The sequence below is a fragment of the Tateyamaria omphalii genome (assembly GCF_001969365.1).
In the GTDB taxonomy this organism is placed as follows: Bacteria; Pseudomonadota; Alphaproteobacteria; order Rhodobacterales; family Rhodobacteraceae; genus Tateyamaria; species Tateyamaria omphalii_A.
The window spans coordinates 3,038,694-3,150,812 of the sequence record NZ_CP019312.1 but is presented as its reverse complement, the minus strand read 5'-3'; the positions used below and the strand labels follow the sequence as shown (position 1 = coordinate 3,150,812).

The window sequence follows — 112,119 nt, the reverse complement described above, 5'->3', positions numbered from 1 at the left end:
GCCCGCCTCGCCCAAGAGCTTGGAACCTGCCCCGACATCTTTGTTCAGATCAACACAGGCGAAGAGCCGCAAAAGGCGGGTGTACTGCCCACCGAGGCGGACGCCTTCGTCGCCGCGTGCCGCGCCCTCGATCTGCCGGTGCAGGGCCTCATGTGCATCCCGCCGGTAGAGGAGGAGCCGTCATTGCACTTCGCCTTGCTCGCCAAGATCGCCGCCCGCAACGGTCTCGCGGGTCTGTCCATGGGTATGAGCGGCGATTTCGAAAGCGCCATCGCGCTCGGTGCGACCCATATCCGCGTGGGCTCCGCCATCTTCGGCGCCCGCGTCAAAGGTTAACACTTCCTGAAAGCGTAGCTGCAAGCCCTTGAAATCGCTCACGCGGCTAGGCGTCCCACCGTGGGTCACTGCCCACAATCAACCGCGTCTCAAACCTGATCCGCGGCGCGATCCAGGCCAGATGATCCGGCCGCAACCCGATGCACCCTTCCGTCGGATACCCCGGCCGCCGCCAGCGATGGATAAAAATGGCCGACCCCCGCCCCGGCACCGAAAAAGGCCAGTTCCAATCCGTCAGGATCACCAAATCATAAAGCGGATCCGCCCGCCGCAGCACCTCATGGCTGGGGGCGTATGGGGCGCGGACCATATGATTGTAATCCTCATCCCCCACATCATCCGACCACAGATCGCCGGGCCGGATCGGCACCGCCCAATCCGCTGGCGCCGCCATCCGGTCGGGCCGGTAAAGCATCCCAACCAGCCGGTGCGCCCCGCAGGGTGTCGCCCCATCCCCCTCGCGCTTTTTTCCGGTGATCCCGCCCCGCCCAACGGTGCAGGGAAAGACATGCCCCCCAAAACGAAGCCCGCGCGGCGTGACCACCATATCCAGAGGGGTCACAGCAGATGCCCCGACTTCGCCGCCTTGGTGGCCAGATAATCCCGGTTGAACCGGTTCTCACCCACTTTCAAAGGCACCCGCTCGGTCACGCTGATCCCACTCGCCTCCATCATCGCAACCTTGGCGGGGTTATTGGTCAACAGGCGGACGGACGCAAATCCCATGGACTTCAGAATGTCCGACCCCAGCCGAAAATCCCGCTCATCATCCTCGAACCCAAGCCGGTGATTGGCATCGACGGTGTCGAACCCCTGATCCTGCAAGGCATAGGCACGCATCTTGTTGGCCAGGCCAATCCCGCGCCCCTCCTGATTCATATAGAGAAGAACACCCGCCCCCTCGGCCCCCATCTGGGCCAGGGCACCCCGCAGCTGCGGCCCGCAATCGCATTTCAGGCTGCCCATGACATCCCCTGTGAAACAGGCCGAATGCAGGCGGGCCAGCACCGGTTGGCTGCGATCCGGGCGCCCGATCTCGAACGCGTAATGCTCCTCCCCTCCATCCTCGGGGCGAAAGACGTGCAGCCGCCCCGCTTCGGAGGCTTCCACCGGCAGACGGGCCTGCACGACGGGATGCAGCAGGCTCGACTGCGCCATCAGCGGCTCTGCCAAGGCGAGGGGGATTGCGGTCAAGCTATGGGACACGGCGAATTTCAAACCCTCAGGAACGGGCGCGCATAGGGCGGCAGGCAGCAACCGCGCCGCCTTGCACAGTTGGATAGCGACCCGGTGCGCTGCTGCATCGCCATCGCGCAGCGACTGCAACGGCCCCTTCATGGGGGTGGCCAGATCGTCTGCGGGATCGGCAAGCGATTGCAGCCAACCCAGGGCGGCGGCCTCCGGCACGGCAATCCGGGCCACATCGCCATCATACACCCGCGCCTTCATTGTTTCAGCCCGCCATCCAGTCAGGGCCAGTTCCAACGGCGCCCCAAGCGCGCGCAGCGCGGCCAGCCGTTCGGGCGTCATCGCCTCGACCGCAACGGCCAGCACCGACACCTCGGCCAGGACCACAATGGGCACGCCCATGCGCAGATCGGCACGGGCCCGCGCCAGCATCTCCACGATATCCGGGCCCAACCCCATGTAACAAATCCTCGCCTTTGTCTCGCCCGACATACGCAAATCGCGGTGGAATTGAAACATTTGGCCGCCCGCTGACACATGGGCGTGAAACATTTGGTCCACAACTTGCTGAAACCGCTGCGCGACCGCATCTATCCTGCAACATCAAGGGAGACGAGACCCATGGCACAATTGAAGAAAATCCTTCTGGTCGACGATGACGAGGATCTGCGCGAGGCGCTCAGCGAACAGCTTGTCATGACCGAAGATTTCGACGTGTTCGAGGCCGGCAACGGCCAGGACGCGTTGGTCAAGGCCAAGGAGGCGATTTACGACCTCGTGATCCTTGACGTCGGCCTGCCGGACACGGACGGCCGCGAACTGTGTCGCGTGATGCGCAAGCAGGGGGTCAAGTCGCCCATCCTGATGCTGACCGGCCACGATACGGACGCCGACACGATCCTGGGCCTCGATGCGGGCGCCAATGACTATGTGTCCAAGCCTTTCAAGTTCCCCGTCTTGCTGGCCCGCATCCGCGCGCAACTGCGCCAGCACGAACAGTCCGAAGACGCGGTGTTCACCCTCGGGCCGTACACGTTCAAACCGTCGGTCAAGATGCTGATCACCGAAGACGACCGCAAAATACGCCTGACCGAGAAAGAGACGAACATCCTCAAGTTCCTCTATCGCTCGACCGAAGGCGTGGTGGCGCGCGACGTGCTCTTGCACGAAGTCTGGGGCTACAACGCAGGCGTCACGACCCACACGCTGGAGACGCACATTTACCGGTTGCGCCAGAAAATCGAACCAGATCCGTCCAATGCGCGCCTTCTTGTGACCGAAAGCGGCGGATATCGTCTTATTGCGTGACATTGACGTGGGTCAAAGCGGAACCATCCACTTTGACCGATGTTACGTACACGAAGCCCGCGCATGTCGGGGCCGCCTCGCGGCGAAACATGCACCTCCCTGTTGGACTTGCCCGGGCCTGAGTGCCCGGGTTTTTTTGGCGTCGTGCAGGCCGCAAAGATATGTGATCCGGCCGCCGACTGCCCATTCGTCACGCATTCCGCCCAAAAGCCGCTGCAAAACTGTGCGCTTTTTCCGATAAACTTCGGTTCGGCCCATCGGGTTTTGGTGCATACCCATCCCCCACGTACCGTCGCAAGCGCAGGGCACCTAGGGTTCCGCCTGTCGCATATGGCAGGGCTGGTCCGAGAGGTGCCGCCGATCCGGCAAATTCCGGACGGTACACGGCGGGGCAAAATCCCGGGAGAGCACTGCGACGGTTCGGCCGCGTCTCTCACTTTCATCTTCGGTCGTATGAATTTTATGTATCTGGAGGATGATATGATCCGTTCAACTGTTTTCGCTACCCTGGCACTTACGCTGACAACATTCGGTGCCGTCGCGCAGGAAAAGACCGAATTCAAGGTCGCCTGGTCGATCTATGTGGGTTGGATGCCTTGGGGCTATCTCGAAGAAAGCGGGATCATGGACAAGTGGGCCAACAAGTACGAGATCGACGTCGAGATCGTGCAGATCAACGATTATGTCGAATCCATCATCCAATATGCGGCAGGCGAATTTGATGGCGTGACCGCGACCAACATGGACACCCTTTCGATTTCGTCGGGCGGTGGCGTGGACACCACAGCGCTGATCGTCGGCGACTATTCCAATGGCAATGATGCTGTCATCCTGAAGGGTGAGGGGAGCCTCGCCGACCTTGCAGGCAAGCCGGTGAACCTGGTCGAACTGTCCGTGTCGCATTACCTGCTCGCGCGCGGGCTCGACAGTGTGGGCCTGGCCGAACGGGATCTGGCGTCGGTCATCAACACATCGGACGCCGACATGATCGCGGCCTATGCGACCCCGGATGTCGAAGCGGTGGTGACATGGAACCCGCTGGTGTCGACCATCCTGGAACAGCCTGGCGCGACCAAGGTTTATGACAGCTCGGACATCCCTGGTGAGATCATCGACATCATGTGGGTCAACACCGAAACCCTCGCCGCCAACCCGAATTTCGGCAAGGCGCTGACCGGCGCATGGTACGAGTTGATGGCGCTGATGGCCGCAGGCGACGAGGGCGCACTGACTGCGATGGCCGAAGCGTCGGGCACCGACCTTGCGGGGTACAAGGCGCAACTGGCCTCGACCGAGATGTTCTATGACCCCGCCGACGCGGTCGCATTTACCGAAGGGGAGGCATTGAAGACGACCATGGTCAACGTGGCCGAGTTCCTCTTCGACAAGGGGATACTTGGGGAAGGCGCGCCAAGCGCGGACTTTGTGGGTGTGGAATACCCGGATGGGACCACGACCGGCGACTCGGCAAACGTCATGATGCGTTATGACACGACTTATATGCAAATGGCCGCCGACGGCGCGCTGTGAACACAGGCCTCCCGCACCGTTGATCGGTGCGGGGCTTGACCGATGCGCTGGATCAACAAAACCCCCGGACGGCCATTCGCCCTGTTCCTGATGGTGCTGCCCTTTGTGCTGGTGCTGATCATTTACGCGATGGGGTCGGACGCACGGCGCGCAGCAAACCCTGCGGACAAGCTGTTGCCGCCCCCGTCGCAATTGGTGGACACGGCGGCGCGGCTGGTGTCCGAACCTGACCGTCGCTCGGGCGAGATCCTGTTCTGGCAGGACACCGCCTCCAGCCTGCGGCGTCTGGCCATTGGTGTTGGCCTCGCGGCCAGCCTGGGGCTGGTGTTCGGGCTGTTGATCGGGCTTCTGCCGGTGGCCCATGCGGGGCTGAACAGTTTTGTGGCCGTGATCTCGATGGTGCCGCCGCTTGCGATCTTGCCGATCCTGTTCATCGTGTTTGGTTTGGGCGAGCTGTCCAAGGTCGCCCTGATCACCATCGGCATCACGCCCTTCCTGATCCGCGACCTGTCTGCGCGCACGGCCGAACTGCCCGCGGAACAGATCATCAAGGCACAGACGCTGGGGGCGTCATCGCTGGCCATCGCACTTCGCGTGGCGTTGCCGCAGATCATGCCGCGCCTGATCCAGGCGGTGCGTTTGTCCCTTGGTCCGGCCTGGCTGTTCCTGATCGCAGCCGAGGCCATCGCAAGCGAGGACGGGCTCGGCTACCGCATTTTCCTTGTGCGCCGGTACCTCGCGATGGACGTCATCCTGACATATGTGGCCTGGATCACCTTGATCGCCTTCGTCCTCGACTGGTGCCTTGCGCGACTGTCCCGGCGCCTCTTTCCTTGGGCAGAGGCTGCGTGATGGGCTTTGTCACCGTCGAACATGTGTCCCAGCGATATGGGGACCGACCTATCCTCGACAACGTTTCGCTCGAGGTGGCCGAGGGCGCGTTCATCTCGATTGTGGGGGCGTCGGGCTGTGGGAAATCCACATTTCTGCGACTGCTGCTCGACCAGGAGCGTCCGACGCGGGGGGAAATCCGCGTCGATGGCATCCCCTTGCAGGGCGAGCCAAATCGCAGCCGCGGTATCGTCTTTCAACGCTATTCGACCTTTCCGCACATGACGGTGCGCGACAATCTGGTGGCTGCCGAAGGGTTGAGGGCGAACCTGTTGGGCATTCTGCCCCGGTCGCGGCGCAAGGCCGTACGCGACCGCGCAGATATTGCGCTTGAGCGTATTGGTCTCGCCCATGTGGCGCACCAGTATCCCGCGACCTTGTCCGGCGGTATGCAGCAACGGCTTGCCATCGCGCAGGCGCTTGCGGCAAAACCGCGCATCCTGCTCCTGGACGAACCCTTTGGCGCGCTGGACCCCGGCACCCGCGAGCGTATGCATGACTTTCTGCAAGAGCTGCGGGCCCAGACGAACATGACCGTTTTCATGGTCACCCACGACCTGAGCGAAGCGTTCAAGCTGGGCGACCGGGTTCTGGCCTTCGACAAGGTGCGGTGGGATCCGCAGTTTCCGGACGCCTATGGCGCCACCATCACTTACGACTTCGATGCCCGCGATGGCGGGATTCCCTATCAGATACTCAAGGAGGATACCCATGTTCTGGACGCCACAGGATCGTAGCCGATCGCACCGGCCCGATGATCGCCAGATCCCGGACCGCCGCGCCCATCACCCCGACCTGTCCAAGCTGCAAGGCTGGAAGTCGATGCAGGCCGAGGCCGACATTCCCGAAGGCGAATGGGAGAAGGAAAAGGCTTGGGCCCTGCGCATGGGCCTGACCGCCGCCGACAGCATCGAAGACCGGTCCATCCCCACCTTCGCGCGGGGCGAGCTGCCCCACTACGCGGGCATCAACACCTTCCTCAAGGCCCCCTATACCGAAGACGTGACCGAGGTGGGCAATTACGACGCCTGCGTCCTCGGCGCGCCCTTTGACGGGGGCACAACCTACCGCCCCGGCACGCGCTTCGGCCCGCAAGGCGTCCGCAAGATCAGCGCGCTTTACACGCCCTACAACTATGAAATGGGGATCGACCTGCGCGAGCAGATGTCGCTGTGCGATGCGGGCGACATCTTTACCATCCCCGGCAATATCGAAAAGACGTTCGACCAGATCAGCCGCGCGGTCAGCCACGTGTTCTCGTCCGGCTCCATGCCGATCATCATTGGGGGGGATCACTCCATTGGCTTCCCCTGCGTGCGCGGGATCGCCGAATGCACCTCCAAGAAAATCGGCATCGTCCACTTCGACCGCCACGCCGACATCCAGGAAAAAGACCTGGATGAGCGCATGCACACCACCCCGTGGTTCCACTCCACCAATCTGCCCAACGTGCCTGCCAAGAACCTCGTGCAGGTCGGCATCGGCGGCTGGCAGGTCCCGCGCGAGGCGGTGAAGGTTGCGCGCGAGCGCGAGACCAACATCATCACCATGGGCGACATGGAAAAGATGGGCGTCGACAAGACCGCCGAGATGGCGCTGGAAATGGCGTGGGATGGTGTCGACATGGTCTATATGTCCTTCGACATCGACAGCATCGACTGCGGCTTTGTCCCCGGCACGGGCTGGCCCGAACCGGGCGGCTTCCTCCCGCGCGAGGCGTTGGCGCTCGCGTCCAAAGTCGCGGCCGAAGGCATCTGCGGCATGGAACTGGTCGAGGTCTCACCGCCCTATGACCAATCGGAAATCACCGCCCTTATGGGCACGCGCGTCATCGTGGACGTGCTGGGCTCGCTCGTGGCGTCGGGCAAGATGGGGGACCACCGCAAGCACATCGACAAGCCGGTGAACCTGCCCATGGGTGACTACGACGCGGCCCGCGACGGCAACCGCTGGTCCACCCCGCACAAGAAAGGCTGACACTCATGCCCCATGACATCGTGAACGGCCATATCGGCCACAACCACGCCGCCGACCACCTGCATTCCCACCTCAAGCCCGAGGACGAAGCGGCCGACATTCAGGTCCTGTGCACCCAATTCATCGACGGGTTTCGTGACGCGAAAGACAAGGCCGCCTACCTGAAAATCGCAAATATCCCGCTGGAAATGCCCTGCACCAGCGGCGGTCCGGATCTGAAGCTGGTGGACGTGTCCGTCACCTCGGAATGGCAGGTCGGCACGGCCTCGCCCTCCTTCGGCTCGCCCGAACTCAGCTATCTGCCGTTTCCCGGCGACATGATATCAGAACGGATCAACATGGCCTTTGTCTATGTGTCCACGAAACGGCGCGAGGAGATGGACCTGAGGCAATTTCTGGCAGACAAAACACAGTAGTGGCAAGAAATCCCCCAATGGTTGTATCGGTCCCTGCCGTGGCGACTGGGGTCGCGTCTTATCTGCCTAAAAACTGGTCCCCGGCGCATTTGTTGAGCGGTTTCTTCGAAATCCTTAGGCCATCGTGTCAGTTTTATTAACCGTATGATCAAAATAAGGAGTCGGGGGATTCTGGATTTAATCATTAACAACGCCTGTTTGCCGGATCGCAGCGGGCAATACGATATCGGTGTCCAGGGGGACAGGATCGTCACGATTGCCCCCCGGATCGACGCCGATGCGCAGGACATCATTGATGCAGCGGGGCGACTGGTCGCGCCACCATTCGCCGACCCGCATTTCCATATGGATGCGACGCTCAGCCTGGGCCTGCCCCGGCTGAACGTGTCGGGCACCCTGCTCGAGGGCATCGCGCTGTGGGGCGAATTGAAACCCATGCTCACGGTCGAGGCGGTCATGGAGCGTGCCTTGCGCTACTGCGATCTGGCCGTGGCGCAAGGACTGCTCGCGATCCGCACGCACGTAGATGTTTGCGACGACAGGCTGACCGCGGTCGAGGCGCTGATCGAAGTGCGCAAGCGCGTCGCCCCCTATATCGACCTTCAACTTGTCGCCTTTCCGCAGGACGGGCTCTACTGCTCGGCCTCAGCAGAACGGAACCTGTTGCGCGCGCTCGATATGGGTGTGGACGTGGTGGGCGGCATCCCGCATTTCGAACGTACGATGGCGGATGGCGCGCGATCCGTCACCCGCCTGTGCGAGATTGCGGCAGACCGCGACCTGATGCTGGACCTGCACTGCGACGAAAGCGACGACCCCATGTCCCGCCATGTCGAGACACTGGCGGCAGAAACAACACGCCTTGACCTCGGGGCCCGCGTGTCGGCCAGCCACGTCACGGCGATGCACTCCTACGACAATTACTATGCCAGCAAGCTGATCCCGCTGATCGCTGAAAGCGGCATGAACGTGATCCCGAACCCGCTGATCAACATCACCTTGCAGGGCCGCTCCGACACCTATCCGCGCCGTCGTGGCCTGACCCGTGTGCCGGAACTGCGGGCGGCGGGCGTCAACGTGGCCTTCGGGCAGGACTGCACGATGGATCCGTGGTACTCGCTTGGCTCTGCCGACATGCTCGAAGTGGCGCATATGGGCGTTCACGCCGTGCCCATGACGTCACGCGAAGCGATGGAATGGGCCTTTACCTCTGTCACGCAAAACGGTGCGCGGGCGATGGGCCTGCCCGATCCGACGCTGCGGGAAAGCGGGCCAGCCAACATGGTGGTGCTGCAGGCCCAAGACCCGATTGAAGCCGTCAGGCTCAAGGCAACGCGGCTTGCCGTGATCAAGCATGGCAAGGTGCTCGCCCGCACCGCACCGCGCATTGCCACGCTCGACTTGCCCGGTCGCCCGACCACGATTGACCCCGCCGACTACGCCCCGGCGATGGACAAAAAAGACATTTAGTAAACTGCCAGCACGAGAGAGGATATTTCCAATGAAACTCAACACCACCCGTCGCCAGCTTCTTGTCGGGGCCGCCGCCACGCTGGCGCTGCCCGCTTACATTCGCCGCGCACATGCTGAAACCGTCACGCGGGTCGCCGGCGTTCATATGTCGCCTGTTGAAAACGCATGGAACAGCCGCATTCATCTGGCGCTGCAGGAGGCTGCCGCAGCGGGCCGGATCGAATATGAGTTTTCCGAAGGGGTCGCACCCACCGACTATCCCCGCGCCATGGCCGAATATGCCGAAGGCGGCGCGCAACTGGTTTGGGGCGAAGCCTATGCCGTCGAACGCGAGGCGCGCGAAGTGGCGGGCGACTACCCCGAAACCGCATTCCTCATGGGCTCGTCCGGCGGGCCCGAAGGCGACAATTTCGGTGTCTTTGGAACCCGCAATCACGAGGCCGCGTATCTGGCTGGTATGCTCGCCGGCAAGATGTCGGAAAGCAACGTCTTCGGCTCTGTCGGTGGCTACCCGATCCCAGAGGTCAACTTGCTGATCAACGCCTTCCGCATGGGCGTGACCGAAGTGAACCCCGACGCGACCTTCCTCAACGGCTTTATCGGCGCCTGGTTTGATCCGGCCCGCGCGAAAGAGGCTGCGATGGCGCAGATCGACGCCGGGGCCGACATTCTGTTCGGCGAACGCATCGGCACGGCAGATGCCGCGCAAGAGCGTGGGATCAAGGCCATCGGATCGCTCATCGACTACACGCCGCGCTATCCGGGCACCGTCTTTGCCAACGCGATCTGGAATTATGGCCCGACCATTGACGCCATTGTGGCCGATATTCAGGCGGGCACACCGGTTGGACGGGATTATACCGAGTATTCGTTCATGGCTTATGGCGGCAATGAGCTGATCTATGTCGCCGACGAGGTGCCCGCCGACGCCATCCCGGCGATGGAGGCCAAGCAGGCGGCGATCACTGCAGGCGAATGGGACGTGCCGATCAACAATGATGAGCCCGTCTGACGGGCGGTGATGCATGCGTGATGCCACAGCACTCGCCGCTGCCGTTTCCGACAGGCGCACCAGTGCCCGCGCGGTGATGGAGGCGAGCCTTGCCGCCAGCCAAATGCGGACGGATCTGGGTGCTGTGGCCCTGCTGGACGCGGACCGTGGGCGCGCAAGTGCGGCTGCGGCTGACGCCTCGCCCTTGACGGGTCGCGGTCCCTTTCACGGCGTGCCGTTTCTTGGCAAAGACCTCGGGTCGGCGGCTCAGGGTTTGCCTATTTCTGCCGGGGCTGGCGCGTTACGCGCGCGCCCTGTGCCGCCGGATGCAGACAGCAACCTGTTTGCAGCCTTTCGTGATGCCGGTTTGATCCCGTTTGGCCTGACAACGGTCCCACCCTTCGGCCTGGCGCTCGACAGCACGCCCCAGGGTCTTGCCCCGGCCCGCAATCCCTAGAACCCGTCCTTGACCCCCGGCGGGTCTTCGGGCGGCGCGGCGGCTGCCGTCGCCTCCGGAATCGTTGCCCTGGCCCACGCCACCGACGCCGCCGGCTCCATCCGCGTCCCTGCCGCCTGTTGCGGGCTGGTCGGGTTGAAACCGTCGCGCGGGGCCGTGGTCGCAGGTCCCGATTTCAGCAATCACCTCATGGGCATCGCGTCCGAGCTCGTCCTGGCCCGCTCCGTCCGCGACGTGACCGCCGCGTTCAAGACCGCACAGGTCTTAACACTGCCAACGCCACGACGAGACACCCACCGCATCGCACTCGCCATTCCTGCAAGATGCGACGCAGCGCAAGGTGCCGCAGCCCGCGCCGCCGCGTCCGCGCTGACCGACGCAGGTTTCATAATCGAAGACATCCTCGCCCCTGACACCATGGGCGGCAACGCACACGCCATCGCCAGAACCATCCTGTCGGTGTCCCTTGCCGAGTGGCTCGCCGCGCTCGACGTCCCGGACGACGAAGTTCCACCCCTCATCGCCGCCGTGGCCGCCGAAGGGCGTGCGCTGCGGGCCACCGACCTCTTTGCCGTGACCCAGCGCATGGCCCGGATGGCCGATGATGCGCACAGAATGTTCGCCCATGTCGATGCTATCCTCTGCCCGGTCTTATCCTCCCCGCCACCCCCGGTCGGCGCCTTCGACCTGAACCACACCGACACCGACGCCCATTTCGCAAGAATGGAGGCGTTTGCCCCGAACGCGGCCCTCGCCAATGTCGCGGGACTGCCCGCATTGGCGCTGCCCTTCGGGATGCAGGGCGACATGCCCGTCGGCATCCAGCTGTGGGGGCCGCGCGGGGCCGACCTGCAGCTCTGCCGCCTCGCAGCACAGATCGAACAACGCGCACCGGCGCTCACCTACCCCCATTCCATTGCGGGACTGCCCACATGACCCCCGCGCTCGAGCTTAACGGTATCACCAAGCGCTTTGGCGCCCTCGCCGCCAACGACAACGTCACCCTGTCGCTCGGGCAGGGCGAAATCCTGGCCCTGCTGGGCGAAAACGGGGCGGGCAAAACCACGCTGATGAACATCCTCTTTGGCCACTACGCTGCCGATGCCGGCACGGTACGCGTGTTCGGGCAGGACCTGCCACCGGGCCAGCCGCGCGCCGCCATCGACGCGGGCGTGGGCATGGTCCACCAGCATTTCACTCTGGCAGGCAACCTGACCGTACTCGACAATGTTATGCTCGGCTCCGAAAGCCTCCTTTCCCTGCGTTCGGCACGGGCCAGAGCACGACAAAAACTCATGCAGATCGCCGACCGGTTCGGCCTGCCCGTTTCACCCGACGCACAGGTGAACCAACTCTCCGTGGGCGAACGTCAGCGCGTCGAAATCCTCAAGGCACTCTACCGTGACGCGCGCGTCCTGATCCTGGATGAACCCACCGCCGTCCTGGCCCGACCGGAGGCGCAGCGGCTCTTCGAAACCCTGCGCGACATGACGAGGGAAGGGCTGTCGCTGATCTTTATCAGCCACAAGCTGCACGAGGTGATGGCCGCATCGGACCGGGTCGCGGTCCTGCGCGCCGGGCAAATGGTGGCCGAACGCAAAACGGCACAAACCAACCCGGACGAGCTGGCAGAACTCATGGTCGGACGCAAGGTCGCGCGCCCGGTGCGGCAGGGCCACCAGATCGGCAGCCCGGTCATCATCGCGGACAACGTGCGGGTCGAAGAACAGGGCGAAACCCTCCTCGACGACCTGTCGTTCACCGTCCATGCTGGCGAGGTGCTGGGCATCGTCGGCGTCTCCGGCAACGGGCAAGCCGCGCTTGGCGCCGTGCTCTCAGGGCTGACGAAACCGGCATCGGGCCGCGTGACTCTCTCCGGACAGGACGTGGGCCCCCTGGGCCCGCGCGCCATGATTACCGCAGGCGCGGGCCGCGTGCCCGAGGATCGCCACAGCGAAGGGACGGTCGGCGAACTGGCCGTCTGGGAAAACGCAGTGCTCGAACGGCTGCGCAGCCCCGAATTCTCGCACCGGGGGTTCGTGCGCAAAGCGGCGTGCAAATCCTACGCCGCCGACCTGATCGACCGCTTCGACATCCGCGGCGCGACCCCCGACACGCGCACCCGCCTGCTGTCGGGTGGCAACATGCAAAAGCTGATCCTCGGGCGCTGCCTGTCGATCGGTCCGCGTTTCGTGCTGGCCAATCAACCGACCCGCGGGCTTGACGAAGGCGCCATTGCGGCGGTCCACGCCGAACTTCTGGCGGCCCGGTCCAAGGGGGCAGCCATCCTCTTGATATCCGAGGAATTGGAAGAGGCGGTCGCTCTGTCCGACCGTATCCAGGCCATCGTAAAGGGGCGGCTGTCCGAACCCGTCGCGGCCAAGGACGCAGATGCGCGCAGGCTTGGCCTGATGATGGCGGGCGTCTGGCAGGAAGACGACCATGCGGCTTGAACGGCGCGCCCAGGTGCCGCTGCGCCTTGTCGTCGTCGCGCCGCTGGCCGCGGTGGCTGTCGCCCTGTTGCTGGCTGGCGGCCTGATCGCCGCGGCAGGCGTCAGCCCCCTGACCGCCTATGTCGAGATGGTGGTTGGCGCGCTTGGGTCGCGCCTGTCGATAACTGAAATGCTGACCCGCGCGACGCCGCTGATCCTGACGGGCCTCGCCGCCGCCGTCGCTTTTCGCGCGCGGCTGTGGAATATCGGCGCGGAGGGGCAGTTCTTTGTGGGCGCGTTGGTGACCGCATGGATCGGGCACTCGCTGTCCCTGCCGGGTCCTTTGGGCATTCCGGTTCTGATGGTGGCGGGCATGGCGTCCGGGGCGCTTCTGCTGGCTGGACCCGCCTATCTGCGGCTGCGCTTCAGCGTGGACGAAGTGGTGACAACGCTCCTGCTGAATTTCATCGTGATCCTGTTCGTCGGCATGATGATCGAGGGACCGCTGCGCGATCCGCTGGCCTTTGGCTGGCCGTCCTCGGTCCCGGTCGATGGGGCCTTCCGGTTGCCCGACCTCGTGCCGCGCACGCGCCTTCACATCGGATTTCTGTTCGCTCTCGCCGCAGCAGCGGTCGTTTGGGTCATCCTTGCCCGCACCGTCTTTGGTGCCGAAACACGCGCCGCCGGTCTGAACGCGCGCGCGGCGACATTCGCGGGCATTTCGCTGCCGCGCACCCTGATGGGCGTGGCCATGCTGTCGGGCGCACTTGCGGGGTTGGCAGGCTCGGTCGAGGTGCTGGGCGTGACCGCCGGTGTGACCACCACCATGTCGCCCGGTTTCGGCTATGCGGGCATCGTGGTGGCGATGCTTGCGGCCCTGCATCCGGCGGGAGTTGTGGCCGCCGCACTCTTTGTGGCGACCGTGTTCGTCGGCGCCGACGCGATGAGCCGGGCGACCGGCGTCCCCAGCTTTATCGCGGATGTCATTGTGGCACTTTGCCTGCTCACGATGCTGGTTGCGCTCATGTTCACGACCTATCGGGTGCGGCGATGATCGACGCGCTGGAGTTGCTCTTGAACACCAGTCTCTGGGCGGCGGTCCTGCGCATCGCGACGCCTTTGATCTTTGGCGTTCTGGGGGCGCTCTTGTGCGAGCGGTCGGGCGTCCTGAACCTGGGGATCGAGGGAATTATGACCATGGGCGCCATGACCGGTTGGCTGACGGTCTACATGGGCGCGGATCTGTGGGCGGGCCTGTTGGTTGCCGCGATTAGCGGCGGGTTGATGGGGCTTTTGCACGCCATGCTCACTGTGCCGCTTGGCCTGTCGCAGCATGTGTCCGGGCTTGGCATCACGCTCTTTGCGTCGGCCCTGTCCTACTATCTCTATCGTCTGATCGTGGTCGTTGGCGACCTGCCCCCCACGATCGAGCCCTTCGGCCCACTCAGCATTCCCATCCTGTCCGAACTTCCCGTGCTTGGCCCTATCCTGTTTTCACAGACACTGCCGACCTATCTGGCGCTGCTGTCGGTCGCGGTCATGGCCTACATGCTGGCGCGCACGCCGCTTGGCCTCGCCATCCGCATGACCGGCGAAAACCCGCACGCGGTCGAGGCACAGGGGCTGAACCCGATCCGCATCCGCATTGGCGCCGTTGTTGCCGGGTCGGCGCTGATGGCCGTGGGCGGCGCGTTCCTGACCACCGCAGCCTTCAACAGCTTCTTTCCCGAGATGGTGCAGGGCCGGGGCTGGATCTGCATCGCGCTGGTCGTCTTTGCCTCGTGGCGCCCGGGCAAGGCCCTGCTCGGTGCGCTGCTCTTCGCCTTCTTCGATGCCTATCAGCTGCGCCTGCAAACGGTGGTCGAGGGCGTGCCCTACCAGCTGTTCCTGATGGCCCCCTACGTCCTGTCCATCGGCGCGCTCATCCTGGTTGCACGCCGCGCCCGCGTCCCTGACGCGCTCATGGCTCCCTATCGCAGAGGTGAACGATGACAGCGGGACAACTGTAGCGTCGGACCTAAGCATGTGTTCACAGTGTGCCGACACTGCACCAGCGGCGCGTCAACGGGGTTTGATGCCCTGGCGGCGTCTTTCCGTGTCGGGTCGCGCTCTGCTGTCATGCACCTCTCACGTTTTTGGCCACCATCGGTAAAACAACGCCCCATTGTGTTTCTTGTGGTGGTCCAGATGGCGCGAAACCCAGTTTTGCGTAGACGGCTATCGCCCTAGCATTTTTTGGATGCGGATCGGTCGCGATCACAGGGGCGCCGGCGTCAAAGATGGCTTGCATTCGCAAGGTGATAAACGCTGAGCCGTGGCCCAAGCCAAGCCTTTCGGGGTCTCCGATGTACTGGTCAATTCCACGCGACCCCGTTGGAAGATGGGCAAAATGGTGATCGTCCCACCCATGGACAGTATAGTCTTGCATGTACGCAAAAGGCTGCCCTGAAAACGAAACGATCCAGCGGGCAACACGGGGATCCGCCAAGTCATCTGCATCATATGGTTCATCTGCATCCCACCACTCGCGAACATGCGGGGTCGATTGCCATCCTTTCAGCAAAGCGAGATCGTCGAGAGTAGCGTTGCGAAAGCTATATCGGTTGGCCGTCGTCATTCGGGCAGTCTAGCAGATTGTGTTCTGCTACGCTCCAGCTCGGAGCGCACGTTAGCCATTCATGTCGCGGCGTGGAATGGGCAAGCCGCTTCTGCGACCGATGACCGAACCGGCGCTGTCGTCAGTGCGCTTCAGCCCAATTCTGTCCTTGGCCTGCGTCCACTGTCAATTTCACATCCAAATGCACGACGGGGTCATTGGCGCTTTCCATCACGTCCTTGGCCACGCCGATCAGGTCGTCAACCGCGGCAACGTCCACTTCGAACAGCAGTTCGTCGTGGACTTGCAGTAGCATTGCAGCGGGAAGCTCTTTTATCGCTGCGGGCATGCGGATCATGGCGCGGCGGATGACGTCGGCGGCGGTGCCCTGGATCGGCGCGTTGATGGCGGCGCGGGCGGCGAAGCCTGCGCGCGGGCCCTTTGAACCGATCTCGGGCGTGTGGATCTTGCGCCCAAAGAGGGTCTGGACGTAGCCGTGTTCCTTGGCGAACGCCTTGGTGTCGTCCATGTAGGTGCGGATGCCGGGGAAGCGTTCGAAATAGCGGTCGATGAAGCCCTGCGCCTCGGCCCGCGGGATGCGCAGGTTGCGGGCGAGGCCGAAGCCCGAGATGCCGTAGATGACGCCGAAATTGATGGCCTTTGCCTGGCGGCGGATCTCGGGCGTCATTTCGTCCAGGGGCACGTCGAACATTTCGGAGGCGGTGAGCGCGTGGATGTCGATGCCGTCGTCAAAGGCCTGCTTCAGTTCAGGGATCTGGGCGATGTGGGCGAGAATGCGCAACTCGATCTGGGAGTAGTCGAGCGCGACGAGGGTCTTGCCTGGCTCTGACACGAACGCTTCGCGGATGCGGCGCCCTTCTTCCGTACGAATGGGTATGTTTTGCAGGTTGGGGTCTGTGGAGGCGAGCCGCCCGGTGGACGCGCCCGCGATGGAGTAGGACGTGTGGACGCGGCCCGTGTCCGGGTTGATATGGTCCTGCAGCGCGTCGGTGTAGGTGGATTTGAGTTTGCTGAGTTGCCGCCAGTCGAGCACGCGGGCGGGGAGTTCGTGGACGGTTGCGAGGTCTTCGAGCACGTCGGCACCCGTGGCGTAAGCGCCTGTTTTGCCTTTCTTTCCGCCCTCGATTCCCATTTCGTCAAAGAGGATTTCGCCGAGTTGCTTGGGGGAGCCGACGTTGAACTTGCGCCCTGCAAGCTCGTAGATTTCATCTTCGAGCCCCGCCATCTTCTGGGCGAAGGCGTTGGACATGCGGCTGAGCGTATCGCGGTCGACCTTGATGCCTGAGCGCTCCATGGACGCAAGCGTATGGACCATGGGGCGTTCGAGCGTTTCATAGACCTTTGTGACCTGCGCCCGGTGCAGTTGCGGCTTGAGCAGTTGCCAGAGGCGGAGCGTGATGTCGGCGTCCTCGGCGGCGTACTTCACTGCGTCTTCGAGCGGGACTTGGTCAAAGGTTTTGGCGGATTTGCCGGAGCCAAGCAGCGGTTTGATCGGGATCGGCGTGTGGCCGAGATAGCGTTCGCTGAGCGTATCCATGCCGTGATTGTGCAGCCCGCCGTGCAAGGCGTAGGACAGAAGCATGGTGTCGTCGATGGGGGCGACGTGGATGCCAAGACGCGCAAAGATCTTGGCGTCGTATTTCATGTTCTGGCCGATTTTGACGATGCTGTCGTCTTCGAGCACGGGTTTGAGCATGTCGAGCGCGGTTTCCAGCGGCATCTGACCTTCGGCCAGATCGTCGGAGCCGAAGAGATCATCGCCGCCCTGCTTGTGCGTCAAAGGCACGTAGCAGGCGTGGCCCGCGTTCACCGCCAGTGAGATGCCCACCAGATCGGCGGTCATTTCATTGAGTGCGGTAGTTTCAGTATCGACCGCCACGTAGCCCCGTTCATAGATCAGGTCGATCCACGCCTGCAGCTGGTCGGCGTTTTCCACGTGTTCATAGGTGGCGTCGTCAAAGCCGGGCGCCTCGGGGGCGTCCTGGGGCGCTTCGGGTTCCTTGATCTCGGGCGCTTCGACGCCGAGTTGGTCGGCGATGCGGCGGGTGAGGGTGCGGAATTCCATCTCCGCGAGGAAAGGCATGAGTTGATCGGGTTTCGCGTCTTGCACTTCGAGGTCGTCGAGCGTGAAGTCGAGCGGCGTGTTTTCATCGAGCTGGACGAGGTCGCGCGAGAGGCGGATCTGGTCGGCGTGGTCGATCAGGGTCTGGCGGCGCTTGGGCTGCTTGATCTCCCCAGCCCGGTCGAGCAGCGCGTCGAGGTCGCCGTATTCGTTGATGAGGAGCGCCGCGGTTTTCACTCCAATGCCGGGCGCGCCGGGCACGTTGTCGACGCTGTCCCCGGCGAGCGCTTGCACATCCACGACGCGGTCGGGGTAGACGCCGAATTTCTCGAACACCCCGTCACGGTCGATGCGGGCGTTTTTCATCGCGTCGAGCATTTCGACCCCGTCGCCGACAAGCTGCATCAGGTCCTTGTCGGACGAGATGATGGTGACGCGGCCGCCGGCGGCGCGCGCCTGCACGGCGAGGGTGGCGATGATGTCGTCGGCCTCGTACCCCTCCTTCTCCTTGCAGGCGATGTTGAAGGCTTCTGTCGCGGTGCGGGTCAGCGGGATCTGCGGGCGCAGGTCCTCTGGCATCGCTTCGCGGTTGGCCTTGTACTGGTCGTACATGTCATTGCGGAAGGTGTGGCTGCCCTTGTCAAAGATGACGGCAACATGAGTAGGCGCGTCGGGGCCATGGTTCCCCTCAACATACTTATACAGCATGTTGCAAAATCCCGACACCGCCCCGATGGGCAGACCGTCGGACTTGCGCGTGAGCGGCGGCAGCGCGTGGTAGGCGCGGAAGATAAAGGCCGATCCGTCGATCAGATGCAGGTGACATCCCTTGCCGAAACCCATGTGAAGTGCCCCCTGTTAGCCCCGTGTCCCGGTGATGTGCCATGAATCCCGAAAAGGGGAAAGCACAAGCGTTTTGTTAACCTCGATTTGCCAGAACGGGCGCATGACTGCGATGAACCGCCTGGGCGATGTGACTGATGTATTGGGCCAACAGTCCGGGGCAACCGGGATTGCGGCCCGGGTTGAGTTATTGCGGGCGGTGGACATGATCCGCTCGCATTGCGCGCGGGCGACGCTGTATTGCGCTGCCGGGATGCTGTTTGACGATCCCGAGGATCACAAGAAATGTATCGAGGGGATCCAGCGGGCCATGCCCGGTGCCCATTCGGGTGTGCGCTTGCTGGCCGGGACGCAGCCCGAGCGGGGGATTGATCCGGAGGCGCTGAGCTGGCTGCGGCACACCGTTTCCGACCTGCCGGAGAGCGTCGATGCGATGCGCCGGTTTGTGGCCGAAGTGACCGATGTTGCCCGCCAGTTCGAGCAGGGCACATGCGATGCCGGCCATTTGCGCGAGCTGACCCGCTTTGCCGCGACGGAGTTCAACGCGCATTTTGCCAAGCTGGTGAATCGATTGAGCGCGGAATTGCACGGCGACCGCGTGGCACGGCGGGCCACGGCCACCCAGACCGGCGCCGATGCCCGCACGGCCCTGCACGAGATCAGTGAGATTTCACAGAATGTCGGCCTGATCGCCATCAACGCGTCGATCGAGGCGGCGCATGTGGGCGAGCAGGGCCGCGGCTTTGCCATCATCGCGACCGAGATCCGCGAGCTGTCGGAGAAGATCGAGCAGGCCAATGCGCGGGTGCAGACGCAGGTGGATGCGCTGATCCGGCAGGTGATTGATGATTAGCGGCGGATCGGCACAGATGCGGCATTGAGGGCCGCACTGGCGCCATCTCCGGCCGTTCCCATGTCATGGTCGATCTTCGGAAATGGGGGTGCTAAGCCAGGCAGGACTTTGCAAGACGGAGGCGCAGATGCGTTGGCTGGTACTTTTACCTGTGTTCGTTTTCTTTGCCCTGCCAGTGCGCGCGGATGATGACTGTACGCTCAAGAACAATTATTGTGTGCCCTTCATTGGCTGCACGCTCGATGGCAAGGACTACTATGTGGGCCGCACCTTTGGGCGCGAAAGTGGTGTGCTTGAGGCGCGCGGCCTGTCCGGTGCGACCTGTTCGGGAACGTGGAACCGCACAGCGCTGGGAACGGGACGCGCGGTGTTTTCCTGTTCCGATGGCGTAAGCGGGCGCGCGACATACACGTACATCCACCGGTCAACCGGGACGGCCAAAGGGCGCGGCCGCACCAAGGGTGGGGATCGGCTGCAATTCTGGGCCGGGCATAGGATCGGAGCATTTATTCTGACAGAGGGCGGCTTGGACCCCGACATTGCCGCCTGCGTGGCGCAGGCCATGGGCGCCCACGGCTGACGCTGTCAGGTGTTCTTGTCCGCGTAAACGTATTTGCAGTCGCAATAGGGGCATTCAACCCAGCCTGTATCCTCGGGGATCTGCAGCCAGACCCGCGGGTGGCCCAGCGCCCCTTCTCCTCCGTCACAGGCCACGCGACGCGTGTGGACAGTCTTGGTTTCCGGCGCGTCGATGGGCATGTTGGCTATCCTTGGCTTGAGGCGCGTGCGGGCGCGTTTATGGGCCAAGGTGGCAGGCCAGACAAGGGGTCATGGCGTGCGGTCGATACGGGCCTGGTAGCAATTGTTGCGGGCAGAGCGCACGTGGATGTAGGCGATGCGCGGATCGTTGAAAATAGAGGCGATCCGGTCGGCAATGTCGGGCGTGGGCGTGATGGCCCCGGTGCCATAGACGATCCGGTCGTCGGCCCCGTATCCCTTGAGCAGATAGTCGGGCGAGGTGGTGAGGATCGGGGGCAGGTCGGCACCACCCCCGCGCGTGCAGGCATCGGCGCAGAGGAATATCGGCCCGACCTCGGCATAGGGATGTTCGCCGTCGAAGGGCTTGTGGGCCAGCACCAGCATCTCGGCCCCTTTTGGTACATCGCGCAGGCAGTGACGGCACGGATTGCCGGATCCGTTCGAGATGTGCCGCTCGGGCGGGTTGCCAAAGGCGTCGGGCGCGCCCGCGCGGTAGGCTTGGACGATGTCGGTGGGTAGGGCGGTGAATGTGGGCATTGTCGTCTCCTTTGCCCGATCTTGCGCCCATGATCTGGGGCCACACGACCCGAATGATGCGCAACCGTCATGCTTCTCTGGTTCAAAAAATCCCGGGGAGTCCGAAGGACGGGGCAGAGCCCCAAAATTCGGCCGTTCAAATGAGAACAAAAAGTGAATATACTGGCGTTCTGCTGCCACCGAATCTGCCGTACCCATGTTTGCCGAACTGTCGATCACGTCGAATTTCACCTTCCTCACCGGGGCGTCCCACCCCGAGGAGTATGTGAACCGTGCCGCGCTGATCGGGATGAAGGCGTTGGCCATTGCCGACGACAATTCGGTCGCCGGGATTGTGCGGGCGCATACGCAGGCCAAGGTGATTGCCCGCAGTGTGAAAGAGCGGAAAGAGTTCGACGCCGTCCATGGTCTGATCGGCCCGCCGAGGCCTGCGCACATCCCTGCCCCGGCAAGCGCGCCCATCACTGTGGTGCCTCGTCTGATCCCTGCCGCACGGCTGATGTTTTCCGATGCGCCGCCCATCACGGTGCTGCCCATGGACCGGCAGGGGTGGCGGTCGCTGTGTCGGGTCATCTCGAAGGGGCGGCGCAGGGCCGAAAAGGGGGAATGCGATCTGCAACTTCAAGACCTCGAAGAGTTTGCGGGCGGTCTCCACCTGCTTGTGTGGCCACAGACGCAGACGGTGCACGGCGGCGCGGTTGATTGGGTGCAAGCTGCGCGACGGCTGACGCGCCGCTTTGCCGGGAACATCCATGTGTTGATGACTCCACGCTATGACGGACGAGATAGAATCCGCTTTGACTGGATCGCGGATCAGGCGCAGGAATTGGGCCTGCCCACCATCGCATCCGCCGCGCCGCGTATGCACCACGGCGCCCGGCGCAAGCTGGCCGATGTGGTCAGCGCCATTCGCTTGAAATGCCGTGTGGATGCGCTGGGTCGTGCTGCGCTCAGCAATGGCGAAGGGCGGCTGCGCCATGAGGCAGACATGCTGCGCCTCTTTGCCGGGCACGAGGCGGCAGTGCACCGCACCGGAGAAGTGGCCCAACGCCTGACCTTCTCGCTTGATCAATTGCGATATGAATACCCGTCAGAAATTACAGAGAACGAGACCCCCAGCCAGCGGCTGGAACGGTTGGCCTATGAGGGACTGAAATGGCGCTATCCCGGCGGCGCGCCGGAGAAGGCGCAGCGGCTTCTGCGCCATGAACTTGCCCTGATCGCCAAGTTGAACTACGAGCCCTATTTCCTGACCGTCAGAGACATCGTCCACTTCGCCCGGTCCCGCGGCATCCTGTGCCAGGGGCGGGGCTCGGCGGCCAATTCGGTGGTGTGCTATTGCATGGGCATCACCTCTGTCAGTCCAGAGATGGGCACGATGGTGTTCGAGCGTTTCGTCAGCGAGGCTCGGGACGAGCCCCCCGACATTGACGTCGATTTCGAACACGAGCGGCGCGAGGAGGTGATACAGCACATCTACGAGACCTATGGCCGCGAACGTGCGGGCCTGTGCGCCACGGTCGTGCATTACCGGGGCAAGCGCGCGATCCGCGAAGTAGGCCGCGCCATGGGTCTGACAGAGGATACGATCAGCGCGCTGTCCTCACAGCTCTGGGGCTTTTTTTCGACCAAGGGGTTGGAGGCGGAGCGGATGGCTGAGATCGGCCTCGATTTCAGTGACCGCCGTCTGCAGCAGACCATCGAACTGGTCTACGAGATCAACGGGTTTCCTAGGCATCTCAGCCAGCATGTGGGCGGCTTCATCGTGACCGAGGGGCGGCTGGACGAACTCGTCCCCATCGAGAATGCGACGATGGAGGACCGCACCGTCATCTGCTGGGACAAGGATGATATCGACTCGCTTGGCATCCTGAAGGTTGATGTGCTGTCCCTGGGCATGCTGACCTGCATCCGCAAGGCGTTCGACCTTTTAAAGATGCACCACCATCAGGACTACACCCTCGCCACTCTACCGCCCGAGGACCCGCGTGTTTATGATATGCTGTGCGCAGCCGACAGTATCGGTGTGTTTCAGGTGGAAAGCCGGGCGCAGATGAATTTTCTCCCTCGGATGCGGCCGCGCAATTTCTATGATCTGGTGATCGAGGTCGCGATCATCCGCCCCGGGCCCATTCAGGGCGACATGGTGCATCCGTACATCCGGCGGCGGAATGGGGAGGAGGAGGTGTCCTTTCCCTCCGATGAATTGGGCGCGGTGCTGGGCAAGACGTTGGGCGTGCCGCTCTTTCAGGAGCAGGCGATGCAGATCGCTATTGTGGGCGCGGGGTTCACTCCTGATCAGGCGGACCGGCTGCGGCGGTCGCTTGCCACGTTCAAAAAGCATGGCAGCGTCAGCGAATTCCGCGCGCTGTTTTTGCGGGGCATGCGCAAGAATGGATATAAGGATGACTTTGCCGAGCGGTGTTTTTCACAGATCGAAGGCTTTGGTTCGTATGGTTTCCCCGAAAGCCATGCTGCGAGCTTTGCGCTGCTTGTTTATGCCTCAAGCTGGATCAAGTGCCACCATCCCGGCATCTTTGCCTGCGCGCTTTTGAACTCGCAGCCCATGGGGTTCTACGCGCCCGCCCAGATCGTGCGCGATGTGCGTGAACACGGGGTCGAGGTGCGGCCCATCTGCGTGAACGCGAGTTTTTGGGACAACGCGATGGAGCCGGATGGCAAGGGGGGCCTCGCCCTGCGGTTGGGGTTCCGACAGATCAAGGGGCTGAGCGAGGAAGATGCCGAGTGGATCACTGTGGCCCGCGGCAACGGCTACCAGTCCGTGCAGGACATCTGGCGCCGGGCGGGTGTGGGCGTTGCGGTGATCGAGCGGTTGGCCGAGGCGGATGCCTTTGCCGGGGCGGGCATCAAGCGGCGCGATGCGCTGTGGCAGGCCAAGGCCATCGCCCCCGGTCACATTCTGCCGCTCTTTGCCAAGGATCTGGACGGCGAGGTGGTGGACGAGCCCACGGCGCTTTTGCCCGAGATGACGCTGGGCGAGCAAGTGGTCGAGGATTACGTGTCGACCCGCCTGACCCTGCGCGCCCATCCCGTGGGCCTGTTGCGCCATATTTTGACACCGGGGGCGGCCCCGGTGGAGGTGCTGCCCACGACCGGCCCGGCGCCCGACCTGTCAAAGATCAGCTTCACCCGCGGCAACCCGGATTGAGAGGAAACGCATGACACTCGACACTTACAAGGCCGCATCGGGCACGTTTGTCCCGGTTTGGACGCTGGAAATCCAGACATTGCCCGAAGACACGGACCGCATTCTGGATGCGGTGATGGCCGTGCATCCGCTGAGCTATGGCCGCTATCAGCGCAATGCGAGCATTTCTGCGGTGGGGGCGGAGACGGCGCAGCCCAAGGCCGGATCGACCACCACCACCCATGTGGCGGGGTTTGCGCCGGGCGGGACGGAGACCTATCCCATGGTGGAATTGAAGATTTCCATCGAGCGGGATCTGGCAGTGCTGGAAAAGGTGATGGATGCCGTGCTGGAGGTCCATCACTATGAGGAGCCGGTGATCTTTCTGCGCGAGGATTGGGCGAGCCGGGCGGCTTACGATCCCAATCGCGACAACCCGCATCGGTGGTGGAACAATGGCAAGGGGCTGCCAGAGCGGATCGGCTGAGCGGTGCAAGTTTCTGGCTGGTCAGTCGGGTGGTGGAAAGCGGCTTTGCAGGGTGAAACCCTCTGCGCTGGGGCCGTTTGATCGCAGGTTTTGCAGCTTGTTCCAGCCGTCTTCCAGTGCCACGCGCGTGCCTTTGATCGCCCACCACAGCACCATCGTCGCCCCTTCGGACCGGTCCACCCAATCGCGCAAGGTCTTCATGCCGTCCCGGTGCAGCGCATCGCGGTAGGCAAAGCTGTGCATGGCCTTCGCATCGCGCCACCCGGCCATGGTGAGGATGTGGAAATTGTCCTCTGTCCGGTCGGTTTGCAGGCTGAGCAGGTCGTTCATGTCGCCGTAGCTGCCGTCGGGCATCCGGGCGCCGTGGTTGTGCCAGAACATGCCGTCATCAGCCTTGGCCCGCGCAAAGACCTTGGGCAGCTCGCCAAAGAAGAATTGCGCGTTGGGGTGGCTGGCACTGAACGCACCAAGGGGGCGCACCACGTTCAGGTGCACCAGCATGTGTTTGCTCATCTTCTCCCCCTTCGTCCGGCAGGAAGCGTACTGGGTTGCGTCCGGCTGGCAAGTGTTCTTTCCAAGCGTGGGGCCGCGCGGTAGAACGCGGGCATCACATTGGAAGGACCCGTCAGATGGCACCACCCAAACCCGTTGTTCTGTGCATCATGGATGGCTGGGGACTGCGTGCAGATGAGGCCGGGAATGCGCCCAAACTGGCCCGCACGCCGACCATCGACCGGATTATGGAGACGTGCAGCCACGCGACCCTGATCACCCATGGTCCTGACGTTGGCCTGCCGCGCGGGCAGATGGGCAATTCGGAGGTCGGGCATACCAACATTGGTGCGGGCCGCGTCGTTGCGATGGATCTGGGCCAGATTGATCTGGCCATCGAGGACGGCAGTTTCTTTCGCAATCCGCGCCTGACCGACTGGATCAATGCCATCAAGGAAGCCGAGGGGCGGGCCCATCTGATGGGCGTGCTGTCGGATGGCGGGGTGCATGGGCATATCAACCACATGATTGCCGCGGCCAAGGCCTGTACCGATGCAGGCCTGCCTGTCGTCATTCACGCCATTACGGACGGGCGCGATGTGGCTCCGAAATCAGCGTTGACCTATCTGGACCAGTTGAACGATGCGCTGCCTGCGGGCGCGCGGGTGGTCACCGTGACGGGTCGGTATTTTGCGATGGACCGGGACAATCGCTGGGACCGGGTCGAAAGTGCCTTTTCCGCCATGGTCCGCGCGGATGGCCGGATCGTCGAGACGGCGCAGGCGGCCATCGAGTCTGCTTACGACGATGACAAGACCGACGAGTTCATCCCCGCCGCCGTCATGGATGGCTACAAAGGTGCGAAAGATGGTGACGGCCTGTTCTGCCTGAATTTCCGTGCTGACCGCGCGCGTGAGATCCTCGCGGCGCTGGGCGACCCGGGCTTTGACGCCTTCGCCCCTGACGGCCGCCCGGACTGGGCGGGGCTGATGGGGATGGCGGATTATTCCGAGGATCACGCGGCCTATATGACCACCGTTTATCCCAAGCCGGAGATTGTGAACACGCTGGGGGCATGGGTGGCCAAGGCGGGGTTGCGCCAGTTCCGCCTGGCAGAGACGGAGAAGTACCCGCATGTGACCTTTTTCCTGAATGGGGGAGAGGAGCAGCCCGAGGTGGGCGAGGATCGGGCGATGCCCAAGTCGCCCTCCGTTGCGACCTATGATCTGCAACCGGAGATGTCGTCGGTCGAGGTGACGGACAGGTTTATCGAGGCCATCAAAGAGGGCTATGACCTGATCGTCGTGAATTATGCCAACCCTGATATGGTGGGCCATACTGGCGATCTTGAGGCCGCCATTGCCGCCTGTGAGGCGGTGGATACAGGGTTGGGGCGTGTGTTGCCGGTGCTTGAGGCGGCGGGCGGCGCGATGATCCTGACGGCGGATCACGGCAATTGCGAAGTGATGGTCGACCCCGACACCGGCGCGCCGCATACTGCGCATACCACCAACCTTGTCCCAGTTGCGCTGATCGGGGCGGAGGGCGGTATAAGGGACGGTCGTCTTGCTGATCTGGCGCCGACGCTCTTGCAACTGATGGGGCTGGAAAAGCCGGTCGAGATGACGGGCGACAGTCTGATCGCATGAGGACGCTGGCCGCTTTCTTCCTTTGCGTTTGCGCCTTGCCCCTTTGGGCGCAAGAGGATGCCGGTGCGCTGGCGCGCGAGGCGGGGGCACAGCTTGAGGCGGCCTCTGTCCGGTTGGCGGAGGCCGAGAGCGCGCGCAACCGCGTGCGCGCCCTGACAGATACGGTTCACGCCTATGAGGCGGGCCTCTCGGCGATGCGCGCGGGCCTGCGCCGCGCTGCCATTCGGGAGGCGCAGTTGCGCGCGCAGTTGCAGGCCCGCGATGCAGAGATCGCGCAGCTTGTCGCTGTTTTACAGACGCTTACGCCGGATGAGGCACCCACGGCGTTCCTGCACCCGGACGGCCCGAACGGGACGGCGCGTGCGGGGATGTTGCTGGCGGAGTTGACTCCGGCGCTGAACCAGAGGGCGGCGCAGTTGCGGAAGGATCTGAGCGATGTGGAAAGCCTGCGCCTGCTGCAAGAGCAGGCGGCGGCGCAATTGCAGACCGGTCTGACCGAAGTGCAGACCGCCCGGTCGGCGCTGAACCAGGCGATGGCGGAGCGCACGGACCTGCCGCAACGCTTTAGCGAAGATCCGGTGCGCACCGCGATCCTGATTGCCTCGGCCGAGACGCTGGATGCGTTTTCAAGCGGGCTGGCCAGCATTGTCGAGGGCGATGTCGGCTGGACGCCGCCGGAAGTTGATGACCTGATCGGCGAATTTCCGATGCCCGCGCGGGGTGTGATCTTGCGTCGCGCCGGAGAGCCGGATGCTGCCGGGATTGCCCGTCCCGGTATCCTGCTGGCCACTCGTCCCGGCACTCTTGTCAGTGCGCCCACCGCGGCCACCCTGCGCTATGTCGGGCCGCTTCTGGACTTTGGCACAGTGACGATCCTTGAACCGCGCCCCGGCACCTTGATCGTTCTGGCGGGGATGGCCGTGAGCTATGGCAAGACCGGCCAGATCATTGCCGCCAGCACCCCCCTGGGCTTGATGGGCGGCTTGCCTGCATCAAATGGCCCTTCAACAGGTGGTGAAGGGGGTGGCGCTGAGCGTTCGGAAACGCTCTATATAGAGGTAAGAGAGAATAATGTGCCAATGGACCCGCTTGAATGGTTCAGCACCGAACAGGATGGATAAGCTGTAATGAAGAAATTCGTAATGGCCGCATTGGGCGGAACGGTGGCAGGTGTGATTGCCACGACGCAGGTTGCGGGGCCGCTGCTGGCGCAGGAAAAAGCCGCAAATTCAAGTGTGTATGAGCAGCTTGACCTGTTCGGTGACATCTTTGAGCGGATCCGCGGGCAATATGTCGAACAGGTTGAGCCGGGCGAACTGATCGAGGCGGCGATTGACGGGATGCTGACCTCGCTCGACCCGCATTCGAGCTATTTGTCGCCCGATGATGCGGCGCAGATGCAGGTGCAGACCCGTGGCGAGTTTGGCGGTCTGGGCATTGAAGTGACCCAGGAAGAGGGGTTCATCAAGGTGGTGTCGCCCATCGACAGCACCCCCGCCGCCGAGGCCGGGATCGAAGCCGGAGACTTCATCACGCATGTGGACGGCGAGTCGATGCTGGGCCTGACGCTGGACGAAGCGGTCGACAAGATGCGCGGGCCGGTCGGGTCCGAGATCATCGTTACCGTGGTGCGCGAGGGCGAGACGGAGCCCTTTGATGTATCCATCATTCGCGACACGATCGAGCTGCAGGCCGTGCGCAGCCGGAGCCAGGGCGAGACGGTTGTGCTGCGCGTGACCACCTTTAACGACAAGACCACGCCGAACCTTGTGTCCAAGCTGGAAGAAGAGGTTGAGACGCTGGGCGGCATGGATGCCGTGAACGGCTTTGTCCTGGATTTACGTAACAATCCCGGTGGGTTGCTGACCCAGGCCATCCGCGTGTCGGATGCGTTTCTGGAAGAGGGTGAGATCGTTTCGACCCGTGGCCGCGACCCCGCAGATGGTGATCGGTTCAACGCGACGCCGGGTGATCTGGCGCAGGGCAAGCCCATTGTGGTGCTGATCAATGGCGGGTCCGCATCCGCGTCCGAGATCGTGGCGGGGGCCTTGCAGGACCACCGCCGCGCCATCGTTGTGGGCACCAAGAGCTTTGGCAAGGGGTCGGTCCAGACGGTCATGCCGCTTCGCGGGGATGGGGCCATGCGCTTGACCACGGCGCGGTATTACACGCCCTCTGGCCGGTCTATTCAGGCGCTGGGTGTGAGCCCTGACATCGTGGTGGAACAGCCGCGCCGTCGCCCTGCCGAGGATGAGGAAGAGGATGCGCCCGCGAGCGCAGTTGGTCCCAGGACCGAAGGCGAATTGCGCGGGAGCCTGGACAACGATTCGCTGAGCGAGGATCAGATCAAGCAGATCGAGGCGGACCGTGCCAAGGCACAGGCGGCAGCGGATTTGCGGGAAGAGGATTATCAATTGGCCTATGCCATCGACATCCTGAAAGGGCTGAACGCGTTGGGCCCAACGGAGTGATCCACGCGCGATAAATGGAAAACGGGCGGTGCCGATAGTGCCGCCCGTTTTCGTTTACAAGGTGATTTCGTGTGGCGTGAGTTTCGACCAATCGAATTCCACGCCGATGCCCGGTACATCGGGTGCCACGGCGAGGTGATCCTCGGTCACCAGAGGCCGGGTCGTGTAGCGGTCAATGGGGAAGCTGTGCACTTCGAGCCAGCCGCCATGGGGTTGGCTGGAGACGAGCGAGACGTGCAACTCCTGCATGCCGTGGCTGCAGACGGGGACATTGGCGTCCTTTGCCATCTTGGCCACTTCGAGCCAGCCGGTGATGCCGAGGCAGTTCGAGGCATCGGGCTGGATGAAATCAACATGGGGCAGGGCGCGGCGAAACTCGTGCAGGGTGTGAAGGTTTTCGCCCTGGGCGACCTTGATCCCGCTGGCATCGCGGATTTTGGCGAAGTCTTCGAAATGGTCGGGTTCGATGGGCTCTTCGAACCATTCGATGTCGAATTGTTTCATCGCCTTGGCCATGCTGATCGCCTGATCGGTGGTCATGGAATAGTTGGCGTCGACCATGAAGGTGATGTCGGGGCCGATGAAGTCGCGCACCGCCTTGATCCGGTCCAGATCCTCGGCTTGGGTCGGTTGGCCGATCTTTATTTTGACCGCGTTGTGGCCGCGCGCCAGATAGGTGCGGATGCTGTCGAGAAGTTTCGGCAGGTCGAAGCCGAGGTCGATGCCACCTGCGTAGGCCTTGCATCTGTCCGAGGCGCCGCCCGCCGCTTGAACGAGTGACTGGCCGGTGCCTTTCAGCCGTGCATCCCAAAGGGCGATATCGACGGCAGAGATGGCGAAGGACAGGATGCCGCCGCGGCCCACATAGTGCAGGTGTTCGTCCATGGCGTGGGTGAGCTGTTCCACGTTCTCGGCGTCTTGCTCCACAAGGAACGGCGCGAGGTCGTGGGTGATCATCGCCGCTGTGGCGTGCCCGCCGCGCCCGCCGTTGTAGGTGTACCCGGTGCCGGTGCGCCCATCGTCCAGCGTGACCGTCGCCGTGATCAGGTGGAAGTGGCTGTGATCGCCGTGCTTGGCATCGACGAGGATTTCATCGAGCGGCACGGTGAAGAGGCGGGCGGTGACATCTGTGATCCTAGCCATTGAGGTGTTTGGTTTCAGGTACGGGTGAGATGACGAGGCCGTTGTCGAGATGGCTGATCAGGTTGTCCACCACCAGCGTACCCATGGCGGCGCGGGTTTCGTGCGTGGCGCTGCCGACATGGGGCAGGAGGATGACGTTGGACATGGATTTGAGCGCGTCCGGGATTTTGGGTTCCTCCTCGAACACATCCAATGCCGCATAGCCCAGCGTGCCCGATTGTAGAGCGGCGACCATCGCCGCCTCGTCGATGACTGAGCCGCGGGAGACGTTGATGAGCGTGCCGTCTGGCCCCAAAGCCTCCATCACATCGGCGTTGACGATATGGTGGGTCGAGGGGCCGCCGGGGGTGATGCAGATGATCACCTCGACCGCGCGTGCCATGTCTACCAGGGTGTCGTGGTAGGTGTAGGGAACGTCTTTGCGGCTGCGGGTGTGGTAGTGGATGTCGGGGTTGAAGGGCGCGAGCTTGTCTGCGATGGCCTGGCCGATGCGCCCCAGCCCGAGGATGCCGACGCGCCTATTGTCGGCGCTGCGCGACAGCGGCGCGTTGCCTTGCGTTTCCCAATTGCCGGAGCGGGCGTGCGCCTCGTCGCTCAGGAAATTGCGGAAGCTGGTGAGCATGAGCATGATGGCGGTGCTGGCCACTTCGGCGTTCAGCACATCGGGGGTGTGCGTGACGATGATGCCCCGTTCCACGCAGGCGTCGGTGTCGATCGCGTCGTAGCCGACGCCGTAGCTGGCGGCCATTCTTGCGTTGGGGCAGTTGGCGAGGATGTCGGCGGGCACGCCATCGTGGCCGTTGGTGACGATGTGGGTGATCGCGTCCGCCGGGTAGTCGCCCGTGGCCTGGTGGATTGTGAAGCGTTCTGCCAGACGATCACGCATGGCGTCGGTGATGCCACCGATTTGCAGAAGATCAGGCATCTTGCTTCACCTCTTGCCGTTGGGTGCCGAGACCGGCGATTTCAAGCTCCATCACGTCGCCAACCTTGAGATAGGTTTTCGGATTCATCCCATCGCCCACGCCGGGCGGCGTGCCGGTGCTGATCACATCGCCGGGATGCAGGGTGAAGAGGTGCGACAGGTGTTCAATGATCTCGGCCACGGAGAAGATCATGGTGGCCGTGTTGCCGGTCTGCATCCGTTTGCCGTTGACCGAGAGGGTCATGTCGAGGGCTTGGGGGTCTCCAAGCTCGTCCCGCGTCACGAGGTACGGACCCGTAGGTCCGAAAGTGTCGCATGATTTGCCCTTGGTCCATTGGCCGGTGAGGTTCTGTTGAAATTCGCGTTCGGAGACGTCGTTGACGATGCAGTAGCCCGCCACATAATCGAGCGCGTCGTCCTTCGACACGTATTTGCAGGTCTTGCCGATCACCGCGCCCAGCTCGACCTCCCAGTCCGTGCGTTTGGAGCCGCGCGGCATCACCACGTCGTCATTGGGGCCGACGATGGCCGAGTTCGCCTTGAAGAACAGAATGGGATGTTCCGGGATCGGAAGCCCCTGTTCTGCGGCGTGGTCGGAGTAATTGAGACCGATGCAGAGAAACTTGCCGACGTTGCCGACGCAGGGGCCGATCCTTGGCGATCCATCAATGGCAGGTAGCGTGGCGAGGTCGATGTTGCGCAGCTTGTCGAGCGTGCCGTCACCCAGCGTGGCGCCATGGATGTCGTCAATGTGGGCGCTCAGGTCGCGCAGCGTGTCGCCGTCCATGAGGCCCGGCTTTTCGTGACCTACGTCACCATATCTTACGAGTTTCATATCGGGCCTTTCTAGTGGTTGTCGCGCGGCATGTACCGGCGCGAGATGTCCTGGTACTTGGTGGCGCCGCGCAGGGTCATCCCCTCGTCAAAGCGGCCCACGTAATCGCGGAAAATCTCCTGCCACGGGCTTTGGCTTTCGGGGACGGGGTAGCCACCTGCGGCCATGATCGCTTCGGCGCGGGCCTGGAGGATGGCGTCGTCCACCAGCATATCGGCGGTGCATTTCTTGAGGTCGATGCGGACGCGGTCGCCGTTTTCGAGAAGGGCGAGGCCACCGCCATCCGCCGCCTCGGGGGAGGCGTTCAGGATCGAGGGTGAGCCGGAGGTGCCGGATTGGCGACCGTCACCGACGCACGGAAGGGCCTGAATGCCTTTTTTCAGCAGATAGTCGGGCGCGCGCATGTTCACGACCTCGGCCCCGCCGGGATACCCCTTGGGGCCTGCGCCGCGCATGAAGAGGATGCAGTGTTCGTCGATCCCTTCGGCTTCGTCGTCGATGCGATGGTGGAAATCTTCGGGGCCGTCGAAGACGACGGCGCGCCCTTCGAAGGCTTCCGGGTCGTCGGGGTTCGACAGGTAGCGGTTGCGGAATTCCTCGGAAATCACAGAGGTTTTCATGATCGCGCTGTCAAAAAGGTTGCCCTTGAGGTTGATGAACCCGGCTTCGGCTTTGAGCGGATCGCTGACCGGTTTGATCACCTTGGTGTCTTCGCTGCGCAGATGGGCGCAGTTTTCGCGCATCGTCTTGCCGTTGGCGGTGATGACGTCGGGGTGGGGCAGCAGGTCGGCGGCGATCAACTCGCCGATGACGGCAGGGACGCCGCCCGCGTGTTGATAATCTTCGCCCAGATACTCGCCTGCGGGCTGGAGGTTCACGAGCAGGGGCACGTGGTGGCCGACCTGCTGCCAATCGTCGTTGTTCAAAGGCACATCGAGGTGCTTGGCGATGCCATTCAAATGGATCGGCGCGTTGGTCGATCCGCCGATGGCGGAGTTGATGACGATGGTGTTCTCGAACGCCTCTCGCGTCATGATGTTGGAGGGGCGCAGGTCTTCCCACACCATGTCGACGATGCGCTTGCCGGTTTCGTAACTGATCTGGCTGCGCTCGCGGTAAGGGGCGGGGATGGCGGCCGAGCCGGGCAGTTGCATGCCGAGCGCTTCGGCAAGCGAGTTCATCGTGGTGGCTGTGCCCATCGTGTTGCAATAGCCGACCGAGGGGGCGGAGGAGGCGACGAGTTCCATGAACCCTTCGCCGTCAATCTCGCCCTTGGCCATCATCTCGCGCGCTTGCCAGACGATGGAGCCGGAGCCGGTGCGCTGACCGCGGAACCAGCCGTTGAGCATGGGGCCGACGGACAGGGCGATGGCCGGGATGTTGACGGTGGCGGCAGCCATCAGAAGCGCCGGGGTGGTCTTATCACAGCCGATGTTCAGTACGACACCGTCCAGGGGGTAGCCGAACAGTGTTTCGACGAGGCTGAGATAGGCGAGGTTGCGGTCCAGCATCGCTGTGGGTCGCTTACCCGTTTCCTGAATGGGGTGCACGGGCACTTCGATACAGGTGCCGCCTGCGGCGATGATGCCGTCGCGCACGCGCTTGGTCAGTTCAAGGTGGTGGCGGTTGCAGGGCGACAGGTCACTACCGGTTTGCGCAATGCCGATGATCGGCTTGCCCGATTGCAGCTCGTCCCGCGTCAGCCCGTAGTTCAGGTAGCGTTCCAGATAGAGTGCGGTCATTTCCGGGTTGTCCGGGTTCATGAACCATTTGCGAGACCGCAGGTCTTCTATTCCTATTTTCTTGGTCATTGTCCTGACCAGCCTCCATCAATGATGTGGGTGTGTCCTGTGGTGAATGCGCTTTCGTCGCTGGCAAGGTAGACGACAAGCGCTGCGATTTCCTCGGCCTTGGCGACCCGGCCCATGGGTTGGCGGGCAACGAATTGTTCCATGGCCTTGTCATAGCTGCCAAGTTGCTCGCCGAGTGCCTTGACCCGGTCGTGCCAGCTGGGGCTTTCCACCGTGCCGGGGCAGATGCAATTGCAGCGGATGCCTTGGGTTATGAAGTCGACGGCGACGGATTTGGTGAGGCCGACGACAGCCGCCTTGGTCGTGCCGTAGATGAAGCGGTTGGGCGCGCCGATGATGGAGCCCAAGGCCGACGACATGTTGATGATGCTGCCGTTTCCGCGGTCCAGCATCCCTGGAAGCGCCGCGCGGATGGTGCGGTACATCGAACGGACGTTGAGGTCGAAGGCGAAGTCCCATTCGTCGTCCGTACTGTCCTGTATGGTGCCATGATGCACGAACCCCGCGCAGTTGAACAGAATGTCAGGTTTCGCGCGCGAAACACCATCTGCAATGCTGTCAGAATCGCGCGCGTCGAGCGGGAAGGTCACGATATTGGCGTGATCCAGCGTGCCGAGGGCCTCGGTATTTACGTCCGTGGCAAAGACCTGTGCACCTTCGTTGGCCATTGCCAAAGCGCTGGCGTGGCCGATCCCTTGGCCCGCGGCCGTCACAAGTGCGCGCTTCCCGTCAAGACGGCCCATGCACTCCCCCCTTATCCGATCAGGTGTTGCGCAGACGCGGGGTCTGCGTTTTGGTGTTAGCGTAGGACAAGCCGGAGGTGTTGACCAGACGTCACGGCAATTTCGGAGGAGTGTCGATGGCGTTCGAAAAGGTGGCCCTGTTGGGCACGGGGTTGATGGGCTTTCCCATGGCGCGCAATCTTGCCCGTGCCGGGGTGCCGGTGACGGTGTGGAACCGGACTGTCACCAAGGCAGAGCCGTTGGCAGATGACGGCGCAGCGGTCGCGGCCAGCACGTCCGCGGCAGTGACCGGGGCGGATGTCATCATCACGATGATGAGTGATGGGCCGACGGTATTGGCGGTGATTGGCGAGGTGTCGCGCAGCCTGTCCAGCGGGGCGCTGTGGATCGACATGTCATCGACCAAGCCCGGCGAGGCGCGGGAGGCCCGCGCGATCCTTTCGGAGCTTGGCGTCGGCTTTCTGGATGCGCCCGTGTCCGGGGGCACCAAGGGGGCGGAGGCTGCGTCGCTTGCCATCATGGCGGGTGGCGAGGCTGCGGATTTTGATCGGGCGCGTGCGGTGCTGGAGGTGATGGGCCGCCCGGTGCACGTGGGCCCGACCGGGGCCGGGCAGTTGTCGAAGCTGTGCAATCAGGCGATTGTCGCGGTCACGATCGGGGCAGTGGCCGAGGCGATGTTGCTGGCCGAGGAAGGGGGCGCTGATCCTGCAGCGCTGCGCGCCGCGTTGAAGGGCGGCTTTGCCGACAGCACCATTTTGCAGCAGCACGGGGAGCGGATGACGACTGGGAATTTCGAACCCGGCGGGCTGTCGAAGTTTCAGTTGAAGGATCTGGATAACGTGCTGCACGAGGCCGGGGCGACGGGTGTGACCTTGCCCATGGTGCAGGATGTGCGGGATCGGTTTGCACACTTCGTAGATCATATGGACGGAGCGGATCGGGATCATTCGGGCCTGTATCTTGAGCTGAAGGCGCGGCAGGAGGGTGCGGCATGAAGCGTATCCTGATCCTGGGCGGCGGCGGTATGGTCGGTCAGAAGCTGGCCAAGCGGCTTGAAACGCAGGGCCTGCCCGGCTTTGGGGATTTCCGCGTGACGCTGCATGATCTGGGGTATGGCCCCGATGCAGTAGGCGATGACAAGCGGGTGGGTGATCTGTCAGTGCTGGCCGAGGGCGCGGCGCTGGCAGCGGAGCGGTTTGACGTGATTTTCTACCTCGCGTCCATCGTGTCGGGCGAGGCGGAGACGAATTTTGATCTGGGTTGGCAGACGAACCTGACGCCGCTTTGGGCGTTTCTGGAAGCGCTGAGGGCGCAGCATCGGGCGAGCGGTGGTGAATATGTGCCGCGGGTGGTGTTCACCTCATCCATCGCTGTCTTTGGCGGGCCGTACCCGGAGAAGATCGGGGATGAATTCCTGACCTCTCCCCAGACCAGCTATGGCGCGCAGAAGGCGGCGTGCGAGCTGATGATCCAGGACTATTCGCGCAAGGGGTTCATTGACGGGATGTCGCTGCGGTTGCCCACAATTTGTGTGCGGCCGGGCAAGGCAAACCTGGCGGCGTCCTCGTTCTTTTCCGGCATCATTCGCGAGCCGTTGAACGGTTTGGAGGCGGTGTTGCCCGTTGAGGATACGGTGCGGCATTGGCATGCCTCGCCCCGGTCGGCAGCTGGTTTTTTGGCTCATGCGGCGGTACTGGACAGTGACCGGCTGGAGGGTCGGCGGGCGCTGAACCTGCCGGGATTGAGTTGCACTGTGGCCGAACAGATCGAGGCGTTGCGGGACGTGGCGGGCAACAATGTTGTCGCGCTGATCAAACCGCAGCGGGATGAGGCGGTGGCCAGGATCGTTTCGGGGTGGCCCCGAAACTTTGCGCCGGAGCGGGCGCTGGCGCTCGGGTTTCAGGCGGAGGAGACGTTCCGCGAGATCATTGATGTGTATATCGAGGATGATCTGGTCGATCGGAAACTTTGAATGCGATCGGTTGGCTTAGACCGGTTCGACCGTCATCAGGTGCCGGGCGAGGTGGTCGTGGATTTTCTGGCGTGTCAGACCCTCGTCCCCGGCCATGGCGGCGTCGAGGATTTGTTGGTGGTGCATGATGTTCTGGGAAATGAAGTCGAAATGGCGGTCTTCGACCATCAGTTGCTGGCGGAAGCGGCAATAGACGCGGTGGTGCGTGTCGATCAGGGTTTGTGAGCCGCAGGCCGAGATCAGGGTTTCGTGAAACTGCGCCTCGGCCCCGAACCACAGGTCGACAAAGGGCGAGCGGTCGGTCGCGGTGTTCAGGCGCATTTCAAGGTGGCTGAGGTGGTGGTGTGCGGCGGTCAGCCGCGCCTCCCATGCGACGCCGCCGCGGCGGATCGACATCACCGTCCCTTCGGCTTCGAGCAGGACGCGCAGATGCGTGAGTTCGTGAATCATCTCGCGCGACTTTTGCGGCACGCGAAAGCCGCGCTGTTCCTGAAACTCGACCAGACCCAGTGTGGACAGGCGAAACAGCACTTCGCGTATGGTGCTGGCGGAACAGCCGAATTCCTGGCGCAGATGTTCGGCGCGCACCTTCTGCCCGTGTTCGAACCCGTTTGTCATCAGGCGGTAGCGCAGGGTTTCGAAAATGTCGGTGTCGTAGGGCATGGGTCCCGTTCACGTCGTCATGCTGGTTCAGGCAGGCCCAAGCCATAAATCACGAAATCTCGAAATTCTATCAAAATCTCAAAAATCGTCCTAATTTCATTTTTCCTGTTGTCGGGTGGGGGCAAGTGCGCTTAGCTTTCCCCTACGACACACCAAGGCGGGCAATCGAACCTGTCGCGTGCGCACACATAGATGTCAGGGAGGATGAAATGACATTTCTGAAGAAGGCGGCTTCGGTCGCCGCTGTTGCTGCCCTTGCAGCCACGACAGCGATGACCGCATCGGCGGAAACCACGACACTGCGGATCCAGACGCACTACACGCCGGAGAATAACTCAGGCAAACTGATCCAGATGTTTATCGACAACGTTGAAACCATGTCCAATGGTGAGATCGACATCGAAATGTTCTGGTCGTCTTCAGTTGTAAAGTCGGTCGAAGGTTTCGACGCCGCGGCGACAGGCATCCTTGACTGTGAAATGCACGGTGGCGGCTATCAGACCGGGAAAAATCCCGCATTTCAGTTTGTGGGCGACATTATGGGTGGCTACGACACACCTTATCAGCAACTAAGCTGGTTGTACTACGCTGGTGGACTGGAAGCGGCTCAGGAACTGTACAATAAATTCGGTATGCAGCTGGTTGGCTGGTGGGTTTATGGTCAGGAAAGCTTTGCTTCATCCCGACCAATTGCATCAACTGCAGACTTGAAAGATTGGAAATTCCGGTCTCCGCCTGGCATGGAGACGATGATCTTTGAACGTCTCGGCGCGTCACCCATTGTGATGGATTTCACGGAAATATTTACTGCTTTGGAAACAGGTATCATTGACGGTGCGGATGCGTCCGGTCTTGCCAACAATCAGGGCCTTGGACTCTACGATATAGTCAAGCACGCAAACTACCCGGGCTTTCACTCGATGCCGTCTGATCACCTCGCGTGCAACAAGGCTGTTTGGGACGGTATGCCGGAGCACCACCGCCGCATTATGTCGGTCGGGATGGAAAGCCTTGCGCTGCACACGGCACTTCAGACCGAGGTGGCCAATACCGAAGCATTGGCATCGCTCAAGGAACAAGGTGTGACAATCCATACATGGTCGCCGGAAGAACTGAAGAAATTCCGCAACGCCGCTCAAGGCGCATGGGATGACTTTGCGACTACACCCGAAGCCAAGGCGCTGGTTGCCAGCCACCGTTCCTATCTAAAAAACTTGGGTTTGGTCGACTGATCCATCTTCTGTGATCTTGTGAGCCCCGCGCCGTGCGCGGGTCTCGCTTTTCGTCTGAGGCTAGTTTCACAGCACTCGGGCACAGTATTCACACAACAGGGGGGACTTCGTGATGCAGGTGCGCTCCGGCACTCCGATCGAGTGGATTGTGCCTTTGGCATTCATCCTTTGCGCGGGCTGGATTGTCTGGCACATGCCGGCCTTCACGCTTGATTTCGTGCCCCCCGAGGACCCATCCCAATTCGACAAACTGTCGGCGCTGTTTCGTCGCAACGATGTGACGCCGGGGCTGGGCGGTCTCTTTGGTGGCTTTGCCGACATCGTGGATTGGCTGGCCGCCCTTGGCATTCTGGTGTTTGGCTATCTGGGCGTTCGCACCGTCCGCCGTGCGGGCATGGAGTTTGAAAGCTGGCGTGCCGCAGACCGCCTGGCCGTTTTCATCGGTCGTGTCACCATGATGCTGATCGTGTTGCTGACATCAGTCATGCTCTATGAAGTCATCCTGCGCTATGTATTCGAACGGCCGACGCTTTGGGCCAACGAGTTGAGCCTGTGGCTCGCAGGTTTCGTGTTCCTGTGTGCAGGCCTATATGCCATGCAGCAGCGCAGCCATATCCGCATTGTCCTGCTCTATGACGCGGTGCCCCGCTGGGTGCAGCGCATCTTTGACTGCATCTCGACCCTGTTGATCGTCACCTTCGCCTTTTTCCTGATTTATGGCGGCTATGGCGAAGCCTTTGACAAGTTCTATCGGTGGGAGACGTTTGGCACGGCCTTTGACCCGCCAATCCCCGCCACGATGAAGCCCATGGTGTTGTTCGTCGTTGGCATGGTTGCCATTCAGGCCGTCATCAACCTGATTTCCGATTGGAACAAGGAAGAGGTCCATTACGGGGGCGAAGACCTGGACGAAGAAGAAATTGAGCGCATCAAGGCGCAAGTGGCAGGGAAGTAACCCATGGATATCGGAACGATCTCACTGGTCCTGATGCTGGGCCTGATCCTGCTGCTGGCCATCGGCATGCCGCTTGGATTGGCCTCGGCCATCCTGGCTGTGGGTGTGCTGGTTATGAAGTTCGAGCCGCAGTTGCTGCTGGCGCCGTGGACCTTTGGCGACGGTATTCTCACCGGCCGACCGGGCGCGGGGCCGCTCAATATCTTAGCGCAACGAATATATGGGCTTTTGACGGACTATGTCCTTATATCCATTCCGCTTTTTATCTTCATGGCGGCCCTGCTGGAGCGGTCCGGCATCGCCAAGGAGATGTATTCAAGCCTGAACATCTGGCTGAACCGCACCCGCGGCGGCATCGCCATTGTGACGTCGATCATGGCGGTCATCATGGCCGCCATGTCCGGCATCATCGGGGGTGAGGTCGTGCTGCTGGGCCTGATCGCGCTGCCGCAGATGCTGCGGTTGGGGTATAATCAGAACTTGGCCATCGGCGTGATCTGTGCATCGGGGTCCCTTGGCACCATGATCCCTCCGTCGATCGTTCTGATCATTTATGGCCTGATCACCGAGACGTCGATCAAGGCGCTGTTTACGGCGTCCTTCATCCCCGGCTTTATGCTGGCGTCGTTCATCATCATCTACATCATCATCCGCACGCAGTTGCGCCCCGAGGACGCGCCGCTGCCCGAACCGGATGAGAGCGAGCCTGCCGGCGGCGAGAAAGGCATGCTGTTTCTGGCATTCCTGACGGTCGTGATTGCGGGCTTTTCCGCGGCGCTGATGTTGCGGGCGATGTTCTTTGAGTTTTCGGGCTCGAATGCGGCTGCGACGGGCGCACAGGCGCGGTTCGGGACGGCCCCCTTCATCACCTATTTTGGTGTGTCGCTGGCAGTTTCGCTTGCCTTGATCTTTGGCCTGTTTGGTCGCGCGCGCACGGCGTTGGGTTGGTCCATGGGCAAGGGGCTGGTGCCGCCCATCGTGGTCATCGGCGTGGTCATGGGATCCATCTATGGCGGGATCACCGGCATCACCGAAGCCGCTGGCATGGGTGCGTTGGCCGTGTTCATTATCGCCCTGTTTCGTGGCGAGGCGTCGTTTGACCTGGTGTGGGAATCGCTGATGCGGACGCTCAAGTCGACGGGCACGATCATCTGGGTGACCATCGGGGCGACGGCGCTGGCGGGGGCTTACACTATCGCGGGCGGACCGACTTACGTGGCTGACTTTATCGTCGGGTCCGAATTGCCGACCATGGCCGTGATCCTGTTCATGATGCTGATCCTGTTGTTCATGGGTGCGTTCATGGACTGGGTGGGCATCGTGCTGCTGATCATCCCGGTCTTCCTGCCCATCGTGCTGAAGTTGCCCATTGATGAGATTGGCCTCTTCGGCGAGTTGAACCCCCGCCACGTGGCGATCTGGTTCGGGGTGGTGTTCTGTATGAACATGCAGGTGAGCTTCTTGTCGCCGCCCTTTGGTCCGGCGGCCTTCTACCTCAAGTCCGTGGCGCCACCGCACATTCAGTTGACTGACATCTTCAAGGGGTTCCTGCCTTTCATCGGGATCCAATTGATTGCGCTATCGGTGCTTCTCATCTGGCCGCCCATCGTGTCGATCCTGCTGTAGGGGCATCCCATGGAGTTCATTCGCCTTGATCCGTCCGACAGCGTCGTTACGGCGACCCGCGCGCTTGCCGTTGGGGTGGACGTTGGTGGCGTTGTGACCCGTGCGCTGATCCCGTCCGGGCACAAGATTGCCGTGCAAGACATCGCGCAGGGCGCCCCGATCCGAAAGTATGCGCAGATCATCGGCTATGCGGCCAAGGACATCGCGGCGGGCGATCATGTCCACACTCATAATGTCGAGTTTCGCGGGACCGATGTTGCCTACCAGTTTGCGACGAACCTGCGGCCCGTCCCCGCGGGGACACCTGACACGTTCATGGGGTACAAGCGCGAGAACGGGCAAGTCGGGACCCGCAATTACATCGCCATCGTGACGTCCGTGAACTGTTCGGCCACGGCGGCGCGCATGATTGCGGCGCATTTCACACCTGAGATCCTGGCCGACTATCCGAATGTTGACGGCGTGGTTGCCTTTGTCCACGGCACGGGCTGCGGCATGGCTGGCGATGGCGACGGGTTCGAGGCACTGCAGCGCGTGATGTGGGGTTATGCGCGCCATCCCAACCATGCGGGTGTGCTGATGGTCGGTCTGGGCTGCGAGATGAACCAGATTGACTGGCTGCTGGAGGCCTATGGGCTGAAGCAGGGGCCGCTGTTTCAGACGATGAACATCCAGTCTGTGGCCGGGCTGCGGCGCACGGTCGAGAAGGGGATCGAGAAGGTTTCGGCTATGCTGCCCCTTGCCAACCAATCCGTTAGGGAACCTTGCCGGGCTTCGGAGTTGAAGGTCGCCCTGCAATGCGGCGGGTCGGATGCGTGGTCGGGGATCACGGCGAACCCGGCGCTGGGTTATGCCACCGATCTGCTGGTGGCGCAGGGGGGCACCGGCGTGCTGGCCGAGACGCCGGAGATTTATGGGGCGGAGCATTTGCTGACCGCCCGCGCCGTGGATCAGGAGACGGGTGAGCGTCTCATTGATCTGATCCGCTGGTGGGAGGACTATACCGCCCGCAACAAGGGATCGATGGACAACAACCCAAGTCCCGGCAACAAAGCCGGTGGCCTGACCACGATCCTGGAGAAGTCGTTGGGCGCTGCGGCCAAGGGCGGGACAACACCGCTGACGGGTGTCTACAAATACGCTGATAGCGTGCGAGCGCGTGGTTTTACGTTCATGGATTCGCCCGGCTATGATCCGGCGAGTGTGACGGGGCAGATCGCGGGCGGCTGCAACCTTGTGTGCTTCACCACGGGGCGCGGCTCTGCTTTTGGCTCGAAGCCAGCACCGACGATCAAGGTGGCGACCAATACAGAAATGTATGGTCGCATGATCGAGGATATGGATGTGAATGCCGGTGCGATGCTTTCAGAGGGTGTGAGCCTCGAAGAGAAGGGCCGCGAGATTTACGAGCTGTTCTTACGTGTAGCGAGCGGGGAGATGTCGAAGTCTGAAGCACAGGGCCTTGGCGACTACGAATTCGTGCCCTGGCAGATCGGGGCGGTGATGTGATGGAGTGCCTGAGCCCAGAGCAGAAGGCGCACTACGAAGAGCATGGCTATCTGTTGGTTGAGAACCGCATCCCGGACGAGTGGCTGACCAAGATCCGGGATGAGATTGCGCGGTTCGAGGCTGAAGCCGCGACCATGACCGAGAGCAATGACCGCCTTGATCTTGAGGACAGTCACTCTGCCGATGATCCGCGCCTGCGGCGGATCAAGCTACCGCATACGATTTCGGATGTGGTGAGGGAGTTGATGTATTCCGACCATGTGCTGGCCCCCGCGCGCGATCTGATCGGGCCGAACCTGCGGCTGCACACCACCAAGCTGAACATGAAATCGGCAGGCTATGGCGCGGCTGTGGAATGGCATCAGGACTATGCGTTTTACCCGCATACAAATGACGACATCCTCGCCATCGGCATTTGCATTGACGACATGGCAGAAGAAAACGGGCCGCTGATGGTGTTTCCCGGCTCGCACAAGGGCCCGGTGTTCGATCACCATGCGGAAGGTGTCTTTGCCGGGGCGATGCTGCCGGAGGATAATGGGTTGGACATGGCGGATGCTGTTAAACTGACCGGCCCGGCGGGGTCGATCAGCATTCATCACGGGCGGATCGTGCATGGATCGGCGCTGAACACCAGCGACCGGGCGCGGCGCATTCTGTTTTATGAGATGATGGCGGCGGATGCGTTTCCGATTATGGGGTCGATGACCAAGTGGGACGGGATTGCGGACTATGACGCACGGATGCTGTGCGGCGCGCCGACGCTGACCCCGCGCTTGAAAGACATCCCCATCCGCATTCCGCAGCCGCAGCCGGATGTGCCGATCTCGATCTATGAAATTCAGAAGGGGCTGAAGACGCGCGCCTTCGACACCATTCCTTCGAAGGAGAATTGACATGAGCAAACCGAAAATTGGATTTATTGGCCTTGGCCTTATGGGTGGTGCCATGGTGGGGCGGTTGCAGGATCAGGGCTATGACCTTGTGGTGATCGCGAACCGAACGCGTACGTATGTTGACCGCGCCGTAGAGCGTGGCGCGGTCGAGGTGACGACTGCCAAAGCGGTGGCCGAAGGGTCGGACATCGTGATGCTGTGTATGGACACGTCGGACAATGTCGAGGCGCGGATGCGCGGCGACGAGGGCGTGATTGCTGGGCTGAAACCGGGCGCGGTGGTCATTGATTTTGGCACCTCGCTGCCTGCATCGACCAAGGCGCTGGGGGCGGAAGTGGATGCCGCGGGTGGCACGATGCTGGACTGCCCCATCGGGCGCACGCCGATGCACGCCAAGGACGGGCTGTTGAACCTGATGGGGTCGGGTGACAAAGCGACCTTTGACAGGGTCAAGCCGGTGCTGGACGATCTGGGCGAAAATGTCTTTCACCTCGGGCCGCTGGGCACGGGGCATACAATCAAGCTGATCAACAACTTCTATGCGCAGGCCTGCGCCAACGCGATGGCCGAAAGCTATGCGATTGCGGATGTGATGGGGGTCGACCGTCAGGGATTGTATGATGTGATGTCGGCCGGGCCGCTGAAGTCGGGGATGATGGATTTCGTGACGGCCTATGCGCTCAAAGGCGACGATCAGCAGCTGGCCTTTTCGATCAAGAACGCGGCCAAAGACGTCGGGTATTACGCGCAGATGTGTGATGATGCGGGCGTCCATTCGATGATGTCGGGCAGTACGCTGGACAGTCTGCGCGGGTCGATTGAGGCCGGGCGCGGCGAAGAGATGGTGCCGCTGCAGGTCGATTTCTTTGCCGACCGGTTCAAAGGCTGAAGGTGGCGATCGCCGCCCATCCGACCGAGGATCGCGCGGCCCTTGGCATCGTTATGACGCTGGGGGCCTACGCTTTTTTCACGCTGATCGACACGTCGGTGAAGTGGCTTTTGCTGGCGGGGCTGCCCGCGTTTCAGTTGGCGTTCATGCGGTATTTTCCGCATTTTCTGATTTCCACCGCGCTTTTGCTGCGCAAAGGTGTGCGGTGGTCGAATTTTCAGTCCGCGCACATGGGGCTGGTGCTGCTGCGGGGGTTCTTGCTGGCGTCGGCCACGTTGTTCAACTTCATCACGCTGAATTACCTCCCGCTGACCGTGGTGGGGTCGATCATGTTTTCGGCGCCGATCATCGTCTGCGCGCTGAGTTGGCCGCTTCTGGGTGAACGGGTGGGGCCGTGGCGGTGGTTCGCAATCATTCTTGGGTTTTCGGGCGTGCTGGTGGTGATCCGGCCCTTTGACGCGAGTTTTCACGCGATTGCGTTTCTGAACGTCTACAACGCGTTTTCGCTCGCGCTTTACTCGATCATCACGCGCAAGATTTCAGGCATCGTGGCGCCGGAGACGATGCAGTTCTGGATGGGCGCTTTTGGTGCGGTGACGCTGGCGCCGCTTGCGTTTTTCGTATGGACCACGCCGGACACGGTCTGGCAATGGGCGTTGATGATTGGCCTGGGCATCTGGGGATGGGCCGGACACGAGATTTTCTCGCGCGCGCATGGCTATGCGCCTGCCAACACGTTGATGCCGTATACATACAGTTTTCTGCTCTATCTGGCGCTTGCCAGTTACTTGATTTTCGGCGATGTGCCGGATGGTTGGACGCTGCTGGGGGCCGCGATCATTGTGGTGTCCGGACTGATCATCTGGCGGCGTACGGCGCGAAAGGAAACGGCATGAAAATTGCAGCCATCGGCGAGGCGATGATCGAGCTTTCTATGAGCGGTGACACAGCCGATGTGCGGGTGGCCGGGGATACGCTGAACACGGCGATCTATTTGAAACGGACAGCGCCGATGCTTGAGGTGGATTACATCACGCGGGTCGGCACGGATGCTTTTTCCGACCGGATCGTGGCTGCCATCGAAGCGGAGGACATTGGTACGCAGGCCGTTGAGCGCGATCCGGAGCGGACGCCGGGCCTTTATGCCATCACAACTGACGCGGCGGGCGAGCGCAGCTTTGCCTACTGGCGGGACTCATCGGCGGCGCGGATGGTGTTTGCCACGCCGTCCGGCCCCGACTTTTCGGTGCTGGAACGCTATGACGTCATCTATACGTCTGCCATCACGCTGGCGATTTTGCCGACTTCGACGCGCACCGCGCTGATCCGCTGGCTTCGGGCGTTTCGGAAGAGAGGTGGGCGGGTAGCGTTTGACAGCAATTACCGCCCGCGGTTGTGGGGGGATCCGGATGCAGCGCGGGCGGCGATACACTCTATGTGGGTGCTGTCGGACATTGCACTGCCGTCGATTGATGATGAGATGGATTTGACCGGTGAGAGCGCGCGCGCCGTCGTCGACCGCTTTGTCGCCTTAAGACGCACAGGCGCGCTGAAGCGCGGGGCGCAGGGTCCGCTTTGCCTTGAGACCGGCACCTCTGCCAACTACCCGGCGGCAGACAAAGTTGTCGATACGACCGCCGCAGGAGACAGTTTCAACGGCGCGTATCTGGGCGCATTGTTGATGGGTGCGCCGCAGGATCAGGCGCTGCGTGCCGGCCATGCCCTGGCCAGCGAGGTGATTGGCCACCGTGGTGCGATCCTGCCGCACTAGGCGCCGATCAGATCCAGTAACGCACCGTCTGGATTGGCGGAGGTGCAGGCAGCGACCAGCCGGTCGGCATCCGGGTCGTCGAGTGCGCGACCATCCGAGACTTCGCCTCGCACGAATGCAACCCATGCGTCTATGGCTGCGGATAGGGCGGGACTGTGTTTGCCCCTGCGATCAGCGAGCGTGGACAGGATGCGGATCGGCAGTTTCTGGCTGCCGTCCATGGCGATCTGCCGGAGCCTGTGATGAAGGTTCGGATTTTCGAAGCGTTGGATGAGCGCCTTTGCGTACGTAGCCGTCTGTCCTTGAACGCTGTCGGGTAGAGTTTCGGCCGCTTCCTGCATCAGCGCGGCGGTCATGGCCCGCAAGTCTGCGTCGGCGATGGCCTCGTGTACATAGGTGTGTCCGCGCAGCGTGCCTGCATAGGCGAGGTAGGAATGTGCGCCGTTCAGCATCCGCAGCTTGCGCATTTCGTGCGGGGCGACGTCGTCCACCCATTGCACGCCGGGCCAGTCCGGGCGGCGCGCGGCGAACCTGTCTTCGATCACCCATTCGGTGAACGTCTCGGTCGGGACGGCCATCGGGTCGTTTGCCTCTTGCCGGATGGCATCTGTTGTCGCTGGCGTGATGCGGTCCACCATGCAGGAGGGGAAGGTTGCATTGCCGTTCAGTCTCACGCCCGCTTTTTGAGCAAATCGGCGCACGGCCTGTTCGAGTTTCTGGCCATTTTCCGGCAGGTTGTCGCAACTCAGAACCGTAACGGGCGTTGTGCGGCGCGCCAACCCGCGCGCGAGACTGCCCACCACTGTTTGGCCCCCGCCTGCGAGGTCTGCCTTTACTTCTGGCGCGCTCAGGTCGAGGAGACCTGTGGTGTCGAGGTGGTATGCCTTTTCCGTGACTGTCAGGGTGATCAGGTCGAACCTGTCTGACACGATGCTTGCGATGACGGCGTCTGGGTCTTCTGGTGCAACGAGCATGTTCGTCAGGCAGGTGATGGGTTTGACCTGAGTGCCGTTTGCGTCCTTGATCACCAGGGAATAGGCGAAGTTCTGTGCGGCTAGGCCGTCGCGTATGGTCGCAGAGCGGAAGCTGACGCCCGTAACGTCCCACCCGGTTACATCCTGAGTGTAGGCGGCGGCATGGGCACGGAAGAAGTTGCCGACCCCAAGGTGCAGAATATGCGGCATCGGTTACTCCAACCGGTATGTTTTGCGGGCGAGGTCCGTGGCCAGCAGTTGGGCGACCTGACCGGCGGTTTCGGCCGAGAAGTAGCCGCGGTCAATCTGCGCGGCGAGGTGTTGCGCAACCGCGCGGCGCCAGAGGTCATGCCGTGCCGGGATCGACAGGAAGGCGCGCGTGTCGTCGTTGAACCCTGCAAGGTTATGGTAGCCCGCCGTTTCGACCACCTGATCCAAGTAGCGGGCGATGCCTGCGGCACTGTCGTGGAACCACCAAGGTGGCCCGATGCGCAAGCAAGGCCAATGCCCCGCCATAGGCGCCAGTTCACGTGCGTATGTCGTTTCATCCAGCGTGAACAGGATCAGCGTCAGCCTTGGGTCGTTCCCAACCCGGTTGAGCAAGGGTTCGAGCCCGCGCACCCAATCGACAGCAACAGGAATGTCCGCCCCCTTGTTTGCGCCAAAGCGGTCAAACAGCGTGTGGTTGGTATTGCGTCTGCTGCCCGCGTGCAATTGCATGACCAACCCGTCGTCCAGCGACATCTGCGCCATTTCGATCAGCATGTGGCCGTGGAACGCGTCAGCGTCTGCTATGCTGCCGGACAGGAGCGTGGCAAAGGTGTCGGCTGGCCGGTCGAGCCAGACGGTCTGTGGTTGCTCGATGGCGTGGTCCGTTGCTGTGGCTCCCATGGCTTTGAATGCGTTGCGCCGTTTGCGCAGGGCGGCGAGGAACCCGTCATAGCCGGTGGTGTCGTGCCCGGTCATTGCGCCGAGGGCCGCAACCTCTTTTACCCAGCCGGGCGCGCGCGGGTTCAGCAGCGCATCGGGCCGGAAGGTTGGGATGACCGTGCCGGTCCAGCCGCTGTCACGGATGGCCTGGTGGTGTGTGAGCGGGTCGAGTGCGGCGTCGGTGGTTGCAAGCACCTCGATCCCCATGCGGTCGAACAATGCACGTGGGAGGTTGTCTGTGTCCGTCAGCCATATTGCGATGTGATCATAAATGGCATCCGCCGTATCCGGTCCGAGGGCCGTGTCGCAGCCAAGCGTTTCGCGCAGTTCGTGTTCGATCCAAAACTGGCTGGGCGTGCCCAGAAACAGATGCCAATGCGCGGCAAACAGGCGGAAGATCGCCCTTGGGTCGCGGTCTTCGGGAGCCACACCGACGCCCAGTTGATCGAGAGGCACGCCCTGCGAATAGAGCATCCGGAAGACGTAGTGATCGGGGATGACCAGCAGCTCTGCCGGATCGGAGAAGGGCGCGTCGATGGCGAACCACGCGGGGTCGCAGTGACCGTGGGGCGACACGATCGGGGCACCCCTGATCCCGTCATAGATCTGCGCCGCTTTCCCGCTCAGTTTCAAAGACATGGCTGCCCCTTTGCTTTTTCCGAACACTAGCACGAATGCCCCTTGGCGCACCTGTGAAATCGCGCCACTGTGCGGGCTGGGAGGTGCGCAATGAACGTCGTGATGATCGGTGCTGGCATGGTTGCGCAGACACATGTTCTGGCGCTGCGGGACAACACCGTGGGCGCGCGCCTGGTTGGTGTTTTGGGGCGAGACGCGGAACGCACAGCAGACTTTTGTGCCGCTGCGTCAGAGACGCTGGGATACCAGGTTGCGCCGCTGGGCAGCATGGACGCTGTGTTGGATACGGATGCGGATGGTGCCATTTTGATCACGCCGCCGGACGCGCGGACCCAATACGCGCAGGCGCTGGCCAAAGCGGGGATTCCGACGCTGATGGAGAAACCGGTCGAGCGCAAACTTGATGCTGCGCGGTCTCTTGTTGACCTTTACGCATCGGCCAATGTGCCGCTTGCGCTGTGCTTTCAGCACCGCACGCGGGCTGCCGCGCAAGTGTTGAAAGCAAAGCTGGACGCGGGCGTACTTGGTGACATCGTTCATGTCGAATTGCGCGTGCCGTGGTGGCGTGAGCAGGCGTACTACGATGCACCGGGCCGTGGCACTTATGCGCGTGATGGCGGCGGCGTTATGATCAATCAGGCGATCCACACGTTGGACCTTGGCCTTTGGCTGGTTGGACCTGTTGCCGCCTTGCAGGCGATGATGCGCACGAGCGCCCTGCATCGTATGGAAGCGGAGGATATCGCGGCCGCCTTACTGACGTTTCGGTCGGGTGCAACTGGCGTGCTGAGCGCGACCACGACCGCCTATCCCGGAGCGGCGGAGAGCATAACAGTGACGACGACCAAGGGCCGTGCACATCTGGAGGGCGACCATTTGCGTATCGACTGGTTGACAGGTGAACGCGAAGATCTGTCGCCTGAAGCCGCAAGCGAGACGGGAGGCGGGGCTGACCCGATGGCGTTCACACATGCGTGGCATCAGTCCATCCTCGAGGATTTCGTGACTTCGGTTGCGGCAGGCAGACCGCCAATTGCCCCGCCGTCCGAGGCATTGCACGTGCATGCCGTCATCGACGCCATGGAACGCGCCGCGCGATCCGGAACAACGGTCGAGGTGGCTCAATGACACTGAGTTTTGTCGCACTAGGGCTGGACCATCGGCATATTTACGGCATGACCGAGAACATGCTCGCGCAAGGGGCCCGCTGTCTTGGCTTTTGGACGGAAGGCGATCCGCAACCGTTGGAGGGTTACATCAAACGCTTCCCTGATCTGCATCGCTTTGACACGCTCGATGCGGCGCTGGCGGCGGGCGCCGACCTGGCCTTGGTGTCGAACATCCCCGCAGATCGGGCCGCTGTTGCCATTCGGGCCATGCAGGCCGGGCATGACGTGATGACGGACAAGCCCGGCTGCACGTCGATGGATCAACTGAACGCGATCAAGGCGTGCGTCGCCGAGACGGGGCGCATCTGGTCAATCAATTTTTCCGAGCGGTTCGAGGTGCCTTGCGTGACGTTGGCCGACATGTTGGTTCGAGACGGTGCCATTGGACGCGTCGTGCATACGACGGGGCTGGGTCCGCATCGGTTGAACAGGCCGACCCGGCCCGACTGGTTTTTTCAGCGCAAAAGATACGGTGGCGTACTGACTGATATCGCCTCTCACCAGATCGACCAGTTTCTGCACTTCACCGGATCGACTGATGCGCAGGTGACGATGGCGCATGTTGCCAACCATGCGAACGGCAGCGAGCCCGGTTTGCAAGACTTTGGCGAAGTTGCGCTGCAGTCCGATCACGCCTCTGGCTACATTCGCGTGGATTGGTACACGCCTGACGCTTTGCCCAACTGGGGTGATGGCCGTCTGACGCTGCTGGGCACCGAGGGTTACATCGAGTTGCGCAAGTATGTGGACGTGGGCGGGCGAGCGGGTACAGATCACCTGCTGCTGGTCAACGGGGACAGATGCGAGGCGATGGATGCTCGGGAAGCAGGGTTGCCCTACTTCGCACGCTTGGCCCATGACATCGCCCACCGCACGGAGACGGCGATGTCGCAGGCACATTGTTTTAAGGTCATGGAGTTGGCCTTGCGCGCGCAGGCGATGGCCGAAGGAGCGTCGCCGTGATCCGGGTGGCCATTCTGGGTGGCGGGATCGGGGCGCAGCACCTTGCCGCCTATGATCGGCTGGACGGCTTTGCCGTGACCCATCTGGCCGATCAGGATGCTGACCGGCGCGCGGCCTTGTGCGGGGATCTGATCACGCCTTTGCCAACGGTCGAAGAGGCGTTCGAAGCGGATGTCGATCTGATCGACATTTGCCTACCGCCCCATCTGCATGCGCCTGTTGCCATTGCTGCGCTCGAGGCAGGCAAGCATGTGATCTGCGAAAAACCTCTTGCGACTTCACTGGCGCACGTTGATGCGATTGCAGATGCAGCGGCGCAAGCGGGCAGGTTGGTCTTTCCTGTGTTTCAGTATCGGTTTGGTCCGGCCTTTGACAAGTTACGGGCGCTTCGGGCCGCGGGCCTCGTCGGGGCACCGCGTGCTGCATCGCTGGAGACGCATTGGAACCGGAATGCGGATTACTATGCCGTTCCTTGGCGCGGCACGTGGGCGGGTGAGCAGGGTGGAGCGGTCCTGGGCCATGCGATTCACGCCCATGACCTGTTGTCCACGTTCATGGCGCCGATTGAGGCGGTTACCGCAAGGCTGAGCGTGCTGGTCAATCCGATCGAAACCGAGGACAGCGCCGCGCTGATCTTTGACCTGCAAGGTGGCGCGTTGGCGACAAGCAGTGTGACACTTGGAGCTGCGAAGGACGAAACGCGGTTGCGTTTTGTCTATGAGCATCTGACGGCCACATCGCACACGAATCCGTATGCTCCGGGTGAGGATGATTGGCAGTTCGTGGCGCGCGATCCGGACCGACAGGGCAATGTCGATGCAGTCTGTGCCGACATGGCGCCAGGCCTGGGCGGATTTGCCGGGTTTCTGAGCGAAGTGGGCAACGCCATCGCTGGCATGCCGAACACTGCTGTCACTCTGGAGGATGGTGCAGCCTCTATCGCGCTTGTCACCGCGATCTATGCGTCCCACCGTCGTGGGGTGCGTGTTTCCCTGCCGATACCCGCCGATCACCCGATGCGCGAAGGATGGCAACCATGATTGAATGCTGGCGTTGGTTTGGGCCGGATGATCCGACGCAATTGTCCGACTTACCGCAAGTTGGCGCAACGGGTGTCGTCACCGCCTTGCACGACGTCCCACCCGGCGAGGCTTGGACAGCGCAAGACATTACCGACCGGAAGACGATGATCGAGGCGGCGGGTTTGCGTTGGGAGGTGGTGGAAAGCCTGCCCGTGTCCGAAACCATCAAGACCCAAGGGTCCGACATGGCGGCACATGTGACGGCCTATATCGAAAGCATGTCGGCCTTGGCCGAGGCGGGTGTGCGCACGATCTGCTATAATTTCATGCCGATCCTGGACTGGACCCGCACGGAAACACGTGCGCCCCTGCCCCATGGCGGCACGGCGATGCTGTTTGATCTGGCCCAGTTTGCCGCGTTCGATCTGTTCATTCTGGACCGGGCCGGAGCCGTCGATGATTATTCAGCCGAGGTGCAGGAGGCAGCAAGAGCTGCCTTTGCCTTGATGGACGACGCGGCCAAGGTGCGGCTGACCCGAACTGTGATCGCAGGGCTGCCCGGTGCGAATGATGGTTGGACGCTGGACGACGTGCGCGCACGGCTGGATACCTATCGCGGCATTGATGCGGATGCGCTGCGCCGGCATCTGATTGATTTTCTGGCGGAGGTTGCGCCTGCGGCTGAACGGTTGGGCCTGCGGCTGTGCTGTCATCCCGATGACCCGCCCTTTTCCCTCTTGGGATTGCCGCGTGTCATGTCCTCTACCGAAGATTACGAAGCAGTGCTGAACGCGGTAAATACGCCAGCGAATGGTGCAACGCTTTGCACGGGATCCCTTGGCGTGGCGGCAGATTTTGATGCGGCCGGTTTTGTCCGTCGCCTTGGGCCTCGGATCCATTTCGTACATCTTCGTAACACTAAGCGGCTGAGCTCTCCTGACCCTGCGCGCCCTGCCTTTTTCGAGGCGGCGCACCTGGAAGGCGACACGGATATGGTCGCGACCATTGCTGCGCTCATGCAGGAGGAAGCGCGGCGCCGCGCAGAGGGGCGTGCCGATCATGCCATTCCGATGCGCCCGGACCATGGACAGGAACTGCTGATGGATCGTGACCGGGAGAGCCTGCCGGGATATCCTTTGATCGGCCGGATGCGGGGCTTGGCCGAGTTGAGGGGTATAATGGCCGCAGTTGCGGCTGGGCAAACATGACCCGGATCGGGGTTGCGGGCGTCGGCCTGATCGGGCGGCAACACCTTGATGCCATTTCACGCGCCCAAGGTGTCACCGTTTCCGCGGTGTTTGATCCCGCGCTGAAAGAGGATGTTGCGTGGCCTGTCGTTAAGAGCCTATCCGAACTTGCGGCGCATTCAGACGGTGTCATCCTTGCCGTGCCGAACCATCTGCACGCGCGCATGGCGTTGATGCTGATTGATGCGGATTGCCCGGTTCTGATTGAAAAGCCCTTGACGGGTACCGCCGCCGACGGCGTTGCCGTTGTGCGCGCTGCGCAAAACGCGGGCGTGCCCATCCTTGTCGGCCATCACCGCCGCCATAATCCGCTCGTGGCCAGGGCGTATGAGATCATTGCCGAGGGGACATTGGGCACCGTGACCACAGTGCAGGGCACCTGCTGGTTGCCCAAACCCGAAAGCTACTATGCGCAGGCGTGGCGGCAACGGGCGGGGGCCGGGCCACTGTTCATCAACTTGATCCACGATATTGACCTGTTGATGTACCTCTGCGGGCTGATCAGTCATGTGCAGGCAATGGAAAGCAGTGCTGTGCGCGGGACTGAAGCGGAAGAGGTCACCGTTGCCACCCTTCGTTTTGCCAGCGGCGTGCTGGGGACCGTTAACCTGTCTGACGTGGCGCTTGGCCCGTGGAGTTGGGAGCTGACAGCGGGCGAGAACCCCGCCTATCCCAAGACGGACCAGTCCAGCTATCTGATCGGGGGCACCAAGGGCAGCCTGTCTTTACCGAACCTGAGCCTGTGGACGCAGCACGATGGCCCGGATTGGTGGGCGCCCATCCAACAGACCCGCGTGCCCGTGCCGTTGTCGGATCCGCTAAAATCGCAGATTGAGCATTTCGCACAAGTGATCCGGGGCAAGGCCGAACCGCTGGTCAGTGCCGCTGATGGTCTGCGTGCGGTGCAGGTGATTGAGGCGATCAAGGCTGCAGCCGGTTCGGGGCAAATCGTTTCGGTCGGCTGATCTGAGCAGATGATCTTCACCTCTTTGTGCCGGGGGTGCCTGGCCCTGCATATTGCACCGGTGGTGCAGCACAGCTAGGCAAGGCATCGAAAGACAAAGGCGCATGACATGATCCCAGCCCCCCTGCCGACCCTTGATGACATGCGCGTGGCCGTGATTGGCCTGGGGTATGTGGGCCTGCCGCTTGCGGTGGAGTTCGGCAAACAGCGCGAGACCATCGGTTTTGATCTGAACGCAGAGCGGGTGGCCGAGTTGAAGGCGGGCACCGACAGCACAGGCGAAACTGACGATTTGGCTGCGGCGGCGCACCTGCGCTATACTGGCGACCTGTCTGACATCGCGGATTGCAATGTCTACATCGTTGCTGTTCCGACCCCCATCGACAGTCACCGCCAGCCCAATCTTGGCCCCCTTTTGGCCGCAGCGCGAATGGTCGGCGAGGTCATCGCACGAGGCGATGTCGTTATCTTCGAAAGCACGGTCTATCCGGGTGCGACCGAGGAAGACTGCCTGCCCCTGGTCGAGAAAATGTCGGGCCTGACCCTGAACACCGACTTCTATGCAGGCTACAGCCCTGAGCGGATCAATCCCGGCGACAAAGAGCGCCCGCTGCCGAAGATCATTAAGGTGACTTCCGGATCTACGCCCGCGGCCGGGCGGGTCATTGACGCGCTTTATGGCACGATCATTACTGCGGGCACGCATCTGGCCCCGACCATTCGCGTGGCTGAGGCGGCCAAGGTGATCGAAAACACACAGCGGGATGTCAACATCGCCCTGATCAACGAGCTGTCTATCATCTTTTCGCACTTGGGTATCGACACCACCGCCGTGCTGGATGCCGCGGCGACCAAATGGAATTTCAATCGCTACACGCCGGGCCTGGTCGGTGGGCACTGCATTGGCGTTGATCCTTACTACCTGATCGACAAGTCGATCTCCGCCGGGCACATCCCGGACATCATTCGCATGGCGCGCGAGATCAACGATGGCATGGCACAACATGCCGTGTCGCTGTTGGTCAAGGCGATGATCCACCGTCAGGTGCGGGTGCATGGCGGTCGCGCGCTGATCCTGGGTATCACGTTCAAGCCGAATTGCGCCGACATCCGCAACACCAAAGTTGTTGATATGATAGGTGAGTTGCAAACCTACGGGATGCAGATTGAGATTCACGACCCCTGGGCAGACGGGCAACAGGTGCATGCGGAGCACGGTATCGGCTTGCTAAACGCTCTGCCGAATACAGGTGCGTATGACGCAATTGTTCTTGCCGTGCCCCATGATGATCTTGTTGCGCAAGGGGCGGGGCGGTTACGCGCACTGTTGGTGGAAAATGGTGTTTTGTTTGATATGAAGGCTGTATTTGGCCCGGAGGAGAGTGATCTGCGCCTTTAAGAGACGAGTGCCCTTGCGGCCAGCATCGCTGCGCGTTCACCCGTTTCAATGGCCCCTTCGATCAGCCCGCCATGGGTTTTGGAAACCTCAGCTCCGGCAAAGAAAAGGCGTCCGTCCACAGGACCCGACAAACTGGGCGCGCCATAGGATGGATGGCCATGCGGTGCCGTCTGATCCATGGCGGTGGCGGTGAACGGCTCTGCTGCCCAATCCATCAACTCCACCCGAATGGGGTGTGCTGCATCCGGTCCAAACAGGCGGACCAACTGTGTGAGCGAGTGGCGCACGATCTCTGCCTGACCGCTGCGGGTATGGAAGGGTATTCCCACGAACCCGAACAAACCGAACACCCCCGTCGTGGGATCGGATTGGTCGGCGACCTCGACCAAAGGCCCCATGTGGCTGACCGCGCCGCCAGAGAGGCCCGCGTCGCGCCAAAACGGGCGATCGTATTGCACGACGAGTTTGGCATGGGCCGCCATCCATGTCGGCCAACGCACGAGATCTTGCGCCACGACCGCGGGCCAGCCTGGGTTAACGTCCCACTTGGCCGCAATTCGCCCCGGAACAGCGCAGATTATGACATTCGCATCCCAAGCCCGTGTAGCAGTGATGGCGCGCGGACGGCCTTGCAAATCAAGCGCGCTCACCTCCTCCGACAGTAGGATTGTATCCTTCGGCAACGCTGCTGCAAGCCGGTGCGCGAGTGCTTGAACGCCACCCCGAATGCGGACGGCGTCGGTGTAGCGTTTGGGAAATGTGCCCCGGCGGATGCCATTCTCTGTTTCGAGAACGAAGTCCCCGGTTTCATCCTGAGGCAGCGTTTCTAAACCAAGTTCCGTGAGAAGCGCGATGACATTTGGCTGGTAGGCAGGCCAGATCCAGGCCGGACCCAGATCAATGCCGCCGCCGTTCAACGACATTGTGAGTGCCCGCCCACCGATACGGTTTCGCGCTTCAAGCACCTTTATGGAATGACCCGCAAGATGCAGGTGCCGCGCAGCAACGAGACCGGCCAGACCCGCGCCAAGGACCAATGCGCTGGTCACGCGTCGATCATTTGGTGCAAGTGGCCCCTTTTGACCCAGAGCCGCACGCCATCTGAACCTGATGTCAATGCCAAGGTGCTGCCGGGTGATATGCGCAACCAGTCCCGCGGACCTAGAGTGGCTTCGTCGTCGGACACGGACCCTTCGAGTATCAGGACTTCGGCCCCGCCTGAGGTGTCCAGCGTTTGGGTGATGTCAGGCTGCCACACCTCAAGCGCGACATGTTCTTGCGCATCCGTGAACAGAGTCGCTGTCGCAACGCCTGACCGTGCCGGGTCTGATGTTGTATCGACCGTATTCATGTCGATGCGCACGTGCTGGCGGTCTTCGGGGTCGAACTGCCAGAGCTTTACAAAGATGGTGGCTCCGGGCTTCGATCTGGGCGTGTGGCGCGATGTGGGCGGGTTGCGCACATATGTACCGACGGGGAAGTCCCCGGCTTCGTCCTGAAAGACACCTTCGAGCACGATGTACTCCTCGCCCCCGTCATGGGTGTGCGGTGCGAACGCGCTGTCGGGGGCAAAGCGCACGATTGTGGTGGCCCGTGCAACCTCATCCCCGATCCGGTCGAGCATCTTGCGTTCAACTCCGGCAGAGGGCGAGGCGCGCCAAGGATTGTCAGCGTTCAGGACGCGCACGCTTTGGGAAAAGTCGGCGTTCAGTTCCATGTTCATCGGCCTTTCATCGCGGTGTCTACTATTTGGTAGGGAAAACAGCTTGAATACGCAAGGATTCCGAGTCAATTGTCAACTGTGCTTGTTTGGAACAAGCCGATCAGTAGGTAGATATACATGGATACAAGAACGCATCTTCTGGATCAGGCAGAGCATTTGGCGCGGCAGCGCGGCTTTGACGGGTTCAGCTTTGCTGACCTTGCCGCCGGCGCCGACATTCGTAAAGCGTCGGTCCACTATCACTTTCCAGCGAAGGGCGATCTGTCTCAGGCCTTGATCGCGCGCTACCGGGCGGTGTTCATGGAAAGGCTGCACGACATATCGTTGGCCCATCCCACGGCGGGTGCGCGGCTTTTGCGCCTTCTCGATCTTTATCGCATCGCGTCCGAAGGGGGACGAAGCCTGTGCCTGTGCGTTGCCCTGTCGGTCACCCAGGCAGCGTTGCCCAAAGAAACGATAGCCGAGATTGTTGCGTTTCACCGGGATGTGACCGCATGGCTTGAGGCGGTGTTCCGCCTGGGGCAGTCCGATGGCAGTCTGCAGCGGGTTGTCGATCCGCGCGCCGAGGCGCAGGCAGCCATGGCGCAGGTCGAAGGTGCCCAGATCATGGCGCGAGCCGCGGGTGATCCGTCGCGGTTCGAGGCGGCCATATTCACCCTCGTGTCCCGCGCCATTTGACCGTGCTACGCGGTCCGCCCTTCGAACGCCTGAACCACGATCCCTTCGCCCTCGAGCGTGCGTCGGACCGAGGCAGCGATCTCCACGGCCTCGGGCGTGTCTCCGTGACAGCAGATCGTGTCAATGGGCGTTTCGATTCGCTTGCCGCTGTCGGTAATGATCGCTTGGGATTTGACCATTTCGACCATCCGTTTGCCGGCGAGATCAGCGTCGTGGATAACCGCACCCGGCTGACGCCGGTCGACCAATGTGGCGTCATCATTATAGGCACGGTCGGCAAAGATTTCGCATGCGAAACGTGCCCCCATAGATCTGGCAGCGCGCTCTTGCGCGGTGGCGGCCAGCACCATGATGATCGCGTCGGGATGGGCGGATAGCGCTGCCTCGTAACAGGCGCGCGCCATCATTTCATCTTCTGAGGTCATGTTGCCAAGCGCGCCATGTAGCTTGATATGCCGCACCTTTGCCCCCAGCGCGTTCGCCATGCCGAGCGTCGCGCCGACCTGGCAGCGGATTGAATTCTGGAGCGAATTCAGTGGCATGTCGATGCGCCGTCGCCCAAACCCCTGAATATCGGCAAAGCCCGGATGTGACCCGATCCCGACACCCTTGTCCAGTGCGATACCCATCGTCGTGGCCATCACATCCGGATCGCCCGCATGTGCGCCGCAGGCGATGTTGGCTGATGTCACCGTTTCGAGCAGCGCGGCGTCATCGCCCATTTTCCAGGGGCCAAAGCTTTCACCCATATCGGCGTTCAGGTCGACTCGCATGTTTCTATCCTTCGTCCAGGCGGGCATCGGTCGCTGACACGGCACCCCCAACCAGTTGATAACTCAACAGATCCTGTATGTCTGCCGGATCTCGTACCAAGGGCGCGGTGCTTTTGGTCAGCGCGGCCCACGCCGCTCGTGCGCGTGCTTCTATGGCGGCGCCTTCGGCTAGACTCACGAACTGGAATTGCAGGGCCGACCCGACGGGTGCCTGGGCCACGCGCGGCAGATCGCAGGGCAGGACCGTCCCGATCCTGGGGTATCCACCCGTTGTCTGGCTTTCGGCCATCAGGACAAACGGCGTCCCGTCGCCGGTGATCTGGATGTCGCCGGGCACGATGACCTCGCTGACAATGCCGAGCGCCTCGGGGGCAGAGAAGCCTTCTCCGTCGCTGTTCATACGGATGCCTTGCCGGTTGGCGCGCGGGTCACGGCGAAATGTTGTCTGTTCAAAGCGCGTTCGTGTGTCCGGGGCGAAATCGTCGGTTTGCATGCTCGGCACGATCCGCACGGTGCCGCCATTGAATCGCGTGTCACGCGGAAGGGTCAGGCCGCTTTGATCGCCTCGATCCTGTCCAATTGGCAGCACGTCCCCGGCGCTGACCAAGGCGCCCAAGCCGCAAGATTGATGCGTTGCGCGCGACCCCAATATGGTGTCCGTCGTCAAACCGCCGCCCACATGAAGGTAGCCATAGGTGCCGGCCCGCGTTGGCCCGATGGTCAGTACACTGCCATTGGGCACCAAATGACTTGCGTTCCAGGTGGCCGTTGCGCCGTCGATCTGGGCCGTCATCTCGGCCCCTGTCAACGCGATACGGACATCTTCCGTCGCTTCAAACGTCCCGCCTGTGCCCACCATCTCGAGCACGGCACATGCCGGCGCTTGTTTCAGAAGCGCGGCCCCTTCATGGACAGCCAGCCGGTCTGCGGCGCCGCCCCGAGTCAGGCCCTTTTCCAAAAATCCTGTGCGCCCAAGGTCTTGCACTGCGACGCCGGGCCCGACCTTCTGGACACGGATCGCCCTCATCCCAGCACCTCGCGCGTGGCGCCGCCGGTACCGTCGGTCACCTGCGCTTCGATCCGCGCAAGTTCCTTGGCCGTGATTTCTGTGAATTGCACTTCATCCCCCGGCGCGAGGGGAAAGGGTGTGTCCCCGCGGGGACGGAAACAGGAAAAGGCGCTTTGGCCAACGTGGCGCCAGCCAGTCGGCGTGTCCTTGGCAAAGACGCAGACTTGCCGGACTGCCGCGACCAGGGCCCCGGCGGGAACATTTGGCGTCAGCTCTTTCTGGCGAGGGATGTTCCATGTCTCGCCCAATGTTCCGAGATAGGGCTGCCCCGGAGCAAACCCGAGCGTCAGGACCCGCAGGCGAGCCGTGGTCAGGTCGCGCAGCGCGTCTGCTTCGCCAATCCCCGCCGCTTCTGCCGCCTCTGCAAGCTGTGGCGCCCGGTCTCCTCCAAAAACGGCGGGAATGGTCCAGAGCGCGCGCCCGGCGGGCAGCGGGGCAGCCTCCCAATTTTGCGTGGTTAACACGCCCTCAAGGCGATCAGCGATATCATCGAACCGATGTTCGGAAAGGTCGATGCGAAAGAATGCCGACACAAGCGTACTGCTGCTTTCGGTTATCATGTCCCAATTCTGGGCATCAACAGCGCCGCGAAATGCGATGGCCGCGCGGTTTGCAGTATCGGTTGCGCTGTCGCCAAAAGTGACAAGTACACCGTCCAGTCCGACAGAGCGGACACGGGGGATGTATTGGGTATCAAGTCTCATTGGCGGCAGCGTAAGCCCTGTGACCATAGGCGCAATGCTAAAGCGCAGTGTGCAGCCACCCGTCATCAAAAGCGATGGATGAGACGCCAGCCAGCCGGCAGATACGTTCAAGTTCTGCCTCGAATGCCGCTTGGCGTCCCTTGCCCCAACGGATCCTGCGCTCGGGCCACAACGCGCGGACGCGCAGCACATCGTCGGCGCGGTGCGCTTTCATGTCGACGCGGCCCACGACCCGGTCGCCTTCGAGCAGGGGAAAGACATAGTAGCCATAGGTGCGTTTGGGCTCGGGCACGAAAATCTCGATCCGGTAGAAGAAGCCAAACAGGCGTTCGGCCCGCTTGCGATCGCGCAGGGCCGGGTCGAATGGGCTGAGCACGCGCAAGCGCGACGTTGGCTCGCGGTCGATCCCCGGGTCTTCTGGCAACGACGGCCAAGCGTAGGCGGAGCGCACAGATCCATCCGCGCTCGCAATTTGGATCTCGATGATGCGCCCGGCTTCCAGAGCCTGCGTGCACCATGTCTTTGCCTCTGCCGGGCTGATGTGGTCCCAGAACGCCGCCAATTCGCCATGTGTGGCAAAGCCCAGACGGTCCAGCGCCTCGCGGCAGCACCAGTCGATGGTTTCCTCGGTATCCGGTGCGTTGCCGATTGTGCGCGGGTCAAGGGCGCGCTCGGTCAGGTCGTAGTACTTCTGGAACCCTTTGCGCTTGACCACATGCAAAGCCCCGCTGCGCCACAGGTATTCAAGGGCCGTCTTGGACGGGTGCCAGTCCCACCAGCCGCCTGACCCACGCTCTTCGCCTTCGCCAACGTCGCCGGAACAGCACGGCCCCCGTTCGCGGATCTGGTCGAGGACGGTCTGAAACTTGGCCTCGAACCCCTCGCGGCGCCATGCGCTCCATTTCTCGCGCAAGCGCGCGGCATCACGTTCCCGACGTAGATGCCAGTAGGGATAGAATGCCGTCGGGATCATGGCGGCATCGTGGGTCCAGTGTTCAAACAGCGCACGGTCGCGCTCATACAGGTTTTTCAGGTTCTTGGGGCGGTAACGCGGCCTGCGTGAAAACAGGATCAGGTCGTGCGCGCGCGCCACGGTGTTGATGCTGTCGAGCTGGACAAAGCCAAGCTGCGTGATCGTGTCCAGCAATTCCGCACCGTGGGCGGCGCCTGATGGGGTGTCTGACAGGCCGTGGCGGTCCAGAAAGACGCGGCGCGCCTGACTGTTGTTCAACGTGAACGGCGTCACGCCCGCAAGGCGCGGCGCAGCGTGTCGCCGTAGGAAATGGTGGGCGTCAGTGTGATATGCTTGGGCGATTGGTCTGCACCTTCGGCATTCCGGTCGCGAATGATCTCGGCCGCGGCGCGCCCGATCTCCAGCCGGCAGGCGTCGGTCGTTGCCAACTGACGGGGCAGGCCCTGCAGCAATTCGACGCCGTTGAACCCGGCCAGGCCGATCTGACCCGGCACGTCGATCCCCTCGTCCAGCAGATAAAGCAGCCCGCCTGCACCGATCATGTCGTTGGAGTAGTAAAGAAAATCGAGATCCGGGTTTGCATCCAGCATCGTCTTGGTCATCTCGCGCCCCTTCGCGAGGGCAGAGCCGCCTTCGTAGAAGTCCCGTGCTTCGATCTCGATCCCCGCTTTGGCAAGGCCCTCGGTTAGTCCTTCGAACCGTTTACGCGCACGGTGATCGCGTGGCATGGATGTGCCCATAAAGCCGATGCGGGAATAGCCCTGTTTGAGGATCGCCTTGGCCATGTCGAGGCCCGCCTGACGGTGCGAGATGCCCACCATGTTGTCGACGGGGTTGCCGTCGGTATCCATGATCTCAACCACCGGAATACCTGCGTTTTGCAGCATCGCCTGGGTCGCGTCGGAGTGTTCGAGGCCCGCGATAATCACGCCGGATGGCCGCCACGACAGCATTTCATAGAGCACGCGCTCCTCTTTGTCGCGCATGTAATCCGTCACTCCGAACACGGGCTGCAGTGGGGTGTCTTCAAGCACTTGGTTGATGCCGGTCAGAACTTCGGGGAAGACCATGTTGCTGAGTGAGGGGACAATGACCGCGACGAGGTTCACGTGCTGAGATGCAAGCGAGCCTGCGATTTGATTGGGCACGTATCCGAGCGTCTGAGCCGCTTCGAGCACCTTTTTGCGTGTTGCTTCAGATACATCGCCCCGATTTCGAAGAACGCGACTAACAGTCATTTCGGAAACGCCAGAGGCTGCAGACACATCGCGCAAGGTCAGCGGGCGGGCAGGGCGATCAGTCAAGGGCAGTCCTTTCTGGCTTTGGTTCGAGTTACCGTTAAAACTGATCGGGATTCAAGTATTTGGAAGATCCGAACCTTGCTGAAACAGGTGACAAGGCGCGTATGGCGCTGTAGATCCGTGTCCAAGTGGCCCCGTGGCTCAACTGGATAGAGCAGCCCCCTCCTAAGGGGCAGGTTGCAGGTTCGAATCCTGCCGGGGTCGCCAAAACTGCCTGAAAAATATGACTTATTTACAGGGCTTTGTGCAGATGCTTGCAGAAACTCCCGAGAGCTTTCGGGCCGAATTCTACTGAAACGGCATAAATCTCGTACAAAACCTGTACAAAATTCGCACGTCTTTGCGCCTTTTGGAGACTTCCAATGAGCTGGCGGGTCGCGAACACATGCGCGGAGCGCAAGTTCGGCAGTGCCACGCGCAAGCAGATCATCATGTTTCTGGCGGACAAGGCGTCTGACGATGGTTCGGGCATCTGGTGCTCCAAGGGGACGATCCAGCGACATACCGAGCTTGGCGAGACCACAGTCAAACGAACAGTGCGCGAGTTTTTGAAGGAAGGCATCCTGGTCGAGACCGGCGCGCGCACCTGCAAGAACGGTTTCACCGTCGTGTATCGGATCGATCTGGCCAGGATCGAGGCGCTTGAACTGACCGCCGAGCCCGAGATCGAGACGGGGGCCACAGTGGACCCCGTCCAGACTGGACCCGGAACGGGGGCCACAGTGGCCGGGCTACCGGGGCCACCACGGCCCCCAAACCACCCTAAAACCATCCATAAACCACCTACGCGCGAGCGCGAGGCGGCGGAGGATGAAGAGGCTGAGAAGATTTTGGCCGCCTATCCGCCCGACCGTTTGCGCGGGAAGGCTGAGTGTCTCGGGCGGATCAGGGACATTCTGGACGCCGGGACAGAGGTCGAGGACCTGTTGCAGGCCGTGAAGGCCTACGCGACCGAGAGCGCGGGCTTTACTCGGTCGAAGGTCTGTTTCTCGGACAACTGGTTCAAATCTGGGCGCTGGCGCGCCTATGTCGAGGACATCGCCGTGAACCGCGAACAGTCGAAGGCGAAGGAAGCCGAGATGCTGGCAGGATTGGCGAACTGGGTCACGGACAAGCATCCGCTTTGCCGCCACATCACGCCCGGCCAGATCGACGCGCTGTTGGCCGCAGAGCTGGTGACGCAGGCGCAAATCCAGGCGGCGGGCATCAGATCATGAGCGCAACGGGTCCCACCGAAGCGCAAACAGCAAGGCGACCCATGTCATACGCTGACGCTTCTGACACAGGACCTTGCGAGGGGCGGCAAGCCTCCCCTTCGAACCCCACCGGCGCGGGCAAAGCCCCCGCCAAAGAGCCGCTGACAGAGACCTTCGTCTTCCGCTGCACCGCGTCCGAGAAGGCCCAGCTGCGCGCCAAAGCCGAGGCCGCTGGCCTGCCCGCCTCGACCCTTCTGCGCGAGGCGCTTGGCCTGACCGAGGCCCGCCGCCGCAAGCCAATCCCGCGTGTCGATCCTGCGCTGGTGCTGGCCGTCGGGCGCATTGGTGGCAACCTCAACCAGATCGCCCGCTGGCTGAACCACACCATGAAGGTTGGGCGCACCGACCTCGACACGCTGACCGTCGCGCGCCGCCTTGTGGTCATCGAACGCCAGCTTGCCGCGCTCCTCGATGAGGCGCGGCGGTGCTGATCAAGTTCTTCCCCAACGGCAAAGGCGCAGGCGCGGGGCCGGTCGGCTACCTCGTGGCCGAGCGCGTGCTGGCCTATGACGGCAACCGCGACCAGATCCGCGACGCCGACGGCGCGCCCGTGACCGTAACGCGCGATCCCCTGCCCGAAGTCCTGCGCGGCAATCCCGAACGTACCGAAGCCCTGATCGATGCCAGCCGCCATCAATGGACCTACCGCGCGGGTGTGATCAGCTTTGCCGCCACCGACGCCCCAACCGAGGACCAGCAGGCCGAAGTCATGGACGGGTTTGAGCGGCTGGCCTTCGCGGGGCTGGACCCTGAGCAATATGAGGTGCTCTGGGTCCGCCATCGCCACGAAGGCCGGGTCGAGCTTCATTTCTGCACGCCGCGCCTGGAGCTGACCACGGGCAAGAGCCTCAACATCGCGCCGCCGGGCTACCAGGACGCCTATGACAGCCTGCGCGACGTGATGAACCAACGCCACGGTTGGGCCGATCCGATGGAGCTGGAGCGCACCCAAGAGGTCCGCGACACCATCGAGACCCCAACCCGCGCGCAAGGCCGCGACGAGCTGCACGCCTGGATACAGGACCAGATCGATTTGGGCCTGATCACCGACCGCGCAACCATGATCGATGCGCTCACCGACGCAGGCTTCGACCTCCCACGCACCGGCAAAGCCTATATCACTGCCCGCGATCCCGACACGGGCGAGCGCTGGCGGTTGAAAGGAGAGATTTTCCATGAGGATTGGCAAGCCGACCCGGCTGAGCGAGAAACTGAACGCGGAACTCGACACGATCAGGGCCGAACACGTCGCCTCGATCTCGTCCCAGCTCAAGACCTTCAGGATCGATTTGAAGAACATTGTGGGCGCCGCGAAGCATACCATCGCGAGCGATACGCGCCGCTTCCAGACCGAGACAGCGAGCCTGTTCGAGACGCGCCTGAGGTCGATCCGCCTCTGGCTGACGATCTCGCCCTGGCTGATTGCGGCGATGGTGCTGACGGGGACCGCCTTGATGATGGCCGCGAGCTACTTCTGGACGGTGCATCTGACGCGTTCGGAGCTGACGGAGATGGGCCTGACACGGATCGAAAGACCAGAGGGGACATGGCTGATCCTGGACCCTTCGAAGACGCGGCTCAGGACCTGCATGATGGGCGAGAGGCACGTCACCTGCATCAGGATCGAGGAGGATTAGATGACCCAACTGACAGCCTTGGAACGCGACTTGCTCGCCTGCGTCGAGCGGTTGGTGACGGCCTCAGAGGCCTCCGCGAAGGACTTGACCGCCTTGGAGAAACGCTCGACCGGCAGGATCGAGCGGGAGCTGGCTGGCTTGAAAGACTGCGTGACCTTGCTCATTCGTTCACAAGCCGCATCCATGAAGGCCTTGAACGGATTGCTGAACGACGAGGCGAGCTACAAGACGCTGGACGAGAATTTGCAGCAGAGCTTGACCTTAGCGAAAGCCGCCGCCGAGAGATTGAGGGACAGCTAGGGTCAGGACCCATTGATTTCCGCTTTGCAGCGTGATTCACGGTTCGAAAACCGAGCGGTGAACATGTCTGATCTTTTCTGGCTGACGGATGCGCAGATGGCGCGCCTCGAGCCCTTTTTCCCGAAGTCCCACGGCAAGCCACGGGTCGACGACCGGCGTGTGTTGAGTGGGATTATCTTCATCAATCGCAATGGCTTACGTTGGCGCGATGCGCCTGCAGCATATGGCCCGCACAAGACCCTCTACAACCGCTGGAAGCGGTGGAGCGACAAGGGCGTCTTCGCACGGATGATGGCAGGTCTGGCTGCCGAGCACGGCGAACAGAAGACCGTCATGACCGACGCGACCTATCTCAAGGCCCACCGAACAGCGACCAGCTTGGGCGTGAAAAAGGGGGGCGTGGACGCCTGATTGGCCGGACCAAGGGCGGCATGAACACCAAGCTGCATGCCATCTGCGACAGCCAGGGCCGACCGCTCAACCTGTTCGTCACGGCCGGTCAGGTCAGCGACTACATCGGCGCACGGGCATTGCTGAGCAGCCTGCCTGACGTCGACTGGCTGCTCGGGGACCGCGGATATGATGCCGACTGGTTCAGAGATGCGTTGAAAGACAAAGGGATACGCGTATGTATCCCCGGCCGAAAACAGCGCAAGAAAACCGTCAAGTACGACAAGCGCCGATACAAACGGCGCAACCGGATCGAGATAATGTTCGGCAGGCTCAAAGACTGGCGGCGTGTGGCAACCCGATACGACCGCTGTCCGAAGGTCTTCCTCTCAGCAATCGCTCTGGCTGCAACGGTCATTTACTGGCTATGAGTCCTGACCCTAGATCATGCGTAGTTTTCCAAGACCATGCAGCTGAGGGTCGAATCCGGTCCAAGTAGTGTCGGCGGCAGAACGCATTGTATCGAAGACAATTTCTGTATTTTTTGCGCTGGAATTGTCGCGAATAGCATAGAGGCATGGCCCACCCACTTCACACAAGCACGGACCACGTTTTAGTCCGCTAACGATCTGGGCAGCTACTCCGGTCACGAAAGCCGTAGCGAACGACGTGCCATGTAGCGGTTTGCTCGCCCGACGACCAGGTACACTGGCGAGCCATTCACCCATCTGCCTGGTGCCGTCCGGACCCAAGATAAACCGATCGACTGGCACAGCAGAAAAGTTTGACAGCGGGTTTTGACTTCTAAAATTGTATGAGCCAACGGCGAGAACGTTTTCGAAGGCTGCTGGGCTGGCAACCCTCGTCTGGTTGTTACCAGCCGCTGCCACGAGAAGCACGTCGCCTGCCAGATTTAGGAAGTTCGAAAAGAAGAACTTCAGCTGCCTTATGTTCATCGAGGCATTTTGAGGCGCAGTGCACACATCGCAAAATGTGGCGTCACAACTCATGCTCAAGCTCAGGTTGATGATGTCGCAAGGCCCGGCCGCATGGGCGATATATAAAGCGGCAAGTACGTCACTGAGAGCTCCGTCTGTATCAAAAGCTTTAACAGGCAAAATCCTCGCAGAAGGCGCGATTTGGTTAATGATGTGTGCGACCAACGTACCATGTCCGGTGGCGTCCTGATAAGGAGTTCCGGGGTTTTCCGGGTCTCGTGCATTCAATTGTCGATGCAAAACCGAACCCGGATTTTGAAGAAAAGAAGGTTCGACGCCGGAGTCGATCACTCCAACGATGCAGTTTTCGCCGCACTCTGAACGATACGCGTTCGCTTTGGCGCTGGACGTCGCTGCCGAGATATTTTGATGTTCGATGTTTAGCGAAGCACTTGGGCGAACAAGGTAATCCGGGGTTGCAGCTCCAATACGACCTCTGCTGAATGCTTGTCGGCTGAGTAGCTCAGACGTTCTTTCTTCAGTGCCCTCCGGTACTCGAGCGACAAATGGAAATTTGTGTTTTTTCCAATCTAACCCGTCAGGGACTGGAATATCATTTACGCGAAACAAATCTAAAACGTCATGTAGGACTTCAAACTCGTAGCCGAGATCCTCACTTATGGTCCCTTCCAATTCGGGTGACCATTCAGGGCCAGGTCCAACGACAACTTGTCCAGGCAAAAAGCAATCCATCTCTATTCAAGCCTTTCGCCAAACAACACTAACTTTGAAATTGGCGTTCATAGTGCCCTTGGTCACAAAGGGTATGCCAGCTTCACCGCCCACATCGATCCCAAACTCCATACCTATCTCTTCCGGGGGATTTGCTATGGCGAACATTCCTTCGGCTACATTTGCACATCCTCTGCGAATAAGCTCCGAAACTTCTTTGAGTTTTTCTTCTGTTGCCTCCAGGAAGTCGTCAGCATTGGCCTCCGGACTTACGGCTCCTCTTGAAGGTGCCACTTGTATAAAGAACTTTCCCGCGGCTTCGTCGGTCATTGTGTTTTCCTTTCGCAAAAATACTTGGTGTTTAATCGATCAGGTCACCACCCACCCTGCAAATTGGTAGAGCTATCTGTCAATATTTTAGGCAGCCACAAGCGGCTCAATATCCGAAACGTCAATCTCCTTAGCAGCTAGCGCCATGTCGTAGTTCGTCTGCAAGTTCACCCAGTAAGCCGGAGTCGTGTTGAACACACGGGCGAGGCGCAGCGCTGTGTCAGGCGTGATACCCGTCGTACCCTTGATCAACCGCTCGATCCGCGTCCGAGGCACGCCAAGACGCCGCGCAAACGCGATGGCCCCCATCTCCAAGGGATCGAGGTAAAGCTCCTTCAGGACTTCACCGGGGTGCATCGGGTCTTCAAGCAAGCTCATCAGCGTATCCTTTCAATGGTAGTCCACAATCTCGACATCCGCGGGGCCGTTCGGCGTCCAGACAAAGCAGATGCGCCATTGCCCGTTGATCCGCACGGAGTGTTGCCCGGCCCGATCCCCTTTCAGTTCTTCCAGGTGGTTGCCGGGCGGGAAACGCAAATCCTCGACAACAACCGCAGCATCCAGCGCCGAAAGCATAGCCCGCGTGCGCTTCATCAAGTCACCCGGGAAGCCTTTGCCATACTTGCCCTTAACGGCATTGGCAGCGAGTTTGCCCTTGGTGCTTTGGATCATGCAGGTTGTGTATCAGCAGATGATGCATGTGTCAATGCATGATACATTTTCCGATGGTGCTTAGTATAAGATGCAAACGAGAGTAAACCGCCATGAGTCTCGGAAGATTCTCGAAAAACTGACAGTGTTCGCCTGTTAGGCTAAATATTAGTTGGCGCACGTGTTTCCTATTGCGCTGTTCGCCTCTACTCTCTCCCTAGAATTTTCTAAGGTTTGTCATGGGTTGCTAACCTGAGACGAACAAAGAACAGAAAGTTGTGAATGGCAAAGCGGAAAACGAAAAGTTCACTTGAGCTGCCAAGAAGCCTAGGGTCAGGACTCATAGCCAGTAAATGACCGTTGCAGCCAGAGCGATTGCTGAGAGGAAGACCTTCGGACAGCGGTCGTATCGGGTTGCCACACGCCGCCAGTCTTTGAGCCTGCCGAACATTATCTCGATCCGGTTGCGCCGTTTGTATCGGCGCTTGTCGTACTTGACGGTTTTCTTGCGCTGTTTTCGGCCGGGGATACATACGCGTATCCCTTTGTCTTTCAACGCATCTCTGAACCAGTCGGCATCATATCCGCGGTCCCCGAGCAGCCAGTCGACGTCAGGCAGGCTGCTCAGCAATGCCCGTGCGCCGATGTAGTCGCTGACCTGACCGGCCGTGACGAACAGGTTGAGCGGTCGGCCCTGGCTGTCGCAGATGGCATGCAGCTTGGTGTTCATGCCGCCCTTGGTCCGGCCAATCAGGCGTCCACGCCCCCCTTTTTCACGCCCAAGCTGGTCGCTGTTCGGTGGGCCTTGAGATAGGTCGCGTCGGTCATGACGGTCTTCTGTTCGCCGTGCTCGGCAGCCAGACCTGCCATCATCCGTGCGAAGACGCCCTTGTCGCTCCACCGCTTCCAGCGGTTGTAGAGGGTCTTGTGCGGGCCATATGCTGCAGGCGCATCGCGCCAACGTAAGCCATTGCGATTGATGAAGATAATCCCACTCAACACACGCCGGTCGTCGACCCGTGGCTTGCCGTGGGACTTCGGGAAAAAGGGCTCGAGGCGCGCCATCTGCGCATCCGTCAGCCAGAAAAGATCAGACATGTTCACCGCTCGGTTTTCGAACCGTGAATCACGCTGCAAAGCGGAAATCAATGGGTCCTGACCCTAGACCAATCAGGTGTTTAAGGTCGGCAGGGCGGATTTTCGCGTCATTCGATTTTCGCACTTCGCTGACGCAGCAAGCGTTCGTAGTCGCAGCACCTGTGTTGTCGCAACGACGCGTGCGTCATCACTCCGGTCATTCATGGGCGTCATATCTGCGGTGCCCCGTTTTGCACAGGTCGGGGCGCCCTTCCCGCCGGTCAGTCAGCGAATGGCCACGGGCCCGAGAAGCTTCCTGTCGGTATGGTATCAGACACCAGGCTCGGCTCCGGCTCAATCCTCCAGCGATACACCGTGAAACCGCCCGGTTCGAACGTCAATTGCGGGTCACAGCCCACCCGGTGATCGGTCATGACCGCGTGGCAGGTGGCGGGTGCGATCTGACACGTGACGCGACCGATCTGGCCCGTGACGGCGCGGTGGACGTGGCCAGAGATCATGCGCACTGGCCCCGGATGCGCTTCAAGCCGTGCCATCAGCGTGGCACCGCCATGCAGGTTGTCGGCATCCATCGCAGGTATCCCGCTGTGCATCCACGGGTGATGCGTGGCGATGACAACAGGTTGCGCCCCGATGGCCGCGAGGGCGGCCTCAAGAAACCCGACCCCGTCAAGCGAAAGTTCTCCGTGATGCGCGCCCTCCAGCAGGGTATCAAGACCGATCACCGAGAATGGGCCGAAATCGCGAACCCATTGGATCGGCCCGTCCCCTGGTATCCAAGGCGCAGGCGCAAAAGCGGCGCGCATCGCATCGCGCCGGTCATGATTGCCGGGTACGGCCTGCCATGGAAGTTCCAGGTCGGCCATGATCGCAGCGAAATGCGCGTATTCTTCGGGCGTGCCGTGGTCGGTCAGGTCGCCGGTGACGATGACGCAGTCAATGCCGTCCAGCAGCGGCAGCTTGGCGTTGATGGTCGAAACGGCACGGCGCAACGCGTCCGCCGTGTCCGAACGTCTGTAAGCCAGCGCGCCGGGGGCGACGATATGGGTGTCGGTGATCTGGATAAAGCCGGGCATCAGGCGGAAACCTCCCTGGGTAGGATCAGCAGCGCCTCGGGCGCTATGGACAGGCGCACCTCTGCCCCCGGCGCGGGCGCCGAAAGACCGGTGTGCAGTGCAAACAGCGGCGCGTCACTCGCCCCGGCCAGCGCGATGCGGTAATGCGTGCCAAGAAAGGTTACGGTTTCGACATGGGCCGTGATCGGCCCTTGCGCAGTGATGCGAATATCCTCCGCCCGCACGAGAACATCGTGCCCCTCTGCGTGTCTCGGCAAGGCGAGCACCCCACCCGGCAGGTGCAATTGGTCCGCGTGGATGCGACCAGACAGCGGCATGGCATTGCCCACAAAACGCGCAACGAAACCGGTGGCCGGGTTGCGATAGAGCGCCTCGGGCGTGCCGATCTGGGCGACCTCACCTTGGCTCATGACCGCGACGCGGTCGGCGATCGCCATCGCCTCGTCCTGATCATGGGTGACGAAGATCGCGGTGATCCCGAACTGACGCAGCAGGATCGCCAATTCGTCCCGCAACTGCCCCCGCAGGGCGGCATCCAGCGCCGACAGCGGCTCGTCCAGCAGCAGCACACGTGGGCGCGGTGCCATGGCGCGGGCCAATGCCACCCGTTGCCGCTGGCCGCCCGACAGGGCCGTAACGGCGCGGTCGGCATAAGCCTCTAGGCGACACAAGGCGATCACCTCTTCCAACCGCGCATCAATCTCTGCGCGCGGCAGCTTCTGCATCTTCAGCCCATAGCCGATATTGCCGCGCACCGACATGTTGGGAAACAGCGCATAGGACTGGAACACCATGCCGATCTTGCGGGTCTCAACCGATTGCTGCGTTACATTCTCACCATCAAATACGATCTTCGCACCGGGATCGGGGGTTTCCAGCCCCGCGACGATGCGCAAAAGCGTGGACTTGCCGCAGCCCGAGGGGCCGAGAAGCGAGACGATCTCGCCCTTCGCAATCTCCAGATCCGTGGGCAGAAGCGCCTTGGTGCCGCCGGGAAAGGTCTTGGCGATGTTGGTCAGGGTCAGTGTCATTGCATGATCCTTTGGGCCCGGGCGCTGGCCCACTGCATGGCCATCAAAAGCGGCACGATCATCACGAAGAAAACCAGCGTATAGGCCGAGGCCACCTCCAGCCGCATCGACGCATAGCTATCGGCCAACCCCACAGGCAATGTCTTGAGCAGGGGCGTGTGCAGCATCCATGTCAGGTTGAACTCGCCAATCGACAACGTGACCACGGTCAGCGCCCCAGCCAGGATACCCGGCATCGCGTTGGGCACCACGATGTCGATGAACCGCCGTGCAGGTCCTGCGCCAAGGGATGCGGCCCCTTCCTCAAGCGTCTTGAGGTCGATGGCCGCCAACACCGACAGGACCGACCGCACCATGAAGGGCAGCGTGTAAAGGACATGGCCCACAAGAATGAACAGCCAGCTGGTGCGAAAGTCGCTCCAACCGCCATAAAGCTGCAACAGCGCCAAGGCCAGCGCGAGACCCGGAATGGCCAGCGGCAGCGAGATGAACTCTTCCAGCACGCGCGAGGCACGGCCGGGATTGCGCGCCAGCGCATAGGCGGCCGGCACTCCAAGGATCAAGGTGACGACCAGACAGGCCAGCGCCAAGCCAATCGACAAAAAGATGCTGCCTGAATACAGCGCCCAGACTTCGCCAATCCATTTCAGCGTCAGCCCCGAAGACAGGCCGCGAAAATAGTTCACGGTCAGCCCGGCCAGGACCGACTGGATGATCGGGATCAACAGAAAGGCACAGGCCAGCAAGGTAATAGTCAGCGGGATGGATTTGGTCATGTGTTTCATGGTTTTATCCGCCCGCCGCAACGGTTGTGCCGGACAGGCTGCGCGCGATCAGCAGCAGCGCCCACGTCACGAGCCCCAGCACCACCGACAGCGCCGAGGCCATGGCGATATTGGCCGACAGGGTGAATTCGGTGTAGATCACCATCGGCAGCACATCGATATCGGTCGCGAGCGTAAAGGCCGTGCCGAAAGCCCCCATCGCGGTGGCAAAGGCAATCGCACCCGCCGCAATGAGCGCAGGCGCCAGCGCCGGCAACAGCACGTCAAGGACGATGCGATGCGGCGGCGCGCCCAGCGTCTTTGCCGCCTCTTCCAGCGCCGGGTCGATCTTTTCGGCCGCCGCCATGACCGTCAGCAGCACCCGTGGGATTGAGAAATAGAGATAGCCCAGAAACAGGCCAAAGACCGAATAGGCAAAGACCACGTGGCCCGGCGTGAGGGAGTTCACAAGGCCCTGCCGCCCGCCCAGCAGAATGATCATGAACCCCACGACGACACCGGGAAAGGCCAGCGGGAGCGTCAGGATCGACAGCAGCGCGTCGCGCCCGAAAAAACGGTTCCGCACCAGGTAAAGCCCGGCCGTGGTTGAGATTGCCAGTGCCGCCATGGTGACGGCGAGCGACACCAGCACGGTCTGCACCAGCGTCGACAGGTACCGTGGGGTTTGCAGGATTTGCAGATAGATCGCCCACCCCGCGTCACCCTCGCCCGCGGCAAGGATCAGCCGCCCGAGCGGGATGGCCAGAAAGGCCAACGTGAAAATCGCCAACGGCAGCAAGCATAGCGTCAGGAATTGGCTTTGCGACATCTGCATCTCCGATGCGGCGGACGGCCGGGCAGGAGATTGTCCCGCCCAGCCAGGCGAATACGGCTACTGGACCTCGTTCAGGTACCGTTCACCGAAAGCGGCCTGTGCGCGCTCCATCTCGGCATAATCCACCGCGACGGCCCGTTCGTAGTCCGAGGCCGGCAGGAACTTGTCCGCCACATCGGCGGGCAATTCCACGGGGCGGGCGGGCTGAAGATAGGCATTGGTCCAAATCGCCTGCCCCTCATCCGACAGGATGAAATCCAGAACACGCTTGCCCAGCTCGGGGTTCGGCGCGTTGGCGACAAGGCTCATGACGTAAGGAACCCGCACAGAGCCTTCGCAGGGCAGCACAAACTCGAAATTGCCGTCTTCCTCGTACTTGCCCCGATAGGCGTTGAAATCATAATCGAACAGGATCGGGATCTCGCCGGACACGACGCGGGCATAGGATGTTTGCTTTGGCACGATCGGATCGTTTGCGGCCAGGTCGTTGAAATAAGCGATGGCCGGGTCAAAATTGCCTAGATCACCACCATTTGCCATGTTTACGGCCACGGCACCCGCATAGCCGACAAAGGCCGACGAGGGATCGAGATAGCCGACCATGCCGCGATATTCGGGCTTGGTCAGGTCGGCCCAGCACTGCGGCACCGGTGCACCGCCAAGCGCATCGACATTCACGAACAGGCCCAGCGTGCCGTAATGGATGGCGAACCAATTGCCTTCGGGGTCCTTCAGGCCGTCGGGGATGTCGTCAAACCCTGCGGGTTTGTAGGGTTCCACCACACCTTCGTTCCCCGCCTTGATGCCGGTCGTCACACCGTAATAGGCGACATCGGCCACCGGGCTGGCCCTTTCGGCCAGAAGCTGGCTCAGGGTCTGACCGGAATTCTTGTTATCATGCGGCATCTGGATGTCGAGTTGCTCATCAATAGCTTCGAGCATCGACGCCCAATCCGCCCATTGCGGGGGGCAGTTGTAGCAAATGGCATCCTCGGCCAGCGCCGGTGCAGCGATCGCGGTTGCGAAGAGTGCTGCCAAAACGGTATGTTTCATCGGTTCATCCTTGTTTGAGATCGGTCTTGAGCGAGTGAACGGACGGCGGCCAGGTGGCACCCTGGTCGTCGTCACGGCTTTCCGCGCGGGGACGCGCAAGGGTGGCCCCCGCACGGAAATGAAAGGGCAAGGGCGGCCGCTGCACGCAGGCGTCACCTTGCAACATGTTGAGAAGCGTCTGCGCCGCCTGACGGCCCATCGCATCGGGCGCGGTCTCGATGGTTGCCAGCGGCATGTCGAGCAGGCGACCGATCTCGATCCCGTCAAAGCCGACCACCGACAAGTCTTGCGGCACGTTTTTGCCCATCAGGCGCGTGGCCTTCTGCACCGCGATGGCCAAGAAGTCGTTCGATGCGAAAATCGCGGTCAACCCGCCAAGCGTGGCCAGGATGCCTGCCAGCAATTCCGGGTCATTCGCCTCGGCCTCGGTCAGTTCGATCAGGGCGGGGTCCGGCAGGCCCCGCGCCCGGCACTCGGCATGAAATCCGGCATATCGGTTGCGCGACCGGTCAGAGCTTGCAAAGCGCAGGGACAAAAAGGCCGTGCGCGTGTGGCCAAGGTCGGCGAACCGCCGTGCGACCTCGCGCGCTGCTTCGAAATTGTCCACATGCGCGGTCAGGAACCCGTCCAGCGGATCATGAAACATCAGTGAAACCGGCAGGCCCCGCGCGCGCGCCTGCTTTAGGGCGGCGCTGCGCTCCGGGCCGACCATCGTCAGGATCAACCCGTCGACCTCCTTGGCGGTCAGGGTCACGATGGCCTCGTTGTCGGCATCGCCGTCATAGTTGGAACTGGAAATCAAAAGCTGATAGCCTGCGCCGGACAGCACCTCCTGTACGCCCTGCACCGCCTCGGCAAAGACCGGGTTGGCCAGCGACGGCACCAGACAGCCGATCGTCATGCTGCGTCCGCCCTGCAAGGCCCTGCCGATGGCGCTAAAGGAAAACCCAAGATCCTGCGCCGCCTTTTTCACTCTTTCGCGCGCGTCCGCGCTGGTTGGGCCAGAATTGTTGAGCACCCGACTGGCGGTGGCGATCCCGCAGCCGGCTTTGCGGGCTACATCCTTGATTGTGATCTTTTGACGGGACTCCAATGAACCACACCTTCTGGAAACGTTTCCACAATTGGGTACCGGTAGTTCACTACAAGAATATGACACTGCATCGTTTCCGCAGCCTGATCCCGGCACCTCGGCCAAGGGGCCGCTTGACGTATTCTGGATAAGGAGTGTGCTCGCGCGGCAATGGGTCTGACGAGCCGCGCAACAAAGTGCTGTTGAATATTCACCTGGGACCTGTCGCGGTTTTGGCGCATGGCCTCAGAGAGGACTGCCAGCGAACCTCCGGCTTTTATGTGACCGCGAACACATTTCGGTGATCCTTATTGACGAAGTGAACGCCATTCCGCCGATGTTGAAAGAGAAACCGCTGCCAACGAGACTTGCAAATCAACGCAGACTGTTTAGCGCCTTATGACATCGCAATGCGGTGACGACTTCAAATTTGACCGACGGGTTATGTTTTGAATCAAGAATGGCGATCCCAAGACCATAGGCGATGTGGCTGCCAAGCGGATCAACCGACCGTCTTAAGGTGCACGTAATGGTCGAAGCAGGCTCTAAGACGGCCGCTTCGTTCCGCCATGTGTAAATTCGGCATTTGAATTATGCTGCGCCCTTCGCGAAAGGCTGCAACGCCAGCCTAAGACCACAAAAAAAATGTTCCCGCAACAAGTCTCGCAGAGCATAAAAACTCAGTCCACAGGTTGGGCTCTGGCCGGTCATCCGACGCTTTCTGTTAGGCATATCTTAGACAAACCAGGTGCGAAAGGTCAGCTATGTGGGACAAACCCGACCTTGGATTTCCCGCCCTCGCTAACGCAGCATGGGTTCGCAGCGACGGCACATCCAATACTGCATCGCAGCAAATGTCGCCATTGCGATCATTCAAAATTACCTTGGAAACCGATCGTGGTTCACGACGTCAAGCAGCCGCTCGTGTCGGCCGGTGCTGGAACATGACGCGATGTCTGCCGCATTGAAATGCGTTCCTTTTGGCGCCCTCGAACAATTTCCTGAGTCATCCCGCGACGGCTACGGTCGTCACAGGCAGTCTAACTGCAGCGCGCAGACCTCCTCCTGGGCGGTTACTCAGCGTCAGTGTCCCACCATGCGCAACGACAATGTCACGCGAAATAGCGAGGCCCAGCCCGACACCGCCTGTATCGGCGCTTCGGCTGTCATCACCGCGCACAAAGGGTTCAAAGACCTTTGACAATTTTTCATCTGGGATGCCGGGCCCGTTATCCTCAATGGTCACGAGCGCAGTTTCACCAATTCGCTCTGCCGTAACCTTGGCGCTACCTCCGTAGCGTATCGCGTTGTCAATCAGGTTACCAAAGGCGCGCCCAAGAGCGACCGGTCGCCCTGAAACTTCGATCGCTTCTGTTGCTTCAAACCACCCCTGTCTGTCGCCTGAAGCCTGCTCCAGTAGCGTGACAAGATCAATGTAAGTAACATCTTCATTTTCACGAGCACCGCGTGCATAGGCCACCAGTCCATCGGCCATCACAGTCATCTCCTCCAGAGTGCGGATCATCGAAGCGCTTTCGTCGGTCCCAAGCATCTCCGCGCGGATACGTAAGCTGGTCAGGGGTGTCCGCAGGTCGTGACCAACAGCGGCCAGCGTTCGCATACGCTCTGCTTCGAATTGGGCGATGCGGGCTTGCATGTCGTTAAAAGCTGTAGCCGCGTCGCGCATCTCCCGTGGGCCTTCGGTGCTGACGCGCGCGGCGCGATCACCTTGCCCCGCGGCGCGCGCCGCTTTCGCGAGCGCGGTCAGTGGCTGCGTCAACCGCCGCACGAAGACCAACCCCACACCTAGCACCGCGGTCAGAGATGCCCCTAGAATTAGAAGAAACGCGCCTTCTTCGATCAACGGCGGCAGCGGGCGCGGTCCCTTTGACTGAATATTCAGCCATTGTTTTGGCTCGCCCCCCGGTGTTTCAAGCAGGATAGATGCGGCGACAGACTCTCGTCTGTCGCTTCGGTCGTCGTCAGGCCGGCGGTGAATTGCAGCTTTGACATCGCGCCCGCCCAAGGTTTCCGTCAACGCGTCGGCAAGGGCGCGCGACCGGGGCGCATCTGATTGAACCATGATCAGTGGTGCCCTCTCGACGGTCACTGCCGACGAGCGGGTTGAGGTCAACTCGGCCATTCGCGGTCGGATCGATGGACTGGCCGCCTCTAGTGCCGGCACCAGAGAGACGATCCTTTCCTCTTCGCGTGCAACCAATGTGGCGCGTTCCAAACGGTTGCGCTCGTATGACAGCACGGCAAGGGCCAAGAAGTTTGCACAGATCAGTGAGATGATAAGCAAAAGCGCAAATCGCCCCGCGATCCCGTCTGGCAAAAGGCGTCTTATTGCTTTCAAAAATCTTCCACCTCAGTTGCCAGTCGGTACCCGCCACCCCATTCGGTCACAATCAAGCGGGGGTTTGCGGGATCGGTTTCGATTTTCCGTCTAAGACGGCCAATACTATTGTCGATGGCGCGGTCATAGACCTTGGATTCGCGCCCTTTTGTCAGGTCAAGCAGTCGGTCACGCGACATGATCGTTTGGGGGTGATCGAGAAGCACGCCCAACAGCCGATTTTCGCCAGATGTGAGCGCCCGCCTGTGACCATCTGCATGGCGCACCTCGGGCACGTCCGGATCGTGCAACCACGAGCCAAAGCGTCGAATGGCAGTTGCTGGCTTTGGCGGTGGCGGTGGTGTCCGCCTCAATACGGCACGTATTCGCGCCACGAGTTCGCGTGGATTAAAGGGTTTGACCACATAGTCGTCGGCCCCCAGTTCAAGGCCAACAATCCGATCGGTGTCCCCCGCCATCGCTGTGAGCAAGATGACCGGTGGGCCGCCATGTGCGACCAACCAACGGCACAAGCTAAGCCCATTTTCGCCGGGCATCATCACGTCGAGCACCACCAGCGCTGGGTTGCTGGTCTCGAGCTGACTGCGGGCCTCAGTCGCATTTGCGGCCAACAGCGTGCGGAATCCCTGCTGCCGCAGGTATTTCTCCAGCGGTTCGCGAATATCGCGGGCATCATCCACGATCAGAATCTGTGGGGCCGTGTCGTTCATATTTGCTCCGTAGCCGCACGCGATTTGCTTTTCTAGCGCTGTCGTTTTCTCGATCCGAGTCTGCGCGCAGTTTTGTTTGTCGCAAATTGTATCAAGCGCTTGGCTTGCGACAGGTTGCGACAAACTCGTCCACTTTCTGACAAACCTTTTCACGATGTGCCTGCCATATTCAGATCAAGGCAGGCCCAACGGCATAGCAGTGCTCAGAAAAGGATAAGACGATATGAAACGCACGACTTTCATCGCTGTAAGCTTACTCACTACAGGTGTCTTTGTGATTGGAGCGCCTTTAACCAACGCGCAAGACACCACCGCCCCCATTACAGGTCAGGCGGAAACGATGCGCGCCGATTTGCGCAGCGCCCGGGAGAATGGGCGCACACGTGATGGCCGTGGTCAGACATCGATTGGTGAGATATTTCGCGGTGTCTTTGATGCGGCTGACGCGGACGGTAACGACACGGTCACGCCAACAGAAATCGATGCTTACCGCGCAGCGCAGCTTGCCGAGGTTGATGCTTCAGGCGACGGCGCCCTGAACATTGAAGAGTTCGATACGTTTTACCGCTCTGTCACGCGGTCGCGCATGGTCGACCTGTTCCAGGAGATTGATGCAGACGGTGATGGGCAAATCGCGCCGGATGAGATTGACCGCAGTCTCGAGGGTCTGGTGTCACGTTTGGACCGTGATGGTGACGGCACGCTGACTTTGCTGCGTCGTGGTCAGTCTGCTCCTCCAGAGTAAGCCCGCGAGCACATCGCCATATGCAGAAGGAAGACAAATGCTCATACGTTTCCAAACATCAGCAAGACGGTCCATGCTCCACGCCGTGGCGCTGTTTGCCGGCTTGCTTCCCGTCGTTGTCTTTGCACATGGCACGGAAGAGCATTGCGAAGCCGTCATGGCCTCAGTCGCAGACGCGGGGTTTTCCGATGACGTCACGGTCACGTGCGAAGGCGGGGCGGCTATTATATCGTCAGACACTTATCCCGATCATGACCTGATGACCGGCATCGTCGGCACGAATGAGCAAGTGCCAGTGCCAGCGCCCGGATATGCCGCACCGATCCCATTGGCCCCGGTGCTTGGTGACACGCCTCAGACCCGCGATTCAGCGCTCGGTGTGGCGGTCAACGGTGTGCCGATCTTTGACTATACGGCGGGCGGCGAAATGACCGAAGCCGACCTCGCGCACTACCAAGCACAGCACGACACCCTCCAGACCCAGCAGCTTGACATATGTGGTGGCCATGCGGGACGGGGTGATGACTACCACTATCACGTCAAACCCGTTTGCATGATTGCCGAGATGGAAAATGCCGGACCCGCCGCCATCATCGGTTGGGCGTTCGACGGTTTTCCGATTTACGGCGATGAAAATCCCGATGGTAGTGCGATTACAGAAAACGCGCTTGACGTTTGTAACGGCCAAATGGACGCGACCTTTGGCTATCGTTACCACACATCCGACGACGCACCTTACATTATCCAATGTATCATGGGTGAGGTCGCCGATATTCGGCAGCTGCCCCGCATCTCGCCACTGTCTAATGCCGCGACCGGGGATGGCATTGCGCCCGGACGACCGCCGCGGGGTGGGGTCGAAGGCCTTGTTTTTACTGAAGACGAGAACGGGACCCGCAGCATGAACTATGCCTATCAAGGCGAGGATTACTATATCCGCTACACCCCCTCGGGCACCTCGAATTGCTACAACTTCGAGACCCGCACAATTACGAATGGTGGAGAGGTGGTAACGGGGGAGTATTGTCGATGAGACGGGCCGCGATAGCCCTGCCTGTTAATTCAAACCTCACAGGCGCTGCCACCGCGCAGGATACCTTTGTCCTGACGAGCCGCGCATGGGATGCTGACGGTATACTTTCGGATAGTCTGAAATGCACGCGGGATGGCGGGACCGGCCTTTCGCCACCGTTGATGTGGCAAGGCGTGCCTGAGGGTACTGAAAGCCTTGCAATTGGCATGTATCACTACCTGCGTGCAACGGGTGAAACAGTGAATTTGCCAAGCCACTACTGGCTTCTGTGGAATGTACCCGTCACGATTTCAGAAATCCCAATCGGCAATCCTGGGTCTATCGGTATTGAGGGTGCAGACAAGGATGGCCGAGATACGGGCTACACCCCGCCTTGTTCTCCTGGCGCAGCGCTGCACGACTATACCACAACCTTTTTTGCACTGGCGGGATCTCCGCACAGTCTCCCGACGCACCATGACCCGATGACAGATTGGGCCGCGATGATCGCTGCAATCGACAATCGGATCATCGCCAGCACAGAACTGACTTTTGTGAACTAAACTGCCGCGGTCCTAGCTTACCGCCGAAACCGAGGATCCTTCAATGCGCAACCTTCTCGCCGTTACCCTAGCCCTCGCCACCACTCAAGTATCCGCCGAGCCACTCACGCTCACTGCCGACGTCTGGGCCGACAACTGGTTCCAGATGTCGGTGAACGGCACATCGGTACTTGAGGACTCTGTTCCGATCACCACCGAACGATCCTTCAATGCCGAAACGGTGACATTCTCGGCCGAATTACCGATGACTGTGGCGATCAAAGCGATGGACTTCAAAGAGAACGACACCGGACTTGAATATATCGGGACACAACGCCAACAAATGGGTGATGGCGGCCTGATTGCGCAATTTCGCAATGCTGAAACGGGTGATCTCGTGACTGTCACCGACCAGGCGATGCGCTGTCTTGTTGTGCACACCGCCCCGGTCGACCGATCATGCGAAAGCTCAAGCAATCCAGTCGCAGGCGAAGGCACATGTGCATTCGAAATTACCGAAGAACCCAACGGCTGGAAGTTACCCGACTTCGACGACGCCGAATGGCCCCAAGCCACTGTACACACGGCACAATCCGTTGATCCAAAAGATGGCTATGACAGAATTACTTGGTCGGGCACTGCGCAGTTCATCTGGGGCCCTGATCTTGAGCGCGACAACACCGTGCTGTGTCGTCTGACGATCCAATAACGACATCGCAAGTCCCCATCGCGTGCGGCCTTACCATTTTGTCGTATCTGCCAACATCGAACCGGAGCGAAGTCGATGACCGATACAGTTGCGGTATATACTAAACCTCAGGTGATCTTCCACTGGCTCACCGCAGCCTTGGTTGGTGTGATGCTGGTGACCGGGTTTGCCTATACCAATGACCTTTGGGGTAAGGCCGCAATTACCGGCCATCAGATTTCTGGTCAGGCACTGATACTCGTACTTGCTGGGCGGATCATCATGCGCGTGGTTGGTCCACGTGTCACGGTCGGTGCCGTGCACAGTTTTTGGGAGCGCGGACTGGCAATCATTGTCCATCTGAGCCTTTATCTCTGTCTGATCGCCTTGACGCTGACCGGCTATGTCGCCGCTTCAGCGCTTGGTGAGACAGCGCTGGCCCTCCCGATTGACCGCACAGCCGCGCGGTCAGACTTGGGTGAGATGTTTCTTGATGCGCATTTTACGCTGAAGTGGGTCTTGCTGGCACTTCTTACAGTACACATTGCTGCCTCGCTGAAACATGCATTCTTCGACCGCGACGGCACCTTCTCCAGGATGACATTCCAACCCAGAAAGGACCAAGATCATGCATAAACTGACACGACGCCATGTCATTGCGCGACTAACCGGCGCGACAACCGCCCTGTTTTGCCCGGCAATCCTGAACGCGCAAACCAACCTGGCACGTGACTGGGGCGACATTCCCACAGACCAACCGATCGGTGAGGATCGATTGATCGAGGTCGCGCCCGGGCTGGCAGAGATCGACCTGACCGAATTGCGACCGGGCGAGATCGCAGTGATTGCACGCCCGACGGATGATCCGGAATATTCAGAAACCGGAATGACACAATATGTGGCGGTCCATCATCGGACCGAAGATCAGATCGCTTTTGGCGAGGCTAATGATCGCGAAGGCACGGTTCAGGACCCGCGGTACTTTGTTGTCAATTTGCTCTGCACACATCGGGGGAGTGCCGTGGGGCTGACGGGTGATCCTTTGGCGCCATTCGCCTGCACGGATCAGCGGGAGCGCCACGCGTCGGTGTTTGATGTGACCGGGATGGGCGTTGCCGGTGCATCGCAAGACGAATACCTGTCCGTTCCTGATCACATGGTCACAGAAACCGCGGCCGGCATCATACTTGAATTGGCATGATCCCCGCCCGTCAACGCCGCTGTCGAAGCAACAACAGATGCCAGAGGCGGAAAGGCTGAGATGGAATAAGGTCACCGCAGCCAGACTTGCGTGTTGGCAAAAGACTGCAACCATCTGCCAATAAAGGCGGCTAAACCGCGCCATCCGGCAAACGCCATGATGTCTGACATCAGCACTTATGGGTGCAAATAGGTCAACTTGCTAAAAGAGTGTTTCTTAACATAGCGACCTCCAGATTCTTTCCTCTCATGCCAGGCACTTAAGTGGCTCCGTTCGTGAATTTCTTGCGTCGCTCACGGATTTTGGCATCGCTTTCCGGCGTGCCGTCATGGAAAGAGCCGAACCACTTGTCCCACGGCAGCTCCAGCGAGCCATAGTTACACTCAAAGTAGCGGTGGCGCATCTGGTGGTGAAAGGTGCCGAGCTTCAGCCGGTTCTTGTCCTTCACCACCATGCCTTCAAAACCTGTGTGCGTCGTGGCCGCTGTCAGTGCGTAGTATTGCAGATGAAACAGGATATGCACCGGGTGAGCGGCAACAACGAAGTGGATCAAGACCCAGCCGAGTAAAATCAGATGTTCCACCGGATGCACAGCAATGCTCGACCACGGGCCGACGTTGATGTTGCGATGATGGAGCGCATGAACATGCTTACAGAAGAATGGAATGTGCAAAAAGCGGTGGATTCAGCAGAAATAGAAGCTTTCCCACACCGGGATCAGAAGAAACAGCGCGATAAACCACACAGGGTTTGCAGCCCATTTCAGCACAGGCGCATAGCCGTTGGCCATGGCCCAGAACAACCGTACCTCGTAGGCCGTCCAGACCATCACGCCGCTGGCGATTGTCCAGAACATGTTGTCCCTGATCTGCCCACCCAGTGTGAACTGGCGTCCGTTCTTCATCAGCGGACGCGGGCCGTATTTCAGCGTCTGGCCCTGTTTGGTGAAGGTGTAGAAATATGGTTCTGTTGCATTAATCTAGGCGCAGACGGATGTTTTGAGGACATCATGTAAGGAGCCTCCGATGGTACGCCGCGTTCCCTTCAAGCATCATCGTTTTCCGTAAGATGTGATCCTCTTGGCCGTCCATTGGTATTGCCGGTATGCCCTTTCTTATCGATACGTTCCTGACTTGTTGGCCGAACGCGGTATTAAATAGACTATGCAGCGATCCATCGGTGGGTCCAAAAATTTGGACCGGACTTCCGTAGACGTGCATATGGACTGCATGGATCATGGCGCGGGATGCGGTGGTATGTGGATGAAACCTGTGTCCGTGTGAGTGGTCGGTGGTGCTACCTCTGGCGAGATATAGACCAAAGCGGTCAGCTGATCGATTTCCGCCTTACTGCGCGTCGAAACGCTAAGGCCGCAAGGGCATTCATGAAGCAAGCCTGCGATGCCGTCCGGTGCTGTCAACCGATGACAATCATTACGGACAAGGCCCATAGCTACGCCAAGGTCATCCGCGAGGTGAACGTTCCGAACGGACCCGATGACAGGATTGTTCATGTCGACCGCAAGCATCTGAACAATCGCATTGAAGGGGATCATGGCGCCTTGAAACAACTGCTCAAGCCCAAGCGGGGCTTCCGAAAACTCACCTCGGCAAAGAACACACTCAAAGGGATCGAAACTCACCGCTCTATCAAAAAGGGTCACTTCGCAAACAACGAGCCAGGGGTACTCAACGAGGTGGCCTTTGTGGCAGCTCTCTTCGAAAAGGCGGCATAGTGCACCAGCCAAACAGCAGTTCCTTGGCCCACGGTAACCAATGCAACAGAGCCCGTAACGGTGACGCCGTCAGTATGGCAGGCCTACATAACTGAGCGCCATCGCCGCCTGCGCCTCGCGGCTGTCTCGCAAAAGGGACAGTTCCGCCAGTTGCATCTTCTTGTCGAAGGCTGTTTGGCCGGGAAAGTGATGCATGAGGGTCGAAAACCACCAGCTGAACCGCTGGGTTTTCCAGACGCGGGACAACGCGCGTTCCGAATATCGATCAATACCATCGCTGTCGCCATCCGAGTAAAACTGGCGCAGACCCTGGTTCAGGTAATGGACATCCGACGCGGCGGTGTTCAGCCCCTTTGCGCCCGTGGGCGGGACGATATGCGCGGCATCCCCGCACAAAAACAGCCGCCCCCACCGCATCGGCTCGCAGACAAAGCTGCGCAAGGGTGCGATGGATTTCTCGATGCTGGGGCCGGTGATCAGTGCTTCGGCAGCCGGTGGCGGAATGCGGCGTCGCAATTCGTCCCAGAACGCGTCGTCGCTCCAGTTCGCAGGGTCGTCCGACGTGTCGCACTGGATGTAGTAGCGGCTGAGGTTTGCATTGCGCATCGAGCATAGGGCAAACCCACGATCCGAATTGGCATAGATGAGTTCATCATTGACCGGAGGTGTTTCAGACAGGATGCCAAGCCAGCCAAAGGGATACACTTTTTCATATTCATGGCGCACACTTTCCGGAATGGTTTTGCGGCTGACACCGTGGAAACCATCACACCCGGCGACAAAGTCGCAGGCGATCCGGTGGCTCTGCCCGTTCTGACTGAAGGTGACACAGGGGGTATCGGTGCGGGCGTCGTGGATCATGACGTCTTTGACGTCGAAGTGGGTGTCGCCGCCCGTCGCATCGCGTGCATCATAAAGATCGCGCGTCACTTCGGTTTGTCCATAGACCAGAACCGTCGCGTCCGTGTGTGACGCGAAGTCGACGCGGAACATATCATTGTCGTAGGCAATGAGGGTGCCATCATGCACGAACCCTTCGGCCTTCATGCGTGTGTCGACCCCTGCTTGCGCCATAAGGTCGACCAATCCGCGCTCCAGAACACCGGCGCGGATACGGCCCAGCACGTGTGCGCGGGACTGGCGCTCAAGCACGACGCTTTCGATGCCCGCGTTGTGCAGCAATTGGCCCAGCAGCAGGCCCGATGGCCCGCCGCCAACGATGACGACCTGAGTGCGCATTGCATCCTCCCCGCGGAGGTTTGTCACAGGTCACACCGGTTCGGTCAAGACGAGCGGTCGGCGTCGGTCACGTCCCGGGCATAGCTGGCGAAGGATTGAATTTCCGCCGCGGTCGGTACTCTGCCGGTGAACGCGACGAGATAACCCGGAACCATGGCCAGCCGGTCATCGAGGGTTTCGCCAAGGTTTGCGTCATCATAGCCAAGCTGCATATAATAGATGACGCGGGCGCGGGCCGTTGCTTCAAGCTGCGGATACTCAAAACGCAGGAACATGTGCGTCAGCGCCTCCAGCCGCGCTTCATCCCCCGCTTTCAAGACGGCATTCACACGCGGCGCACGGCGCGCCCAGTCGCGGATGGCAAAGTCGAGCCGGTTGTCAAAGAGGGCAGTGTTGATGTTGCAGCGAAAGATGTTGCAGCACGCTTCGGTAATCGTGCGCGCCGGGGCGTTGGCCTGTGCCACCATGGCGGCTGTGTTGGTGCGCTCCCAATGGTCAAGAAGTGCATCCAGCAGGTCAGTGCGACCATTGAAGTACCAGTAGAAGCTGGAGCGTGAGACATTCATGCCGCTTGCCAGGTCCGCGACCTTCACCGCTTCTACTCCGCCGGATTTCAGCACCGATAGGGCAGCGTTCAGCCAATCCTGCCGCGTGACTTTGACGTTGCCGATCAGCGGATCCTTGGCCGGATCGTCACGGTGTAAAATGGGATCGCTCATCAGCTGACCGGTGCGCAGCCGCCGGCCGCCGTCTTGTCTGCGATGTATTTGTGCAGCGCGTCGATCCGGTCACCGTCAGTGGTTGGAGGAGTGAAGTCGCGCAAAATGCCCTGCCAAATGCCGGTCGCGCGCGTTGTTGCGTCAACGCTGCCGCGCTCTTGCCAGGTTCCGAAATTCGCAAAATCTGCAACAACTGGCTCATAAAACTCGGTCGCGTAGCGTTCCATCGTGTGGCCCGCGCCAAAGAAATGACCGCCCGGCTGCACCTCTTCGAGCGCGCCAAGCGCGATCTCATCGGCGTTTGCGGCGGTCGCGGTGCAAAGTTCGGCCATCATCTGCAACACTTCTACATCCGTCACCAGCTTTTCGTAGGATATCGTCAGCCCACCCTCAAGCCACCCGGCGGCGTGCAGTGTCACGGTCGCACCAGCCAGCAGGCAGCCCCATGTGCCGAATTGTGTTTCATTGGCGGCCTGCACATCCCCCAGGTTGGCGGCTGACCCGGATGCACAGCGCCACGGCAGGCCGATATGGCGGGCAAGTTGCCCGGCAGCCAGCGATGCCTTGAAATGCTCCGGCGTGCCAAAGACGGGGGCGCCGGATTTCATGTCCACATTCGACGTGAAGGTGCCATAGCAAACGGGCGCACCCGGATTGACCAATTGGCCCAAAGTGATGGCCGCCAAAGCCTCTGCATGGCTGAGTGTCATGGCCCCGGCGACCGTAATCGGGGCCATCGCCCCCATCAGCGTGAAGGGTGTGATGATGGCCATTTGCCCGTGGCGGGCAAAGTCCATGACGCCAAGCGCCATGGGGATGTCCAACTGTCGTGGCGAGTTGGTGTTGATGATGGTGTAACAATGCGACTGCGCAGCGAAGTCCTGATCCGAGAGCCCCCGGAAATCGCGCAGCATCTCGAACGACTCCTCAACCTGCCCTGTGCCGCGGGAAAAGATGAAGGGCAGCTTGTCCGTCAGTTCCATCTGCCCCTTTGTCATCGCGTAATGGCGCAGGTGAATGGGCACGTCCTGCGGTTCAACCAGCGGCGGGATCATATGCAGCACGTCGTAATGCTGGGTCAGCGTGATCAGTTCGCGAAAGTCCTGTTCGGTGCTGGGTCTGCGTCCTCGTTCAAGGTCGGTTGCATGGGGGCATCCCGCACCAGGCTGGAAGATCATCGAACCCAGTTCCATCACCAGGTCCCGATCCCGATTGCCCGCGATCAAAGGGAAGGATTTGGGGGCAGTCGCCAGCGCCGCCTCGACCATGTCCCGCCCGATATGCACCATCTCGGTGCTGTCATCGACGCGCGCGCCGCCTGCTTTGAATTGCGCCCGCGCTTCTGGCAGCAGCACCTTGATCCCCAAACGCTCCAGCACTTCGAGCGACGCGTCGTGGATGGCCGCGATCCGGTCGTCGGAAAACACGGCCATGAGCGGGAATGGGTTACGCAGGTTGCGGTAGTTGGTGGTGCGCGACTTTTGCGGTGGCGCACCCCGTCCACGGCGACGGCGCGGGTTTTCGGTCATCCCCGCATGGCCTTGCCCGCCGGATCATAGGGTGAGGGCGGGATGACGCGCGCCCCGCGCTCGATCCCCACGACATGGACCTTCAACTCGGTGCCCGGGTCGGCATAATCGGTGTCCACCAATGCCATGGCGAGCGACTTTTGCACCGTGTGCCCGTAGCCGCCAGAGGTCACGAAACCCACACGCCCATCCCCGTTCCAGACAGGTTCGTAGCCGCTGGCGTCCGCATCCTGGGCATCAATTTCCAGTGTCACCAGGCGTTGCGCCGGGCCGTTTCCATCGCGCTCGGCCTGGGCGGCGGCCTTGCCCACGAACGCCTTGTCCCAGTCGATCCAGCGATCCATACCGGTCATTCCGGGCGTGTAGCCTTGGGTGAACTCTGCCGACCAGATGCCAAAAGACTTTTCAAGCCGAAGCGACAGCATGGCGTTGAAGCCATATTCCCGCATCCCGAACTCTTCGCCCGCCTCCAGCAACGTGCGCCGCAGCTTGATATGGTCGCCATAACGGCAGTTGATCTCGTATCCCAACTCGCCCGCGACGGACATGCGCGCCACCTTGGCCCGGACCATGCCGACATCGAACGCACCGCACCCCATGAACTTCAGCGCGCCGATATCCTGATGGCACAGTTTTTCAATTACCTTGCGCGAATTAGGACCGGTGAGGGCGAAACCGCACATTTCCTCGCCCAAATCGCGCAATTTCACACCGTCGATCATATGGTCGTCGAACCAGCGCATGTGCCATGCGCGCAGGTAGTAGGACCCCATGATCCACCAGGTGCCGTCCCCCCAGTTCAGGATGGTGAGGTCACCCTTAAGCCGCCCGTCCTCGCCCAGCATTGGCGCCAGCTTGGCGCGACCGGGGGCAGGCAGTTTCGAGGCCATGACGTTGTTCAGCCAGACCTCGGCATTTGGTCCGCTAACCTCAAAGCGGGAAAAGCCGGTGATGTCGACCATACCCACATTCTCACGCACGTTCCGGCACTCGGCGGCCACGATGTCAAAGGCGTTTGAACGTTTGAGGGTCAGGTTCTCCTCGAAATCCGCTGACGGTGCGAAGTAAAGCGGTGTTTCCAGATCCCAGCTTGATCCCCAGCGGCACCCGGCCGCTGTCATTGCGTCGTGGGCCGGGGCCATCTTGAGCGGACGACCTGCAGGCAGCTGTTCGTTCGGGTAGGACATCACGAACCGGCGGGAATAGAACTGGCCGGTGGTTTCCTTGATGTACTGTTTGTTCTCGGCAAACTTGCCGTATCGGGCGACGTCCATGCAGAAGACATCCGCCTCCGGTTCGCCCTCGATCATCCATTCAGCAAGGCTTTTGCCCACACCGCCCCCCTGCAGGAACCCGGCCATGACAGCGCAAGCCGACCAGTAGCCTTTCTTGCCCGGCACCGGGCCCACCAGCGGGTTGCCGTCGGGCGAGAAGGTGAAGGCGCCGTTGACCCAGGTCTTGATCCCTACATTTTCAGCGGACGGATAGCGGGCAAAACCCAGCATCAGCTCGTTTTCGATCCGGTCGAGGTTTTCCTGGAACAGCTCCATCCCGTAGTTCCACGGCGCGCCGTCCATGGCCCAGTGCTGATGCTCCAGCTCGTAAATGCCGATCAGAATGCCCTTCTGGTCCTGTCGCATATACGTGAACCCTTCGAGGTCGACGGTCATGGGCATTTCGAAGTCATGCGCGGCGACTTCCGGGATCTGATCGGTGATCAGGTAATGGTGTTTGAGTGGCGAGACAGGCAGTTCGATCCCTGCCATGCGCCCCACCTGCTTGGCCCACAGGCCTGCGGCATTGACCACGTGTTCGCAGCGGACGTCGCCCTTGTCCGTCTTCACGATCCAGCCGTCATGCACCTGCTCCAGCGCTTCGACCTTGGTGTGCTCGAAAACGCGCGCGCCGCGTTTCTTCGCCGCGATGGCATAGGCGTGGACGGTGCCGGTGGTGTCTACATACCCCTCGCGGTCCGCCCACATCGCGCCCAGCACACCGTCTGTCGACATGATCGGGCAGCGGTCCTGCGCTTGTTGCGGTGTAAGCAGCTCGCAATCCTCAATACCGATGGACTGAAACACCCGGTAGGCGGATTGCAACCATTCCCAACGCTCGGGCGTGCCTGCCAGCGTCAGGCCCCCTGTCATGTGCAGGCCGATGTTCTGACCCGACTCTTCCTGGATGTCGGACAAGAGGTCGATGGTGTAGGCCTGCAATGCGGCCATGTTCGGATCGGCGTTTAGGGCGTGAATGCCGCCCGCGGCATGCCAGCTTGACCCTGCCGTCAGCACTGATCGTTCGATCAGCGCGACATCCGTCCATCCCATCTTGGCCAGGTGGTACAGCACCGATGCGCCGACAACGCCGCCCCCGATCACCACAACGCGATACTGTGAGTTCATGCCAACCCCTTTGGATTCTCTATGCCGCGCCTTCACCGTGGGCCGTACTGGACAGTGCTGTCCAGTGCTTTCACGACACCGGTATGTTTGGATGCGACCCTTCGACCTCCATACGGCAAGAGTTGACTTGGCAGATGCTCTCGTGACATGTGCGTGCGATGTCCAAAATTGAGCAAGGTTTTCCGCGCCCTAAAGGCGACCATACCCATGTTATTGTGGGCGATGGCATCACTGCGCTCGCCTTTCTCGAGGCGGCGCAGAAGCGAAATTTTGATCAAATCATAGTCGTCGGCAAACAGGCGGCGGAGCTCGGACGCGGTGCGGCCTATGCGAAGGGTGAGGCGGACACGCCGTGGCGCTTTGCCTATCTGCTCAATTCACCGGCCGACGACATTGATCCGCAATTTGCCAAGTGGCTGGCAAACCGCTGGGACGCCATCTCGGAACAGATGCAAAACCGTTCACCGGATTGGTTGGGGGCAGCGGCCCCTCTCGTGCAAAACGATGATCTGTACGGGGTGAACGCCCCGCGCGAGTTTTATGGCGATTATATGGAAGAGCAGGCGCGCAACCTGATCTCGGCCTTTGATGCGCGTGGTGTTGGTGTCACGCTGATGGACGATGTCGCGACAGCGTTGAACGTGGCAGAGGATCGGGTGACAATCACCACGCAAAGCGGGCGCGAACTGAGCGCGCAGTCGGTCGACGTGGCGCCCGGCGGGCCGTCGACGATGCGCATCAAGGGGGACGATGGCCCTTTCAGCACGCCCTCGGTCTTCGGGTTTGAGGCGCGTATCGCGGAACATATCAAGGCCGGGACCGAGATCTTCTGCATCGGCGGCAACGCCGCGATGCTCGATGTGCTGCGGCTGTGTCAAAGCCTGATCCCCGAAGAGGAATTGAAGTTCGTCGCCTGTGCGCCCGACGGTGAAATACCCACACCGCTTGTGCCGCGCTTGCCGCGCAAGCTGACCGTCCCGGAGTTCTGCAGCGGCCACCAGACCGCTGAGACATTCCTGTCCGAGGTGCGGCGCGAAATCGACAAGGCGCTGGCAGAGGGCGATGAAATGCGCGAAATCCGTGCCGGGTTCCGCGCGCACTTCCTGCAGAACCCTCTGTCGGGCTACTTGCCCGATGTCGAAGAGGCCCGAAAGGTGCCCGGTGCGCTGCGTTTCTGGTTGCGCGGCGGCACACGCGACACGATCCAGGACATGAACCGTTTCGTACGCGAGGGCAAAGCGCGCGTGGTCAAAGGGCTGGTTCAGGAAGTCCGGCCCCTGGACCGCGGCGCGGAGGTTGTCGTGACGGATGAAGGCGGCAACAAGCAGCAGATCAAGACCGGCTTCGTGGTCAATTGCGCGGGCGCCGGGCCCGGATCCCGCTTTGACCCGCTGACGGAAGACATGCTTGCCCACGGGCTACTGTCGCGCAGCCATGTGGGCGGTGGCCTTCAGGTCGGGGCAGGGTGTCGGACATCGGCCCCGAACATCCGCTACCTGTCGCCTGCCGTGAGCGAGATCGGAGACGAAGTGGTCGCGATGCCGCTCTACGATGCGCACATGCTGCGATCCTACGTCGCCCGGTCGCTGTGAGCGGCGCGCTGTTTGGCCAACGTGCTGCAACAGTAAGCCGGACAGTCACGGACATTAGTATCTGAGGATATGGTCGGAGTGAGAGGATTCGAACCTCCGGCCCCTGCCTCCCGAAGACAGTGCTCTACCAGGCTGAGCTACACTCCGACCGTGCCGGGCGAATTACTCTGGCAGGCGTTCGTTGGCAAGGGGCTTGTCGCGGAACCGTCCGCTGGTCATCAGGCTGCTGACCCGGAACGTGCCGGGCGTCCCGATGCGGCTGCGCGTGCGCAACACGGGCGTGTTTTCGGAGTTTCCGGATGTGCTTTCGCGGAACACGATGAACAGGCCCGAGGCGATGATGATCGCCGCGCCGATGCCGGTATAGATGTCTGGTGTCTCGTCGAAGAAGATCAGGCCATAGGCCGTCGCCCACAGGATCTGTGAATATTGCATGGGCGCGACAATCGCCGCCTCGCCCGTCTGGTAGGCTGCGATGATGAACCGTCCGGCGATCCACGCCATGACGGAGATGACGGCCAGCATGGCCAGGTGCTCGCCGGGCATCGGCTGGTAGACAAAGAACAGGGCAACCCCCATCACAAGGAAATTCCCGACCATCGGATAGAGCAGCAAAACGACCGTGCGTTCCTCGGCCCCAATCTTGCGGACGACGATAGAGGCAAAGGCGCCGGAGAATGCAGCGACGATGGCGGCTGCATGGCCCAGGGTCAGATCGGTCGTGCCGGGGCGCAGCACCACCATGACGCCCAACAGCCCGACGATCACCGCCAGCCAGCGGGGCAGCCGCACCTTTTCCCCAAGGATCGGAATAGACAGAACCGTGATCAACAAGGGCGTTGCAAAGAGGATCGCATAGGTCTGCGTCAGCGGCAGGTTGGAAAAGGCATAGAACGCCGATACGCCGGTGATCACCGCGCCAATCGTACGAACAGCCATCCACCAGGGATGCACCGGCACCAGCGTGCCGGGCTTGGCGTCCCGCATCAGCATGATGGTGGCCAGCGGAAAGCTGAGCAGCACGCTGAAAAACACGATCTGGATCGGCGAATAGGTCGCGCCCAGTGTTTTGATGAACACGTCGTGCGTTGAAAACAGCCCGAAGGCGATCAGGGCCAGCACGGCCCCTTTGGCATTTGCGGACATGGCGATGGTTTCTTTGGTGGTTTCTCTGGTTCAATAGCGACACCAGAGGGATTGTCCACACGTGCGGACCCTGCGCTGGGTGAGAAACCGCCCTTTGCTCAAAATTCAGCCCGGATCGCGCGGGCGGCCCGGTTCGGTGGGTCGGCGCGGCGCACGGAAAACCTACCGCGCGCCGAGCCAAGTGTTACAGGCTTGCGTCGAGGGCGGCGAGGATCGCGTCGCCCATCTCTGCGGTGGACAAGGGTGTGCCGCCCTCCGGTCCCATCAGGTCGCCCGTGCGTGCGCCATCTGCCAGCACCGTTTCGATGGCTTGTTCCAGTCGCGCAGCCTCGTCACCTTGGTCAAAGGAATAGCGCAGCGCCATGGCAAAGCTGAGCATGCAGGCAATCGGGTTCGCCTTGCCTTGCCCGGCGATGTCCGGGGCCGAGCCGTGGACGGGTTCGTACATCGCCTTGGGGCGTCCATTGGCCATCGGTGCGCCAAGGCTTGCAGACGGCAACATGCCCAACGATCCGGTCAGCATGGCGGCACAGTCGGATAGGATGTCGCCAAACAGGTTGTCAGTCACGATCACGTCGAACTGCTTGGGCGCGCGCACCAGCTGCATCGCGCCGTTGTCGGCATACATATGGCTTAGTTCGACCTCGGGGTAGTCCTCGCCCACCTTGGTCACGACCTCACGCCACAGGATGCCGCTTTCCATCACGTTGGCCTTCTCCATCGAGCAGACCTTTTTGTTGCGGCGCATTGCCAGTTCGAATGCCGAGCGGGCGGCGCGCTCAATCTCGCTTTCCGTATATCTTTGGGTGTTGATGCCGACGCGTTCGTTGCCTTCCTCGAAAATGCCGCGCGGCTCACCGAAATAGACGCCTGAGGTCAACTCGCGGACGATCATGATGTCGAGGCCGGCGACGACATCCTTTTTCAGGGACGAGAAGTCGGCCAGCGCGTCAAAGCACTGCGCGGGGCGCAGGTTGGCGAACAGGTCCATTTCCTTGCGCAGACGCAGCAGGCCGCGCTCTGGCTTAACCGAAAAATCCAGATCGTCGTATTTCGGGCCGCCCACCGCACCCAGCAGAACCGCGTCGACCTCTTGTGCCTTGGCCATCGTGTCGTCGTGCAGCGGCACGCCATGCGCGTCATAGGCCGCTCCGCCCACAAGGTCCGTGGACACGTCGAATGCCAGGTCCCGTTTCGCGCCGTACCAGTCGATGACACGCACCACCTGGTCCATGACTTCGGGGCCGATGCCGTCGCCGGGCAGGATCAAGATCGACGGATTGGACATGGGCGAAACTCCTTTGATTGCTTGGGGTTTCGCCTACTCACCACCGCCCGCAGGGTCAAGGGCCAGGTCGGCCCAAACAAGGCGGTGACGGCTGGCCGTGGCAACGGTTTCGGCAAAGGGATCGTCGGGGTCCGGCCATAGCACACCGCTGTCCACCACGCGCCAATGGGTCGAGGGCAGGATATAGCTGACGCGCAGGTCGCCCGGAACCGGATCGGTCCAATCGACGGTGTCCGTGCCCGCGTGTCCCCGCGGGGACAGATCGGTGAGGCGCGGATCGGCCAGCAGGGTGCGTATGGCCGGCTTCAGCCCGCTGCCGTCATTTGGGTCGAGGTTGGCGTCGCCCGCAATGATGAACGGGCCCGTGGGCGCGGTGCCGACGGTGCCGTCCAGCATGTGCTGCCACAGGCGGATTTCGTCATGGTTGCGTTTGCCGTTGCGATCTTCGGGTCCGTCAAAAACCGGTGGGCTGGCGTGGAAGGTCATCAGGTCGAACCGGCCGCTTGTCGTCTGGATGGGTACGATCCAATGCCCCGTGGTCGACAGGCGCTGGGCGGCTTGCGCCTCTGCGGACGGGAATGGTGCGCCGTTCACCTCAGGAAGCAAGGCTTCGGGCAGGTCTGTCCACAGAAGGGGCGACAGATCCTGTACCCCGTTGGGATCAAACGGAAACCGGGACAGGATCGCCATACCACCCTGACCGGAAAAACGACCATAGCCCTGCGCGTCACGCGGTCCGCCAAGCCGTCCGTCGCCATCCATGTCGAGGCCGGTTGGCAAGCCGGTGTTGGGGCGTAGGGCGAAATGGTGGGGGTATCCGGCAGCCTTGGCAAAGCGGCTGAGCGCCTCGCCCGTCAGATCATAGTCAATGCTTTGCAGGGCCAGCACATCGGCGTCTGCGCGGGCAATGACAGCCAGGACCGCGTCGATCTGATCATCCTCGCCGCGCGCAAGATCGCGCAGGAACAGGCCCGGTCCGTCGCGTTGCAATTCGGTGTTGTACGTCGCGATGCGGATCGTGTCCGCTTGCGCCATGGCCCCCGCTGCGAGGGCCATGAAGGCTGCGATCAGGCCAGCAGCATATCCGCGTCGGCGTTGGCGTAGGCCCGCTTGCGCTGGTCCTTGATCATGTCGGCGATCCGCTGCATCGCGATGCCGCGCATGATCATGCTGGCGGGAAGAAAGGCCCATGCGCTCATCGTCCAGATCAGGGTTTGCGGGTTCTCAAGCGTGATCGGGTTTAGCAGGTCTGCGGCCATCTTGACCACCGCCGGAATGAGGAAGGGCAAGAGGAACCCGAGTGCGATGTTGATCCGCGCGTCGCGGTTCAGTCGGTAAAGCACATCGCCGCCCGCTGTTGGGTCGAAGAGGGGCAGGTTGACCCAGACGTTGAAGGAGCCATTGCGGGACGGCCATCCCAGCACGCGGACGAGGAAGAGGAACATCGCCATGGCGGTCAGGGAGATCAGGTAGGAGAGGCCAGCGGCGGTGCGGACCGACTGCACGATGCTGTCATGCGAGTCCTGTGGCAGCATCAGAACCACCAGCCGCACCGGGCTGTAGGGGAAGTCGATGCTGTTGCCGATGATCGTGCCGACCGAGGTCAGTGCATTGGTCAGGAGCGTCGGGTCTGTCTTGCCCCGGCAGATCATGCTGAGCAGGAAAACGGTCGTCAGCAACGCCACGAAACGAAGGCGGTTGAACGGGGCGGCATCGCGGAACTCCACGATGCTGGGGCTGCGCGCGTTGTATTCGATGAAGGTCATGATCGCAGCAAGAAGCGCAATCAAAACAGTGGCTTGTGATGCGTCCATCGACACACCCGGCACGACAAGCCCAGGTATGGCGATCATCAAAGCCACCAATAATCCGCGCATCACAGCGCCTGACATTCGTGCAATCACGTTTCTCGATCCCTTCAAACTGGCCAGCCGCGATACGTTGCCGCGTACTTGTTCCAACTTGATCCCACCGGGTCAGGCGGGTGCCTCATTCTCGACACATTTGTGCCGTGATTGCCCCGGTGTCTCAAGCTCAGGGTTAATCAAAGGTTAATGATCTGGCTTTTTGAGGGTGGGTGTGGTGCGTTTGTGCATCATTTCTACGGCGGGATTTTGGCGGGGCGCAAGATGTTGTGTTTGCGCCCCGAGAGAGGCATAGCCGCAGCCTCTTTGATAGCATTAACTGGTTAATGCGCGGTCACACCCACGGACGTGCCTGGGCCGCTTGCGCCTCGAACGTGTCGATGCTTGCGGCCTTTTCCATGGTCAGGCCGATGTCATCGAGACCTTCCAGCAGGCAGTGCTTTTTGAAGGCGTCCACCTCGAAGCTGAAGCTCTCGCCATCCGAGGTCGTCACCGTTTGTTTTTCCAGATCGACGGTCATGCGGGCGTTGGCCCCTTTCTCGGCATCCTTCATCAACACGTCGACGGCTTCGGGTGGCAGGGCGATGGGCAGGATGCCGTTCTTGAAGCAGTTGTTGTAGAAAATGTCGGCAAATGAGGTGGATATGACGCAACGGATGCCGAAATCCTTGATCGCCCACGGCGCGTGTTCGCGGGACGAGCCGCAGCCGAAATTGTCACCAGCGACCAGAATCTCGGCGTTGCGGTAGGCGTCCTGGTTCAGCACGAAGTCCGGAATTTCGTTGCCCTGACGGTCAAAGCGCATCTCGTCAAAGAGGTTCGCGCCAAGGCCGGAGCGCTTGATCGTTTTCAGGAATTGCTTGGGGATGATCATGTCGGTGTCGATATTCACCAGCGGCATGGGCGCCGCGATCCCTGTGAGTGTTTCGAATTTGTCCATTTCTGTTAACCTTTCGGAGGTTTGCGGCAGGGTGAACCCCCACCCTACATCTTGTGGTGCGGCGCAGCGGAGGGCCTGTGCACAATGTATGCACAACCTGTGCACAGGCCGTACACCGGTGGAGAGCGGAACCCGATGCGGGCCCCTGACGTTTGAGTGCCGACGCTATGAAAAACGGAGTTGGTCATGTCATACAGCGAAGGCACGCAGGTGGAATGGGACTGGGGCAACGGCACGGGGACCGGCAAGATCGTCAAGGTCTATACCCAGAAGACAACGCTCAAGATCAAGGGCAGCGACGTGACCCGCGACGCGAGCGAGGATGAACCGGCCTACAAGATCGCGCAGGAGGACGGCGACGAGGTGCTGAAGTCCGACAGCGAGGTGCGCAAGGCGTCGTAGGCGGGTCATCATCGCGGTCATTGCGCTGACGCCTTCCATTGCAGGACCGCGTTTTTCGCGTCCTCGAACTCTTGCGATGCGATGAGAGCGTCCACCGCAGTGTCCATGGTGGTGAAATCCTGCATCGAATAGCCGTCGAGCGGCACTGGCGTGTCGAGCACGGGGTCCAACCGGATCACCTTGTCCCCCATCAGCCCAGCGGCCAGCGCGCTGATATTGCCCGCCGACAAATCAAGCGCGAGGTTCAAAAGTGCGGTGGACGGGATTACGTCATCCGCCTCGCGCGGGCGCAGCCAGGGCAACGCGCCCCAGTCCAGCGGGGGTGGCACGGCGTCTTGGGCGATGCCGGTTTTCAAGACGCCCGTGCCGATGGAGATGGCACTGACCTGTGCGATGTCGCTGATCAGGTGCGCGCGCTGGGCGACGTTGATCCCGTTGAGCAGCGGATTGTTGGCGAAGGTGCCGCCATCCGCAAAATACCCCATGCCGTCGATCAGGTGCGGCGGGAAATAGGTGGGCGCGGCCGAGGTTGCGAGTGCCGCGTCGATCAGCTTGACCGATGCGGGCGTGTCGATACCCCGGTTGTTCAGCGTCTTGGGCTGCCAGCGCGGGTGCGGCAGCGTCGTGTCCTGCAATTGCGCCGTGTTCACGCACAGGAGCTTGTCTGTGGAGAGGGCGCCGAATGTCGTGTCCTGCGTATAGGCGTACATGACGTCATGCAGGCCAGTCGCCACGTATTGGCATTCGAAAATCCCCGGCCCGCTGCCCAATGACGCATCGAAGATGCCGTTGGGTGTAAAGATCGTGCCCGCCTGATCGCGGTAGACTTCGCGCAGTTGTTCCGGTGTCATGCCCACGGCAAGGCCGATGGACACCAGCCCGCCGGTCGATGTGCCGAACAGGCCGTCGACCTCGGACAGAAGCTGGCCATAGGTTTGCGTGTTCAATGCGTCGATGATGCGGGCGGTCATGTATCCGCGGATACCGCCGCCGTCGCAGGACAAGACTTTGAAGACCATGTGTGAACTCCTTCGTGATGCGCAATGTGCAAATTTCAATGCGCGTCACCGTAGGCGATTGGCGGCGTCATGCAACTTTTACGAGTGGCTCGTGCGTGTTGCGTGGCGCCGCTATATGCTGCCTCACATCAGTTCGCGGACATCCGTCAGCTTGCCGGTGATTGCCGCCGCCGCCGCCATGCCGGGGGACACGAGGTGCGTGCGCCCCTTGTAGCCCTGCCGCCCTTCGAAGTTGCGGTTGGAGGTGGAGGCACAGCGCTCGTCCTCGGCCAGCTGGTCCGGGTTCATCGCGAGGCACATGGAACAGCCCGCAAGGCGCCATTCGAAACCGGCCTCCTTGAAGATGTCTGCAAGCCCTTCTTCCTCGGCCTGCGCGCGGACGAGGCCCGAGCCGGGGACGACCATGGCGCGTTTGACCTTGATCTTCTTGCCCTTGAGGATTTCGGCGGCGGCGCGCAAGTCCTCGATCCGACCGTTGGTGCAGGACCCGATAAAGACGGTGTCGATCTCGATATCCGAGAGCGGTGTGCCGGGGGTCAGGCCCATATAGTCGAGCGAGCGTTGCGCCGCGCCGACCTTGCCGCCTTCGAAGTCATCCGCCGATGGCACGGTGGCCGTGATCGGCAGCACGTCCTCGGGCGAGGTGCCCCATGTGACGACCGGCGCGATGTCTTCGCCCTTGATCGTGATGACCTTGTCCCAGTGGGCGTCGTCGTCGGAGTAGAGGGTTTTCCACCACGCAAGGGCTGCTTCGAACTGCGCGCCCTTGGGGGCGTGGGGGCGGCCCTTGACGTAGTCATAGGTCTTTTCGTCCGGTGCGATGAGGCCCGCGCGTGCGCCGCCTTCGATCGCCATGTTGCAGACGGTCATGCGGCCTTCCATCGACAGGTCGCGGATGGCTTCGCCGCAATATTCGATGACGTAGCCGGTGCCGCCTGCGGTGCCTGTTTCACCGATGACGGACAGGGTGATGTCCTTGGCCGTGACGCCGGGGCGGAGTTTGCCCGTGATCTCGACCTTCATGTTCTTCGATTTCTTCTGGATCAGCGTTTGGGTGGCGAGCACGTGTTCGACTTCGGATGTGCCGATGCCGTGGGCGAGCGCGCCGAATGCACCGTGGGTCGCCGTGTGGCTGTCACCGCACACGACCGTCATGCCCGGCAGCGTCCAGCCCTGTTCGGGGCCGACGATGTGGACGATGCCCTGGCGGACGTCGGACACCGGATAGTAGTGGATGCCGAAGTCGCGCGCGTTCTTGTCGAGGGCGGCGACCTGAATGGCTGAATCCTCGGTCATGTTCTTGGGGTCTTCGCGCCCGGCCGTCGTGGGCACGTTGTGGTCCGGCACGGCGATGGTCTTGTCGGGGGCGCGGACCGGGCGGCCCGCCATGCGCAGCCCTTCGAAGGCTTGCGGGCTGGTCACTTCGTGGACCAGGTGGCGGTCGATATAGAGCAGGCAGGTGCCATCGTCGGCCTCGTGCGCGACGTGGGCATCCCAGATTTTATCATAGAGCGTCTTGGGGGACATGCGGTCCTCTCCCTTGGATTGGCTGTGTTCGAGATGGATGGAGGGTGGGCCGCCTTATAGGCGCGCCAGCACCGTGTGCGTCGCCCCGAAAAAGCGTTCGCGCAGACGGGCGCGGTCATCCATGTCGAAGAGGCGGGTCATGAAGAGGCAGATAGCGGGATTCCGTGCGCCGATCAAGCAAGCGCGATTGATCGTGTGCGATTGGCATTGCATGCTGCGTCCGAGCGGAGGGGCAGGATGAGCAACCACACCGAAGGCGCGGGCAACGGGATTGCGGATGCGCTGAATTCGGCGGCAGAGGCGGCGACGCTGGGCGAAACCCAGGAGGGCGAGACGCTGCTTGAGGTGGTCACGTCCCTGGGCACGCTGCTGCTGGGCCAGGCCGAGACGTTGCTGTCGTCGCTGTTGCGCCCGTGGGTGGCGTATCAGCTTGGCATTGCGCTGGTCGTTTTTCTGGCGGCTGCCCTGCTGCGCCGTGTGCTGGGCCCGCGCATCCGGGAGTGGATGGGCACCCGCGAAGGCTGGCCGAAATGGCGCATGCGTGTGCTGGTGGTGGCGCATCAGCGGTTGCGGGCGATTTTCTTTGTCGTGCTGGTGTGGCTGGTGGTCTGGTTCATGCGCGAGGTCACGTGGCCGTCGCGGTCCTATGTGCTGGGCATCATCGCGACCCTGGCCACGGCGTGGCTGCTGGTTGTCTTTGCCACGCGGCTGATCCGGTCGTTGTTCCTGCGCCGGATGGTGCGCTATGGCGCGTCGATCTACGTCACGCTCTATATTCTGGGCGTCGTGGACGAGGCGGCGGAGCTGCTGGACGCCGCGGCCGTCAGCTTTGGCGAGATGCGCATTTCCGCCCTGCTCATCGTGCAGGGCGTCGTCATCATCGGCTGCCTTTTGGCGCTGGCGCGCTTTGTCACCGTCACCACGTCGAGCCGGGTGCAGTCGAACGAGGATATCTCGCCCTCGATGCGGGTGCTGATCGTCAAGGTGGTGCAGATCGTGTTCTATGCCATTGCCTTTTACGCGGGCGTGCGGGCGCTGGGCATTGATCTGACGGGTCTGGCCGTGCTGTCGGGTGCCATTGGTGTGGGTCTCGGCTTTGGCTTGCAGAAGGTGGTGTCGAACCTTGTGTCGGGCGTGATTATCCTGCTCGACAAGTCTATCAAGCCGGGCGACGTGATTTCCCTGGGTGACACGTTCGGGTGGATTCAGACGCTGGGCGCGCGCTATGCCAGTGTGGTGACGCGGGACGGGCGCGAATACCTGATCCCGAACGAGGATCTGATCACCGGTCAGGTCGTGAACTGGTCACATTCGAACGAGTTTGTCCGCCTCGATATCTATTTCGGCACATCCTATGGCTGCGATCCGCATTCCGTGCGCAAGCTGGCCATTGAGGCCGCCAAGAGCGTTGAGCGGGTGCTGTCCAGCCGCCCGCCCGTCTGCCACATCGTGGGCTTCGGCGACAGTTCGGTGGACTACATCCTGCGCTTCTGGATCACCGACCCCACGGGCGGTCTGACGAATATTCGCGGCAACGTGTATCTGGCGTTGTGGGATACTTTTAAGGAAAACGACATCTCTATCCCCTTCCCGCAGCGCGAGGTGCGGTTGTTGGACAGGGACGGGCAACAGGACGACGGGACATGATCCAGATCGGGGAAGGGGCGTGGCAGATCCCGGTGATGCCGCGCCAATCGGTCAATTGTTATCTGCTGGGGGACGTATTGGTAGATGCGGGCATCAGGCGGTCGGGGCACAAGTTGCTGGCGGCGCTGCGGGGCAAGGCGGTGGGGGGCCATGTGCTGACCCACGCGCACCCCGACCATCAGGGGGCCACGGCCGAGGTCTGCCGCGCGCTGAACCTGCCGCTGATGTGCCACGGGGCCGAGCGTGAGGCGGCCGAGACGGGCTATGTCCTGGGGTCCTTTCCCAACCCGACATCGTTGATGGCGCGGATGCAGCAACGGTTCTTTGCCGGTGAGGGGTACCCGGTGGCCCGCACGCTGGTCGAGGGCGACAAGGTGGGCGGGTTCGAGGTGGTCGAGACGCCGGGGCATACGGCGGGCCATATCTCGTTCTGGCGGGCGTCCGATGGCGTGCTGATTGCCGGGGACGCCGCCGTGGGCATGAACCTGTTCACGACCGTGCCCCGGCTGGGCCTGCCCTTGGACATCGCCACGTGGGACATGGAGGCCGCCCGCGCCTCGATCCGCAAGCTGGCTGGGTTGGCGCCACGCCGGGTCGCCTTTGGTCATGGGCCTGCGGTGGATGGGGCGCGCTTTGTTCAGTTTGCGGCGACGCTGACCTGACCAGAGGGGCAGGGGAACAGGATGCGGGGCCTCGCGTTGGGTGTTCAAAGGAGACATTCAATGCCACACACACTGACCCTGCGGGAAGTCGCGCCGCTGACCCATGACACCAACCGCTATGTCTTTGGCCGTCCGGCCAATTTCGATTTTGAACCCGGACAGGCGGCTGAACTGACCATCTGTCGTGACGGATGGAAGGACGCGCCGCGCCCCTTCACCTTTACCTCGCTGCCCGATGACGATCAGCTTGAGTTTGTCATCAAGGTCTATCCCGAAAAGAAGGGTGTGACCGACGAACTGGCCGACATCAAACCGGGCACCGTGTTTGAATTAGACGGGCCGTTCGGCGCGATCGAGGACAACGGGCCGGGCGTCTTTCTGGCCGCAGGCGCGGGGGTGACGCCGTTCATTGCGATCCTGCGCAACCGTGCGCGGCAGGGCGCTCTTGAAGGCTGCCATCTGATCTATTCCAACACCCACGCCAAGGATATCATCCTGCGCGATGAATGGGACGGGATGAAGGATCTGACCGTCGATCATGTGCTGGCGGAGGAGAAGGTCGATGGGCTTCATCACGGGCATGTCGATGCCGCGTTTCTGCGTCAGCATGTGAAGGACACCGGGCAGATGTTCTATATCTGCGGGCCGCAGGGCTATGTGGATGCGATGCGGGATGCGCTGGGCGAGATTGGTGTGAACAGTGACAACATCGTCACCGAAGACGGTTGGTGACTGGAAAAGGGGCGCTCTTGGCGCCCCCTTTTGTTTGATGCAGGTCAGTCAGCGCCGTCGTGCGGCACCGCTTCGAGCAGGTCGCCCGGCTGACATTCCAGCGCCGCGCACAACTTGGCCAGTGTTTCGAACCGGATGCCCTTGACCTTGCCTGATTTGAGCAGGCTCAGGTTCTGTTCCGTGATCCCGATCTGGGCGGCCAGATCGCGGCCCTTCACCTTGTGCAGGGCCATCATCACGTCCAGGCGGACGATGATTCCCATTAGATGAACTCCCTGTTTTCGGCCATGAGCCGGGCCGCTTCGGACTGGATGTAGCCAAAAAGCGTGAGCAGGGCGGCGGCCAGCAAGGTGAACAGGCCGGACCCGTCCAGTGCGATCGACAGCGTGCGTTCGCCCGCCGGATTGTTCCAGGTCACGGCGAGGATGATGATGGTGTTGCCCAATATCTCGACCACGGCGAGGGCGAGCAGGCCCTGACCGATGCGCAACACGCGGCGCGCCGTGTCGAGCTGGAACGTGTCGCCGTTGGCGCAGGCCGCAAGCCAACCGCGCACAGACCACAGCACCCACAGAAGTAAAATGTACGACGCGATTTCAATGACGCGCCACAGGGTGATGGCCCAGAGCGTTGGTGTGTCGGGGAAGTTCTTGATGTCGTAATCGTCCCGCAGATCCGCGACCGACAGGCCGCCATCGGCAATGGCGATGATGGCGGCAAGAGCCAGAACCACAAGCAGGCCGATTGTGGCCCATTCGAACTGGCGTGCGCGCTTTGCAATCAAAGTCTCTTGCATCTGTGTTTCCTATCACGTTACTAAAAATTACTGTAAAACAATAAAAATTAATTCGAAAGGATAAATTCCGATGAAAGAGATTGTTCTGGCCGCGCTGTTGGTCGTGGCCATGGGCGTGGGCGCCTGTTCGACCGTTGTGCCCAGCACCCTGTACCAGATGCGCGGGCTTGACCCTTTGTCTGCCGATCCGTCCGACATCGCATTGCGGGTGGATCTGCCGGAGAGTTTGGGGCTGTTGCCGGGCTCCGGTCGCCTTGAATTGCAGGCCCGCCGCGCCGACGGGTCCGAATTGTTCGGCAGCTATCCGGTCATCATGGTGGGCGATGTGTTGCAGGTGGCGCCCGCCGCGCACGCGGACCTGCGCGCCTTGCAGGCCGAGATCCGCGCGTGGAGAGCGGCCGATCCGGATGGTGTCAAAGGCAGTCTGAGTGTCGACTTTGATCCCTGCGGGGACACCGCTGACATTCCCGACACCGCCCGCGTGTCGGTGGATATCCGCCTTGCTGCGGGTGGGGCCTTTCTGCCCTTGCTGCGCGATGCGCCCTTGGCGGAGGCGCTGGAAATGGCGGCACTGGAAGAGCTGAAGATCTGCCCGTGACCGCGTTTCATTGAAATGTCACGTCAGCGTTGCTACCATTACCCTACCTTGGCGTCGCGGGTTTTGGCGGCGCGCTGACAAAGGAGGACGATGTCCTGTCATTCTCTGCTGAGGCGGTTCAAGCCGCTGATGGAGCCGCGGCCATGATGGCCGCCCCCAAAACGCAAGCCACAAGCGAGGGTATCCTTGCGGCTGTGCTGTCTTCCCTAGGTGACGACAAGGCCGAAGATATCGTGCAGATTGATCTGCGCGGCAAGACGGCCATGGGCGATCACATGGTGATCTGTTCGGGCCGGTCGTCGCGCCAGGTGGCTGCGATCTCGGAAAAGCTGGTGGAGCGGTTGAAGGCGACCTTCGGCATTTCGACCCGGATCGAGGGCAAGGATACCGGCGACTGGGTCCTGATCGACACGGGCGACGTGATCGTTCACGTGTTCCGCCCCGAGGTGCGCGAGTTCTATCAGCTGGAGAAGATGTGGCAGCCGAGCGCTGCCGCGGCCAACTGATCTGACGCGCATCCATGCGTGTGCATATCTGTGCGGTGGGCCGCCTGCGTGGCGGTCCAGAGAGCGATTTGGTGTCCGACTATGTCACCCGCTTTGACCGCACGGGCCGGGCGTTGGGCCTGGGGCCTCTGGCCTTTACCGAAATTGAGGACCGCAAGGGCGGCGGCATGGCTGCCGAGGCTGCCCTGCTGCGCCGTGCGCTGCCCAAGGGCGCGCTGATCTGTTGTCTGGACGAGCGGGGCAAGGTCGAAGGCTCGCCCGCCTTTGCCAGGCGGCTGGCCGGGTGGCGGGATGCGGGGCGCGGCGATGTCGCCTTTGTCATCGGGGGGGCGGATGGGATTGATCCTGGCCTGCGGGCGGAGGCGGATCATCTGTTGTCTTTCGGAGCGATGGTCTGGCCGCATATGTTGGTGCGGGTGATGCTGGCGGAGCAGCTCTATCGTGCTGCGTCGATCCTGGCGGGGGCGCCTTATCATCGGGTGTGATCCAAAGGCCGCCTTGCGGCGACGCGATTCATTTTTTCTGACGAGGGGCGCTGCCCCTCGAACACCCCGCCGTATTTGGAAAGAGAAGAAGCCCTTAGTCTGTTGGCAGGGTGACGATTGTCGTACCCTCGTTCCAGCCTGCGGGCAGGTCGCGGGCCTGGACCTGGACCCGTGTTGTGCCTTCGGGGATGGTCACGCCGCTCAAGGAGCGGGTGAAGGGCTGTTCGTCCACATGGGGGTGGTGCAGCACGCGCATGCCCAATTCGTTGCCGTCCATGTCGAGCACCCGCCAGCCGTCGGCGTAGTGGTCCCAACCGGTGTCCGGATGGCTGATCGTGACGGAGAAGCGGTATGTGTCCGTGCCAGTTTTGGCGATGTCGACGTTTTCGATCACCGGGTCTTCGGCGAGGGCGGGTGTGGCGAGCAGCAGGAGGGGGATAAAGTATTTCATGGGCGCAGGTTAGGGCGGTGCCATTGTGTTGTCATGTCACGTGTCTGTGCCCAACAGGATGGTACGTGAGTTTGAGGCGAATTCTCGCCGCCAGATCACTGCCAGCGTGAACAGCGTTGCGGCGATCAATGTGAGTGGGCCGGCAAGCCAGGCGATGCAGGCGAGGGCGAAATAGACCGACCGCAGGCCGCGGTTGAAGGATCGGGCGGCGGTGATGTTGATCTCTGCCGCTTGCGCCGCGCGGGGGGTGCAGACCGGGTCATCGGTGTCGTTCGGCACGGCGGCCATGACCACAGCGGCATAACCGAAGAGCCGGTTGGCCCAGACGAATTTCAAAAACGCGTTCGTCAGGAACAGCACGACCATCAGCATCTTGATCTCCCACACGAAGGCGGGGGTTTCCGTCAAGATCAGATCGTTTGCGATGCCGGTCAGCCGTTCCGCATTGCCGATCAGCGCGAGCGTGCCGCCGATGGCAATCATGGAGGTTGAGGCGAAGAACGCCGTGCCCTGCCGCAGGCTGGCCACGATCTGGGCGTCAAAGATGCGCGGCTGGCGCGTGATCATCTGCTGCATCCACTCGCGCCGGAACCCGGCCATGATCTGCGAGGTCGAGGGATGCTTGGCCGCGGGGTGTTCGATCCGCCAGCCGATCACCAGCCAGCCCAGGAGCAAGAGGCCGACAGCTGCGAAATCGAGCGGGGTGAAAAGGGTGATCCGGTCAAGCCATGTCATGGCTGCGGTCTTACACCGCAGCATTTCAGATTGCATCCCGGTGAAATTGGTCATATTATTTTACCAATCGACGGAGGACGCTTCATGGAAATGCCCATTCCCGATTCTGATGTGCTGGCGCGCAAGGCGCGTGTGGTCGAACGCTTGCGCGGTGTGCTGCCCGGCGATGCCGTCATCGACGACCCGGCACAGACGCGCGCCTATGAATGCGACGCCCTCACTGCCTATCGCTGCCCGCCGATGGTGGCGGTGTTGCCTGCGACCACAGCCGAAGTGTCGGACGTGTTGCGCATCTGTCATGACGAGGGCGTGCCGGTTGTCCCGCGCGGATCGGGCACGTCGCTGGCCGGGGGCGCCTTGCCCACCGCTGATTGCGTGATCCTGGGTGTGGCGCGCATGAATGACGTGATCGAAACGGATTATGACAACCGCTTTATTCGCGTGCAGACCGGGCGCACCAATCTGAGCGTGACGGGGGCGGTTGAGGCGGACGGGTTCTTTTACGCCCCGGACCCTTCTAGTCAGTTGGCCTGTGCCATTGCGGGCAACATCGCGATGAATTCGGGCGGGGCGCATTGCCTGAAATACGGTGTGACCACAAACAACCTGCTGGGCGTGACCATGGTCCAGATGGACGGCACGGTGGTCGAGATTGGCGGCGCGCATCTGGATGTCGGGGGCCTTGACCTGCTGGGTGTCATCTGCGGGTCCGAAGGGCAGTTGGGTGTCGTGACCGAGGCGACCCTGCGCATTCTGCATAAGCCCGAGGGCGCGCGGCCCGTACTGATGGGCTTTGACAGTGCCGAGGTGGCAGGCGCTTGCGTGGCCGACATCATCAAGGCGGGCGTGTTGCCCGTCGCCATCGAGTTCATGGACAAGATGCTGATCGAGGTGTGCGAGGATTTTGCCAAGGCCGACTATCCCAAATGCAGCGCGCTGCTGATTGTCGAGGTGGAAGGATCGGACGCGGAGATTGACGCGCAGCTTGCCCTGATCACCGACATCGCCAAGCGTCACAATCCGGTGGCCTTGCGCGAAAGTGCATCGGCGGATGAAAGCGCGCGGATCTGGGCCGGGCGCAAGGCGGCGTTTTCGGCCATCGGGCGCATCAGCGACTACATGTGTCTGGACGGGACGATCCCGGTGTCGGAACTGCCGTATGTCCTGCGCCGCATCGGCGAGATGTCGGAAAAATACGGCCTGCCCGTTGGCAACGTGTTCCATGCGGGCGATGGCAACATGCATCCGCTGATCTGCTATGACGCCAACAAGCCCGGTGATCTGGAGCTGTGCGAGGAATTCGGGGCCGAGGTGCTGAAGCTCTGTGTCGAGGTGGGCGGCTGTCTGACAGGCGAGCATGGCGTGGGCATCGAGAAGCGCGATCTGATGACACATCAATATGCGCCAGCCGATCTTGAGGCGCAGATGGCGGTCAAGGACGTGTTTGACGACACGTGGCTGTTGAACCCCGCAAAAGTGTTTCCGCTGGCGGTGTCAGAGCCGCGGCGTGGGGCGCGGTTGGCGGCGGAGTAGGGGGCCAGCCCCCTCGGCGCAGCGCGCCTCACCCCCGGGATTTTTTGAACCAGAGAAGATGGACATGCTTGGAACAGAAGAGGCAGTTGCGCAGGCGGTGGCAGAGGCCAAGGGCCCCTTGGTTGTTCGCGGTGGCGGGACGCGCACCGTGGGCCGCCCCGTGGTGGGCGAGGTGCTGGACGTGTCGGGCCTGTCCGGTGTGACGCTCTATGAACCCGGCGCGTTGACCCTTGTGGCGCAGGCGGGCACGCCAGTGGCTGAGATTGAGGCGACGCTGGCCGCAGAGAACCAGCGCCTGGCCTTTGAACCCTATGATCTGGCCGGACTTCTGGGGACCAGCGGCGCCTCGACCATTGGCGGGGTGATTGCCACCAACGCCAGCGGGCCGCGCCGTATCATGGCGGGGGCGGCGCGGGACTTTGCGCTGGGCGTGCGTTTTGTCGATGGCGTGGGGAAGGTCGTCAAGAACGGGGGTCGGGTGATGAAGAACGTGACCGGTTATGATCTGGTCAAGCTGATGAGCGGGTCGTGGGGCACCTTGGGTGTGTTGACGGAGGTGAGTTTGAAGGTGTTGCCGTCGGTGGAGGCGGAGGTGACGCTGGTTATTGAAGGTCTGGATGCCGAACAGGCGGTCAAGGCGATGAGCCGTGCGCTTGGCTCACCATTCGAGGTGTCGGGTGCCGCTTGGGTGCAAGGTCAGGTCTGGTTGCGGATTGAGGGGTTTGAAGGCTCCGTTGCCTACCGCGCCGGGCAGTTGAAGCAGCTGCTGGCCGGGTTTGGCGACAGTGCCGAGGTTGATGCGGATTGGACGACCGTGCGCGATGCCGTGCCGCTCCATGGGGCGGAGGCCGTGTGGCGCATCTCGGTCAAGCCGAGTGACGGGCCTGCCGTGATTGCGGCCTTGCCCGAGGATGCCCATGCGCTGATGGACTGGGGCGGTGGCCTTGTCTGGGCCGGTATGTCCGGTGGCGATGTTGCTGCGACCCACGCACAGGTTCAGGCAATGGTGGCCGGGATGGGCGGCCATGCGACGCTGATCAAGGGGCCGGAGGCGGTGCGCGCCGCCGTTCCGGTGTTCCAGCCTGAGGCACCGGGTGTCGCAGCGCTGACCGCGTCCTTGCGGCAGCGCTTTGACCCCAATGGCATCCTCAACCCTGGACTGATGGCTGCCTGATGGTTGTGATCCTTTTTGTCATGGCGTTTGTCGTCGGTCCCGGCCTCTTCTTTCTGCTGGACCGCGTGGCCGAGCGGCACTGGCCCTTGGCCTTTGTCGCGTCGCTGCTGGTGCTGGCGAGCTTTGTGCTGCGCAGCGATGCCTATCTGACCTTTCCCGTGGATGCCACGCGCGTGTTTCTAAGCGTGACCCTCATTTGGCTGGGCTGGGTGGTGGTGATGGTGCTGGCCGCGCGTGCCTTGCGACAGGCCGTTTCAACGCCGCGTGCGCGTCGCCTTGTTCGTGCCGCAGGTGCAATGGGCACAACCGTGCCGTGGTTCGGCTTTGCCGCGGCCCAAATGATGGCGAGGTAAGATGCAGACCACCTTCACTCCAGAACAGCTGACCGACCCGAAGATCGAACGGTCGAACGAGATCTTGCGCAACTGCGTGCATTGCGGGTTTTGCACGGCCACGTGCCCGACCTATCAGGTGCTGGGCGATGAATTGGACAGCCCGCGGGGCCGCATCTACCTGATCAAGGATATGCTGGAGAATGACCGCGACCCGGATGAGAAGGTGGTCAAGCATATCGACCGGTGCCTGTCCTGCCTGGCGTGCATGACGACTTGCCCTTCGGGCGTGCACTACATGCACCTTGTGGACCATGCACGGGAATACATCGAAAACCGCTACAAACGCCCGTTCACGGACCGGGCGTTGCGCTGGGTGCTGGCGCGCATCCTGCCCTATCCGATGCGGTTTCGCGTGGCGCTTCTGGGCGCCAAGATCGGGCGGCCCTTTGCGCGACTGATGCCCGACGCCCGCCTGCGTGCCATGCTTGAGATGGCGCCGGACCACATCCCGCCTGTCAGCCGCAATGACGATCCGCAGAGCTTTGCGCCCGAGGCGCCGACGAAAATGCGTGTCGCCTTGATGACCGGCTGCGCGCAACGGGCGCTGAACACCGACATCAACGATGCCACCATCCGCCTGCTCACTCGGCTGGGATGCGAGGTTGTGGTGGCCGAGGGCGCGGGCTGCTGCGGGGCGCTGACCCACCACATGGGCAAGGCCGATGAAAGCCACGCCACAGCGGCCAAGAACATCAACGCCTGGGCCAAGGAGATGGACGGCGAGGGCCTCGACGCCATTGTCATCAACACCTCTGGCTGCGGCACGACGGTCAAGGATTACGGCCACATGTTTCGCAATCACGCGCTGGCCGAAGACGCCGCGCGCGTCGCAGGCATCGCCATGGACGTGAGCGAGGTGCTGATGAAGCTGGACCTGCCTGAAGGGGCGCCGCAAGACATGACCATCGCTTACCACGCGGCCTGCTCGCTACAGCATGGCCAACAGATCAAGACGTATCCCAAGGACCTGCTCAAACATGCAGGGTTCACCGTCGTCGAACCTGCCGACAGCCATTTGTGCTGCGGATCGGCCGGGACCTACAACCTGATGCAGCCCGAGATTTCGCAACAACTCAAGGAGCGCAAGGTGCGCACGCTTGAGGCCAAGAACCCCGACATCATCGCCGCTGGCAATATCGGCTGCATGATGCAGATCGGGTCGGCGGCTGGGGTGCCCGTCGTGCACACGGTCGAGCTGCTGGATTGGGCGACCGGAGGGCCGCATCCGCCCGCGCTGGACCGGCACCCAAATGATGTGCCGATTTTGCGCTAAATTGCACCTTTGCCCTAATTTCGCCCCCATTCGCACCTAAACCCGTCCCAACCCCTGGGATCGGAGAGTGATGAGTATGCGCCGATGGATGGCCCTTTCGGTATTGGCCCTGGTGATCACGACTGCGGCGGTGGCCCAGGATGGGCGGCTGCGCAGCCTCAATTCCGGCGCCGATGCGGCCGGATGGGAAGCGGTCGGGCGGCTGAACATCGGCGGCACGGGCTTTTGCACCGGTGCGCTGATCGCGCCCAATCTGGTGCTGACGGCGGGGCACTGCCTGTTTGACAAAACAACGGGCGACCGGATCGACCACACGCAGGTCGAGTTTCTGGCCGGGTGGCGCAATGGGCGCGCATCGGCCTATCGCAACGTGCGCCGCGCGGTGGTGCATCCGGATTACAGCTATGCGGGCCATGTGAAATCCGACGGCGTGCGCAATGATCTTGCGCTGCTTGAGCTTGAACACCCCATCCGCGATGGCAAGATCCTGCCCTTCGACACCGCCGCCCGCCCGCCACGCGGCGCAACGGTGGGGGTTGTCAGTTACGCGACAGGCCGGTCCGAGGCACCGTCGCTGCAAGAGCTGTGCCGCGTGTTGGCGCAACAGGACGGCCTGCTTGTCACCTCTTGCACGGTCGAGTTCGGCAGTTCCGGCGCCCCGATCTTTGTCATCGACGAGGGCCGCGCACAGATCGTGTCGGTCGTGTCGGCCAAGGCCGAGGTCGAGGGCGAGGCCGTGTCGCTGGGCACCTCACTTGGCGCGCCGCTGGCCCGGTTGCAGGCGGAACTTGTCGCACAGCGCGATGACATCAGCCCGCGCATCTCGGGCGGGATGCGCCGCGACACCGGCGCGAAGTTCATCAAACCATGAAGGCGCTGGCGCTGATCCTGGCC

Annotated in this window: 112 protein-coding genes, 2 tRNA genes, 2 pseudogenes and 1 riboswitch (2 of these 117 running past the window's edge); of the genes and pseudogenes, 63 read left to right on the top strand and 53 right to left on the bottom strand. The window is 61.6% G+C overall.

Translation table 11 applies throughout. The features are described from left to right. A protein-coding gene (locus BWR18_RS15770) for a YggS family pyridoxal phosphate-dependent enzyme (protein WP_076629392.1) crosses the window boundary here: on the top strand, positions 1-336 show its 3' portion. Its footprint begins 318 nt before the window's first position; only the last 336 of its 654 coding nucleotides appear in the window; its start codon lies off the left edge, out of view; its stop codon occupies positions 334-336. A gap of 46 nt (positions 337-382) precedes the next feature. On the opposite strand, the gene BWR18_RS15765 is transcribed toward BWR18_RS15770, so the two are convergent. Both BWR18_RS15765 and ribA read right to left on the bottom strand, forming a co-directional pair. Beyond that, the gene (locus BWR18_RS15765) at positions 383-898 is read right to left on the bottom strand and encodes a L,D-transpeptidase family protein (RefSeq protein ID WP_076629391.1); all 516 of its coding nucleotides are present in this window, start codon (positions 896-898) and stop codon (positions 383-385) included. Next, on the bottom strand, positions 895-1,983 hold the full coding sequence (gene ribA, locus BWR18_RS15760) for a GTP cyclohydrolase II (RefSeq protein ID WP_076630360.1): 1,089 nt from the start codon (positions 1,981-1,983) through the stop codon (positions 895-897). Before ribA ends, BWR18_RS15765 begins: the two co-directional genes overlap by 4 nt. A gap of 162 nt (positions 1,984-2,145) precedes the next feature. Between ribA and BWR18_RS15755 the strand changes: the two genes are divergently transcribed. The 12 genes and pseudogenes from BWR18_RS15755 to BWR18_RS15700 all read left to right on the top strand — a co-directional run bounded on the left by BWR18_RS15755 (position 2,146) and on the right by BWR18_RS15700 (position 14,991). Further along, complete coding sequence (locus BWR18_RS15755; protein ID WP_076630359.1) at positions 2,146-2,832, top strand: response regulator transcription factor; 687 nt, start codon at positions 2,146-2,148, stop codon at positions 2,830-2,832. 298 nt (positions 2,833-3,130) lie between these two features. Then, a riboswitch (guanidine-I (ykkC/yxkD leader) is annotated at positions 3,131-3,240 on the top strand. Between the two features lie 72 nt (positions 3,241-3,312). Further along, entirely contained in the window at positions 3,313-4,362 is a 1,050-nt protein-coding gene (locus tag BWR18_RS15750; protein WP_076630358.1) for a putative urea ABC transporter substrate-binding protein, read from the top strand. 42 nt (positions 4,363-4,404) lie between these two features. Next, on the top strand, positions 4,405-5,214 hold the full coding sequence (locus BWR18_RS15745; RefSeq protein WP_076629390.1) for an ABC transporter permease: 810 nt from the start codon (positions 4,405-4,407) through the stop codon (positions 5,212-5,214). After that, on the top strand, positions 5,214-5,990 hold the full coding sequence (locus BWR18_RS15740) for an ABC transporter ATP-binding protein (RefSeq protein WP_076629389.1): 777 nt from the start codon (positions 5,214-5,216) through the stop codon (positions 5,988-5,990). Before BWR18_RS15745 ends, BWR18_RS15740 begins: the two co-directional genes overlap by 1 nt. Further along, a complete protein-coding gene (locus BWR18_RS15735; protein ID WP_076629388.1) occupies positions 5,965-7,230 on the top strand; it encodes an agmatinase family protein in 1,266 nt (421 codons plus the stop codon). The genes BWR18_RS15740 and BWR18_RS15735 overlap by 26 nt, the downstream gene beginning before the upstream one ends. A gap of 5 nt (positions 7,231-7,235) precedes the next feature. Further along, complete coding sequence (locus BWR18_RS15730) at positions 7,236-7,646, top strand: hypothetical protein (protein ID WP_076629387.1); 411 nt, start codon at positions 7,236-7,238, stop codon at positions 7,644-7,646. Positions 7,647-7,814: 168 nt separating this feature from the next. Beyond that, positions 7,815-9,116 (top strand): amidohydrolase family protein, encoded by a 1,302-nt coding sequence (locus BWR18_RS15725; RefSeq protein ID WP_216637329.1) that lies wholly within the window; start codon positions 7,815-7,817, stop codon positions 9,114-9,116. Between the two features lie 31 nt (positions 9,117-9,147). Beyond that, positions 9,148-10,131 (top strand): BMP family protein, encoded by a 984-nt coding sequence (locus tag BWR18_RS15720; RefSeq protein ID WP_076629385.1) that lies wholly within the window; start codon positions 9,148-9,150, stop codon positions 10,129-10,131. A 13-nt stretch (positions 10,132-10,144) separates the two neighbouring features. Then, positions 10,145-11,503, top strand: a pseudogene (locus tag BWR18_RS22500) (amidase). After that, positions 11,500-13,020: an ABC transporter ATP-binding protein gene (locus tag BWR18_RS15710; RefSeq protein ID WP_076629384.1), complete on the top strand. Its 1,521-nt coding sequence runs from the start codon at positions 11,500-11,502 to the stop codon at positions 13,018-13,020. Before BWR18_RS22500 ends, BWR18_RS15710 begins: the two are co-directional and overlap by 4 nt. Beyond that, entirely contained in the window at positions 13,010-14,053 is a 1,044-nt protein-coding gene (locus BWR18_RS15705; protein ID WP_076629383.1) for an ABC transporter permease, read from the top strand. Before BWR18_RS15710 ends, BWR18_RS15705 begins: the two co-directional genes overlap by 11 nt. After that, the gene (locus BWR18_RS15700) at positions 14,050-14,991 is read left to right on the top strand and encodes an ABC transporter permease (RefSeq protein ID WP_076629382.1); all 942 of its coding nucleotides are present in this window, start codon (positions 14,050-14,052) and stop codon (positions 14,989-14,991) included. The genes BWR18_RS15705 and BWR18_RS15700 overlap by 4 nt, the downstream gene beginning before the upstream one ends. Positions 14,992-15,115: 124 nt before the next feature. On the opposite strand, the gene BWR18_RS15695 is transcribed toward BWR18_RS15700, so the two are convergent. After that, on the bottom strand, positions 15,116-15,616 hold the full coding sequence (locus BWR18_RS15695; RefSeq protein WP_076629381.1) for a GNAT family N-acetyltransferase: 501 nt from the start codon (positions 15,614-15,616) through the stop codon (positions 15,116-15,118). Positions 15,617-15,737: 121 nt separating this feature from the next. Further along, on the bottom strand, positions 15,738-18,521 hold the full coding sequence (polA, locus tag BWR18_RS15690; RefSeq protein WP_076629380.1) for a DNA polymerase I: 2,784 nt from the start codon (positions 18,519-18,521) through the stop codon (positions 15,738-15,740). Between the two features lie 103 nt (positions 18,522-18,624). On the opposite strand from polA, the gene BWR18_RS15685 reads away from it, so the two are divergent. Together BWR18_RS15685 and BWR18_RS15680 are read left to right on the top strand one after the other, a co-directional pair. Then, positions 18,625-19,374, top strand: a complete 750-nt coding sequence (locus BWR18_RS15685) for a methyl-accepting chemotaxis protein (RefSeq protein WP_076629379.1) — start codon at positions 18,625-18,627, stop codon at positions 19,372-19,374. 127 nt (positions 19,375-19,501) lie between these two features. Beyond that, entirely contained in the window at positions 19,502-19,954 is a 453-nt protein-coding gene (locus tag BWR18_RS15680) for a hypothetical protein (protein ID WP_076629378.1), read from the top strand. A gap of 5 nt (positions 19,955-19,959) precedes the next feature. Here the strand turns inward: BWR18_RS15680 and BWR18_RS15675 are convergent, their stop codons facing one another. Further along, a complete protein-coding gene (locus BWR18_RS15675; RefSeq protein WP_076629377.1) occupies positions 19,960-20,133 on the bottom strand; it encodes a zinc-finger domain-containing protein in 174 nt (57 codons plus the stop codon). 69 nt (positions 20,134-20,202) lie between these two features. Next, positions 20,203-20,670 carry a DUF1203 domain-containing protein gene (locus tag BWR18_RS15670; protein WP_076629376.1) on the bottom strand — a complete coding sequence of 156 codons (468 nt, stop codon included), beginning with the start codon at positions 20,668-20,670 and terminating at the stop codon, positions 20,203-20,205. 196 nt (positions 20,671-20,866) lie between these two features. Here BWR18_RS15670 and BWR18_RS15665 point away from each other — a divergent pair, with 196 nt between their 5' ends. Beyond that, positions 20,867-23,839: an error-prone DNA polymerase gene (locus BWR18_RS15665; RefSeq protein WP_076629375.1), complete on the top strand. Its 2,973-nt coding sequence runs from the start codon at positions 20,867-20,869 to the stop codon at positions 23,837-23,839. 10 nt (positions 23,840-23,849) lie between these two features. Then, complete coding sequence (locus BWR18_RS15660; RefSeq protein ID WP_216637304.1) at positions 23,850-24,305, top strand: hypothetical protein; 456 nt, start codon at positions 23,850-23,852, stop codon at positions 24,303-24,305. 21 nt (positions 24,306-24,326) lie between these two features. Here the strand turns inward: BWR18_RS15660 and BWR18_RS15655 are convergent, their stop codons facing one another. Continuing rightward, entirely contained in the window at positions 24,327-24,818 is a 492-nt protein-coding gene (locus BWR18_RS15655) for a DUF3291 domain-containing protein (protein WP_076629374.1), read from the bottom strand. 116 nt (positions 24,819-24,934) lie between these two features. Between BWR18_RS15655 and gpmI the strand changes: the two genes are divergently transcribed. The 3 genes from gpmI to BWR18_RS15640 are packed head-to-tail and all read left to right on the top strand — an operon-like array spanning position 24,935 to position 28,917. Next, a complete protein-coding gene (gpmI, locus tag BWR18_RS15650; protein ID WP_076629373.1) occupies positions 24,935-26,446 on the top strand; it encodes a 2,3-bisphosphoglycerate-independent phosphoglycerate mutase in 1,512 nt (503 codons plus the stop codon). A 35-nt stretch (positions 26,447-26,481) separates the two neighbouring features. After that, positions 26,482-27,567, top strand: a complete 1,086-nt coding sequence (locus BWR18_RS15645) for a murein hydrolase activator EnvC (RefSeq protein ID WP_368073622.1) — start codon at positions 26,482-26,484, stop codon at positions 27,565-27,567. A 6-nt stretch (positions 27,568-27,573) separates the two neighbouring features. Next, complete coding sequence (locus BWR18_RS15640) at positions 27,574-28,917, top strand: S41 family peptidase (protein ID WP_076629371.1); 1,344 nt, start codon at positions 27,574-27,576, stop codon at positions 28,915-28,917. Positions 28,918-28,971: 54 nt separating this feature from the next. Here BWR18_RS15640 and BWR18_RS15635 read toward each other — a convergent pair whose 3' ends face one another. Genes BWR18_RS15635 through BWR18_RS15615 form a run of 5 tightly spaced genes read right to left on the bottom strand, consistent with a single transcriptional unit; the run spans position 28,972 to position 34,374 of the window. Then, positions 28,972-30,060, bottom strand: coding sequence for a mandelate racemase/muconate lactonizing enzyme family protein (locus BWR18_RS15635; RefSeq protein WP_076629370.1), 1,089 nt, complete (start codon positions 30,058-30,060; stop codon positions 28,972-28,974). After that, positions 30,053-30,985 carry a 2-hydroxyacid dehydrogenase gene (locus BWR18_RS15630; RefSeq protein ID WP_076629369.1) on the bottom strand — a complete coding sequence of 311 codons (933 nt, stop codon included), beginning with the start codon at positions 30,983-30,985 and terminating at the stop codon, positions 30,053-30,055. Before BWR18_RS15630 ends, BWR18_RS15635 begins: the two co-directional genes overlap by 8 nt. Beyond that, entirely contained in the window at positions 30,978-31,820 is an 843-nt protein-coding gene (locus BWR18_RS15625; RefSeq protein ID WP_076629368.1) for a fumarylacetoacetate hydrolase family protein, read from the bottom strand. Before BWR18_RS15625 ends, BWR18_RS15630 begins: the two co-directional genes overlap by 8 nt. 11 nt (positions 31,821-31,831) lie before the next feature. Continuing rightward, a complete protein-coding gene (locus tag BWR18_RS15620) occupies positions 31,832-33,631 on the bottom strand; it encodes an IlvD/Edd family dehydratase (RefSeq protein WP_076629367.1) in 1,800 nt (599 codons plus the stop codon). Next, positions 33,628-34,374, bottom strand: a complete 747-nt coding sequence (locus BWR18_RS15615) for an SDR family oxidoreductase (protein WP_076629366.1) — start codon at positions 34,372-34,374, stop codon at positions 33,628-33,630. Before BWR18_RS15615 ends, BWR18_RS15620 begins: the two co-directional genes overlap by 4 nt. A gap of 116 nt (positions 34,375-34,490) precedes the next feature. On the opposite strand from BWR18_RS15615, the gene BWR18_RS15610 reads away from it, so the two are divergent. Together BWR18_RS15610 and denD are read left to right on the top strand one after the other, a co-directional pair. Beyond that, on the top strand, positions 34,491-35,369 hold the full coding sequence (locus BWR18_RS15610; RefSeq protein WP_076629365.1) for an NAD(P)-dependent oxidoreductase: 879 nt from the start codon (positions 34,491-34,493) through the stop codon (positions 35,367-35,369). Continuing rightward, entirely contained in the window at positions 35,366-36,346 is a 981-nt protein-coding gene (denD, locus tag BWR18_RS15605) for a D-erythronate dehydrogenase (protein WP_076629364.1), read from the top strand. The genes BWR18_RS15610 and denD overlap by 4 nt, the downstream gene beginning before the upstream one ends. A 15-nt stretch (positions 36,347-36,361) precedes the next feature. Here the strand turns inward: denD and BWR18_RS15600 are convergent, their stop codons facing one another. After that, complete coding sequence (locus BWR18_RS15600) at positions 36,362-37,009, bottom strand: GntR family transcriptional regulator (protein ID WP_076629363.1); 648 nt, start codon at positions 37,007-37,009, stop codon at positions 36,362-36,364. A gap of 209 nt (positions 37,010-37,218) precedes the next feature. Between BWR18_RS15600 and BWR18_RS15595 the strand changes: the two genes are divergently transcribed. The 8 genes from BWR18_RS15595 (at position 37,219) to BWR18_RS15560 (ending at position 45,887) form a co-directional block, all read left to right on the top strand. Next, positions 37,219-38,241 (top strand): TRAP transporter substrate-binding protein, encoded by a 1,023-nt coding sequence (locus tag BWR18_RS15595; protein ID WP_076629362.1) that lies wholly within the window; start codon positions 37,219-37,221, stop codon positions 38,239-38,241. A 112-nt stretch (positions 38,242-38,353) separates the two neighbouring features. Then, complete coding sequence (locus BWR18_RS15590) at positions 38,354-39,196, top strand: TRAP transporter small permease subunit (protein WP_076629361.1); 843 nt, start codon at positions 38,354-38,356, stop codon at positions 39,194-39,196. Positions 39,197-39,199: 3 nt separating this feature from the next. Next, the gene (locus BWR18_RS15585; protein WP_076629360.1) at positions 39,200-40,822 is read left to right on the top strand and encodes a TRAP transporter large permease; all 1,623 of its coding nucleotides are present in this window, start codon (positions 39,200-39,202) and stop codon (positions 40,820-40,822) included. Between the two features lie 9 nt (positions 40,823-40,831). Continuing rightward, positions 40,832-42,331, top strand: a complete 1,500-nt coding sequence (locus BWR18_RS15580; protein ID WP_076629359.1) for a UxaA family hydrolase — start codon at positions 40,832-40,834, stop codon at positions 42,329-42,331. Continuing rightward, a complete protein-coding gene (locus BWR18_RS15575; protein WP_076629358.1) occupies positions 42,331-43,227 on the top strand; it encodes a phytanoyl-CoA dioxygenase family protein in 897 nt (298 codons plus the stop codon). The genes BWR18_RS15580 and BWR18_RS15575 overlap by 1 nt, the downstream gene beginning before the upstream one ends. Position 43,228: 1 nt before the next feature. Further along, a complete protein-coding gene (locus tag BWR18_RS15570; RefSeq protein WP_076629357.1) occupies positions 43,229-44,116 on the top strand; it encodes an NAD(P)-dependent oxidoreductase in 888 nt (295 codons plus the stop codon). A gap of 2 nt (positions 44,117-44,118) precedes the next feature. Further along, on the top strand, positions 44,119-45,012 hold the full coding sequence (locus BWR18_RS15565) for a DMT family transporter (protein WP_254684879.1): 894 nt from the start codon (positions 44,119-44,121) through the stop codon (positions 45,010-45,012). Beyond that, on the top strand, positions 45,009-45,887 hold the full coding sequence (locus BWR18_RS15560; RefSeq protein ID WP_076629356.1) for a sugar kinase: 879 nt from the start codon (positions 45,009-45,011) through the stop codon (positions 45,885-45,887). Before BWR18_RS15565 ends, BWR18_RS15560 begins: the two co-directional genes overlap by 4 nt. On the opposite strand, the gene BWR18_RS15555 is transcribed toward BWR18_RS15560, so the two are convergent. Continuing rightward, entirely contained in the window at positions 45,884-47,071 is a 1,188-nt protein-coding gene (locus tag BWR18_RS15555) for a mannitol dehydrogenase family protein (RefSeq protein ID WP_076629355.1), read from the bottom strand. The two genes, BWR18_RS15560 and BWR18_RS15555, sit on opposite strands and share 4 nt — an antisense overlap. Before the next feature lie 3 nt (positions 47,072-47,074). Continuing rightward, complete coding sequence (gene uxaC, locus BWR18_RS15550) at positions 47,075-48,430, bottom strand: glucuronate isomerase (protein ID WP_076629354.1); 1,356 nt, start codon at positions 48,428-48,430, stop codon at positions 47,075-47,077. A gap of 90 nt (positions 48,431-48,520) precedes the next feature. On the opposite strand from uxaC, the gene BWR18_RS15545 reads away from it, so the two are divergent. The 6 genes from BWR18_RS15545 (at position 48,521) to BWR18_RS15520 (ending at position 55,194) form a co-directional block, all read left to right on the top strand. After that, complete coding sequence (locus BWR18_RS15545) at positions 48,521-49,558, top strand: Gfo/Idh/MocA family protein (RefSeq protein WP_076629353.1); 1,038 nt, start codon at positions 48,521-48,523, stop codon at positions 49,556-49,558. Then, positions 49,555-50,562, top strand: a complete 1,008-nt coding sequence (locus BWR18_RS15540; RefSeq protein ID WP_076629352.1) for a Gfo/Idh/MocA family protein — start codon at positions 49,555-49,557, stop codon at positions 50,560-50,562. The genes BWR18_RS15545 and BWR18_RS15540 overlap by 4 nt, the downstream gene beginning before the upstream one ends. After that, entirely contained in the window at positions 50,559-51,602 is a 1,044-nt protein-coding gene (locus tag BWR18_RS15535) for a Gfo/Idh/MocA family protein (RefSeq protein WP_076629351.1), read from the top strand. Before BWR18_RS15540 ends, BWR18_RS15535 begins: the two co-directional genes overlap by 4 nt. Then, positions 51,599-52,792 carry a mannonate dehydratase gene (gene uxuA, locus BWR18_RS15530; RefSeq protein ID WP_076630355.1) on the top strand — a complete coding sequence of 398 codons (1,194 nt, stop codon included), beginning with the start codon at positions 51,599-51,601 and terminating at the stop codon, positions 52,790-52,792. The genes BWR18_RS15535 and uxuA overlap by 4 nt, the downstream gene beginning before the upstream one ends. Beyond that, a complete protein-coding gene (locus BWR18_RS15525; RefSeq protein ID WP_076629350.1) occupies positions 52,789-53,796 on the top strand; it encodes a Gfo/Idh/MocA family protein in 1,008 nt (335 codons plus the stop codon). Before uxuA ends, BWR18_RS15525 begins: the two co-directional genes overlap by 4 nt. 108 nt (positions 53,797-53,904) lie before the next feature. Continuing rightward, a complete protein-coding gene (locus BWR18_RS15520; RefSeq protein ID WP_076629349.1) occupies positions 53,905-55,194 on the top strand; it encodes a nucleotide sugar dehydrogenase in 1,290 nt (429 codons plus the stop codon). Here BWR18_RS15520 and BWR18_RS21960 read toward each other — a convergent pair. Together BWR18_RS21960 and BWR18_RS15510 are read right to left on the bottom strand one after the other, a co-directional pair. Then, positions 55,191-56,243, bottom strand: a complete 1,053-nt coding sequence (locus tag BWR18_RS21960; RefSeq protein ID WP_083957729.1) for a flavin monoamine oxidase family protein — start codon at positions 56,241-56,243, stop codon at positions 55,191-55,193. The genes BWR18_RS15520 and BWR18_RS21960 overlap by 4 nt on opposite strands. Next, entirely contained in the window at positions 56,240-56,911 is a 672-nt protein-coding gene (locus BWR18_RS15510; protein WP_076630353.1) for a cupin domain-containing protein, read from the bottom strand. The genes BWR18_RS21960 and BWR18_RS15510 overlap by 4 nt, the downstream gene beginning before the upstream one ends. 123 nt (positions 56,912-57,034) lie before the next feature. Here BWR18_RS15510 and BWR18_RS15505 point away from each other — a divergent pair, with 123 nt between their 5' ends. Further along, the gene (locus tag BWR18_RS15505; protein WP_076629348.1) at positions 57,035-57,595 is read left to right on the top strand and encodes a TetR/AcrR family transcriptional regulator; all 561 of its coding nucleotides are present in this window, start codon (positions 57,035-57,037) and stop codon (positions 57,593-57,595) included. Positions 57,596-57,600: 5 nt separating this feature from the next. Here BWR18_RS15505 and BWR18_RS15500 read toward each other — a convergent pair whose 3' ends face one another. From BWR18_RS15500 to BWR18_RS15480, 5 genes are read right to left on the bottom strand one after another with little or no spacing between them, the layout of a single operon-like run. Continuing rightward, positions 57,601-58,368: a LamB/YcsF family protein gene (locus tag BWR18_RS15500; protein WP_076629347.1), complete on the bottom strand. Its 768-nt coding sequence runs from the start codon at positions 58,366-58,368 to the stop codon at positions 57,601-57,603. Between the two features lie 4 nt (positions 58,369-58,372). Then, positions 58,373-59,395 carry a biotin-dependent carboxyltransferase family protein gene (locus BWR18_RS15495; RefSeq protein ID WP_076629346.1) on the bottom strand — a complete coding sequence of 341 codons (1,023 nt, stop codon included), beginning with the start codon at positions 59,393-59,395 and terminating at the stop codon, positions 58,373-58,375. After that, the gene (locus tag BWR18_RS15490) at positions 59,392-60,141 is read right to left on the bottom strand and encodes a 5-oxoprolinase subunit B family protein (RefSeq protein WP_076629345.1); all 750 of its coding nucleotides are present in this window, start codon (positions 60,139-60,141) and stop codon (positions 59,392-59,394) included. The genes BWR18_RS15495 and BWR18_RS15490 overlap by 4 nt, the downstream gene beginning before the upstream one ends. Before the next feature lie 37 nt (positions 60,142-60,178). Then, positions 60,179-61,387 carry a winged helix-turn-helix domain-containing protein gene (locus BWR18_RS15485; protein WP_076629344.1) on the bottom strand — a complete coding sequence of 403 codons (1,209 nt, stop codon included), beginning with the start codon at positions 61,385-61,387 and terminating at the stop codon, positions 60,179-60,181. Then, entirely contained in the window at positions 61,384-62,418 is a 1,035-nt protein-coding gene (locus tag BWR18_RS15480) for a LacI family DNA-binding transcriptional regulator (protein ID WP_076629343.1), read from the bottom strand. Before BWR18_RS15480 ends, BWR18_RS15485 begins: the two co-directional genes overlap by 4 nt. A 127-nt stretch (positions 62,419-62,545) precedes the next feature. On the opposite strand from BWR18_RS15480, the gene BWR18_RS15475 reads away from it, so the two are divergent. The 5 genes from BWR18_RS15475 to BWR18_RS15450 all read left to right on the top strand — a co-directional run bounded on the left by BWR18_RS15475 (position 62,546) and on the right by BWR18_RS15450 (position 66,429). Next, positions 62,546-62,622 (top strand) — tRNA-Arg (locus tag BWR18_RS15475). A 155-nt stretch (positions 62,623-62,777) separates the two neighbouring features. Beyond that, the gene (locus BWR18_RS15470; protein ID WP_076629342.1) at positions 62,778-63,632 is read left to right on the top strand and encodes a hypothetical protein; all 855 of its coding nucleotides are present in this window, start codon (positions 62,778-62,780) and stop codon (positions 63,630-63,632) included. 41 nt (positions 63,633-63,673) lie between these two features. After that, on the top strand, positions 63,674-64,102 hold the full coding sequence (locus tag BWR18_RS15465; RefSeq protein ID WP_172839395.1) for a plasmid mobilization protein: 429 nt from the start codon (positions 63,674-63,676) through the stop codon (positions 64,100-64,102). Further along, a complete protein-coding gene (locus BWR18_RS15460; RefSeq protein ID WP_076629341.1) occupies positions 64,096-65,643 on the top strand; it encodes a relaxase/mobilization nuclease domain-containing protein in 1,548 nt (515 codons plus the stop codon). Before BWR18_RS15465 ends, BWR18_RS15460 begins: the two co-directional genes overlap by 7 nt. 28 nt (positions 65,644-65,671) lie before the next feature. Next, a protein-coding gene (locus BWR18_RS15450; RefSeq protein WP_157598909.1) for an IS5 family transposase occupies positions 65,672-66,429 on the top strand; the annotation gives its coding sequence in 2 pieces (ribosomal slippage) (positions 65,672-65,993 and positions 65,993-66,429; 759 coding nt in all). 9 nt (positions 66,430-66,438) lie between these two features. On the opposite strand, the gene BWR18_RS15445 is transcribed toward BWR18_RS15450, so the two are convergent. The 13 genes from BWR18_RS15445 to BWR18_RS15380 form a co-directional block, all read right to left on the bottom strand. Continuing rightward, the gene (locus tag BWR18_RS15445) at positions 66,439-67,689 is read right to left on the bottom strand and encodes a S8 family peptidase (RefSeq protein ID WP_083957727.1); all 1,251 of its coding nucleotides are present in this window, start codon (positions 67,687-67,689) and stop codon (positions 66,439-66,441) included. Positions 67,690-67,695: 6 nt separating this feature from the next. After that, positions 67,696-67,998: a CU044_2847 family protein gene (locus BWR18_RS15440; protein ID WP_076629339.1), complete on the bottom strand. Its 303-nt coding sequence runs from the start codon at positions 67,996-67,998 to the stop codon at positions 67,696-67,698. Between the two features lie 87 nt (positions 67,999-68,085). Continuing rightward, on the bottom strand, positions 68,086-68,376 hold the full coding sequence (locus tag BWR18_RS15435; protein ID WP_076629338.1) for a HigA family addiction module antitoxin: 291 nt from the start codon (positions 68,374-68,376) through the stop codon (positions 68,086-68,088). A gap of 12 nt (positions 68,377-68,388) precedes the next feature. Next, positions 68,389-68,670, bottom strand: coding sequence for a type II toxin-antitoxin system RelE/ParE family toxin (locus BWR18_RS15430; RefSeq protein WP_076629337.1), 282 nt, complete (start codon positions 68,668-68,670; stop codon positions 68,389-68,391). A 319-nt stretch (positions 68,671-68,989) separates the two neighbouring features. After that, positions 68,990-69,747 (bottom strand): IS5 family transposase gene (locus tag BWR18_RS15425; RefSeq protein WP_157598909.1). Its coding sequence is split into 2 segments (ribosomal slippage): positions 68,990-69,426 and positions 69,426-69,747, totalling 759 coding nucleotides; the frame shifts between segments, so codons are not numbered across the junction. 260 nt (positions 69,748-70,007) lie between these two features. Continuing rightward, entirely contained in the window at positions 70,008-70,823 is an 816-nt protein-coding gene (locus tag BWR18_RS15415; protein WP_076629335.1) for a phosphodiesterase, read from the bottom strand. After that, positions 70,823-71,854, bottom strand: coding sequence for an ABC transporter ATP-binding protein (locus BWR18_RS15410; protein WP_076629334.1), 1,032 nt, complete (start codon positions 71,852-71,854; stop codon positions 70,823-70,825). Before BWR18_RS15410 ends, BWR18_RS15415 begins: the two co-directional genes overlap by 1 nt. Further along, on the bottom strand, positions 71,851-72,639 hold the full coding sequence (locus BWR18_RS15405; RefSeq protein WP_076629333.1) for an ABC transporter permease: 789 nt from the start codon (positions 72,637-72,639) through the stop codon (positions 71,851-71,853). The genes BWR18_RS15410 and BWR18_RS15405 overlap by 4 nt, the downstream gene beginning before the upstream one ends. Before the next feature lie 4 nt (positions 72,640-72,643). Next, entirely contained in the window at positions 72,644-73,447 is an 804-nt protein-coding gene (locus BWR18_RS15400; RefSeq protein WP_076630351.1) for an ABC transporter permease, read from the bottom strand. 63 nt (positions 73,448-73,510) lie between these two features. Beyond that, complete coding sequence (locus BWR18_RS15395; protein WP_076629332.1) at positions 73,511-74,506, bottom strand: ABC transporter substrate-binding protein; 996 nt, start codon at positions 74,504-74,506, stop codon at positions 73,511-73,513. A gap of 4 nt (positions 74,507-74,510) precedes the next feature. Next, positions 74,511-75,599, bottom strand: coding sequence for a LacI family DNA-binding transcriptional regulator (locus BWR18_RS15390; protein WP_076629331.1), 1,089 nt, complete (start codon positions 75,597-75,599; stop codon positions 74,511-74,513). A 985-nt stretch (positions 75,600-76,584) separates the two neighbouring features. Then, on the bottom strand, positions 76,585-77,916 hold the full coding sequence (locus BWR18_RS15385; protein WP_076629330.1) for an ATP-binding protein: 1,332 nt from the start codon (positions 77,914-77,916) through the stop codon (positions 76,585-76,587). 17 nt (positions 77,917-77,933) lie between these two features. After that, the gene (locus BWR18_RS15380) at positions 77,934-78,770 is read right to left on the bottom strand and encodes a response regulator (RefSeq protein WP_368073621.1); all 837 of its coding nucleotides are present in this window, start codon (positions 78,768-78,770) and stop codon (positions 77,934-77,936) included. A gap of 100 nt (positions 78,771-78,870) precedes the next feature. Here BWR18_RS15380 and BWR18_RS15375 point away from each other — a divergent pair, with 100 nt between their 5' ends. From BWR18_RS15375 to BWR18_RS15350, 6 genes are all read left to right on the top strand, one after another. Then, positions 78,871-79,392, top strand: coding sequence for an EF-hand domain-containing protein (locus tag BWR18_RS15375; RefSeq protein ID WP_083957726.1), 522 nt, complete (start codon positions 78,871-78,873; stop codon positions 79,390-79,392). Positions 79,393-79,465: 73 nt separating this feature from the next. Then, the gene (locus tag BWR18_RS15370; RefSeq protein WP_076629327.1) at positions 79,466-80,425 is read left to right on the top strand and encodes a YHYH protein; all 960 of its coding nucleotides are present in this window, start codon (positions 79,466-79,468) and stop codon (positions 80,423-80,425) included. Continuing rightward, positions 80,422-80,967: a YbhB/YbcL family Raf kinase inhibitor-like protein gene (locus tag BWR18_RS15365; protein ID WP_083957725.1), complete on the top strand. Its 546-nt coding sequence runs from the start codon at positions 80,422-80,424 to the stop codon at positions 80,965-80,967. The genes BWR18_RS15370 and BWR18_RS15365 overlap by 4 nt, the downstream gene beginning before the upstream one ends. A 43-nt stretch (positions 80,968-81,010) precedes the next feature. Further along, positions 81,011-81,655 carry a PEBP family protein gene (locus tag BWR18_RS15360; RefSeq protein ID WP_076629325.1) on the top strand — a complete coding sequence of 215 codons (645 nt, stop codon included), beginning with the start codon at positions 81,011-81,013 and terminating at the stop codon, positions 81,653-81,655. A 75-nt stretch (positions 81,656-81,730) separates the two neighbouring features. Beyond that, positions 81,731-82,270 carry a cytochrome b gene (locus tag BWR18_RS15355; RefSeq protein WP_083957724.1) on the top strand — a complete coding sequence of 180 codons (540 nt, stop codon included), beginning with the start codon at positions 81,731-81,733 and terminating at the stop codon, positions 82,268-82,270. Continuing rightward, positions 82,263-82,835 carry a hypothetical protein gene (locus tag BWR18_RS15350; protein WP_076629323.1) on the top strand — a complete coding sequence of 191 codons (573 nt, stop codon included), beginning with the start codon at positions 82,263-82,265 and terminating at the stop codon, positions 82,833-82,835. The genes BWR18_RS15355 and BWR18_RS15350 overlap by 8 nt, the downstream gene beginning before the upstream one ends. 259 nt (positions 82,836-83,094) lie before the next feature. Here BWR18_RS15350 and BWR18_RS22135 read toward each other — a convergent pair whose 3' ends face one another. Both BWR18_RS22135 and BWR18_RS22130 read right to left on the bottom strand, forming a co-directional pair. After that, positions 83,095-83,508, bottom strand: a complete 414-nt coding sequence (locus tag BWR18_RS22135; protein WP_254684878.1) for a sterol desaturase family protein — start codon at positions 83,506-83,508, stop codon at positions 83,095-83,097. A gap of 12 nt (positions 83,509-83,520) precedes the next feature. Next, positions 83,521-83,739 carry a hypothetical protein gene (locus BWR18_RS22130; RefSeq protein WP_254684877.1) on the bottom strand — a complete coding sequence of 73 codons (219 nt, stop codon included), beginning with the start codon at positions 83,737-83,739 and terminating at the stop codon, positions 83,521-83,523. A gap of 166 nt (positions 83,740-83,905) precedes the next feature. On the opposite strand from BWR18_RS22130, the pseudogene BWR18_RS15340 reads away from it, so the two are divergent. After that, positions 83,906-84,570 (top strand): annotated as a pseudogene (locus tag BWR18_RS15340) (IS6 family transposase). 69 nt (positions 84,571-84,639) lie between these two features. On the opposite strand, the gene pobA reads toward BWR18_RS15340, so the two are convergent. From pobA to BWR18_RS15320, 4 genes are read right to left on the bottom strand one after another with little or no spacing between them, the layout of a single operon-like run. Continuing rightward, on the bottom strand, positions 84,640-85,809 hold the full coding sequence (pobA, locus tag BWR18_RS15335) for a 4-hydroxybenzoate 3-monooxygenase (RefSeq protein ID WP_076629322.1): 1,170 nt from the start codon (positions 85,807-85,809) through the stop codon (positions 84,640-84,642). Positions 85,810-85,853: 44 nt separating this feature from the next. Next, the gene (locus BWR18_RS15330) at positions 85,854-86,531 is read right to left on the bottom strand and encodes a TetR/AcrR family transcriptional regulator (protein WP_157598803.1); all 678 of its coding nucleotides are present in this window, start codon (positions 86,529-86,531) and stop codon (positions 85,854-85,856) included. Then, a complete protein-coding gene (locus tag BWR18_RS15325) occupies positions 86,528-88,057 on the bottom strand; it encodes a trimethylamine methyltransferase family protein (protein WP_076629320.1) in 1,530 nt (509 codons plus the stop codon). The genes BWR18_RS15330 and BWR18_RS15325 overlap by 4 nt, the downstream gene beginning before the upstream one ends. Next, positions 88,054-90,459 (bottom strand): GcvT family protein, encoded by a 2,406-nt coding sequence (locus tag BWR18_RS15320; RefSeq protein ID WP_076629319.1) that lies wholly within the window; start codon positions 90,457-90,459, stop codon positions 88,054-88,056. Before BWR18_RS15320 ends, BWR18_RS15325 begins: the two co-directional genes overlap by 4 nt. A 158-nt stretch (positions 90,460-90,617) precedes the next feature. On the opposite strand from BWR18_RS15320, the gene BWR18_RS15315 reads away from it, so the two are divergent. After that, a complete protein-coding gene (locus BWR18_RS15315; RefSeq protein ID WP_076629318.1) occupies positions 90,618-92,051 on the top strand; it encodes an FAD/NAD(P)-binding protein in 1,434 nt (477 codons plus the stop codon). A gap of 70 nt (positions 92,052-92,121) precedes the next feature. Here BWR18_RS15315 and BWR18_RS15310 read toward each other — a convergent pair. The 6 genes from BWR18_RS15310 to leuD all read right to left on the bottom strand — a co-directional run bounded on the left by BWR18_RS15310 (position 92,122) and on the right by leuD (position 97,290). Continuing rightward, positions 92,122-92,198 (bottom strand) — tRNA-Pro (locus BWR18_RS15310). 15 nt (positions 92,199-92,213) lie between these two features. Continuing rightward, complete coding sequence (locus BWR18_RS15305; protein ID WP_076629317.1) at positions 92,214-93,197, bottom strand: DMT family transporter; 984 nt, start codon at positions 93,195-93,197, stop codon at positions 92,214-92,216. Positions 93,198-93,381: 184 nt separating this feature from the next. Further along, on the bottom strand, positions 93,382-94,485 hold the full coding sequence (leuB, locus tag BWR18_RS15300) for a 3-isopropylmalate dehydrogenase (RefSeq protein ID WP_076629316.1): 1,104 nt from the start codon (positions 94,483-94,485) through the stop codon (positions 93,382-93,384). A 33-nt stretch (positions 94,486-94,518) separates the two neighbouring features. Then, the gene (locus tag BWR18_RS15295) at positions 94,519-95,541 is read right to left on the bottom strand and encodes an endonuclease/exonuclease/phosphatase family protein (RefSeq protein ID WP_157598801.1); all 1,023 of its coding nucleotides are present in this window, start codon (positions 95,539-95,541) and stop codon (positions 94,519-94,521) included. Positions 95,542-95,552: 11 nt separating this feature from the next. Continuing rightward, positions 95,553-96,362: a hypothetical protein gene (locus BWR18_RS15290; RefSeq protein ID WP_254684876.1), complete on the bottom strand. Its 810-nt coding sequence runs from the start codon at positions 96,360-96,362 to the stop codon at positions 95,553-95,555. Between the two features lie 322 nt (positions 96,363-96,684). After that, a complete protein-coding gene (gene leuD, locus BWR18_RS15285) occupies positions 96,685-97,290 on the bottom strand; it encodes a 3-isopropylmalate dehydratase small subunit (protein ID WP_076629314.1) in 606 nt (201 codons plus the stop codon). 186 nt (positions 97,291-97,476) lie between these two features. Here leuD and BWR18_RS15280 point away from each other — a divergent pair, with 186 nt between their 5' ends. Then, on the top strand, positions 97,477-97,692 hold the full coding sequence (locus BWR18_RS15280; RefSeq protein ID WP_076629313.1) for a DUF2945 domain-containing protein: 216 nt from the start codon (positions 97,477-97,479) through the stop codon (positions 97,690-97,692). Between the two features lie 17 nt (positions 97,693-97,709). On the opposite strand, the gene BWR18_RS15275 is transcribed toward BWR18_RS15280, so the two are convergent. Together BWR18_RS15275 and leuC are read right to left on the bottom strand one after the other, a co-directional pair. Next, positions 97,710-98,711: a patatin-like phospholipase family protein gene (locus BWR18_RS15275; RefSeq protein WP_076629312.1), complete on the bottom strand. Its 1,002-nt coding sequence runs from the start codon at positions 98,709-98,711 to the stop codon at positions 97,710-97,712. 123 nt (positions 98,712-98,834) lie between these two features. After that, the gene (gene leuC / locus BWR18_RS15270) at positions 98,835-100,238 is read right to left on the bottom strand and encodes a 3-isopropylmalate dehydratase large subunit (protein ID WP_076629311.1); all 1,404 of its coding nucleotides are present in this window, start codon (positions 100,236-100,238) and stop codon (positions 98,835-98,837) included. Positions 100,239-100,475: 237 nt separating this feature from the next. Between leuC and BWR18_RS15265 the strand changes: the two genes are divergently transcribed. Genes BWR18_RS15265 through BWR18_RS15255 form a run of 3 tightly spaced genes read left to right on the top strand, consistent with a single transcriptional unit; the run spans position 100,476 to position 103,279 of the window. After that, positions 100,476-101,885, top strand: a complete 1,410-nt coding sequence (locus BWR18_RS15265) for a mechanosensitive ion channel family protein (RefSeq protein ID WP_083957722.1) — start codon at positions 100,476-100,478, stop codon at positions 101,883-101,885. Next, a complete protein-coding gene (locus BWR18_RS15260) occupies positions 101,882-102,547 on the top strand; it encodes an MBL fold metallo-hydrolase (protein ID WP_076629310.1) in 666 nt (221 codons plus the stop codon). Before BWR18_RS15265 ends, BWR18_RS15260 begins: the two co-directional genes overlap by 4 nt. 60 nt (positions 102,548-102,607) lie before the next feature. Continuing rightward, positions 102,608-103,279 carry an FAD-binding oxidoreductase gene (locus BWR18_RS15255; RefSeq protein WP_076629309.1) on the top strand — a complete coding sequence of 224 codons (672 nt, stop codon included), beginning with the start codon at positions 102,608-102,610 and terminating at the stop codon, positions 103,277-103,279. A 44-nt stretch (positions 103,280-103,323) separates the two neighbouring features. On the opposite strand, the gene BWR18_RS15250 is transcribed toward BWR18_RS15255, so the two are convergent. Together BWR18_RS15250 and BWR18_RS15245 are read right to left on the bottom strand one after the other, a co-directional pair. Further along, positions 103,324-103,542 (bottom strand): helix-turn-helix domain-containing protein, encoded by a 219-nt coding sequence (locus BWR18_RS15250; RefSeq protein ID WP_076629308.1) that lies wholly within the window; start codon positions 103,540-103,542, stop codon positions 103,324-103,326. Further along, a complete protein-coding gene (locus BWR18_RS15245; RefSeq protein WP_076629307.1) occupies positions 103,542-104,075 on the bottom strand; it encodes a hypothetical protein in 534 nt (177 codons plus the stop codon). Before BWR18_RS15245 ends, BWR18_RS15250 begins: the two co-directional genes overlap by 1 nt. Positions 104,076-104,145: 70 nt before the next feature. Here BWR18_RS15245 and BWR18_RS15240 point away from each other — a divergent pair, with 70 nt between their 5' ends. The 3 genes from BWR18_RS15240 to rlmH are packed head-to-tail and all read left to right on the top strand — an operon-like array spanning position 104,146 to position 105,664. Then, positions 104,146-104,673: a hypothetical protein gene (locus BWR18_RS15240; protein ID WP_076629306.1), complete on the top strand. Its 528-nt coding sequence runs from the start codon at positions 104,146-104,148 to the stop codon at positions 104,671-104,673. 29 nt (positions 104,674-104,702) lie between these two features. After that, on the top strand, positions 104,703-105,179 hold the full coding sequence (gene rsfS / locus BWR18_RS15235) for a ribosome silencing factor (RefSeq protein WP_438873637.1): 477 nt from the start codon (positions 104,703-104,705) through the stop codon (positions 105,177-105,179). A gap of 14 nt (positions 105,180-105,193) precedes the next feature. Beyond that, positions 105,194-105,664, top strand: coding sequence for a 23S rRNA (pseudouridine(1915)-N(3))-methyltransferase RlmH (rlmH, locus tag BWR18_RS15230; protein ID WP_076629305.1), 471 nt, complete (start codon positions 105,194-105,196; stop codon positions 105,662-105,664). 94 nt (positions 105,665-105,758) lie between these two features. On the opposite strand, the gene BWR18_RS15225 is transcribed toward rlmH, so the two are convergent. Together BWR18_RS15225 and BWR18_RS15220 are read right to left on the bottom strand one after the other, a co-directional pair. Beyond that, entirely contained in the window at positions 105,759-106,115 is a 357-nt protein-coding gene (locus BWR18_RS15225) for a hypothetical protein (RefSeq protein WP_076629304.1), read from the bottom strand. A 36-nt stretch (positions 106,116-106,151) separates the two neighbouring features. Further along, the gene (locus BWR18_RS15220; protein ID WP_076630347.1) at positions 106,152-106,850 is read right to left on the bottom strand and encodes a DUF599 domain-containing protein; all 699 of its coding nucleotides are present in this window, start codon (positions 106,848-106,850) and stop codon (positions 106,152-106,154) included. A gap of 84 nt (positions 106,851-106,934) precedes the next feature. Between BWR18_RS15220 and BWR18_RS15215 the strand changes: the two genes are divergently transcribed. The 6 genes from BWR18_RS15215 to BWR18_RS15190 form a co-directional block, all read left to right on the top strand. Further along, complete coding sequence (locus BWR18_RS15215; RefSeq protein ID WP_076629303.1) at positions 106,935-108,383, top strand: FAD-linked oxidase C-terminal domain-containing protein; 1,449 nt, start codon at positions 106,935-106,937, stop codon at positions 108,381-108,383. A gap of 58 nt (positions 108,384-108,441) precedes the next feature. Next, on the top strand, positions 108,442-109,557 hold the full coding sequence (gene glcE, locus BWR18_RS15210) for a glycolate oxidase subunit GlcE (RefSeq protein ID WP_076629302.1): 1,116 nt from the start codon (positions 108,442-108,444) through the stop codon (positions 109,555-109,557). Next, positions 109,557-109,910, top strand: coding sequence for a hypothetical protein (locus BWR18_RS15205; protein WP_076629301.1), 354 nt, complete (start codon positions 109,557-109,559; stop codon positions 109,908-109,910). Before glcE ends, BWR18_RS15205 begins: the two co-directional genes overlap by 1 nt. Position 109,911: 1 nt before the next feature. Further along, entirely contained in the window at positions 109,912-111,225 is a 1,314-nt protein-coding gene (glcF, locus tag BWR18_RS15200) for a glycolate oxidase subunit GlcF (protein ID WP_076629300.1), read from the top strand. Between the two features lie 76 nt (positions 111,226-111,301). Then, a complete protein-coding gene (locus tag BWR18_RS15195; protein WP_076629299.1) occupies positions 111,302-112,096 on the top strand; it encodes a trypsin-like serine peptidase in 795 nt (264 codons plus the stop codon). Continuing rightward, positions 112,093-112,119 carry the start of a trypsin-like serine peptidase gene (locus tag BWR18_RS15190; RefSeq protein WP_076629298.1) on the top strand. It continues 780 nt past the right edge of the window, so only the first 27 of its 807 coding nucleotides appear in the window; the start codon lies at positions 112,093-112,095; its stop codon lies off the right edge, out of view. Before BWR18_RS15195 ends, BWR18_RS15190 begins: the two co-directional genes overlap by 4 nt.

Coding starts and splice junctions, on each gene's coding strand:
- ribA (WP_076630360.1), bottom strand. CDS start 1,983: ATGGGGTTGGGCCCGGATATCGTGGAGATGCTGGCGCGGGCCCGTGCC.
- BWR18_RS15755 (WP_076630359.1), top strand. CDS start 2,146: ATGGCACAATTGAAGAAAATCCTTCTGGTCGACGATGACGAGGATCTG.
- BWR18_RS15750 (WP_076630358.1), top strand. CDS start 3,313: ATGATCCGTTCAACTGTTTTCGCTACCCTGGCACTTACGCTGACAACA.
- BWR18_RS15745 (WP_076629390.1), top strand. CDS start 4,405: ATGCGCTGGATCAACAAAACCCCCGGACGGCCATTCGCCCTGTTCCTG.
- BWR18_RS15740 (WP_076629389.1), top strand. CDS start 5,214: ATGGGCTTTGTCACCGTCGAACATGTGTCCCAGCGATATGGGGACCGA.
- BWR18_RS15735 (WP_076629388.1), top strand. CDS start 5,965: ATGTTCTGGACGCCACAGGATCGTAGCCGATCGCACCGGCCCGATGAT.
- BWR18_RS15730 (WP_076629387.1), top strand. CDS start 7,236: ATGCCCCATGACATCGTGAACGGCCATATCGGCCACAACCACGCCGCC.
- BWR18_RS15720 (WP_076629385.1), top strand. CDS start 9,148: ATGAAACTCAACACCACCCGTCGCCAGCTTCTTGTCGGGGCCGCCGCC.
- BWR18_RS15710 (WP_076629384.1), top strand. CDS start 11,500: ATGACCCCCGCGCTCGAGCTTAACGGTATCACCAAGCGCTTTGGCGCC.
- BWR18_RS15705 (WP_076629383.1), top strand. CDS start 13,010: ATGCGGCTTGAACGGCGCGCCCAGGTGCCGCTGCGCCTTGTCGTCGTC.
- BWR18_RS15700 (WP_076629382.1), top strand. CDS start 14,050: ATGATCGACGCGCTGGAGTTGCTCTTGAACACCAGTCTCTGGGCGGCG.
- BWR18_RS15695 (WP_076629381.1), bottom strand. CDS start 15,616: ATGACGACGGCCAACCGATATAGCTTTCGCAACGCTACTCTCGACGAT.
- polA (WP_076629380.1), bottom strand. CDS start 18,521: ATGGGTTTCGGCAAGGGATGTCACCTGCATCTGATCGACGGATCGGCC.
- BWR18_RS15685 (WP_076629379.1), top strand. CDS start 18,625: ATGACTGCGATGAACCGCCTGGGCGATGTGACTGATGTATTGGGCCAA.
- BWR18_RS15680 (WP_076629378.1), top strand. CDS start 19,502: ATGCGTTGGCTGGTACTTTTACCTGTGTTCGTTTTCTTTGCCCTGCCA.
- BWR18_RS15675 (WP_076629377.1), bottom strand. CDS start 20,133: ATGCCCATCGACGCGCCGGAAACCAAGACTGTCCACACGCGTCGCGTG.
- BWR18_RS15670 (WP_076629376.1), bottom strand. CDS start 20,670: ATGCCCACATTCACCGCCCTACCCACCGACATCGTCCAAGCCTACCGC.
- BWR18_RS15665 (WP_076629375.1), top strand. CDS start 20,867: ATGTTTGCCGAACTGTCGATCACGTCGAATTTCACCTTCCTCACCGGG.
- BWR18_RS15660 (WP_216637304.1), top strand. CDS start 23,850: ATGACACTCGACACTTACAAGGCCGCATCGGGCACGTTTGTCCCGGTT.
- BWR18_RS15655 (WP_076629374.1), bottom strand. CDS start 24,818: ATGAGCAAACACATGCTGGTGCACCTGAACGTGGTGCGCCCCCTTGGT.
- gpmI (WP_076629373.1), top strand. CDS start 24,935: ATGGCACCACCCAAACCCGTTGTTCTGTGCATCATGGATGGCTGGGGA.
- BWR18_RS15640 (WP_076629371.1), top strand. CDS start 27,574: ATGAAGAAATTCGTAATGGCCGCATTGGGCGGAACGGTGGCAGGTGTG.
- BWR18_RS15635 (WP_076629370.1), bottom strand. CDS start 30,060: ATGGCTAGGATCACAGATGTCACCGCCCGCCTCTTCACCGTGCCGCTC.
- BWR18_RS15630 (WP_076629369.1), bottom strand. CDS start 30,985: ATGCCTGATCTTCTGCAAATCGGTGGCATCACCGACGCCATGCGTGAT.
- BWR18_RS15625 (WP_076629368.1), bottom strand. CDS start 31,820: ATGAAACTCGTAAGATATGGTGACGTAGGTCACGAAAAGCCGGGCCTC.
- BWR18_RS15620 (WP_076629367.1), bottom strand. CDS start 33,631: ATGACCAAGAAAATAGGAATAGAAGACCTGCGGTCTCGCAAATGGTTC.
- BWR18_RS15615 (WP_076629366.1), bottom strand. CDS start 34,374: ATGGGCCGTCTTGACGGGAAGCGCGCACTTGTGACGGCCGCGGGCCAA.
- BWR18_RS15610 (WP_076629365.1), top strand. CDS start 34,491: ATGGCGTTCGAAAAGGTGGCCCTGTTGGGCACGGGGTTGATGGGCTTT.
- denD (WP_076629364.1), top strand. CDS start 35,366: ATGAAGCGTATCCTGATCCTGGGCGGCGGCGGTATGGTCGGTCAGAAG.
- BWR18_RS15600 (WP_076629363.1), bottom strand. CDS start 37,009: ATGCCCTACGACACCGACATTTTCGAAACCCTGCGCTACCGCCTGATG.
- BWR18_RS15595 (WP_076629362.1), top strand. CDS start 37,219: ATGACATTTCTGAAGAAGGCGGCTTCGGTCGCCGCTGTTGCTGCCCTT.
- BWR18_RS15590 (WP_076629361.1), top strand. CDS start 38,354: ATGCAGGTGCGCTCCGGCACTCCGATCGAGTGGATTGTGCCTTTGGCA.
- BWR18_RS15585 (WP_076629360.1), top strand. CDS start 39,200: ATGGATATCGGAACGATCTCACTGGTCCTGATGCTGGGCCTGATCCTG.
- BWR18_RS15580 (WP_076629359.1), top strand. CDS start 40,832: ATGGAGTTCATTCGCCTTGATCCGTCCGACAGCGTCGTTACGGCGACC.
- BWR18_RS15575 (WP_076629358.1), top strand. CDS start 42,331: ATGGAGTGCCTGAGCCCAGAGCAGAAGGCGCACTACGAAGAGCATGGC.
- BWR18_RS15570 (WP_076629357.1), top strand. CDS start 43,229: ATGAGCAAACCGAAAATTGGATTTATTGGCCTTGGCCTTATGGGTGGT.
- BWR18_RS15560 (WP_076629356.1), top strand. CDS start 45,009: ATGAAAATTGCAGCCATCGGCGAGGCGATGATCGAGCTTTCTATGAGC.
- BWR18_RS15555 (WP_076629355.1), bottom strand. CDS start 47,071: ATGCCGCATATTCTGCACCTTGGGGTCGGCAACTTCTTCCGTGCCCAT.
- uxaC (WP_076629354.1), bottom strand. CDS start 48,430: ATGTCTTTGAAACTGAGCGGGAAAGCGGCGCAGATCTATGACGGGATC.
- BWR18_RS15545 (WP_076629353.1), top strand. CDS start 48,521: ATGAACGTCGTGATGATCGGTGCTGGCATGGTTGCGCAGACACATGTT.
- BWR18_RS15540 (WP_076629352.1), top strand. CDS start 49,555: ATGACACTGAGTTTTGTCGCACTAGGGCTGGACCATCGGCATATTTAC.
- uxuA (WP_076630355.1), top strand. CDS start 51,599: ATGATTGAATGCTGGCGTTGGTTTGGGCCGGATGATCCGACGCAATTG.
- BWR18_RS15525 (WP_076629350.1), top strand. CDS start 52,789: ATGACCCGGATCGGGGTTGCGGGCGTCGGCCTGATCGGGCGGCAACAC.
- BWR18_RS15520 (WP_076629349.1), top strand. CDS start 53,905: ATGATCCCAGCCCCCCTGCCGACCCTTGATGACATGCGCGTGGCCGTG.
- BWR18_RS15510 (WP_076630353.1), bottom strand. CDS start 56,911: ATGGAACTGAACGCCGACTTTTCCCAAAGCGTGCGCGTCCTGAACGCT.
- BWR18_RS15505 (WP_076629348.1), top strand. CDS start 57,035: ATGGATACAAGAACGCATCTTCTGGATCAGGCAGAGCATTTGGCGCGG.
- BWR18_RS15500 (WP_076629347.1), bottom strand. CDS start 58,368: ATGCGAGTCGACCTGAACGCCGATATGGGTGAAAGCTTTGGCCCCTGG.
- BWR18_RS15495 (WP_076629346.1), bottom strand. CDS start 59,395: ATGAGGGCGATCCGTGTCCAGAAGGTCGGGCCCGGCGTCGCAGTGCAA.
- BWR18_RS15490 (WP_076629345.1), bottom strand. CDS start 60,141: ATGAGACTTGATACCCAATACATCCCCCGTGTCCGCTCTGTCGGACTG.
- BWR18_RS15470 (WP_076629342.1), top strand. CDS start 62,778: ATGAGCTGGCGGGTCGCGAACACATGCGCGGAGCGCAAGTTCGGCAGT.
- BWR18_RS15465 (WP_172839395.1), top strand. CDS start 63,674: ATGTCATACGCTGACGCTTCTGACACAGGACCTTGCGAGGGGCGGCAA.
- BWR18_RS15445 (WP_083957727.1), bottom strand. CDS start 67,689: ATGGATTGCTTTTTGCCTGGACAAGTTGTCGTTGGACCTGGCCCTGAA.
- BWR18_RS15440 (WP_076629339.1), bottom strand. CDS start 67,998: ATGACCGACGAAGCCGCGGGAAAGTTCTTTATACAAGTGGCACCTTCA.
- BWR18_RS15435 (WP_076629338.1), bottom strand. CDS start 68,376: ATGAGCTTGCTTGAAGACCCGATGCACCCCGGTGAAGTCCTGAAGGAG.
- BWR18_RS15430 (WP_076629337.1), bottom strand. CDS start 68,670: ATGATCCAAAGCACCAAGGGCAAACTCGCTGCCAATGCCGTTAAGGGC.
- BWR18_RS15415 (WP_076629335.1), bottom strand. CDS start 70,823: ATGCCCGGCTTTATCCAGATCACCGACACCCATATCGTCGCCCCCGGC.
- BWR18_RS15410 (WP_076629334.1), bottom strand. CDS start 71,854: ATGACACTGACCCTGACCAACATCGCCAAGACCTTTCCCGGCGGCACC.
- BWR18_RS15405 (WP_076629333.1), bottom strand. CDS start 72,639: ATGAAACACATGACCAAATCCATCCCGCTGACTATTACCTTGCTGGCC.
- BWR18_RS15400 (WP_076630351.1), bottom strand. CDS start 73,447: ATGTCGCAAAGCCAATTCCTGACGCTATGCTTGCTGCCGTTGGCGATT.
- BWR18_RS15395 (WP_076629332.1), bottom strand. CDS start 74,506: ATGAAACATACCGTTTTGGCAGCACTCTTCGCAACCGCGATCGCTGCA.
- BWR18_RS15375 (WP_083957726.1), top strand. CDS start 78,871: ATGAAACGCACGACTTTCATCGCTGTAAGCTTACTCACTACAGGTGTC.
- BWR18_RS15370 (WP_076629327.1), top strand. CDS start 79,466: ATGCTCCACGCCGTGGCGCTGTTTGCCGGCTTGCTTCCCGTCGTTGTC.
- BWR18_RS15365 (WP_083957725.1), top strand. CDS start 80,422: ATGAGACGGGCCGCGATAGCCCTGCCTGTTAATTCAAACCTCACAGGC.
- BWR18_RS15360 (WP_076629325.1), top strand. CDS start 81,011: ATGCGCAACCTTCTCGCCGTTACCCTAGCCCTCGCCACCACTCAAGTA.
- BWR18_RS15355 (WP_083957724.1), top strand. CDS start 81,731: ATGACCGATACAGTTGCGGTATATACTAAACCTCAGGTGATCTTCCAC.
- BWR18_RS15350 (WP_076629323.1), top strand. CDS start 82,263: ATGCATAAACTGACACGACGCCATGTCATTGCGCGACTAACCGGCGCG.
- BWR18_RS22130 (WP_254684877.1), bottom strand. CDS start 83,739: ATGAAGAACGGACGCCAGTTCACACTGGGTGGGCAGATCAGGGACAAC.
- pobA (WP_076629322.1), bottom strand. CDS start 85,809: ATGCGCACTCAGGTCGTCATCGTTGGCGGCGGGCCATCGGGCCTGCTG.
- BWR18_RS15325 (WP_076629320.1), bottom strand. CDS start 88,057: ATGACCGAAAACCCGCGCCGTCGCCGTGGACGGGGTGCGCCACCGCAA.
- BWR18_RS15320 (WP_076629319.1), bottom strand. CDS start 90,459: ATGAACTCACAGTATCGCGTTGTGGTGATCGGGGGCGGCGTTGTCGGC.
- BWR18_RS15315 (WP_076629318.1), top strand. CDS start 90,618: ATGTCCAAAATTGAGCAAGGTTTTCCGCGCCCTAAAGGCGACCATACC.
- BWR18_RS15305 (WP_076629317.1), bottom strand. CDS start 93,197: ATGTCCGCAAATGCCAAAGGGGCCGTGCTGGCCCTGATCGCCTTCGGG.
- leuB (WP_076629316.1), bottom strand. CDS start 94,485: ATGTCCAATCCGTCGATCTTGATCCTGCCCGGCGACGGCATCGGCCCC.
- BWR18_RS15295 (WP_157598801.1), bottom strand. CDS start 95,541: ATGGCCCTCGCAGCGGGGGCCATGGCGCAAGCGGACACGATCCGCATC.
- BWR18_RS15290 (WP_254684876.1), bottom strand. CDS start 96,362: ATGCGCGGATTATTGGTGGCTTTGATGATCGCCATACCTGGGCTTGTC.
- leuD (WP_076629314.1), bottom strand. CDS start 97,290: ATGGACAAATTCGAAACACTCACAGGGATCGCGGCGCCCATGCCGCTG.
- BWR18_RS15280 (WP_076629313.1), top strand. CDS start 97,477: ATGTCATACAGCGAAGGCACGCAGGTGGAATGGGACTGGGGCAACGGC.
- BWR18_RS15275 (WP_076629312.1), bottom strand. CDS start 98,711: ATGGTCTTCAAAGTCTTGTCCTGCGACGGCGGCGGTATCCGCGGATAC.
- leuC (WP_076629311.1), bottom strand. CDS start 100,238: ATGTCCCCCAAGACGCTCTATGATAAAATCTGGGATGCCCACGTCGCG.
- BWR18_RS15265 (WP_083957722.1), top strand. CDS start 100,476: ATGAGCAACCACACCGAAGGCGCGGGCAACGGGATTGCGGATGCGCTG.
- BWR18_RS15260 (WP_076629310.1), top strand. CDS start 101,882: ATGATCCAGATCGGGGAAGGGGCGTGGCAGATCCCGGTGATGCCGCGC.
- BWR18_RS15255 (WP_076629309.1), top strand. CDS start 102,608: ATGCCACACACACTGACCCTGCGGGAAGTCGCGCCGCTGACCCATGAC.
- BWR18_RS15250 (WP_076629308.1), bottom strand. CDS start 103,542: ATGGGAATCATCGTCCGCCTGGACGTGATGATGGCCCTGCACAAGGTG.
- BWR18_RS15245 (WP_076629307.1), bottom strand. CDS start 104,075: ATGCAAGAGACTTTGATTGCAAAGCGCGCACGCCAGTTCGAATGGGCC.
- BWR18_RS15240 (WP_076629306.1), top strand. CDS start 104,146: ATGAAAGAGATTGTTCTGGCCGCGCTGTTGGTCGTGGCCATGGGCGTG.
- rlmH (WP_076629305.1), top strand. CDS start 105,194: ATGCGTGTGCATATCTGTGCGGTGGGCCGCCTGCGTGGCGGTCCAGAG.
- BWR18_RS15225 (WP_076629304.1), bottom strand. CDS start 106,115: ATGAAATACTTTATCCCCCTCCTGCTGCTCGCCACACCCGCCCTCGCC.
- BWR18_RS15220 (WP_076630347.1), bottom strand. CDS start 106,850: ATGACATGGCTTGACCGGATCACCCTTTTCACCCCGCTCGATTTCGCA.
- BWR18_RS15215 (WP_076629303.1), top strand. CDS start 106,935: ATGGAAATGCCCATTCCCGATTCTGATGTGCTGGCGCGCAAGGCGCGT.
- glcE (WP_076629302.1), top strand. CDS start 108,442: ATGGACATGCTTGGAACAGAAGAGGCAGTTGCGCAGGCGGTGGCAGAG.
- BWR18_RS15205 (WP_076629301.1), top strand. CDS start 109,557: ATGGTTGTGATCCTTTTTGTCATGGCGTTTGTCGTCGGTCCCGGCCTC.
- glcF (WP_076629300.1), top strand. CDS start 109,912: ATGCAGACCACCTTCACTCCAGAACAGCTGACCGACCCGAAGATCGAA.
- BWR18_RS15195 (WP_076629299.1), top strand. CDS start 111,302: ATGCGCCGATGGATGGCCCTTTCGGTATTGGCCCTGGTGATCACGACT.